General features: G+C 40.2%; 92 protein-coding genes, 2 tRNA genes and 3 pseudogenes (1 of these 97 running past the window's edge). 46 read left to right on the forward strand and 51 right to left on the reverse strand.

Features of this window, described 5'->3' with window-relative positions; all coding sequences use genetic code 11:
* Positions 1-149: pseudogene (locus NE535_RS00005) on the forward strand (IS4 family transposase); the annotation flags it as partial.
* 50 nt (positions 150-199) lie between these two features.
* Here NE535_RS00005 and NE535_RS00010 read toward each other — a convergent pair.
* From NE535_RS00010 to dapA, 4 genes are all read right to left on the reverse strand, one after another.
* Positions 200-3292, reverse strand: a complete 3093-nt coding sequence (locus NE535_RS00010) for an efflux RND transporter permease subunit (RefSeq protein WP_261296653.1) — start codon at positions 3290-3292, stop codon at positions 200-202.
* On the reverse strand, positions 3289-4371 hold the full coding sequence (locus NE535_RS00015) for an efflux RND transporter periplasmic adaptor subunit (RefSeq protein ID WP_261296654.1): 1083 nt from the start codon (positions 4369-4371) through the stop codon (positions 3289-3291). The genes NE535_RS00010 and NE535_RS00015 overlap by 4 nt, the downstream gene beginning before the upstream one ends.
* A gap of 595 nt (positions 4372-4966) precedes the next feature.
* The gene (gene bamC, locus NE535_RS00020; RefSeq protein ID WP_261296655.1) at positions 4967-6067 is read right to left on the reverse strand and encodes an outer membrane protein assembly factor BamC; all 1101 of its coding nucleotides are present in this window, start codon (positions 6065-6067) and stop codon (positions 4967-4969) included.
* 3 nt (positions 6068-6070) lie between these two features.
* Positions 6071-6955 carry a 4-hydroxy-tetrahydrodipicolinate synthase gene (dapA, locus tag NE535_RS00025; protein ID WP_261296656.1) on the reverse strand — a complete coding sequence of 295 codons (885 nt, stop codon included), beginning with the start codon at positions 6953-6955 and terminating at the stop codon, positions 6071-6073.
* 359 nt (positions 6956-7314) lie between these two features.
* On the opposite strand from dapA, the gene NE535_RS00030 reads away from it, so the two are divergent.
* Both NE535_RS00030 and bcp read left to right on the forward strand, forming a co-directional pair.
* Positions 7315-7854, forward strand: coding sequence for a glycine cleavage system transcriptional repressor (locus NE535_RS00030; RefSeq protein WP_188839826.1), 540 nt, complete (start codon positions 7315-7317; stop codon positions 7852-7854).
* A 94-nt stretch (positions 7855-7948) separates the two neighbouring features.
* A complete protein-coding gene (gene bcp / locus NE535_RS00035; RefSeq protein ID WP_261296657.1) occupies positions 7949-8413 on the forward strand; it encodes a thioredoxin-dependent thiol peroxidase in 465 nt (154 codons plus the stop codon).
* An 85-nt stretch (positions 8414-8498) separates the two neighbouring features.
* Here the strand turns inward: bcp and NE535_RS00040 are convergent, their stop codons facing one another.
* From NE535_RS00040 to NE535_RS00065, 6 genes are all read right to left on the reverse strand, one after another.
* A complete protein-coding gene (locus NE535_RS00040) occupies positions 8499-10649 on the reverse strand; it encodes a cation:proton antiporter (protein WP_261296658.1) in 2151 nt (716 codons plus the stop codon).
* Between the two features lie 446 nt (positions 10650-11095).
* Positions 11096-12268, reverse strand: coding sequence for a 2-methylaconitate cis-trans isomerase PrpF (gene prpF, locus NE535_RS00045; protein ID WP_261296659.1), 1173 nt, complete (start codon positions 12266-12268; stop codon positions 11096-11098).
* Positions 12269-12355: 87 nt separating this feature from the next.
* A complete protein-coding gene (acnD, locus tag NE535_RS00050; RefSeq protein ID WP_261296660.1) occupies positions 12356-14950 on the reverse strand; it encodes a Fe/S-dependent 2-methylisocitrate dehydratase AcnD in 2595 nt (864 codons plus the stop codon).
* 73 nt (positions 14951-15023) lie between these two features.
* Entirely contained in the window at positions 15024-16148 is a 1125-nt protein-coding gene (prpC, locus tag NE535_RS00055; RefSeq protein WP_261296661.1) for a bifunctional 2-methylcitrate synthase/citrate synthase, read from the reverse strand.
* Between the two features lie 208 nt (positions 16149-16356).
* Positions 16357-17235, reverse strand: coding sequence for a methylisocitrate lyase (prpB, locus tag NE535_RS00060; RefSeq protein ID WP_261296662.1), 879 nt, complete (start codon positions 17233-17235; stop codon positions 16357-16359).
* A gap of 60 nt (positions 17236-17295) precedes the next feature.
* The gene (locus tag NE535_RS00065) at positions 17296-17952 is read right to left on the reverse strand and encodes a GntR family transcriptional regulator (RefSeq protein ID WP_261296663.1); all 657 of its coding nucleotides are present in this window, start codon (positions 17950-17952) and stop codon (positions 17296-17298) included.
* 281 nt (positions 17953-18233) lie between these two features.
* Between NE535_RS00065 and NE535_RS00070 the strand changes: the two genes are divergently transcribed.
* From NE535_RS00070 to NE535_RS00080, 3 genes are read left to right on the forward strand one after another with little or no spacing between them, the layout of a single operon-like run.
* A complete protein-coding gene (locus NE535_RS00070) occupies positions 18234-18977 on the forward strand; it encodes a (Fe-S)-binding protein (RefSeq protein WP_261296936.1) in 744 nt (247 codons plus the stop codon).
* A gap of 11 nt (positions 18978-18988) precedes the next feature.
* Positions 18989-20374 carry a lactate utilization protein B gene (locus NE535_RS00075; RefSeq protein WP_261296664.1) on the forward strand — a complete coding sequence of 462 codons (1386 nt, stop codon included), beginning with the start codon at positions 18989-18991 and terminating at the stop codon, positions 20372-20374.
* Entirely contained in the window at positions 20374-20997 is a 624-nt protein-coding gene (locus NE535_RS00080; RefSeq protein WP_261296665.1) for a LutC/YkgG family protein, read from the forward strand. Before NE535_RS00075 ends, NE535_RS00080 begins: the two co-directional genes overlap by 1 nt.
* 256 nt (positions 20998-21253) lie before the next feature.
* Here NE535_RS00080 and NE535_RS00085 read toward each other — a convergent pair whose 3' ends face one another.
* Positions 21254-22150: a LysR family transcriptional regulator gene (locus NE535_RS00085; RefSeq protein WP_261296666.1), complete on the reverse strand. Its 897-nt coding sequence runs from the start codon at positions 22148-22150 to the stop codon at positions 21254-21256.
* Positions 22151-22273: 123 nt separating this feature from the next.
* Complete coding sequence (locus NE535_RS00090) at positions 22274-23920, reverse strand: methyl-accepting chemotaxis protein (protein WP_261296667.1); 1647 nt, start codon at positions 23918-23920, stop codon at positions 22274-22276.
* Positions 23921-24209: 289 nt separating this feature from the next.
* On the opposite strand from NE535_RS00090, the gene NE535_RS00095 reads away from it, so the two are divergent.
* Entirely contained in the window at positions 24210-24959 is a 750-nt protein-coding gene (locus NE535_RS00095) for an SDR family oxidoreductase (RefSeq protein ID WP_261296668.1), read from the forward strand.
* A gap of 120 nt (positions 24960-25079) precedes the next feature.
* Here NE535_RS00095 and NE535_RS00100 read toward each other — a convergent pair whose 3' ends face one another.
* From NE535_RS00100 to NE535_RS00160, 13 genes are all read right to left on the reverse strand, one after another.
* Positions 25080-25613: a cell division protein ZapC gene (locus tag NE535_RS00100; RefSeq protein ID WP_261296669.1), complete on the reverse strand. Its 534-nt coding sequence runs from the start codon at positions 25611-25613 to the stop codon at positions 25080-25082.
* 170 nt (positions 25614-25783) lie between these two features.
* Positions 25784-26803 (reverse strand): quinone-dependent dihydroorotate dehydrogenase, encoded by a 1020-nt coding sequence (gene pyrD, locus NE535_RS00105; RefSeq protein ID WP_261296670.1) that lies wholly within the window; start codon positions 26801-26803, stop codon positions 25784-25786.
* 62 nt (positions 26804-26865) lie between these two features.
* Positions 26866-31710 carry an NAD-glutamate dehydrogenase gene (locus NE535_RS00110; RefSeq protein ID WP_261296671.1) on the reverse strand — a complete coding sequence of 1615 codons (4845 nt, stop codon included), beginning with the start codon at positions 31708-31710 and terminating at the stop codon, positions 26866-26868.
* A gap of 270 nt (positions 31711-31980) precedes the next feature.
* On the reverse strand, positions 31981-34290 hold the full coding sequence (locus tag NE535_RS00115) for an efflux RND transporter permease subunit (protein WP_261296672.1): 2310 nt from the start codon (positions 34288-34290) through the stop codon (positions 31981-31983).
* Positions 34291-34490: 200 nt separating this feature from the next.
* A complete protein-coding gene (locus NE535_RS00120; protein WP_261296673.1) occupies positions 34491-35498 on the reverse strand; it encodes a WD40/YVTN/BNR-like repeat-containing protein in 1008 nt (335 codons plus the stop codon).
* A gap of 68 nt (positions 35499-35566) precedes the next feature.
* Positions 35567-36931, reverse strand: coding sequence for a DUF1329 domain-containing protein (locus NE535_RS00125; RefSeq protein ID WP_261296674.1), 1365 nt, complete (start codon positions 36929-36931; stop codon positions 35567-35569).
* Positions 36932-36944: 13 nt separating this feature from the next.
* The gene (locus tag NE535_RS00130; RefSeq protein ID WP_261296675.1) at positions 36945-38981 is read right to left on the reverse strand and encodes a DUF1302 domain-containing protein; all 2037 of its coding nucleotides are present in this window, start codon (positions 38979-38981) and stop codon (positions 36945-36947) included.
* A 311-nt stretch (positions 38982-39292) separates the two neighbouring features.
* Positions 39293-39511, reverse strand: coding sequence for a DUF2835 domain-containing protein (locus NE535_RS00135; RefSeq protein WP_261296676.1), 219 nt, complete (start codon positions 39509-39511; stop codon positions 39293-39295).
* Between the two features lie 91 nt (positions 39512-39602).
* On the reverse strand, positions 39603-42161 hold the full coding sequence (gene pepN, locus NE535_RS00140) for an aminopeptidase N (RefSeq protein WP_261296677.1): 2559 nt from the start codon (positions 42159-42161) through the stop codon (positions 39603-39605).
* 73 nt (positions 42162-42234) lie between these two features.
* The gene (gene prc, locus NE535_RS00145) at positions 42235-44286 is read right to left on the reverse strand and encodes a carboxy terminal-processing peptidase (protein WP_261296678.1); all 2052 of its coding nucleotides are present in this window, start codon (positions 44284-44286) and stop codon (positions 42235-42237) included.
* Positions 44287-44308: 22 nt separating this feature from the next.
* Positions 44309-44932: an RNA chaperone ProQ gene (proQ, locus tag NE535_RS00150; protein WP_261296679.1), complete on the reverse strand. Its 624-nt coding sequence runs from the start codon at positions 44930-44932 to the stop codon at positions 44309-44311.
* 281 nt (positions 44933-45213) lie between these two features.
* Positions 45214-45672 (reverse strand): GAF domain-containing protein, encoded by a 459-nt coding sequence (locus NE535_RS00155; RefSeq protein ID WP_261296680.1) that lies wholly within the window; start codon positions 45670-45672, stop codon positions 45214-45216.
* Between the two features lie 73 nt (positions 45673-45745).
* Positions 45746-46030 carry a YebG family protein gene (locus tag NE535_RS00160; RefSeq protein WP_261296681.1) on the reverse strand — a complete coding sequence of 95 codons (285 nt, stop codon included), beginning with the start codon at positions 46028-46030 and terminating at the stop codon, positions 45746-45748.
* A gap of 173 nt (positions 46031-46203) precedes the next feature.
* Here NE535_RS00160 and NE535_RS00165 point away from each other — a divergent pair, with 173 nt between their 5' ends.
* From NE535_RS00165 to NE535_RS00185, 5 genes are all read left to right on the forward strand, one after another.
* Positions 46204-46836 carry a paraquat-inducible protein A gene (locus NE535_RS00165; RefSeq protein ID WP_261296682.1) on the forward strand — a complete coding sequence of 211 codons (633 nt, stop codon included), beginning with the start codon at positions 46204-46206 and terminating at the stop codon, positions 46834-46836.
* Between the two features lie 79 nt (positions 46837-46915).
* The gene (locus tag NE535_RS00170; RefSeq protein ID WP_261296937.1) at positions 46916-47512 is read left to right on the forward strand and encodes a paraquat-inducible protein A; all 597 of its coding nucleotides are present in this window, start codon (positions 46916-46918) and stop codon (positions 47510-47512) included.
* Positions 47499-50171 carry a PqiB family protein gene (locus NE535_RS00175; RefSeq protein WP_261296683.1) on the forward strand — a complete coding sequence of 891 codons (2673 nt, stop codon included), beginning with the start codon at positions 47499-47501 and terminating at the stop codon, positions 50169-50171. The genes NE535_RS00170 and NE535_RS00175 overlap by 14 nt, the downstream gene beginning before the upstream one ends.
* Positions 50172-50472: 301 nt before the next feature.
* Positions 50473-51090, forward strand: coding sequence for a carbonate dehydratase (can, locus tag NE535_RS00180; protein WP_261296684.1), 618 nt, complete (start codon positions 50473-50475; stop codon positions 51088-51090).
* A gap of 205 nt (positions 51091-51295) precedes the next feature.
* Entirely contained in the window at positions 51296-52891 is a 1596-nt protein-coding gene (locus NE535_RS00185; RefSeq protein ID WP_261296685.1) for an ABC-F family ATPase, read from the forward strand.
* A gap of 486 nt (positions 52892-53377) precedes the next feature.
* Here NE535_RS00185 and NE535_RS00190 read toward each other — a convergent pair.
* From NE535_RS00190 to NE535_RS00200, 3 genes are all read right to left on the reverse strand, one after another.
* Positions 53378-53463: transfer RNA gene (locus NE535_RS00190), tRNA-Leu, on the reverse strand.
* A 41-nt stretch (positions 53464-53504) separates the two neighbouring features.
* Positions 53505-53580, reverse strand: a tRNA-Gly gene (locus tag NE535_RS00195).
* 233 nt (positions 53581-53813) lie between these two features.
* Entirely contained in the window at positions 53814-55247 is a 1434-nt protein-coding gene (locus tag NE535_RS00200) for a glyceraldehyde-3-phosphate dehydrogenase (RefSeq protein WP_261296686.1), read from the reverse strand.
* Positions 55248-55449: 202 nt separating this feature from the next.
* On the opposite strand from NE535_RS00200, the gene NE535_RS00205 reads away from it, so the two are divergent.
* The 3 genes from NE535_RS00205 (at position 55450) to NE535_RS00215 (ending at position 58378) form a co-directional block, all read left to right on the forward strand.
* Positions 55450-56298 carry a DUF2989 domain-containing protein gene (locus tag NE535_RS00205; protein ID WP_261296687.1) on the forward strand — a complete coding sequence of 283 codons (849 nt, stop codon included), beginning with the start codon at positions 55450-55452 and terminating at the stop codon, positions 56296-56298.
* Positions 56299-56479: 181 nt separating this feature from the next.
* Complete coding sequence (gene gap, locus NE535_RS00210; RefSeq protein ID WP_261296688.1) at positions 56480-57490, forward strand: type I glyceraldehyde-3-phosphate dehydrogenase; 1011 nt, start codon at positions 56480-56482, stop codon at positions 57488-57490.
* A 225-nt stretch (positions 57491-57715) separates the two neighbouring features.
* The gene (locus NE535_RS00215; RefSeq protein WP_261296689.1) at positions 57716-58378 is read left to right on the forward strand and encodes a YoaK family protein; all 663 of its coding nucleotides are present in this window, start codon (positions 57716-57718) and stop codon (positions 58376-58378) included.
* 80 nt (positions 58379-58458) lie between these two features.
* On the opposite strand, the gene nadA is transcribed toward NE535_RS00215, so the two are convergent.
* The 5 genes from nadA to astE all read right to left on the reverse strand — a co-directional run bounded on the left by nadA (position 58459) and on the right by astE (position 64580).
* The gene (gene nadA / locus NE535_RS00220; RefSeq protein ID WP_261296690.1) at positions 58459-59526 is read right to left on the reverse strand and encodes a quinolinate synthase NadA; all 1068 of its coding nucleotides are present in this window, start codon (positions 59524-59526) and stop codon (positions 58459-58461) included.
* A 112-nt stretch (positions 59527-59638) separates the two neighbouring features.
* Positions 59639-61201, reverse strand: a complete 1563-nt coding sequence (locus tag NE535_RS00225) for a dihydrolipoyllysine-residue acetyltransferase (RefSeq protein WP_261296691.1) — start codon at positions 61199-61201, stop codon at positions 59639-59641.
* A gap of 8 nt (positions 61202-61209) precedes the next feature.
* Entirely contained in the window at positions 61210-62187 is a 978-nt protein-coding gene (locus tag NE535_RS00230) for an alpha-ketoacid dehydrogenase subunit beta (protein WP_261296692.1), read from the reverse strand.
* 3 nt (positions 62188-62190) lie between these two features.
* Positions 62191-63369, reverse strand: coding sequence for a thiamine pyrophosphate-dependent dehydrogenase E1 component subunit alpha (locus NE535_RS00235; protein ID WP_261296693.1), 1179 nt, complete (start codon positions 63367-63369; stop codon positions 62191-62193).
* Between the two features lie 167 nt (positions 63370-63536).
* Complete coding sequence (astE, locus tag NE535_RS00240; protein ID WP_261296694.1) at positions 63537-64580, reverse strand: succinylglutamate desuccinylase; 1044 nt, start codon at positions 64578-64580, stop codon at positions 63537-63539.
* 190 nt (positions 64581-64770) lie between these two features.
* On the opposite strand from astE, the gene msrA reads away from it, so the two are divergent.
* Positions 64771-65250 (forward strand): peptide-methionine (S)-S-oxide reductase MsrA, encoded by a 480-nt coding sequence (gene msrA / locus NE535_RS00245; protein ID WP_261296695.1) that lies wholly within the window; start codon positions 64771-64773, stop codon positions 65248-65250.
* 158 nt (positions 65251-65408) lie between these two features.
* Positions 65409-66362: a thioredoxin-disulfide reductase gene (gene trxB, locus NE535_RS00250; protein ID WP_261296696.1), complete on the forward strand. Its 954-nt coding sequence runs from the start codon at positions 65409-65411 to the stop codon at positions 66360-66362.
* 181 nt (positions 66363-66543) lie between these two features.
* On the opposite strand, the gene NE535_RS00255 is transcribed toward trxB, so the two are convergent.
* Entirely contained in the window at positions 66544-67113 is a 570-nt protein-coding gene (locus tag NE535_RS00255; RefSeq protein WP_261296697.1) for a GNAT family N-acetyltransferase, read from the reverse strand.
* Between the two features lie 206 nt (positions 67114-67319).
* Here NE535_RS00255 and NE535_RS00260 point away from each other — a divergent pair, with 206 nt between their 5' ends.
* Together NE535_RS00260 and NE535_RS00265 are read left to right on the forward strand one after the other, a co-directional pair.
* A complete protein-coding gene (locus tag NE535_RS00260) occupies positions 67320-68516 on the forward strand; it encodes an efflux RND transporter periplasmic adaptor subunit (protein ID WP_261296698.1) in 1197 nt (398 codons plus the stop codon).
* Positions 68517-68518: 2 nt separating this feature from the next.
* Positions 68519-71689, forward strand: a complete 3171-nt coding sequence (locus tag NE535_RS00265; protein WP_261296699.1) for an efflux RND transporter permease subunit — start codon at positions 68519-68521, stop codon at positions 71687-71689.
* 106 nt (positions 71690-71795) lie between these two features.
* Here the strand turns inward: NE535_RS00265 and NE535_RS00270 are convergent, their stop codons facing one another.
* Positions 71796-72911 (reverse strand): HlyD family secretion protein, encoded by a 1116-nt coding sequence (locus NE535_RS00270; RefSeq protein ID WP_261296700.1) that lies wholly within the window; start codon positions 72909-72911, stop codon positions 71796-71798.
* The gene (locus NE535_RS00275; RefSeq protein WP_261296701.1) at positions 72908-73372 is read right to left on the reverse strand and encodes a magnesium transporter; all 465 of its coding nucleotides are present in this window, start codon (positions 73370-73372) and stop codon (positions 72908-72910) included. The genes NE535_RS00270 and NE535_RS00275 overlap by 4 nt, the downstream gene beginning before the upstream one ends.
* Before the next feature lie 228 nt (positions 73373-73600).
* Here NE535_RS00275 and NE535_RS00280 point away from each other — a divergent pair, with 228 nt between their 5' ends.
* From NE535_RS00280 to NE535_RS00290, 4 genes and pseudogenes are all read left to right on the forward strand, one after another.
* The gene (locus NE535_RS00280; RefSeq protein WP_261296702.1) at positions 73601-74404 is read left to right on the forward strand and encodes a LysR family transcriptional regulator; all 804 of its coding nucleotides are present in this window, start codon (positions 73601-73603) and stop codon (positions 74402-74404) included.
* Between the two features lie 42 nt (positions 74405-74446).
* Positions 74447-77158, forward strand: a complete 2712-nt coding sequence (locus NE535_RS00285; protein WP_261296703.1) for a bifunctional acetate--CoA ligase family protein/GNAT family N-acetyltransferase — start codon at positions 74447-74449, stop codon at positions 77156-77158.
* 14 nt (positions 77159-77172) lie between these two features.
* Positions 77173-77337: pseudogene (locus tag NE535_RS18730) on the forward strand (pentapeptide repeat-containing protein); the annotation flags it as partial.
* A 66-nt stretch (positions 77338-77403) separates the two neighbouring features.
* Positions 77404-77766, forward strand: a complete 363-nt coding sequence (locus NE535_RS00290; RefSeq protein ID WP_261296704.1) for a pentapeptide repeat-containing protein — start codon at positions 77404-77406, stop codon at positions 77764-77766.
* A 252-nt stretch (positions 77767-78018) separates the two neighbouring features.
* Here the strand turns inward: NE535_RS00290 and NE535_RS00295 are convergent, their stop codons facing one another.
* Entirely contained in the window at positions 78019-78435 is a 417-nt protein-coding gene (locus NE535_RS00295) for a VOC family protein (protein WP_261296705.1), read from the reverse strand.
* 113 nt (positions 78436-78548) lie between these two features.
* On the opposite strand from NE535_RS00295, the gene soxR reads away from it, so the two are divergent.
* Complete coding sequence (soxR, locus tag NE535_RS00300) at positions 78549-78995, forward strand: redox-sensitive transcriptional activator SoxR (protein WP_261296706.1); 447 nt, start codon at positions 78549-78551, stop codon at positions 78993-78995.
* 78 nt (positions 78996-79073) lie between these two features.
* Here soxR and NE535_RS00305 read toward each other — a convergent pair whose 3' ends face one another.
* The 6 genes from NE535_RS00305 to NE535_RS00330 all read right to left on the reverse strand — a co-directional run bounded on the left by NE535_RS00305 (position 79074) and on the right by NE535_RS00330 (position 84551).
* The gene (locus NE535_RS00305) at positions 79074-79523 is read right to left on the reverse strand and encodes an Hsp20 family protein (RefSeq protein ID WP_261296707.1); all 450 of its coding nucleotides are present in this window, start codon (positions 79521-79523) and stop codon (positions 79074-79076) included.
* Positions 79524-79777: 254 nt separating this feature from the next.
* Positions 79778-81484 carry a bifunctional UDP-sugar hydrolase/5'-nucleotidase UshA gene (gene ushA / locus NE535_RS00310; RefSeq protein ID WP_261296708.1) on the reverse strand — a complete coding sequence of 569 codons (1707 nt, stop codon included), beginning with the start codon at positions 81482-81484 and terminating at the stop codon, positions 79778-79780.
* Positions 81485-81822: 338 nt separating this feature from the next.
* Positions 81823-82494 carry an alpha/beta hydrolase gene (locus NE535_RS00315; protein ID WP_261296709.1) on the reverse strand — a complete coding sequence of 224 codons (672 nt, stop codon included), beginning with the start codon at positions 82492-82494 and terminating at the stop codon, positions 81823-81825.
* 35 nt (positions 82495-82529) lie between these two features.
* On the reverse strand, positions 82530-82757 hold the full coding sequence (locus tag NE535_RS00320) for a DUF3389 domain-containing protein (protein ID WP_261296710.1): 228 nt from the start codon (positions 82755-82757) through the stop codon (positions 82530-82532).
* Positions 82758-82829: 72 nt separating this feature from the next.
* Positions 82830-83312 carry an FKBP-type peptidyl-prolyl cis-trans isomerase gene (locus NE535_RS00325; protein ID WP_261296711.1) on the reverse strand — a complete coding sequence of 161 codons (483 nt, stop codon included), beginning with the start codon at positions 83310-83312 and terminating at the stop codon, positions 82830-82832.
* 90 nt (positions 83313-83402) lie between these two features.
* Entirely contained in the window at positions 83403-84551 is a 1149-nt protein-coding gene (locus NE535_RS00330) for a lytic murein transglycosylase (protein ID WP_425347432.1), read from the reverse strand.
* Between the two features lie 279 nt (positions 84552-84830).
* On the opposite strand from NE535_RS00330, the gene NE535_RS00335 reads away from it, so the two are divergent.
* Both NE535_RS00335 and NE535_RS00340 read left to right on the forward strand, forming a co-directional pair.
* Positions 84831-85190, forward strand: a complete 360-nt coding sequence (locus NE535_RS00335) for a DUF2750 domain-containing protein (RefSeq protein WP_188839503.1) — start codon at positions 84831-84833, stop codon at positions 85188-85190.
* 84 nt (positions 85191-85274) lie between these two features.
* Positions 85275-85931 (forward strand): hypothetical protein, encoded by a 657-nt coding sequence (locus NE535_RS00340; protein WP_261296712.1) that lies wholly within the window; start codon positions 85275-85277, stop codon positions 85929-85931.
* 44 nt (positions 85932-85975) lie between these two features.
* Here the strand turns inward: NE535_RS00340 and NE535_RS00345 are convergent, their stop codons facing one another.
* A complete protein-coding gene (locus NE535_RS00345) occupies positions 85976-86917 on the reverse strand; it encodes a chemotaxis protein CheV (RefSeq protein WP_261296713.1) in 942 nt (313 codons plus the stop codon).
* A 195-nt stretch (positions 86918-87112) separates the two neighbouring features.
* On the opposite strand from NE535_RS00345, the gene NE535_RS00350 reads away from it, so the two are divergent.
* The 4 genes from NE535_RS00350 to NE535_RS00365 all read left to right on the forward strand — a co-directional run bounded on the left by NE535_RS00350 (position 87113) and on the right by NE535_RS00365 (position 89739).
* A complete protein-coding gene (locus tag NE535_RS00350) occupies positions 87113-87637 on the forward strand; it encodes a lipocalin family protein (RefSeq protein WP_261296714.1) in 525 nt (174 codons plus the stop codon).
* A gap of 65 nt (positions 87638-87702) precedes the next feature.
* Positions 87703-88287 carry an LON peptidase substrate-binding domain-containing protein gene (locus tag NE535_RS00355; protein ID WP_261296715.1) on the forward strand — a complete coding sequence of 195 codons (585 nt, stop codon included), beginning with the start codon at positions 87703-87705 and terminating at the stop codon, positions 88285-88287.
* 128 nt (positions 88288-88415) lie between these two features.
* A complete protein-coding gene (locus NE535_RS00360) occupies positions 88416-89066 on the forward strand; it encodes a sigma-70 family RNA polymerase sigma factor (protein ID WP_261296716.1) in 651 nt (216 codons plus the stop codon).
* Positions 89059-89739, forward strand: a complete 681-nt coding sequence (locus NE535_RS00365; protein WP_261296717.1) for a ChrR family anti-sigma-E factor — start codon at positions 89059-89061, stop codon at positions 89737-89739. Before NE535_RS00360 ends, NE535_RS00365 begins: the two co-directional genes overlap by 8 nt.
* Before the next feature lie 889 nt (positions 89740-90628).
* Here NE535_RS00365 and NE535_RS00370 read toward each other — a convergent pair.
* The gene (locus NE535_RS00370; protein WP_261296718.1) at positions 90629-91612 is read right to left on the reverse strand and encodes a 1-aminocyclopropane-1-carboxylate deaminase/D-cysteine desulfhydrase; all 984 of its coding nucleotides are present in this window, start codon (positions 91610-91612) and stop codon (positions 90629-90631) included.
* A 202-nt stretch (positions 91613-91814) separates the two neighbouring features.
* Between NE535_RS00370 and NE535_RS00375 the strand changes: the two genes are divergently transcribed.
* Positions 91815-92228 (forward strand): YccF domain-containing protein, encoded by a 414-nt coding sequence (locus NE535_RS00375; RefSeq protein WP_261296719.1) that lies wholly within the window; start codon positions 91815-91817, stop codon positions 92226-92228.
* Here the strand turns inward: NE535_RS00375 and NE535_RS00380 are convergent.
* Positions 92225-92992, reverse strand: a complete 768-nt coding sequence (locus NE535_RS00380) for a substrate-binding periplasmic protein (protein WP_261296720.1) — start codon at positions 92990-92992, stop codon at positions 92225-92227. The genes NE535_RS00375 and NE535_RS00380 overlap by 4 nt on opposite strands.
* Positions 92993-93151: 159 nt before the next feature.
* On the opposite strand from NE535_RS00380, the gene NE535_RS00385 reads away from it, so the two are divergent.
* A complete protein-coding gene (locus NE535_RS00385; RefSeq protein WP_261296721.1) occupies positions 93152-93613 on the forward strand; it encodes an EVE domain-containing protein in 462 nt (153 codons plus the stop codon).
* Positions 93614-94011: 398 nt separating this feature from the next.
* On the opposite strand, the gene NE535_RS00390 is transcribed toward NE535_RS00385, so the two are convergent.
* Both NE535_RS00390 and NE535_RS00395 read right to left on the reverse strand, forming a co-directional pair.
* Positions 94012-94767 (reverse strand): TIGR00266 family protein, encoded by a 756-nt coding sequence (locus tag NE535_RS00390; RefSeq protein ID WP_261296722.1) that lies wholly within the window; start codon positions 94765-94767, stop codon positions 94012-94014.
* A gap of 197 nt (positions 94768-94964) precedes the next feature.
* Positions 94965-95894, reverse strand: a complete 930-nt coding sequence (locus tag NE535_RS00395; protein WP_261296723.1) for a LysR family transcriptional regulator — start codon at positions 95892-95894, stop codon at positions 94965-94967.
* Positions 95895-96125: 231 nt separating this feature from the next.
* Here NE535_RS00395 and NE535_RS00400 point away from each other — a divergent pair, with 231 nt between their 5' ends.
* The 3 genes from NE535_RS00400 to NE535_RS00410 all read left to right on the forward strand — a co-directional run bounded on the left by NE535_RS00400 (position 96126) and on the right by NE535_RS00410 (position 99094).
* On the forward strand, positions 96126-97286 hold the full coding sequence (locus NE535_RS00400; protein WP_261296724.1) for a homogentisate 1,2-dioxygenase: 1161 nt from the start codon (positions 96126-96128) through the stop codon (positions 97284-97286).
* Positions 97287-97331: 45 nt separating this feature from the next.
* A complete protein-coding gene (gene hppD, locus NE535_RS00405) occupies positions 97332-98372 on the forward strand; it encodes a 4-hydroxyphenylpyruvate dioxygenase (RefSeq protein WP_261296725.1) in 1041 nt (346 codons plus the stop codon).
* A gap of 104 nt (positions 98373-98476) precedes the next feature.
* On the forward strand, positions 98477-99094 hold the full coding sequence (locus tag NE535_RS00410) for a LysE family translocator (RefSeq protein ID WP_261296726.1): 618 nt from the start codon (positions 98477-98479) through the stop codon (positions 99092-99094).
* A 228-nt stretch (positions 99095-99322) separates the two neighbouring features.
* Here the strand turns inward: NE535_RS00410 and NE535_RS00415 are convergent, their stop codons facing one another.
* The gene (locus tag NE535_RS00415) at positions 99323-100492 is read right to left on the reverse strand and encodes a GNAT family N-acetyltransferase (RefSeq protein WP_261296727.1); all 1170 of its coding nucleotides are present in this window, start codon (positions 100490-100492) and stop codon (positions 99323-99325) included.
* A gap of 135 nt (positions 100493-100627) precedes the next feature.
* Between NE535_RS00415 and ggt the strand changes: the two genes are divergently transcribed.
* The 7 genes and pseudogenes from ggt (at position 100628) to NE535_RS00450 (ending at position 110502) form a co-directional block, all read left to right on the forward strand.
* Positions 100628-102346, forward strand: a complete 1719-nt coding sequence (ggt, locus tag NE535_RS00420) for a gamma-glutamyltransferase (RefSeq protein ID WP_425347433.1) — start codon at positions 100628-100630, stop codon at positions 102344-102346.
* Positions 102347-103092: 746 nt separating this feature from the next.
* Positions 103093-104268, forward strand: coding sequence for a hypothetical protein (locus tag NE535_RS00425; RefSeq protein ID WP_261296729.1), 1176 nt, complete (start codon positions 103093-103095; stop codon positions 104266-104268).
* Positions 104269-104282: 14 nt separating this feature from the next.
* Complete coding sequence (locus tag NE535_RS00430; protein ID WP_261296730.1) at positions 104283-104678, forward strand: phosphate ABC transporter substrate-binding protein; 396 nt, start codon at positions 104283-104285, stop codon at positions 104676-104678.
* A 163-nt stretch (positions 104679-104841) separates the two neighbouring features.
* Positions 104842-107027: pseudogene (locus NE535_RS00435) on the forward strand (M3 family metallopeptidase).
* Positions 107028-107258: 231 nt separating this feature from the next.
* Positions 107259-109325 (forward strand): bifunctional 2',3'-cyclic-nucleotide 2'-phosphodiesterase/3'-nucleotidase, encoded by a 2067-nt coding sequence (locus NE535_RS00440; RefSeq protein WP_261296731.1) that lies wholly within the window; start codon positions 107259-107261, stop codon positions 109323-109325.
* Positions 109326-109506: 181 nt separating this feature from the next.
* A complete protein-coding gene (locus NE535_RS00445; protein ID WP_261296732.1) occupies positions 109507-110004 on the forward strand; it encodes a histidine phosphatase family protein in 498 nt (165 codons plus the stop codon).
* 237 nt (positions 110005-110241) lie between these two features.
* The gene (locus NE535_RS00450; protein WP_261296733.1) at positions 110242-110502 is read left to right on the forward strand and encodes a Rho-binding antiterminator; all 261 of its coding nucleotides are present in this window, start codon (positions 110242-110244) and stop codon (positions 110500-110502) included.
* Between the two features lie 28 nt (positions 110503-110530).
* On the opposite strand, the gene NE535_RS00455 is transcribed toward NE535_RS00450, so the two are convergent.
* On the reverse strand, positions 110531-111610 hold the full coding sequence (locus tag NE535_RS00455; RefSeq protein WP_261296734.1) for an AI-2E family transporter: 1080 nt from the start codon (positions 111608-111610) through the stop codon (positions 110531-110533).
* 44 nt (positions 111611-111654) lie between these two features.
* A complete protein-coding gene (locus NE535_RS00460) occupies positions 111655-111870 on the reverse strand; it encodes a sulfurtransferase TusA family protein (RefSeq protein WP_261296735.1) in 216 nt (71 codons plus the stop codon).
* Positions 111871-112027: 157 nt separating this feature from the next.
* On the opposite strand from NE535_RS00460, the gene bepA reads away from it, so the two are divergent.
* The 4 genes from bepA to NE535_RS00480 all read left to right on the forward strand — a co-directional run.
* Entirely contained in the window at positions 112028-113473 is a 1446-nt protein-coding gene (gene bepA, locus NE535_RS00465; protein ID WP_261296939.1) for a beta-barrel assembly-enhancing protease, read from the forward strand.
* A gap of 32 nt (positions 113474-113505) precedes the next feature.
* The gene (arsC, locus tag NE535_RS00470) at positions 113506-113859 is read left to right on the forward strand and encodes an arsenate reductase (glutaredoxin) (protein ID WP_261296736.1); all 354 of its coding nucleotides are present in this window, start codon (positions 113506-113508) and stop codon (positions 113857-113859) included.
* Positions 113860-113865: 6 nt separating this feature from the next.
* Entirely contained in the window at positions 113866-114246 is a 381-nt protein-coding gene (locus NE535_RS00475; RefSeq protein WP_261296737.1) for a DUF2069 domain-containing protein, read from the forward strand.
* A gap of 110 nt (positions 114247-114356) precedes the next feature.
* On the forward strand, positions 114357-115343 hold the 5' portion of the coding sequence (locus NE535_RS00480; RefSeq protein WP_261296738.1) for a PKD domain-containing protein. The gene runs 948 nt beyond the window's last position; 987 of the gene's 1935 nt are visible here — the first part of the coding sequence; it begins with the start codon at positions 114357-114359; its stop codon lies beyond the right edge, outside the window.

The following is a 115343-nucleotide window of genomic DNA, read 5'->3' on the forward strand; positions in this document are numbered from 1 at the left end:
TATCACCTGATGGAAAGCTGCCAGCGAAACTTAAGCAAATGCGAGCCGATATAAAACACTTTATCCTTCCAGATAAAAGAAAGCACCGAACGTATCCACGATCAGTGCTCTATATACCTAGCCGCTATCCACTTAAATATAAACAGTAATGCTTATCCGAATAGCATTACGTCATTGACGGGCTTTTTGTCACAGCTAACTACTTGTCGAGTTCAATAGCTAATCTTTTTGCTACAGCATCGGGGGAATGGCTATTTTTGGCAAACAGACTGTAAGCAACTGGCACCACAACCAAAGTAAAAAATGTCGCCAGCGTAATACCTGATAGCACAACAACACCAATGACATAGCGAGTTTCTGAACCCGCTCCCTGCGCCATAACTAAGGGTAATGCTCCGGCGGCAGTAGTAATTCCTGTCATTAGTATTGGACGTAATCGCTGCACAGATGCCTGCAAGATAGCCTCATTAAACTCCATGCCTCTATCACGTAATTGGTTAGCAAATTCAACAATCAAAATACCATTTTTCGCAGCCAAACCAACCAACATGATAATGCCAATCTGACTGTAAATATTGATACTTTGTCCGGTATACCATAGGCCAAGTAATGCGCCCAAAGTTGCCAAAGGTACTGTCAGCATAATAATCATCGGATGAATATAACTTTCAAATTGCGCCGCAAGTACTAGGAACACAATCCCGAGTGCGAGCACAAACACGAAGTTCATTGAATTACCAGACTCTTGATAATCTAATGAAGGTCCTTTATAACTTATCACGGCTTCTGCTGGTAAATACGTCAAGGTTAAATCATTCAGATAATCTAACGCTTCACCTAAGCTGTAGCCGTCAGCAAGATTAGCCTCAAGGGTAATTGATCGCATGCGGTTATAGCGGTTTAGTGAACTGGCATCGGCAAACTCTTCAATGGTGACTAAATTCGACAGCGGAATAAGTTCATTGGTTCGCGCCGAACGCACATAGAGGTTTTCCATGTCGCTGGCGGTACTTTGATTTTCTCGATTCCCTTCAATAATTACATCGTATTCTTCACCATCGCGCATGAACGTGGTGACTAATTTTGACCCTAACATGGTCTCTAATGTTCGGCCTATGTGTGAAATCGATACACCTAAATCAGCGGCACGGACTCTGTCTATCACAACTCGTAATTGAGGCTTGGTCTCTTGGTAATCATGGTCTAACCCTACAAGATTTGGGTTTTCCTTCGCCTTTTCAATGATGATGTCACGCCATTGTGCAAGCTCCTCATAATTCGGACCACCTAATACAAATTGCACAGGCTTGCCAACACCTCGGCCAAATGCTTGTCGCATAATAGGAAACGCACGAATTCCGGCTAAGTCAGATAAACGGTTGCGGATATCAACAATGATTTCATTTGCACTGCGACGCTGCCCCCAATCTTCAAGCACAATAATAGCCATGCCGTTAGAAAAATCGGTTGCGGTGCCAAATCCGCGAGGGGCACGAATAAGCAGGCGTTTAATATCGCCACTGTCGACTAATGGCATTAAACGACCTTCAACCTCGTCCATATATTGCTCTATATATTCAAAGCTTGCACCTTGAGGACCATTGACCATCAAGAACATTGAGCCACGGTCTTCCTGAGGCGCAAATTCTTGTGGTACTTTTTGTAATAAGTAACCACTCAATGCGAAGGCAATCAATACCAGAAAACTGACGAGTAACGGTTGTTTGAAGGCTTTTTGCAAAGTGCCCTGATAGTGTTTTGACAACCTCAGCATCAATTTATCAATTTGCTTCACTAACCATGAATCTTGCTCAGCAGGTTTTAATAACTTTGAGCACATCATTGGACTTAATGTTAACGCAACAATACTTGAGAAAATTACAGCCGCACTCATGGTAACCGCAAATTCTTTAAACAATTTACCCAAATCCCCTTCTAAAAAGGTAATTGGCATAAATACCGCGACGAGGACTAAAGTGGTAGCAATAACCGCAAACGCCACTTCTCTGCTACCTAAAAATGCGGCTTTAAGTGGTGAATCACCGTCTTCAATGCGGCGATGAATATTTTCAAGCATAACAATAGCATCATCAACCACCATACCAATTGCAAGGATCATGGCTAACAGAGTTAATAAGTTAATGGTGTAGCCAAGAGCATACAACACAGTAAAAGTCGCCAACAAAGAAACAGGAACAGTAATAGCTGGGATCAGCATTGCTCTTACACTACCTAAGAACAAATAAATCACTATAGTCACTAGTATCATTGCAATAAAAAGCGTTTGATAAACTTCTTCTATTGATCGCTCAATAAATACTGAGCTATCGTATGAGCGCTTAATCTCCATTCCCGCCGGTAAGGTTGGATTGATTTTATCCACCAACGCATTAGCGGCTCGAGCCACTTCAAGTGTATTCGCTGTTGACTGCTTACTGACCCCTAGACCAATCATGGCTTCTTTGTTACCACGGAACACAATACGTTCTTCTTCGCTGCCAATTTCAACTTTGGCAACATCACCTAATTTAACTAAATACCCATCTTCGCCCTGGGTTATGACTAAATTTGAGAAGTCTTCTGCCGTGCGATATACCCGTTCTAAACGCACAGTAAAATGACGATCTTGTGATTCAATGGAACCCGCAGGTAACTCGACGTTTTCTGAACGTAACGCTGCTTCAATATCAGTCACCGTTAGATTTCTTGCTGCAAGGGCTTGTCTGTCAATCCAAATCCGCATCGCATACACTTTACCGCCACCTAAGCGGAGTGTAGACACGCCGTCAATCACGGAGAAACGATCAACTAAGTAGCGGTTTGCGTAGTCAGTAAGCTGTAAAATATCCATTTGATCAGAGACTAAATTAAGCCACATGATCACTTCATCGCTGCCATTTGCCTTATAAATAGATGGGGAATCCGCTTCTTCTGGGAGTTGTTCCAGCAGACCTGAAATACGGTCGCGTACATCGTTAGTTGCGGCTTCAATATCTCTACCTATATCAAATTCAATGGTAACACTTGAACGTCCATCTGAACTTGATGAACTGATATGGCGAATGCCTTCTACACCACTAATTTGATCTTCAATTAGCTGAGTAATCCGACTTTCGACTACCGAGCTACTTGCACCACGATAACTGGTTTCAATTGAAACGATTGGAGGATCGATATTGGGATATTCACGTAAGGGCAGTTTGCCAAATGAAACTAACCCAAGCACAATAAGCAAAATACTGATGACCGAGGCAAGCACCGGACGCTTTACTGATAAATCCGTTAAGATCATGCTGCATTCTCCGCCTGACCTGTTTGCGCAAAGTGAAAGTTCTCAGCTTCTTGTAGCTTCACTTTATCACCAGGGCGCACTTTTAAAATACCACGAATGATCACCTGTTGATTAACGTCTAAGCCTTCAATAATCTCAACCCAGCCACGGGTACGAACGCCTAGCTTAACTGGGATTTGAATAATTTCATCATCAGCATTAGTACTGTATACATAATGCTTATCTTGGATTGGAATAATGGCAGATTCTGGTAATAACAGCCCTTGTCTACTTTGCTTGATAAGTTTCACCTTCATTAGCATACCCGGTAACAAGGCAAGATCTTCATTTGGCAAAACAGCACGCACCACAACAGCTCTAGTAGCCGGATTGACACGACTATCAATAGAGGTCACAGTGCCAATAAATACCCGTTCAGGGAAAGCCACTGCGTGTGCCTCCACCTGTTTACCCTCTTGTAACTCTTGAATAAAACGCTCAGGAATGGAGAAGTCTAATTTTATTTTACTCACATCATCGAGGGTGGTAATTTTCTCACCCGTTGACACTAGGCTACCTAAACTGACCTGACGTAAACCTAAACGCCCCGAGAAAGGTGCTGTGATACGACGGTCAGTCAACGCAGATGTTGCTTGTTCAATTTCTGCTCGAGCTAAATCAATTAAGCTTTGTAATCTATCTCGCTCTAACTCAGCAACCGTTTTACTGGTCACCAATGAACTGATGCGATCATATTCACGCAAATGCTCAGTTAGCTTCACTTTTGCCACTTTGACTTTAGCTTGCTGTTCAGCATCTTGAAGCTGTATCAATAAGTCATCTTTGTTAACTAAGTCACCATCTTTAAAATTCACTTTAGTGATTACTTCAGTAATTTTGGAGGTTACGGTAATAGACTCATATGCCTTTCCCGTACCGATAGCTTCAACTTCATCACGTATAGACATCAGTTTGGTATTTGCAAATACCACGTTGGTAATGGGTTTAGCACGTTGCACTTGAGCCTGTTTTGGCTGCATTTGAATATAGCCAAAAGCTGCTATGGCGCAAACTGCGATTATTAGTATAGTTTTTTTCATCAGTGTCCATTCCCTTTAGGGATATTATAATCATGCTTTTATAGGCTAAATTAAAATGCGATTCATTTAGCCATTGTAGGGTTTAAGCTAGGATCTGTTGACCTTGACTAGTGGAGTTTTGTTCGAGATAAAACCAATTAAGCCAAGCGAGTGGAATAAAGCCTAACAATCTAAGCATAAATCACTCAACAAAGTGTCATTGGTTTTTAGCCGAATCCATCAGACAGCATTTATTTTGCCTTTATAAAGCGTGATAGGTTTATTGTGCAGCAAAAACTACACGGCAAAGCCCCTGCCTTGTATAAATAGCTAAAAATTCGCTGCAAACACAGCCGGAAAGTTCAAAGATCCCAGTGTTATAGTGACAAGGAACAAATTTAGATCACTATTTTATACGAACGTCTTTACTCAAAGTAAAACAGAAATCCTCATTACACTAGTGGTGCAATTGATTAACATTGATTTTACTCAGCACCACCAGGTCTGCAAGGCGTTTTACCTTTGCTTACAAATTATTGAATGAGCAATGATGCCTTTTTGATCTGCAAGCAAAAAAAAAGAGATGCTAAGCATCTCTTTTTCTCATCCATTTGAATTATCGTACTTTCCGATCTTCTCTCATTTGTGCTGCTATACGATTATACACTTCAGCAATCGCTTCATTTTTAAGCGGCTCATCTGTGACGTCATGCAGTAAAATTTTGGTTTCTTCTTTATTGTCTGTCGTTTTCAACAATAAACGATAGTTGCCTTTTTGCAGTGATAATTTCTCTTCGCCCCACAAAGAACTCCAGAATCCACCACTTTCTTCTAAGTTGATGTAAAACAGACCTTTGCTAGTGTCCATATCGACGACATCAAAGCCTAATTCTGGCAGTACTATACGAAGACGCTCCCAGGTTTTATTAAAGTCTGCTTTCGCTAACCAATATGACTCAATGCCTTCACCTGGTTCGACTAAATCGACATCAATACCAAGGCTTTGTTCAACACGTGCTGCACGGATAGTGCGTTCACGTTCGATACTCATATATGCCACGGTATTGTTTAACATGTCGACAGTGTAACGACGTTTGTCTTCACCCGTTAAGAATACTTCCTGCTGATCTTCATCATAATACTCTTCATGTTCGATAAGGTTGATGGTGACATCACCTGTTCGACCATGTGGCTTTACGTTAATATCAAAACGGTAGCGTTGACGCAGTAAATAGGCTTTATCATCACCAAACCAGCTGGTTTCCAATACTTCTTTGCTTTCAATCCAATCGGTTTCGATCACGCCTGATGCAAAATCATCAGAGCGTTTGGCAATACTATTTTTGGTTAAATAACCATTAATAACGTTGAAAATTTCTTGTTTGAGATCGACATTATTATCAATTGACTCAATGATAATTTTGATATTATTGCTGCTTTCTTCAACATGAGTCCCTTCTGCCATTGCAATCACTTGCAAAGGGGGACGAATGTCTAATCGTTTTCCAATGACATTTAAATCAACCTTATCGCCAACAGGTGGAATGTCATATTCTTTACTGTAATTAGGCTGTTTTAATGATTCTGGGATCGTTAATAAAGCCATTGTCTCGGCCTGAGTAAATTCATCATTACCATTGGCTTGTCGACGATCAATAGGGGTACTACAAGCCGTTAACGCGGTGATAATCAATATAGGGGTGACTTTTTTAAACATGTATTATTGCACCTCAATTTGCGCATTTTTCATTGTCTCTATTAACAGACCATGAAATTGTTCAGAAAGTTCAGTCAATGGCAAACGAATATGTCCATCGCTTATTAAACCCATACGATGAACCGCCCATTTAACAGGGATTGGATTCGCTTCACAAAATAATGAACTGTATAAACCACGCAAAGGCTCATCAATTTTTGCAGCACGTTGTGCTTCACCCGCTAACGCTGCATCACACATGGCTTTAAAAGCATGTGGAACAATATTGTTAGCAACAGAGATAACACCATTACCGCCAGCAAGTAGGAACTCACGAGCTGTAGCGTCATCACCACTGTAAAGTAAAAAGTCATTACCACATAACTCACGTAATCTTGCTACCCGACTTACATCACCAGTGGCCTCTTTTACACCAATAATGTTACTAACATGACATAACTCAGCAACGGTTTCGGGTTTCATATCGACGGCTGTGCGGCCAGGAACATTATATAAAATCTGAGGAATGTCAGTACTTGCAGCCACGGCTTTATAGTGTGCAATTAATCCTTTAGGCGTAGGTTTGTTGTAATAAGGGGTTACACCTAACATGGCACTGATGCCTGAATTTTGCATGCCTTTGGTTAACTCAATGGCTTCAGCCGTTGCATTTGCGCCATTTCCACCAATAATGGGTACTCTACCGGCGGCAAAACTTACGGTCTGTTTTACGACTGCGATATGTTCTTTCATCGGTAACGTGGCAGACTCGCCTGTCGTCCCAACTGCAACAATGGCATCGGTACCTTGATTAATATGAAAATCTACCAGTCTTTCAAGACTTACATAGTCTATTGTGCCATCACTATTCATTGGTGTGATTAAGGCTACGATGCTTCCGTTTATCATCTATTTTCCCCAAGTTTTCAGGACTCGCTATGTTACTGATGCTATCAAGTAATGACAAGCTTTAGCAGTGCTCAAATCAAAATTACCCTAAAAAGCCAGATCATGCTAACTGACTACAAGGTCATAGCATTTTATGCTTTATGAAGACCAGATTACATATTAATGGCGGATTTAATGTTTAACTTTTATGGTAGTGTTGCAAATTTAACCAATTACCCACAGCATTGATTTAATTGTGCATAATTAAGGTGGTTTATCGCCATCATATGTTAATATTATCGTCTTTACAGAAGCATAATTTTGCCTTTGTAATTTAGTAAATAGATTTGCGTCATTCACTCGAACAATGAGGAAAATCCATGACCAACTATCTGGTCGTTACCGCAATGGGTGCCGATCGCCCTGGCTTAGTAAGTCGTTTAGCAAGACTCGCCAGTGATTGCGATTGTGACATCGTTGATAGCCGTATGGCTTTATTTGGTAATGAATTTACCCTGATTATGATGATTTCTGGCTCATGGTCAGCAATCACTAAAATAGAAACATTATTGCCGAGTCTCAGTGTTGAATTAGAACTGATGACAGTGATGAAACGTACCTCAAAACATGTTCCTAAAAATTTCGTTTCTCGCATTGAAGTTATCTTTACTGGCGAAGATCAGCGTGGAACCATGAAATCGATTACCCAATTTTTAGCTGATCGATCCCTTGACCTAGCCGCAGTGCGTTCTCATGCAGAAGATAATGAAGGCCTGCAAACTCAGTCGATATTTTTAGCCATCAATATTCCTGAAAAAGTCGATTTAGCCAAACTTGAATCGACAATTTATCAATTGGCAGAAGACATGAACCTTGAATGCAGCATTAAATTAATGCAAGGTACAACCTCGCCTCAATAGCCATTTTAAGAATCACACTAATCTCCTTTTGATTAGTATTCGTATATTATTCAAGGGCCCTAGCGCCCTTTTTTATTTTTACTAAGGAATGAATATGAACACCTTAACTGCAGGGGATGTGGCCCCAATGTTTACGTTACAAAATCAATTTGACCAATCGATTTCATTACAGGACTGTTTAAAAAAAGGTCCTGTATTAGTTTATTTTTACCCTAAAGCTTCAACTCCAGGTTGTACGGTGCAAGCACAAGGTTTACGTGACATTAAAGCGGATTTAGACGGATTAAATGTCACAGTATTAGGCATTAGCCCTGATCCTGTCGCCAAGCTTCAGCGATTTTCTGACAAGCAAGAGCTAAACTTTCATTTATTGAGTGATGAAGACCATAGCGTTGCAGATGTTTTTGGTGTTTGGGGCGAAAAGTATCATATGGGTAAAATCTATGATGGAATTCATCGTTTAAGTTTTATCGTCGGTACAGACGGCAAAATCAGCCATTTCGTCAATAAGTTTAAAACGAAAGACCACCATGAAGTGGTGCTAAAGCTTCTTAAATAAATGACTTAGTTTGTGATCAGTAATAAAAATGGCTTAGTTTTCACTAAGCCATTTTTGTATCACCTACATCTTAATCAAAACAAGATTATTGTTTGTCTGATTTCGCTGTGTCATCGGCAATATTGTTTTGTTGAGCATCAGTTTCTACAACCACTTCAGCACTTTCTGGTGCTAGCTTAGTATTAATTGCTTCAACTTCTTTTTCAGCTGTGGCTTGTTCAATCAAAGCAGCCTGCTCTTCTTCTAATAGCCTGAGTTTTTCTTCAGCTTCAAATTTAGCCAGTTCTTCTTCTTTACGACGCGCTTTTTCTATGGCTCGTTGCTCAGCTTCTTCCGCTTCACGAATGGCTCTGGCTTCCGCTGCCGCTTTGGCCTCTTCTTCAGCTTTTATCTTAGCTAAACGCGCGGCCTCTTCATCTCGCTCACGTTGAATGATGGCTTGTTCCTGAGCTTCTTGAGGTAATAAACTGATTAACTCAATTCCTACAGGGAGTTTTTCGGTTTCACCTGTGATGATTTTAAGCTTGGCATCTTTAGTGATATACACCAAAGGCATAGCTGTTTCACCATAACGTTGGCGGAACTTTTCGTAGCTAAAGTTTTCCGTAATGTTGGTCACTTTCAATACCGCGCCTTTCGCCATCAAACTGGCAATTTTGGCATAACTGATACTTTCACCAAATAAACATAAGCGTTTTAAGTAAGATTCTGACAGCTGATGTCGTCCACTTCCTACGTTTGTTTCATTATTATTTAAGCCAAACACCTTTTCTGTGCCATACAAATCTTGGAAATGAAAACTCACTAAAGGGTTTAACTGACGGTATGGAGACATTACTAACACACGGCCAATACCACTTAAATCCATGTAATTTTCAGCATGCTCTGATGCCGGATTACCGAAATATACCGGTATATTTTCCATTCGTGCTTGTCGAATGCTGTCCCAGTTACTGTCAGCCAAAATCACTTTAATGTTTTTAGCCAATAATTGTGAAGCCAAATCACGCGAGAACTTTGATGCACCAAAAATAAGTAAACCTTGATTTGAGCCTTCTTTAACACCTAAAAATTTAGCCCATGGACCTGCGGTTAAGCTTTGAATAACAACCGTACCAATAATGATAAAGAACACTAACGGCACGATTGAACTTGCACCATGTACGCCTAATTCTTCAAGTTTAATCGCAAATAATGAAGAAATTGCCGCGGCAACAATACCCCTTGGTGCGACCCAGCTAAGGAACCACTTATCATTAGATGTCAGACTGGTGCCTAGAGCAGATATCCAAATACTTAATGGACGTGCAATCAGCATGACCACAAACAACACACCAAAAGCACCAATTCCAAGCCCTAACATAGCACTAGAATCTAAACGTGCTGCAAGCAAAATAAACAGGGCTGAAATAAGCAGTACTGTTAAAGTCTCTTTAAATTCTAGAATATCGGCGATGTCTACACCACGCATGTTGGCAAGCCAAATACCCATGACAGTAACCGTTAATAATCCTGATTCATGTTGTAATAAGTTAGAGCCAACAAATACTCCCAACATGATCGTTAACACCGCGGTATTTCGCAGGTAATGCGGAAAGACGTTGTTTCTCAGTGCGACACCAATAAAGTAACCCGCAGCGGCGCCAATACCAAAACCAATCACTAATGTGAGGCCCAATGCGTACAATACGTGTGTTGTGGGATCGGCGGTAACTGCAACATATTCGTAAACCAAGACCGCAAACAATGCACCTATAGGATCAATAACAATACCTTCCCAACGCAAAATACTTGAAAGGTTCGATTTAGGTTGCACAGTTCGCAACATCGGCACAATTACTGTAGGTCCGGTAACAACCACTAATGCACCAAAAAGAAATGCTACAGGCCAGTCAAAGCCCATAAAGAAATGTGCTGCTGGTGTAATACATGCCCAAGTAATCAATGCGCCTATAGTCACAAGATTCGTCACCATGCGGCTGTGATCTTTAATCTCTTTGAAGTTAAGCGTTAATGCCCCCTCAAAAAGGATCACCGCTACGCCCAATGAAATGATAGGAAATAATAGATCACCAAAAATTTCATCTGGATTAAGAATATTCAACCCAGGTCCCAGTAATAATCCACATAGCAGTAGTGGTAAGATGGCAGGTAATCTAAATTTCCAACCCGCCCATTGACACAAAAGCGATAGCACACCAATCAACGCCAGCATGCCAGTGATGTGTTCAACCATATTAATTTCCTTTTGGTATTTTCAGCGTTAATCATCAACGCAAAATATTCGTCGCCCTACATATAGCTTACATCTGTTTCAGCCAATTCATAATGACAATGAAAGCGGCATAAATCTATCGAGCTGATAGTTTAATCGATAAACACATAGGCCGTAAAAATGCATAATGCCTATCTTCTTGTATAGCTTGCATCACCACAAAGAACTTAATCAATTGATAATTAAAGATTTAAAATCAAACTCATTGAATTCAGTCATCCACACAAATTTGTGCATATAGAATACTAATTTAAGCCATGGTTCAAGCGCTATTTTGTATTAGTCGAACATTGTATTTCATTGAAATTAATGCAGCAAATTACTGATAGATCACAATTAAAAAGAAAAAGCCTAAGACGGATCTTAGGCTTAATAATGATGTTCGCAATATAGACATAATTTAGCGATTAATCTTGTGGTACTCGAACCTTACCTTCCATTAACACTCTTGCACTTCGGCTCATAATGGCTTTAGTCACTTGCCAACTGCCCTGCACTATTTTAGCTTCAGCACCGACGCGCAAAGTCCCTGATGGGTGACCAAAGACAACAGATTGACGCTCTACTCCACCTGCAGCAAGATTAACCAAAGTACCAGGTATGGCGGCTGCAGTGCCAATTGCCACCGCGGCGGTACCCATCATTGCATGATGAAGTTTACCCATTGATAATGCTCTGACTGATAAATCGATATCTGCAGCACTGATTGCTTTACCACTGGAGCTCACGTAATCTGCAGCTGGTGCAACAAAGGCGATTTTAGGAGTATGCTGGCGAGCTTTGGCTTGTTCTAAATCCGTAATTAACCCCATTTTTAGCGCGCCATAGGCACGAAGGGTTTCAAAGCGAGCTAAAGCCGCTTCATCGTTGTTAATGGCATCTTGCAATTCCATTCCGCTATAACCAATATCTGCTGCGTTTAAGAATATCGTTGGGATACCAGCATTGATCATAGTGACAGTAAATTTACCTATGTTAGGTACATCTAATTGATCAACCACATTCCCGCTTGGAAACATCGCCCCTTCACCATCGGCGGGATCGATAAATTCAACTTGCACTTCTGCAGCAGGAAACGTGACACCATCAAGTTCAAAATCACCAGTTTCTTGTACTTCGCCATTGGTCATGGGTATATGGGCGATAATGGTTTTTTTGATATTCGCCTGCCAAATTCTTACCACGGTAATACCATTAGCAACAATACGACTTGGGTCTATTAGTCCATTGCTGATAGCAAATGCCCCCACGGCTGCGGTTAAATTGCCACAATTACCACTCCAATCGATAAAAGCTTTGTCAATAGCGACCTGACCAAACAAATAATCTACGTCATGATCGGCTCGGCTGCTTTTAGATAACAACACCGTCTTACTGGTACTGGATGTTGCTCCGCCCATTCCATCTGTGTGCTTGCCATAGGGATCTGGACTACCAATCACACGTAACAATAATTGATCGCGCGCAGGCCCCGGGGGTTGTGCGGCTAAGGGTAAATCACTGACATTAAAAAACACCCCTTTGCTGGTACCACCGCGCATATAAGTCGCTGGAATTTTTAACTGTGGTTTAAAGGTCATGGTCTGTCCTTAAATCTGTTACTTAAAAAAGGCGACGTTGGATAATCCATACATCGCCTATTTGCTCATTAATAGTATTGGGATAAATTACTTAGCTGCACTAGACTCTAAAAAGTCCTGCGCAAAACGCTGTAATACACCACCCGCTTCGTAAATAGACACTTCTTCAGCAGTATCTAAGCGGCATTTGACAGCAACATTCACCTGCTCACCATTTGCTCTGTTAATGATAAGAGTCAGTTGCGCGCCTGGAATGCGATCACCAATGACATCAAACGTTTCAGTACCGTCAATGGCATAAGTATGACGATTTTCACCTTTAATAAATTCAAGTGGTAAAACGCCCATACCCACTAAGTTAGTACGATGAATACGTTCAAAACCTTCAGCAACAATCACTTCGACTCCGGCCAGACGTACACCTTTTGCGGCCCAATCACGTGAAGAGCCTTGACCGTAGTCGGCACCCGCAATAATGATTAACGGCTGCTTACGCTCCATGTAAGTTTCTATCGCTTCCCACATGCGACTCACTTTACCTTCAGGTTCAATTCGCGCTAAGGAGCCTTGCTTAACCTTGCCATCTTCCTTGACCATTTCATTGAACAGTTTTGGATTAGCAAATGTCGCGCGCTGTGCAGTTAAATGATCACCGCGATGAGTTGCGTAAGAGTTAAAGTCTTCCTCAGGCAAGCCCATTTTGTCTAAATAAGCCCCTGCTGCACTGTCTAACATAATAGCGTTTGATGGCGACAAATGATCGGTAGTGATGTTGTCACCAAGAACCGCTAAAGGACGCATACCTTTCATGGTACGTTCGCCAGCTAATGCACCTTCCCAATAGGGAGGACGGCGAATATAGGTACTTTGTGGACGCCAATCGTATTGCGGGTTGATATGTGAACCGTATTCAACTTTGATATCGAACATTGGGTTATATACTTGTCTAAACTGTTCAGGTTTGACACTGCTGGCAACAATGGCGTTAATTTCTTCATCCGTTGGCCAAATATCTTTAAGGCGCACTTCATTACCTTGTTGATCCAAACCAAGAACATCTTTTTCGATATCAAAACGAATGGTCCCTGCTATAGCATAAGCGACAACTAAAGGCGGTGATGCTAAAAAGGCTTGATTGGCATGGGGATGAATACGACCATCAAAGTTTCGGTTACCTGATAATACGGCTGTTGTATATAGTTTGCGTTCGAGGACTTCTTGCTGAATAACGGGATCGAGTGCCCCACTCATTCCATTACAAGTTGTACAAGCAAACGCAACGATACCAAAGCCAAGCTGCTCTAGTTCAGGCAGTAAATTAGCCTGCTCTAAATACATTTGTACCGCTTTAGAGCCTGGAGCTAAAGACGATTTCACCCAAGATTTGCGTAATAGACCTTTGGCATTTGCGTTACGGGCAATTAAACCAGCTGCTATCATGTTGCGGGGGTTACTGGTGTTAGTACAGCTGGTAATCGCAGCAATGATCACCGCGCCATCAGGCATTTTACCGGGTTCATTTTCGACAACACCACTGATCCCTCTTGCGGCTAATTCAGAAGTTGGTACTCGACTGTGAGGATTTGACGGGCCTGCAATATTACGGGTAACACTGGATAAATCGAAGCGTAATACGCGATCATATTGCGCATCTTTAAGGCTATCCGACCATAAACCTGTCGTTTTAGCATAATGTTCAACTAAGGCAACTTGCTCATCTTCACGTCCAGTTAACCGCAAATAATCAATCGTTTGCTCATCTATCGAGAACATGGCCGCTGTAGCGCCATACTCTGGTGTCATGTTCGATATTGTCGCGCGATCCCCTAATGTCAGGTGTTTAGTGCCTTCACCATAAAACTCTAGGTACGAAGAAACCACTTTTTCAGCACGTAAGTATTCAGTTAACGCTAATACAATATCGGTCGCTGTAATGCCAGGATGTGGTTTACCGACAACCTCAACACCAAAAATGTCCGGTAAACGCATATATGAAGCACGACCTAACATCACACTTTCAGCTTCTAAGCCGCCAACACCTATGGCTATAACGCCAAGGGCATCTACCATTGGCGTATGGCTATCTGTGCCTACTAAAGTGTCAGGAAAGGCAACACCATCACGAGCTTGGATCACTGGTGACATACGTTCTAAGTTAATTTGATGCATGATGCCGTTTCCAGGCGGGATCACGTCAACATTTTTAAACGCCGTTTTCGTCCAGTTAATGAAGTGAAAACGGTCATCATTGCGGCGATCTTCAATCGCACGGTTTTTTGCAAAGGCATCTTTTTCAAAACCAGCATGTTCTACAGCTAAAGAGTGATCGACAATCAATTGTGTCGGCACTACTGGATTAACTTTTGATGGGTCACCGCCTTTGTCAGCAATGGCATCACGTAGACCAGCTAAATCCACCAGCGCTGTTTGACCTAAAATATCATGGCAAACCACACGGGCAGGAAACCATGGAAAGTCGAGATCACGTTTACGCTCGATAATCTGTTTCAACGACGCGGTTAATTGGTCTGCAGGACAACGACGTACTAAGTTTTCTGCAAGCACTCTGGAGGTATAAGGTAATTTAGCGTAGCTGCCAGGTGCAATGGCTTCGACAGCTTCACGGGTATCAAAGTAATCTAAAGAGGTTCCAGCGAGGGATTTACGATATTGCTTATTCATAACTTCATCCAAACCTTATGTTACCAACAGCAAAGTGAGTTTGCTGTTGGTTTTGTAATTGGCTTTGTGTTAATTAACGCTGATTAATTGGCATGACTTTACGTGGTTCGCTGCCGATGTAGTCTGCACTAGGACGGATAATACGGTTATTTGAACGCTGCTCCATAACATGAGCTGCCCAACCGGTTAAACGTGAACACACAAAAATAGGCGTAAACAATTTAGTTGGAATGCCCATAAAATGGTAAGCAGATGCATGGAAAAAGTCAGCGTTACAGAATAATTTTTTGGTGTCCCACATGTATTCTTCACAAGCGACTGAAATATCATAAAGTGATGTATCACCATGCTCGTGAGCGAGTTTTTCAGACCATTCTTTAATGATCACATTACGCGGATCAGATTCACGGTAAATAGCATGACCAAAGCCCATGATTTTTTCTTTACGTGCCAGCATGCCAGCCATTTGTACTTTGGCGTCTTCAGGCGATTTGAATTTCTGGATCATATCCATTGCCGCTTCATTAGCGCCACCGTGAAGCGGACCACGTAATGAACCAATTGCGCCAGTAATACATGAATACATGTCAGAAAGCGTTGAGGCACAGACTCGAGCTGTAAAAGTAGATGCATTGAATTCATGTTCTGCATAAAGGATCAATGACACATCAATGACTCGACGGTGTTGCTCAGAAGGGGTTTCGCCACGTAATAATTTAAGAAAATGACCTCCGATAGATTCTTCATCGGTAACACAGTCAATTTCAACGCCGTCATGGCTATAGCGATACCAAAAACACATAATGGCAGGAAATGCCGCCAATAAACGGTTAGCTGCTTGCTGTTGCTTTGAGAAGTCGGTTTCTGGCTCAAGATTACCTAAAAATGAACAACCTGTACGCATCACATCCATTGGATGCGCATCGGCAGGGATTAATTTAAGCACTTCCTTCAACGCTTGCGGTAAATCACGCTGTATGAATAACGACGCTTTGTATTCCTGTAACTGAGCACTATTTGGCAATTCACCGTTAAACAGTAAATAGGCGACCTCTTCAAACGTCGCATTATCAGCTAAATCTTTTACATCGTATCCGCAATAAGTTAAACCTGAACCCGTTTTACCTACTGTACATAAAGCCGTTTCGCCAGCACTTTGTCCGCGTAGTCCTGCACCTGCTAATTTTTTATCTACCATGATTGTCTTCCTATTATTATGGCCGTCATCTTTTTTATTGTCGGCTGTAGGGTAAGTCATCACTCTGATACATCAATCTTGCTACCTAAATCGTGCAAACCAGAGTTAATTGAAAATTGTTCCATTGGCTTTTCTGGCTAATTCAAAATAACTGGGAGCAAAGCCTGTTGGCGTGTCTGCCCGATGTTATAGCCAAATTAAGATAAAATTATTTGTTTTTACCTTCAGCAAATAAGCTATCTAATTTTTGTTCATAGTCGTGATAACCAAGATAATCATACAAATCCATCCGCGTTTGCATCATATCCACCACGGCCTTTTGATCGCCTTGTTCTAAAATCGAGGTATATACCATTTCAGCCGCTTTATTCATTGCTCTAAAAGCACTTAACGGATAAAGCACCATTGAAGCGCCCCATTCACCTAGTTGCTTCTTGTTCCACAATTCAGTTTGGCCAAACTCAGTGATATTTGCCAAAATTGGCACATCAAGTGCTGTGGCAAAGGCACGATAATGTGCTTCGGTTTTTACCGCTTCTGCAAAAATGCCATCCGCACCGGCAGCAACATAGGCTTTGGCACGCTCAATTGCGGCTTCTAAGCCTTCTTGTGCAAATGAATCGGTACGAGCCATAATAAAAAAATCAGGATCGGTACGGGCATCGACAGCCGCTTTAATACGGTCAACCATTTCTTCTACAGAAACGATCTCTTTATTAGGACGATGACCACAACGCTTTTGTGCTACTTGATCTTCCATGTGCACAGCTGCAGCACCTGCTTTTTCCATATCGCGAATGGTTTTAGCAATATTAAATGCCCCACCCCAACCTGTGTCGATATCCACTAGCAAAGGTAAATCACAAGCAGAGGTAATACGCTGAACATCAACTAACACGTCATTCAAGGAAGTCATGCCTAAATCGGGTAACCCATACGAGGCGTTGGCAACACCACCACCTGACAAATAAATGGCTTGATGGCCAATTTGTTTTGCCATCATCGCAGAATAAGCATTGATGGTACCGACTATTTGCAATGGTTTATTGGCCATAAGTGCTTGGCGAAATTTTTTACCTGCGCTCATATTCTTTCCTTGTGTGTTAACAATGTTAATTCGATTGTCGGTCATCAAAATATTCAATGACTAACTTAACTTGGCTTCAATACTATTTTTTGAATACATAATATGGCGACGCATTAGCATCTCTGCTAGTTCTGCATCACGGTTTGCAATGGCTTTAACAATATGTTTATGCTCGTCATAGGCTGTGGTAACTCTGGGTCCCGCCATACCAAGCTGCACACGGTACATGCGCACTAAATGATAAATGCCATCAAACAACATACTGATTAAATGCTTATTTTTACTACCCAATATGATCCGATAATGAAAATCAACATCACCCGCTTCCTGATAATAAGACTGACCGTCTTTCACTTCATCAAAATGGCTTTGCAGTAATCCCATCAAATCATCAATTTCTTCATGGGTCATATTCACAGCGGCTAACCTTGCGGCCATCCCCTCTAGTGACTCACGCACTTGATAAAGCTCTATCAAACCTTGAGGACTGAGCGCGACAACTCTGGCGCCAACATTGGCTTTACGTTCAACGATGTGACAAGCCTCAAGACGATTAATGGCTTCACGGATAATGGCACGGCTGACAGCATATTTTGTCGACAATTCAGTTTCACTGAGTTTTGATCCCGCCACAATTCTGCCTTCAACTATATCGTCTCTTAGCAAAATAAAGGTTTTATCGGCCGCGGTTACGGGCTTTTCATTGGCGAGGTGCATGCTTATTTAACTCAATGATGACTTAGTATGTCGACAATATAGCAACATATCAGGAATAAACAACCTAAAAGACCACATATTGTCGACAAAATAGTTTGTTTAATGTTAATGACAACTAAATTGATAAGGAAATAAGTCTCTATTTATAAGTTTAGTCGACAATCTTAGGGTTAAGTTTCAAAAATGAAAATATCCTGAATGGTCATTACCGTTTTGTCTGTATCACTTAACAGTATTGACGAGTAGATTAGTAATATCCGTGGTTATTGAAGTTAATGAATATGAAAATTGCACTGTTTATTCCCTGTTTGGTCAATCAAATGATGCCTGATGTGGCGATTGCCACTTTGTCATTACTGGAAAAGTTAGGTCATCAAGTGATATTTCCAGAGGGGCAAACTTGTTGTGGTCAACCTATGACTAACTCTGGCTGTTTTAATGAAGCCCGCAATACTACGCTCAAATTATTAAATGCATTTAAAGGCGTGGAATGCGATGCCATTGTGTGCCCTGCTGCATCTTGTTTAGTGGCAGCTAAAGAAAACTTTCACGAATTTGATCAAAGCCAAGAAGCGCAAGATGTGATTAATAAATTGTATGAACTTACCGAATTCTTACACGATATTGCGCCTATAGCGTCGTTTAAGCATAAATTTGAACACACAATTAGCCTGCAAATGAGTTGCCATGGCTTACGAATGTTGAGCTTAGCCACCCCAAGTGAGTCTATGGGGCCACAGTTCAATAAAGTTGAAGCTGTACTGCAAAATATTCCAGGTATCAATATTGTTTACCCGGCACCACGTGATGAATGTTGCGGCTTTGGCGGTACATTTGCGGTAGATGAAGGTGCTGTATCAGCCAAGATGGGCAAAGATAAAGCCCATGCCCATGCTGCCACCCACGCACAATATGTGGTTGGGTTTGACCCTTCTTGTTTACTGCATCTTGATGGCATGATCCGCAGGCAACTACTGCCGATACAAACCCGCCATATTGCTCAAATCATCGATGCGGCATTATAAGGAGGCTTCAAATGTATCAATCTAAAAGTCATGCAGACAATGCCACCATCTTCTGCCGCGATGAAAATCGCGTCGATTGGCACTCTAAAGCCCTATGGAACTTAAGAGAAAAACGTGACAGAGCTGCTGCAAGCGTGCCTGAATGGGAACAGCTGCGCCAACTTGGCTCTGAAATTAAACTGCATACCTTAAGCCATCTTGGCGATTATCTTTGCCAGTTTGAACAAAAATGTATTGAAAATGGGATTCAGGTCCACTGGGCTAAAGATGCCATTGAACATAATGCAATTGCATTAAAGATTTTATCTACACATTCAGTTAAAAAGTTAGTTAAATCAAAATCGATGTTGACTGAAGAATGTCATTTAAACCCTTTTCTTGAAAAGCATGGCATTGAAGTGATTGATACAGATTTAGGCGAGCGCATTATTCAGCTTAATAACCAACCCCCTTCGCATATTGTGGTGCCTGCCATCCATATGAAAAAAGAAGAGGTTGGTGAACTGTTTCATCAAAAGCTTAATACCCCAAAAGGTGAATCAGATCCTACTCGTCTAACCCGTGCAGCCCGTAAACACTTACGCGATCAGTTTCTCAGTGCCGATGCTGCAATGACTGGCGTCAACATGGCCATCGCCGATTTAGGCGCTGTGGTTGTGTGTACCAATGAAGGGAATGCCGATATGGGAGCTAACTTACCCAAACTGCAAATTCATTCAATGGGCATAGATAAAATAGTGCCGGATGCAGAGAGTGCTATGGTGCTTCTACGTATGTTAGCAAGAAATGCTATTGGCCAACCTATTACGACTTATTCGTCTTTCTATCGTGGCAGTAAAGCCGACGGCGAAATGCACATTATCATTGTCGATAATGGCCGTACTGACATCATGCAGGATAAAATTCTTGCTGAGTCATTAAAATGTATTCGTTGTGGTGGTTGTTTGAACACTTGTCCGGTTTATCGACGTTCTGGCGGGTTCAGCTATAACTACACTATACCTGGTCCAATTGGTATTGCCGTAGGTGCTCAGCATGATGAAAGTAATACTATTCCATGGGCCTGTACACTTTGTGGCAGTTGTAGTTATGTTTGCCCTACAAAAGTCCCACTGGATAAAATCATAGCTCACCACCGCCGTTTAAAAGCTGAACAGGGCAAACTGCCATTTGGTAAAAAGTACTATATGCCGGCAGTGGGTAAATTGATGAGTTCACCAACCTTATTAAACTGTGCGATGGGAAGTGCACGACTGGCATTAAAAGTCATTCCACACAGTCTGATCAAACCCTTTTCAGGTGCATGGGGCCAATACCGAGAATTGCCTGTTTCGCCAAAATCGAGTTTTGATACCTGGTATAAACAACACAAAGCATCAAACAAGGAGGCAAAATAATGTCTCATAATACCGCGAGCAAACAAGCCATTTTGGCAGCCTTAGGCCAATCTTCAATTAACCAGTTAAATCAAAAACCTGATTTGTCTGGTTTAAAAAGTTCTGCCCTTTTACAAGCAGATTTAATTAATCGATTTGAGAAAGGCCTAGCCTCGGTCACTGGTGAATTAGTTTATCCAGACGATGATAACAGCTTCGATTTACTTAAGGGCAATGTTGCACAGCTTATAAGCCAAGGTATGCAAGTGATCTCATTAGTTGACGGCATCCAAGGTAATCAACTGATGCCTATGCAGCCCCATGAACTTAAACACATAGACTACGCGATCATTCAGGCTAGGTTTGCTGTGGCGGAAAATGGCGCAATATGGGTAGACAGTGAACAATTGAATGGCATAAACACCAATACTCACAGAGTGCTACCTTTCATTTGCGAGAACCTAATAATGGTGCTGAATAAAGACAATATTGTTGCAACCATGCATGATGCGCCAGAAAAAATGCACTTGCATGCTGGTGACTTTGGGACATTTATTGCAGGTCCCAGTAAAACGGCCGATATTGAACAAGCATTAGTAGTGGGAGCCCATGGTGCGTTCAGTTTAAAGGTATATTTGATTTAAGCATAAAGTAACCTCAGCTCGGCATAATAAACACTGAGCAAACAGCCATTTGTCTTTGTTACTGAGTTCCATTAACCTGCAATAGGCCAGCTATTGACGAGTTAATGTGCCTTATTTTCAAAACAAATGACAACTTTGCGTCACAATAAGCTTAATCGTTTGAATTTAGCTTATTGAACTCATCTATTAAACCGAGTTGAGGGTAAAGTCTTAAATTCGTCGTTCGTAATGGATTACCCTAACGCTCGTTTGATAATTAATCCATTGCGAAAATAGCTTCTGCACGACTCAACATAAATTCGATAAATAATTGTACTTTTCGGGGCTGCTGTTTACGCTGATGATATAACAAACAAATTCGGCGGTTTTCACCCTGCCATTGTGGTAATACCCGAATCAAATCCCCATTTTGTAATTGCTGTTTCACAAACAATGAAGGTCCATACATTATCCCGCCATCATCAACACATGCCTTAATTGCCCCGTGTAAATCAGCTAAGGTCATTTTGGCCTCACCTTCATAATAATATTCTTGGTCACCGTGCTTTAAAGTCCAATTAAATAATGGCCACACCTTAATTAAACGATGGTGATGAAGCTGGTTGGGATAGTCTATCTTTTCAGACTGTTGAAGATATTTGTTTGAAGCATATAAACCATAATGCAATACCCCCAATGATTGCGACACCCAAGACGAATCAGGCTGAGCGCCGCCGACAATAGCAACATCAACCCCTTGGTCGATTAAATCTACCGTTTGATTATTTTGGCTAATATGCAAATTAATATCAGGATATAGCTTAGAAAAGTCATTCAACGTCTGCATCAATATCATCGAGGTAATTGAAATCGGCGTAGCAATTCTTAAGGTACCACTGGGTGCAGATGTGGTTTGCTGATTCAAATCATCAAACTGATTAATCAGTTGATAATATCGTTCAAATAACTCAGCCCCTTCTTCCGTTAAACGCAACTTACGGGTACTGCGCATGATCAATTGGGTATTTAAGCTGGTTTCTAGTTTGGCAATTTTTCGGCTAACCGTTGCCACTGGTATATTTTGTAACTGGCTAACCTGTGAAAAGCCGCCTGCGCTGACCAAATGGACAAATAAATGAATCAGCTGTAAATCACTTGGGCAATGAGGGTTCATTGGTTTTCATCGAGGATTGCAGGGTTGGCTACTATATCATTTTGCCTTAGAGGTAGTACACAGTTGGCATAAACAACCAATAATGAAAATCTTTAAAAGCGGCGATAAACGCCGCCGTTAATATTACACTTTAAAGTGCGCGACCAATTTAGCAAGTTTTTCAGAACCTTGTTCAATTTGACTGCTATTTTGATTGATGTCCTGATTATATTCCCTGTTCTCAACTGACATGTCGTTGATACAAGTAATATTCATATTTAACTCCGCAATAACCGCACTTTGCTCTTCTGTTGCGGCTGCTATTTGAATATTCATTTGTGATATTTGCTCAATTGAATTTTTGATCTCATCAAGTGCGCCAACCACTTGACCTGTTTCTGAAACCGTTTCATTTGATTTGATTTTCGCTCTTGCAACCGAAGCATTAACACTGTCTATCGCGTGACGAATGGCATCGATAATACCGTTAATTTCTCGGGTTGAATCTTGCGTTCTGCTGGCAAGGGTGCGCACTTCATCTGCCACAACCGCAAACCCCCTTCCAGCTTCGCCGGCTCTAGCGGCCTCAATTGCAGCATTAAGGGCTAATAAGTTTGTTTGCTCAGCAATACCTACGATCACATCTAATATCTGACCAATTTTACTCGAACTAATTTGCAGTCCATTAACCACTTCTTCAGTATGAATAAGTTCACTAGAAAGCTCATTAATTTTACCCATGGCATTATCTACCACTTTGGCGGTTTTATCCGCTTCAGCATCAGCAGAATGCGCACTTTGGGCTGCAAGTTGCGCATTAGAAGCTACTTCTGAGGCCGTCATCGACATTTCATTAATAGCTGTGGCAACATTCTCAGTTTCCATCTGTACATTTGTTGAAGCCTGATTAGCTTTTTCAGCAATGGCTGACATGCCACCCGCTAACTCAGTACTGTGTTGAATAGACTCTCCCACAGAAGCAATCACATTCTGAATTTTGGAGGTAAACATATTAAAGTGAGTGGCAATCTCTTTTAATTCGTCCCCACCTTCTTCTGATAATCGCAAAGTTAAATCACCCTCACCTTTAGCCACATTTTCAAAGGCCGTTATAGTCGAGCGCATCGGCACTGAAACGCTCTGAATAATAATATAAAGAAAAATAAGAACTGGCAGCCAAACTAACGCCAGTAACAACAAGTAACTGTAAATAAATTCCCGCTCTTGGGCATGAATGTCATCAACATAAATACCGGTTCCTATGATCCAATTCCAAGGGGAGAACTTTTTAACCACCGACATTTTAGGACTTGGAGTTTCTTGATTTGGCTTGTTCCACATATAATCAACTCTTGCTGAATCTTGAGTTTGAGTTCTATCAATCATCAATTGGAATAACTTTATCCCGTCAGGATCTTTCATTCCTATCACACTGGTATCAACAAGTTTTTTGGCAAAAGCATGTTGTATCATCATGCCTTGGGTGTTTATCGTAAAATAGTATTCTTGCCCAGCGTAGCGTAAATGATCGAGCGCGGCGATAGCCGACATTTGCGCCTGCTCGATTGTTAACTCACCTTGCTCACTACGTTGATAATATTGATCGACCACAGCAGTTGCCGCATCAACTAACGCATGTAGTTTTGCTTCCTTTTCTGAAATAAGTACATTATCTATACGACTAAGGGCAAATAGAAACATTAAAATGGTGGCCACAATGCTGAGTACTAACATTCCGAGTAATCGTTTCGAAATGCTCATTTTTCGTAATAGAAGGTTTATAGCGTTCATATAACCACCTGACAGTATTAAAAATAAAGTAAAGTATTTTTTATCTTAAAAAGTTGTGACACTCTAGAGTCTATATCGTTAAAACGAAACTCACCTTTAGTCTGATGTGTTGAACTGTTTAGTTATTATTATCTTTCTAAATTTGGGTTAATTCCGACAGTTTGTCAAATGTAAAACACAATAAATCAGTATGTTAGATAACTCTAAAGTGGTATAAGTACCATTGATGAACAAGTGTATTCGAGGTGTTTTATATCACCTTTAAACTAAACGTATTAAAGGAACATTCATGCACAGAACCAACATCGTTATCACAGGTGCAAGTTCAGGTCTTGGTCTTGGTATGGCAAAACAATTTGCGCTAAAAAACCATAATCTGGCTTTATGTGCCCGTCGTGTCGAACAACTAACGTTACTCAAAGAAGAATTACTATTAATCAACCCAAATATAAAAGTGCATATTTATCAGCTGGATGTAAATGACCATGAGGCAGTTTTTTCTGTATTTAAACAATGTCAAAAACAAATGGGATCAATTGATAGGATTATTGTCAACGCAGGCATTGGCAAAGGCGCATCAATTGGAACAGGTTTTTTTAAAGCGAACTTAGCTACTGCTCAAACCAACTTTATTGCCGCCATTGCCCAATGCGAAGCTGCAATGGAAATATTTAGACAGCAAAACAGTGGTCATCTAGTGACAATATCATCAATCAGTGCCGTTAGAGGGTTTAGACGAGCAATGACCGTTTATGCAGCAACCAAAGCTGGACTCACCTCTTTATCTGAGGGGATAAGAATTGATGTGATGCACACACCAATCAAAGTGACCTGCGTTCATCCAGGTTTTATTCGAACGGAAATAAACGAAAACGTCAAAACAGTTCCTTTCAGGGTAGATTTAGAAACTGGCTGTAAAGCTATTGTTAAGGCCATCGACAAAGAAAAAGGTAATGTGTATGTCCCAAGTTACCCTTGGGCTTTTTTACACTGGATACTTCGGGTTTCGCCTTTACGCTTGATCAGAAAAATGAGTTAACCGCTTTCTTCAAGGCTGTAATTGCAAAAAACCAAACATTACTATTTGGTTTTTTTGAGATGATTTTACCGCTTTTAAGACATTATCTTTTATAGAAAAAACCAACGACATAAGCGACAGCTAAGCGGCGACGACTTGCTTAGCCTTACGTAATGGGTGCAAGCGATTATGCATCACTTTAATGGTATCAAATTGATTGAGTGTCTTGGTATCAGATAAAGCACAAGACTTAGATAGAAGCATCACAGTAGCGGCTTGTAGACTGTCTTCAACCACTAAAACTAACACACCTACACCATTGCAATTCAGTTGAAATAATTTACCAGTGCTGCAAAATACACATTCATCACTGGCAGTGAAAAACCATGATTTTGGCATTTGAGGTTTAAGTAAGAAGTGTGCAGCTGTAGCATTGAGTGCTGTTTGAACCACCCCTGCATCGGAAATGTGTAACACCTTAGGTAAAATTTCAAGCAAGCGAATATAATATTTAGCGTGTTCAACACTAAATTCTGTCATTCCTAACGCATCAGGAATAAGTAGCTTTGTCTTATATGGGGTTAAGAACTCCATCTCGGAACCTAACGATATACTTAGCTGCTGATATCTTGTGTTAAATTCCCAATGCCAGTCCTTATTTGGCATTAATAACATGATGCAATTTCACCTAAAAATTGAATACTTTTTGATAATAGATGATATTTCGTTCAATATCAAAATTATTTTATAAATTTTTATCTATATTTCATCATGTTAGAATCATGTGCGATCGCTATGTTGCGATCGCGGCATGATTTTTGATCAGTAATTTGACAAATCAGTCGTTATTTTGAACGATAAGCAGAAACGATCTCTGACACTAATTTTGGTCCTTGGTAAATAAAACCACTATAAATCTGCACCAGCGTTGATCCTGCAGCAAATTTATCATTTGCATCCTGTGCAGAATTGATCCCACCCACACCAATGATCGGGATCTGGCCATTTAAATAACCCGCTAAGGTTTTGATCACTTTTGTAGAAAGATCGGTTAATGGCTTACCACTTAACCCACCCATCTCTTCTGCATGTTCAAGCCCTGCTACTGCATCACGACTTAACGTGGTGTTAGTCGCTATCACACCATCAAATTGATTTTTAATCAGTGAATCAGCAATAGACTTAATTTCTTCATCAGTTAAATCTGGCGCAATTTTCAATGCAACTGGCACATACTTACCATACTTTGCCGCTAATTCAGTTTGCTTAGCTTTAATTGACCCCAGTAAATCATCTAATAATTCACCGTACTGTAAGGTACGTAAACCCGGGGTGTTAGGTGATGAAATATTCACTGCAATATAAGCACTGTACTGATATACCTTATCCATACAAATTAAATAATCGTCTTTACCCTGCTCTACTGGAGTGTCTTTGTTTTTACCTATATTAACGCCCACTAAGATATCAGACTTTTTTGCCATCAAATTACGGACTAAATTATCAACACCTTTATTGTTGAAGCCCATTCGGTTGATGATGCCTTGTGCAGGCTTTAGACGAAATAATCGTGGCAGGTCGTTACCAGGCTGTGGACGAGGTGTGACTGTGCCCACTTCAACATGACCAAAACCCATTGCATGAAAAGCATCAATAGACTCGCCGTCTTTATCTAATCCTGCCGCTAATCCAACGGGATTTGGAAAGGTAATCCCCATACATTCTACTGGTACTTGGGCAACATTTTGACGATAAAAGCAATTAAGCGGCGTATTGCCAGTCATTTTTAAACTGCCAATAGCGACGTTATGAGCCAGCTCAGGGTCAATCTGAAACATGACTTTTTGTGCGAGTTTGTAAAACATGTTTTCTCCTTGGCCTAAAAAAAGCCCCGGCAATCGCCAGGGCTAGTTCATATTATAAAGAATTACTTCTGACCTTCGCAATGCAAAATCAGTAAGTTAAGTTCACGTAAGGCGACTGAGAACTTAGCAAATTCATGTGTTTGAGATACTTTAAAGTCAGCTAACATATGATACCAACGCTGGAGTAAAGTTTTATTACTCTTTATCCACTCATTAATCACAGTGTCTGCATCACAGGTATCACTACAAGTACGCAGTACCGCTGAACTAAGCGCACGTTGTTGCCAATCCAATTCTTCACGGAATGCCGCACGTGCTAATGCTTGCCAATGGTTAGCGACTGGTTGAGCACTAATTTGCTCTAAGAACCAGTGCAGTTCAACTTTTGCACCTAACTTAAAGTAAGTTTCAGAGACTAAATCTACTGATTTATTCTCAATCTCAGCAATTTGAGCAATATCTAACGCAGAGAATAATGTACTCATTTTAGCAACGACTTTAGCGACAGCCATTGGTACATTTTCTTTGGTTAAAGAATTAATCTCTGCTGAAATCGCTTTCACTTCAGCGGCAATCATATATTGATCAACGTTGTCTTTGAGCTTTTCAAACACAGGCTTAAAGAATTCAACTGTTTGTTCAATGTTATGACTACGGTTACGATGACGAATAAACCAACGGCAAGCACGGCGCATATTACGGCGTAATTGATGTAGCATCTCACCTTGAACGATTGCTGGAATAATCCCGTTCAAATCGGTTATTGATTTAGTTAACTCATCTAAACCAAATACTTCACGTGCCATAGTGTAACAAATGGCAGCTTCAGCAACTGAGGCACCAGTCTCATCTTGCATACGTTGAACAAAATTGAAGCCCATGTCATTGACTAATTCATTCGCCAGTGAAGTTGCAATAATTTCTCCACGTAGTGGATGATTTACCATCTTATCTGCATATTTGGCTTGTAATTTCTTAGGGAAGTAAGCCACCAATAATTTACTTAAGAAACTGTCTTCAGTAATTTCTGGTGTCACTAACTGCTCTTTCAATACCATTTTTGCGTAAGCAACCAAAACCGATAGCTCTGGACGTGTTAATGCACGGCCATTTGCAAGACGTTCTGCGAGATCATCATCCGTTGGCAAGAACTCTAATGCACGATCTAACTTACCGTCTTTTTCAAGATAATGAATGAAGCGTATTTGCTCTTTTAACTGAGATACACCATGTACTTGAGTCACAGAAATCGTACGCGTTTGGTCTTTACAGTCTTGAAGTACAATTTCGCTCACTTCATCAGTCATTTCTTCAAGTACACGGTTACGTTGTTTCACGGTTAACTCACCGGCAGCAACTAATGTATTTAAGAAAATCTTAATGTTTACTTCGTTATCTGAACAGTCAACACCCCCCACGTTATCGACGAAGTCAGTATTCATGCGACCGCCATTGGCTGCATATTCAATACGACCAAGTTGGGTACAACCTAAGTTACCACCCTCACCGATAATTTTCGCGCGAACTTCGTTTCCGTTTACACGCAGTGCATCGTTGGCACGGTCGCCCACTTCAACATGAGATTCTTTGCTTGATTTAACGTAAGTGCCAATACCGCCATTCCATAACAGGTCAACAGGCATTTTCAATAATTCTTTTAACAACTCAATCGGATTCATGGTGTCTTTATCTGTAGACAACATGGCTTTGATTTCAGGAGTTAATTTTAATGATTTAGCCGAACGTAAGAAGATCCCACCGCCCTTGGAGATTAACTTGGCGTTATAATCTTCCCAACTAGAACGTGGTAATTCAAATAAACGTTTACGTTCAATGTAGCTTTCAGCAACATTTGGATTTGGGTCGATAAAGATATGCATGTGGTTAAAAGCAGCCACTAGCTTGGTGTGTTCTGATAACAACATACCGTTACCAAAAACATCACCCGCCATATCACCTATACCTAAACAGGTAAAATCAGTGGTTTGACAATCAACACCAATTTCGCGGAAATGACGCTTAACTGATTCCCAGCCGCCTTTAGCAGTAATACCCATTTTCTTATGGTCATAACCATTACTACCACCAGAAGCGAACGCATCACCTAACCAGAAATCATATTCAATTGCGATTGAGTTAGCGATATCTGAGAAAGTCGCTGTACCTTTGTCAGCAGCAACAACTAGATATGGATCATCTTCATCGTGACGAACAACATCAACCGGTGGCACAACTTCGCCATTTTTAATGTTGTCAGAAATGTCTAACAAACCACGAATGAATAAACGGTAACACTCTTGACCTTCAGTGAAGAATGCCTCACGACCGCCCTCTGTTGGCAACTGTTTACACACAAAGCCACCTTTTGCACCTACAGGTACAATTACGGTGTTTTTAACTTGTTGTGCTTTAACTAAACCTAACACTTCAGTACGGAAATCTTCACGTCTATCAGACCAACGTAAACCACCTCGAGCAACTTTACCGCCACGTAAATGAACACCTTCAACTCTTGGCGAGTAAACAAAGATTTCGAATTTTGGCAGTGGCTTTGGCATTTCTGGAATTAAATTCGGTGCAAATTTAAATGACGTATAAGCTTTATTATTACCATTGGCATCAGTTTGATAGAAGTTGGTACGCAAGGTTGCGTTAATTAAATCTAAATAACGACGAATAATACGATCATCATCAAGACTTGAAACATCATCAAGCTGCTTGTTTACTTGCTCTAAAAACTTGCTTAGTGTGCGAGTTTTTAATTTAGGGTTAAACTTGCGAATAAACATCTTCACAAGTAAATCGGCAATTTTCGGATAACGACTGAAGGTTTCTTCAATATAAGACTGGCTAAAGGTTGCATCGATTTGACGCATATATTTAGCATATGCACGTAAAATTGATACTTCACGACCGTTTAATCCAGTTGAAAGCACCATGCGGTTGAAGCCATCGTCTTCCAGCTTTTTCTGCCACACAAGTGATAATGCCGTTTGGAAACGTTCTTGGCTATCAGCTAGGTTTTCGATTGCAGCACCCTGGACTGTCATTAAGAAGTCAAGGATCCAGAAGGTGTGCCCATCGCCAGTTTTAACTTCATAAGGACGCTCATTAATCACGCGTAAACCAAAGTTTTCAAGCATTGGTAATACATCAGATAAATGAATAGGCTCATCTTTATGGAACAGTTTCAAACGTACTTTGTTGTCATTCAGCGCTGTTTCTTGCGGTTGATAGAACAACATACCCAATTTGTGATCGTCGTCTAATGCTTCAAGGTGCTGAAGATCAACTACAGCAGAACTGGGTAATACATCATCTTTGTAACTTTGTGGAAAGGCGTTCGAGTAACGTTTAGTTAAGCCTGTACCAGCTTGTTCGCCTAAGGCATTGTTTAATGCCGAATGTAATTTATCATCCCATGAGCGAGCAGCTTCTATAAGGTTGTGTTCAATAGCGGCCACATCTACATCCATATTATTGTTGTCGACTTTGATAATGTAATGCGTGCGAGCCAAAGTAGACTCTGAGAAATATGTTGTAAATTCAACATCTTCATTACTATTAAAGTGCTGGGCAAGAATTCGTTGCGTATCTTGACGGAACTTGGTGTTATAGCGGTCTTTAGACACATACACTAAACACGATAAGAAACGACCAAATCCATCTTTACGTACAAATAACTTCAACTTATCTCGGTCTTGCATCTGCAAAACACCATGAGCCATATGCGAAAGTTCTTCAACTTTTGCTTGTATTAACTCATCACGGGGCAAGTTTTCAAGAATATTCAGCAACGCTTTGTAATCGTGCGAACGTGGTGCAAGACCTGACAGGTCCAGTACACGTTGTACTTTCTCAGCAAGCAATGGAATTTCACGTGGGCTGCGATTATAAAGATTAGATGCATATAAACCGATGAAACGATCTTCACCAATGACATTGCCTTTTTTATCGAAACGTTTGATGCCGATATAATCAACATACGCTGGACGATGAACACGACTTTTTGCAGAGCTTTTAGTCAAAACCAGTAAACTTGAGTCTAATGCCTCTTTTCGTGCACTGTCTGATAGGGTCGATAGTAACAAACCTCGATCACTCGAAGCATTTTTAGAACGGCTCATTAAACCTAAGCTCGTTTCTAGATCAGGTACTAATTCCACATCACCTTCAACACGTTTTAAGTCATAGTAACGATAACCTAATAGGGTAAAGTGATGGTTATTTAAGTAAGTTAGATAATTAACTGCTTCAGCCAACTCAGCTTTATCACCTGGAAATGGACGCTTAGGTAATTGCTTAATGGTGTCAGTCAACTTCACTGACATTTTTTCCCAATCAACAACTGATGCAACAACATCGGCAAGCACTGACTGAATTTCTTTTTCAATCGCTTTTATATCAGCATCGCTACTTTGCTTATCAATTTCAATTAAGAAAACTGCGATATTATCGCTGTTTTTAGGTGCGTTATTTACAAAACTCACCTGGGTTACTGATTTTTTATCACGCACAACCGCTAATGGCGTATGCAGCATGACATGAGCGGTAATTCCCATTCTGTTTAATGCCATAGTCAAAGAGTCGACTAAAAACGGCATATCAGGTTGAATCACTTCAATCACACTGTGGCTTGACTGCCAACCATGCTTAGACTGTGTTGGATTAAAAACTCGTATATGGGTGTCAGTTGGTGAAGTTTTGTTTAAGGCATTCCAAAGACTCACCACCGCTCCATATAAATCACTGTCATTTCGGACATTGAGGTCGTCACGTGACATATGGGTGTAGAGACATTGGGCAAACTGTTCAACTTGCTTTGCTTGTGAATTAGGGATTTTTGAATGAATCAAATTGACTACATTTTCTAGTAGTACAGAAGGCATTGCATCTTTAAAGGCCATGTTGCAGATTCCTTAAGCGTCTATGGCAGCGCTTTTATCATTTTATGGATGCTTCGGCTTGTTTGGCTCAGTAATTTGGTTACTGAGATCTGCGGCAAAGTTTATTACTAAATTGCTGCTATATCGAGGAAAATTTTAGTGGTAGATCCTCTATTTATCCAGTTTCATAGCTGATATTTTGTTTAAAATGCAATTAAACGCGCCGATTTAGATTAACTATGCAAAAAAAAATGGAGAGCAATGCTCTCCATTTTAATTAAGCTGTTGTTTTTAATTTGGTTTACGCCAAAACAATGCAGAAAGTGCTGGCAGGATAATAATCGCTCCTAACATATTTACTAAAAACATAAATGTTAACAAAATTCCCATGTCCATTTGGAATTTGAGCGCTGAAAAGAACCAAGTACTCACACCAATAGCTAAAGTTAATCCAGTAAAGATTACAGCACTGCCTCGTTCAACCAATGCTTCGAAATAAGCTTGTTGTACCGCCATACCATTACTGAGTTTATTAGACATAGTGGATAAAATATAAATACCATAATCCACACCAATACCCACACCCAGTGCAATAACGGGTAAAGTACTGACCGCAAGACCAATATCAAGCATGGTCATAAGCGCTTGAGCTAAAGTTGATACAACATATAGAGGAATAATAACCGCAATCGTTGCTTTCAGAGATTTAAAGCTAATTAAACACAGGAAAAACACCGCACCATAGACATAAATCATCATAGGTAATTGCGCTTCGCTGACCGCTTCATTTGTCGCAGCCATAACCCCAACAGGACCAGATGCCAACTTAAACTGCAACTTATCGCTATTAAGTTCAGCTGCCACTTGCTTAACTTTATTAACAACAACTTCAATGGTTTCTGCCTTGTGATCTTTTAAGAAAAGATACACAGGCATCACAGAACAGTTACCGTTTAATAAACCTGAAGTAGTTGGTACTTGACCCACAGCTTGCACCAAACTAGCTGTTGTACGGGGTAAAATTTGCCATTTAGGATTACCTTCGTTAAACCCAGCATTTACCGCTTTGGCAATAGACGCCAAGCTCGCTGTCGATTCCACCCCCGGAGTATTGCCTACCATCCATTCAAATTGGTCAATTTGACTGAGCATTGAATGATAAGTACAGGCCTCTGGTTCGGCTTCAACAATCACCGTCATCACGTCTGTGGTGATAGAAAAATGGTCCGTGATAAAAAACGTATCAAGGTTATAACGTGAATCTTGATGAAGCGCGGGCGCGCCACCTTTTAAATCACCAATTTTCATTTCGGTTGCTTTCATAAAGCCCACACCATATAAAACGGCTGTGCAGCTTAAAACAATCACCGCATATTTGGGTGTCGCAAACTTAGACAAGCTACGCCAAATATTCTCAATTTTTTGCTTTTGAACAGGATCTTCTTCGGCATTAGATAAATTGGTGTAAGAGATCACCAAAGGAAGCAAAATAAGGTTAGTAAGGATAATCACCCCTACTCCTAAAGAAGCTGAAATCGCTAACTCACGAATAATACCAATATCGATTGCAAGCAAGGTTAAAAATCCTACGGTATCGGAGAGCAACGCGACACCACCAGGAACTAATAAGCTACGGAACGCTGAAGCTGCAGCAGCTTTAGTGGCTTGACCATCAATCACTCGACGTCGTACCGCATTGATCATTTGTACGCCATGACTCACGCCAATCGCAAATACCAAAAATGGCACCAAAATCGACATGGGGTCGAGACCAAAGCCAACGACGGTTAATAATCCTAATTGCCAAATCACCGCCATTAAACTGCACATTAACGGTAAAATGGTAAGCATTATTGACTTGGAGAAGAGATACACCATCACTGCGGTTATGAGGATAGCAATGAGGAAAAACAGCAATACCCCTTTAGCACCGTCTGCAACATCACCTGCCATTTTCGCAAAACCGATAATATGGATTTTAATATTGTCGTTTTCAAACTGGCCACGAAGCTTTTCTTCGAGTTGATTAGCAAATTCAATGGTATTTAATGCTTCACCGGTATCAGGATTAAAATCCATCAACTGTGCTGATACCATCGCGGCTGAATAGTCATTTGCAATTAACCGCCCAACAATGCCTGCTTTTTCAATATTATCGCGTACTACAGCTAAACCATATTCGTCAGTTCTAAAATCGGCTGGAATAACTGGACCGCCAGCAAAACCATCTTCAACCACTTCAGTAAAACGAGTTGAAGGTGAAAAAAGTGATTTAACCTGCGATCGTTCGACACCATCGATAAAAAACAGCTCATCGTGTACTTTTTTCAAAGTGTCAAAAAATACCGGGTTAAAAATATTACCGCTGGTATCTTCAACCGCCACCATAATGCCATTGGCACCACCAAACTCTTTTTGGTGCTTAGTGTAGGTTTGCATGTAAGTGTGATTTAACGGGATATTCTTACTAAAGGCCGCATCCATTTTTAGCTGGCTGGCTTGGTATCCTAAAAATACCGTAATAAAAATAAAAGATATGATCACCCACATGCGATTACGGAATAAGTGAGTTTCGAAACTATTGACCAGTTTTTCTAACATCTTGTCGGCCCTATTATTGTTGTTTTAATCTTAATAGTGGCTACTAAAAAAACAGTAGCATTAAGGATGAACAAATCATCCTTTATGTTATCAAAATGACTTAGATAACATCTTATTATTGTCTTTAAACGATTTGGTGCAGTGAGTATGAATAAAGAGTGCCTTGGTGAAACAGTATCAACACTTACCCATAAACACGGTTACTTTGGCAATTGGAAAAGCCCTTTAGTACCCGCAAACCAAATTTCACCTTTATTATTTCTAGCCACTGAAACGATATTTTCTCCTTGACGGCGAGCAACCAACTCTGCTTTATCACCATCAACTTTCAAAATAATTCCAGCATTGCCAACAAGATATAAATCATCACCATTAACTAAAGCACCATTGATGGATGATTCAACCGGTAATTCAATTTGTTGCCAATCATTTAATAAATTAGATGCCTTAAACACATGACCGCGTAACCCCATGACATACACATCATCACCATGGGTAATGGCATTAAACATTGAACCATCATAATCAAACTCTACACGTGAGAATGTTCGCCCCATATCATCGGATACAGCGACTAATCCAAGTTCACCCACCATGAGTAAACGATCATCATCAAGATTAATTATTCGATTAAAATGTGGTAGTAATGCGGCACGTTCAGACAAATATAACTGTTCATCTTGTTGCTTTATTTCATTTAAATATGCAACGTCTTCTTCAAATAGTAATTCTTGATGAAACTCATCTTGCCATGTTTTACCGCCATCTTCTGTACGATAAAATAAACCATAAGCCCCAATAGCCACACCATGTTGTTCAGAGAAAAAACGGACATCTAAAAACGGTTTTTCTAATTCGATTGACGCCATCTGTAATGACCACGTTAAACCGCCATCATTAGTGTGGATGATCGTCGCATCATGTCCAACTGCCCAACCTAACTTTTCATTCAAAAAAAACACGTTATTCAATTGGGTGACTACAGGTGTAGGAACTTGTTGCCATTGTTGCTCTAACACTAAAACATGGCCACGTTGGCCAACGGCAACTAATTTATCACCCGCTTTGGCAATATCAACTAACAATGACGATTGCGCTTGTGGTTGTATTTGTACCGTTAAGGGATCAAGTTGTGCGTTAACTGAAGCAGTATATAAACATGCACTTAATCCTATCGCGACAGCACTGCGAAGCATGCTAACCTTCATACAAACTTCCTTAGATTTAAGGGCGCTAAGCGCCCTTTTATTTAACAAATTCGACTCAAACGAATGAATTAACGAATACCAGCTCGACGCAGTGCATCAGGGGTAAAGTTAGACTCAGATAAGTTTGCATCAAAGTTATACATGCGGCCTTCGTTATCTAATCCCATCGCTAAATAACGGCGTGATTGAAGATCATGGAATACTTCTAACGTACTCCACAATGTTGGCACTTCATAATAGTTAATACTATGTGCTGTACCTACACGATATAACTCATCACGGTTATCGTACATATCTGTTAAAGACACCTGCCAAGAATCTTCATCAATGTAGAACACACGAGTCTTATAAATATGACGCATGCCATCTTTTAATGTCGCTTTGACTTCCCAAACACGGTGTTTTTCCCAACGAGCATATTCTGGATTGATATGACCAGGTTTCAGAATTTGGTCATACTTAAGTTCATTTGAGTGCAACTTATAATCATTGTAAGGAATAAAGATTTCTTTCTTACCTACCAGCTCCCAGTTATATCGAACTGGCGATCCGTTGAACATGTCAAAATCATCTGTTGTTCTTAGACCATCAGACACTGTACCGGGAGTATCGAAGGCAACGTTTGGCGCTTTACGTACACGACGCTGTCCAGTGTTATAAGTCCATGCTTGACGAGGTAATGCCTCTTGATCCATGGTCTCTTTAACAAGCAACGCAGTACCAGCTAAACGTGCTGGTTGGGTCACAACTTGCTTAAAGTAGAACAAAGTATTGGTTTCTTTTAACTTGTCCAATGTGATTTCAGGACGAGTATACTCAAAACGAATTTCTTCAGCGTTTTCTACTAAAGTGTATGAACCACTTGAAGTTGGAGCCGCTTGGCTACGATAAGTCTCAACATCAACACCACGGTAACGCAAAATATGGTTCCAAATAACTTCTAGACCATCTTTAGGAATGGGGAATGGTACGCCAATTGTTGCACCAGAAATACCATTGCCTTGCGCAACAAGTTCAGCTGAAGTTGCATTGACTTTAATAGCATCATAAACATATTGAGGTACAGATGCGGTACGGCGGGTTTCATAAACATTCATTTGATATGTATCAGGATACAATTCAAAAAGCTTGTTTTGACCAGGCGTTAAATACTCTGCGTACTGTGCTTTATTCGCATTAGTAATTGTGAATAAAATTTTGTCGTTAGGAAAAGGATTTAAGTGATGCATGCCTTTTTCATAACCCGCAACAGGCTTAGTAATACCACCGTCCCATGCGGGAATAGAGCCGTCTGCGTTTGCAGCTTTTTCAGCACCCATTGGTGTTAAGCTTGTACCTAATTTAGCAGCATCAGCTTCTGATACTTTCGCCATCGCAACAGGTGCGCCTAGCGCCATTATCACTGCTGCCGATAATATCGTCAGTTTTTTCATTATTATTATCCTTTTAAATCGAATACTTGACGTTAAACGAGACATAATCTCGGTCTTCCATCACGTTCGTTGTTCCCACACCACCGAAGAAGCTGTTGTAAGAAAAATCAACGCCCCAACGGTTTTGGTAATCAAAATTCACACCTAGTGCTACAGATTTTTTACCTTCAGTGAATAAGAACATTGGGTCTGGCGTAATACCGTCGACATCGTGAGAGAAAATAACTCGTGGTGCCACGTTCACACCCGCAAATACGTTATTGAAATCCGCTTTAGCGACTAAACGATATCCCCAGGCGAAATCAGTTGGGAATGGATTGGTTTCAGGACCATTATGTAAAGCTTGAATAATACCAGTCATATCTGGATTACCACCAGAACGTCCGGTGCCAGGGCCATTTAAGCGTAATTCATCAAAGCCTGGCATATCATGGATCCACACACCGCCAACTTCCGCTAACATAGTAAGGTTATCAGTTCCCAAAGTAGGACCAAATAAGTGAGTTAATGTCATTTGAGCTTGAGTGGTATCTAGCTGAATAAAACCATCAACCGTTGCACCAGGTGCAACAACATCCATTTGCGAAATACCATCTAAATCTGGACGTATTCCGGCATTAGCAAGCTGTTGAGGCATAGCCGCGAAAAGTAATTCAACGTCATCAATCTGCAAAGGCTCATCAACACGGTGAGCTATTTCACCCGCTACAGAGGTATCACCGACTAAAGTGTTAAAACTAAAGCCATATAATTGGATGTCTTCAGGGTAAACAATTTGTGCTTTAGTGAAGGTTTCCATGCTTAGCAGTAATTCACGGTCAATTTGACCTTGACTTGCTGCCAACTTAGCGTAGTCACCACCAATAGCGGCAGCAGTGAAGTTAGACGCGGTACCACTGATTAATGGGCGGCGACTATGGTAATTCATATAATACAAACCAAATTCAGTTTCATTTAGTTCAGGTGAATAAAAACCTAATTTCACACCGTACTGACCATCATCACTGGGTTTAGCTTCATCTTGAATTAAAGCCGCTTTAGTTGAATAAGCTGTCATTGCCGAAGCCATCGCAGGGTTGAAACCAGTGGCAGCAGCATTTTTATAAAGCGCTTGATATTCAGAGATTAAGAAGTCTAAATTAATGTCAGGGTTAGCATTAAAGCCTAACTGCGCATTTTGGTTATAACCACCAAATCCAGCGAAATCGTTAGTCGCAAAGTTAGAGCCAGGCGTTGGAACCCAAATAGGCTCCCACTGATACTGATAGAATGCTTCAACGTTGAGGTTTTCTGTTAATCCCAAAGATGCCCACACCATACCTTGCGGACGGAATGCTTCTTTAAGCTCAGCACCTGGGGCATTAAGAATGTTTAAATCGACTGGGTTTATCACACCAATACCATGCGGGATTAAGGTACTTTCGCCCCACGAAACGACTTGATTACCGACACGAACTGACAATGGATTTTGGCCATCGTTTAAATCCCAGTTAGCGTAAACAAAAGCATCTAATAAACGCACATCTTTACATTGAACTTCTGAGGCACGGCTATCAGCACACGGGTCAAATTCTTTACCCGTAAGAGGGTCGTTGAAATCATAACTACCATTATTCAATTTGCGGTCGTAAAAATACATACCACGAACGAACAGACCGTAGTTTTCATATTTCAATGATAATTCATGAAGTCCTTTAACAATTTCAGAGGTGGTGTCACCTTGAGAGTAAAGTAAGTTACTTAAATCATTGTTGCTTGAATAAGAGCCTGGTTGAGCCCAGATTTCTGCTGAGGTGTATTTAGTGTTTGAGAACGCTGAGTAGCCTGACCAGTCAAATTGAGGCTGATTAACCTTACCAATTTGACCTTCCCAATCACGCTCCCCAACACGCCAGCTAGCACCAACGGTCCAGGTAGAATCGAATGTACCCTCTACATCTCCCCAATTGAATGAGAAAGCGGAAACATTTGGACTCATTCCTAAACACAAAGCCGACATTACCCCCAAAGTAATTGCCGACTTGTTAAATTTTTTCTTAACAATATTCATTTTAGCTCATCTCCGTAACCTGCTGGAATCGTTGTTATAGGAATTTAAACCAACATCTTGTTAGCCCACAGGTAACACCATTGTTACAGCATTTAACCTTGTTGAGCAAGGCCAAAACAGAGAAAATATACAATAAAATTAACGTGGTTAACCATATCGTTACAACTAAAATAGGCCAGATATTTGAATTAACTAATAAGGAATGAAAACAGGTGGGAAGCAAGGGATTAAAAACATTTTATTTCAGTAGTTTATTTGAAAAAGCGATAGTCACCTTTCTATAAATTTAATAAATCAAACGTTTGAAGTAATTACTCTAACTTGGTTAACGATTTATAAGCACCTTTGCTGTCTAATTCCAATTTAAAATTGCCTTGAATGCCATTTAAAGTCAAAAAGGGTCTAAAGTACTTTGCGTTAATTTGTAAATGCCGCCCGTCAACATCAGTTAACGCGACTGAATCACTATAGCCATGATAATATGAAGAAAACTTTCTATAACTGATAAATATATTGAAATAAAACACCATAGTATCCCTTCCTCAGTAGACACATATCACGTTAAATATGTTATTAAAAAAGGGAAGAGAAACCCTCTCCCCTTCATAGATTAACGATAACTTAGTTCAGCGCTTTATTGACCTTCTCATAAAGATCTTTAGATAAGTCTGGTAAATTCTGCAAAGTTGCCAATGACTGCTTCATCAAATCTTGTCTAGCGTGGTCAAATTTAGCAAATTGGATCAACGGGGTGATCATACGAGAAGCAACTTGCGGATTGGATTTATTTAGTTTGATCAAAATCTGCGTCAAATAAGCGTATCCAGATCCATCTTTTCGATGAAATTGATAAGTATTGCCTGCTGCAAATGCACCAATGAGCGAACGAACGCGATTAGGATTACTAAAACTAAAGCTATTATGGTGAGTAAGATGCTTTATCGAATCAATAACATCGTCTGTATTTGATAAAGCCTGTAATGTAAACCACTTATCCATAACTAACGGCGTGGTATGCCAAGTCGCCTCAAAATCGGCTAATAACTTGCTAAGGCAATCAAACTGCCCTGTCATCGCAGCTTTTAGGGCTGCTAGGCTGTCGGTCATATTGGTAGAGCAGTTAAACTGTTCAACAACCAATGTTTCATATTCTTGTGACACTGTAGAGAGTAACGATAAGGCTACGTTTTTAAATGCCCGCGCCGATGGGTTATCAATCACGGTTAATTCACGATACCTTGCAAGTAATTCGTCTTGTGTTGCCGATGCAATTTCTTCAATGACAAATTCACGTGCCATTTGCAAACCATCTAAATCTACCGATGATACTTGCTCAATTAAAGCTGAAGCCGCTGGAAAACTTAGGATTTCAGACACTAAAGCTTGATCTAACCCTGCATCAAGAATAACGCCTCTAAATGCTTCTACTACTCTTGGATCAACCGACATGACTTCTTTGGCTGAAAGCTGCGCAACATTTTCCCAAACCGATTGACTGAATAATTGCACTGACGCTTCCCAACGTGCAACTTCACTGCTAGCAAAACGCATAATATGAACAAGCTGGTCAAAGCTGAATTCATATTGAAGTTTAACTGGCGCAGAAAAGTCTTGCAGTAATGATGCAACAGGTTTTGCTGCAAATCCGTCAAACGTAAATTGTTGTGTGGCTTTCTTCACGTCAAAAACTTTATTAATTACTGAAGCGCCCTCGGCGTTTAATATCTCAATACTAAAAGGAATATGAAGTGTTTGACCTTTAACACCATGACTCTCTACCGATTGCTTGATCGTCAAGGTGTATTGCCCCGACTCAGGATTGAAATCATCTTCAACAATAACTACCGGTGTACCAGCTTGTGAATACCAACGACGGAATTGTTGTAAATCTTTGCCACTCGCCTCTGCCATTGCATTAACAAAATCATCGCAGGTTACGGCTTGACCGTCATGGCGTTCAAAGTAACACTTCATTCCCGCCTGAAAAGCTGCTTCGCCTAAAATGGTATGCATCATTCTAATGACTTCAGCTCCCTTGTTATATACGGTCACGGTATAGAAGTTATTCATCTCGATCACTGATTCAGGACGGATGGGATGTGACATTGGGCCAGAATCTTCAGCAAACTGTTGGTTTTTCATAACTTTAATGGCATGAATACGATTAACTGCACGAGAACCTAGATCTGAGCTAAATTCTTGGTCACGAAAAACGGTTAACCCTTCTTTCAAACTAAGTTGAAACCAATCTCGGCAGGTAACACGGTTTCCAGTCCAGTTATGGAAATATTCATGACCAACAACAGATTCGATGCCATGATAGTCTTCATCTGTTGCACTGGCTTTATCGGCTAAAACATATTTGGTATTGAAAACGTTTAAGCCTTTATTTTCCATTGCTCCCATATTGAAAAAATCAACGGCAACAATCATATATATATCAAGATCGTATTCAAGCCCGAAACGTTCTTCATCCCATTTCATCGACTTTTTAAGCGAAATCATTGCATGATCGGCTTTATGTAAATTGCCTTTATCCACAAAGACCTGCAAGGTTACATTGCGACCTGACATAGTGATGAAATGATCTTCAAGTAAATCAAAATCTCCAGCCACTAAAGCAAATAAATAACTTGGTTTTGGAAAAGGGTCTTGCCAGCGAACAAAGTGACGTCCAGAGCGCGGCATCTCACCTCGTTCGATTACATTTCCGTTACTTAATAGAAATGGAAACTCTGCTTTATCCGCTTCTATTCTTACCGTATAGGTGGCTAATACATCGGGGCGATCTAAAAAATAAGTGATTCGTCTAAAACCCTCAGCTTCACATTGAGTACAATATGCGCCATCGGACATATACAAACCTTCTAGACTGGTATTAGCCTCTGGATTTAATGCGGTAGTGATTTCTAATTCAAACTCTGATTCACTAGTAGCGATGACTAATTGGCTATCTGTTTGACGATATTCACACCCTTTGCCATTTAATTTTACAGAAACTAAATTAAGCTGTTCCCCATCAAGGATCAGATCTAATTGATGCTCATTGCGTCGAGAGACCTTACTTAAAGCTACAACTTTTGTATTCTCACCGTCTAAAATGACATTTAAATCAATATGATTGATAGTAAACGTTGGTGCAGTGTAATCTTTTAAATGTTTGACTTGAGCTTCAGACATTATCATCCCTTAACAATTTTAATTTTTATAACAAAAAACGCGCTAATGCGCGTTTTTAATTGAGTGTATTTAACTATTGAGTAGGCGCTTTGGCTAGCTTTTCTGCGTCAACCATATCCAACATGATAAGTGCGGTTTCATCTAAAAAAGGATCTGGGATTTTTGCATCTTTATCATCTTGAATATCATCTAATGATTTAACCACCTCAAGCCCTTCAGCAACTCGGCGCTCATTAGTTCTATCAAGTGCACGCTTATCATCATCTTCACGAGATTTAATGCGCTCACTCTCAACTAATGAAATGGTTTTATCATCATGGTGTTTTTTAAACTCCGCGATATCGTCATTAATATAGCCAAATTCAACGTCAGCACTAATACGTTGTTGATGCTTAGTTGTTAACTGGTTTACTAACTCAGGAGCGATATTGCCTAAAGTACTGTATTGCGCTACAGGAACTTTGTCCCAAGGCAACGCATTTTTCTCTTCAGACTCACCATACTCACCTGGCTCTAACGCACTTGGATAAAGAATGTCAGGGGTAACACCTTTTAACTGTGTGCTGCCACCGTTAATCCGATAAAACTTTGCAATCGTATATTGAACATGGCCGATTGGCTTCTCATACATATCATAAATACGACCTAAGCTCTTATGCTGTTGTACTGTCCCCTTACCAAAGGTAGGCTCTCCCACAATTAAAGCTCGTTCGTAATCTTGTAATGCTGCAGCAAAAATTTCAGATGCTGAAGCACTGTAACGATCAACCATCACTGTTAACGGGCCATCATAAGCACTCTTACCGTCATTATCTCTGTTTTGGTTAACTCTACCGTTAGCATCACGAATTTGAACAACGGGTCCCATGTCGATAAATAAACCCGTCAGTAAGGTCGCTTCGGTTAATGCTCCGCCACCATTACCACGTAAATCGATTATGACACCTTCAACTTGTTGCTCTTTTAACTTGGTCAGCTCTTTGGCGACATCTTCAGATAGGTTCATATAAAAACCAGGGATCTGAATCACGCCCACTTTGCGATTGGCAAATTCGCCTTCTTTTGGCTCAACCACTTTAGAGGTTGCTGCGCGATCTTCTAAGCGGATTTTATCGCGTACAATTGTGACATTAAAAGGTTGAGCATTTGCGCCACCTTTTTTAGGCAATATTTGCAGTACAACTTCACTGCCCTTTGGCCCTTTGATCAGTTCAACAACATCATCTAATCGCCAGCCAATAACATCGACTATTTCTTTATCTTTTTGGCCTACGCCAACAATTTTATCTTCAGGAGATAATTTCTCACTTAATGCTGCAGGGCCGCCAGCAACCAAGCTTTTGATGACGGTATAGTCATCATCCATTTGTAATACCGCACCTATACCTTCAAGGCTAAGGTTCATCTCCATTTGGAAACGTTCTGCATTACGAGGAGATAAGTAGCTAGTATGAGGCTCAACCGTTCTAGCAAACGAATTCATAACGGTCTGGAATACATCTTCGCTGTGAGTTTGACTCAAACGTTTGATGGCATTGTTGTAACGCTTAGTTAGGATATCAACAATCTCATCCCATTTTTTACCCGTAAGCTTAAGATTTAGGGCATCGTATTTGACTCTTTGACGCCATAACTCATTTAACTCTTCACCATCTTTAGGCCATGCGGCCTCTTTACGATCAAATTCGTAAGCATCACCCTGCTGGGTAAAATCAAACTCTTGTTCAAGTAAAGTTAACGCGTAAGCAAAACGTTCATATCGACGAGCTTGCAATACATCAAACATTTTATAAGCTGGAGAAATATCACCCGATTTGACCATATCATCAAACTGATCTTTATATTGGTCAAAACCATTGATATCAGCTTGGGTCAACACGTTACGGCGATAATCAAGTTGCTCTAAAAACCGTGCATAGATTTGTTCAGAGAAAGCGTCATCTAAATCAAAACGATGGTAATGGGCGCGAGTAAATAAGTTAGTGACTCGTTTACTGGCAACTTGATGTTGAGGTTCCTGGGCTAGTTTGGGTAACTCGCTGATTTGAATCGTTGGTGAAATTGCCCATGCAGAGAATCCTGCTAATGCACAAGCAATTGAAGCGGCCAATGTGAGTTTTCGCATCAACAAGTTACTCCTTTAAAATTTATAATAGTATGTGGTCTACACGTACTTTGATGCTCAAACCAGAATCTAACTGGACGTGTACATCTTCTTTTTTAATGTCGGTAATCGTGCCAGCCACTGGCGAAGCACCTAATTTAACGTTGACACGTTGATTAGTTGATAAATCTGCCATTTTTGCAGGAACCAAATTCACGACTGGTGCTGCAACTACTGCAGGCTTTTCTTTCTTAACCACTGGACGAGGCTTAGAAGCCGCTTTTTTAACTGGTTTCTTAGCCGCTGCTTTTGGCGCTTGCGCTTGGCGCTTTGCTTTGGCTTTGTCTTGGCTTTCTTTCAACGTAGATTGAGCATGATCAATATGCTCTTGCTCTAACTCACCGCAATCGTTGCCATCTAAATCGACACGTTGCACGCCAGCTTTAACACCCTTTAGGTATCTCCAGCTGCTGGTGTAACGACGTAAAGCTACACGAAGTTGTGTCTTACTGACTTTAGAATCATCAGCTAACCGTTCAGCCAAATCTTGAAATAAACCAATTTTTAATGGCTTTGTGTCGCCTTCCGCAATGAAACATGCAGGAAAGGTTTCATATAAATACGCTAAAATTGCGTTGGTGTCGGTCAACTTGTCTGTTGATTCCATTTTTACTTCCACGTTAAATAAGGGGACTAAAGTTGGCAAAAGGTTATTTGGCCAATAGTCGTTCATCTTTTGCTAAGTATTTCAGTATATCTGACACTTAACCTATAAATTAGCACTAACAACTGCATTGCTAAAGCCTTGGAAACAAAGCTTAACAAATTTGCAGCGGTTTAGACTAGTCTCTCTTTGGGACTATTACAAAATAGCACTCCATCGTCATAGGCTATTATAAAGCTCGCTGCGGCGATTGCGACAATCATTTACCTCATATTGCTTGGATTTTAACCAAATAAGCAATTTTCAAACTGTTTTACTAATAATTCAATCCCTACTTGATCATCTTCATCGAAACGATTGAGCAATGGACTGTCGATGTCGAGCACGGCGATCACCTGACCATTTTGTCTTACTGGCACAACAATTTCAGAGTTACTCGCTGCATCACAGGCTATATGCCCGTCAAATTGATGTACATCTGCCACTCTTTGAGTGGTATTTAATGCCGCGGCAGTACCACAAACGCCTTTACCAAATTCAATTCTGGTACAGGCGACCTTACCTTGAAATGGCCCAAGAACTAATCGTCCATTCTTGACAATATAAAAACCTGCCCAGTTTAAGTCGGCTAAATTATCATTGATCAATGCAGAAAAATTGGCCATTGCTGCAATTAAATCATCTTCATCAGCCAGCAAAGCTTCAGTCTGGCGAATGAGAGTATCGTAAAACCCTGCTTTCATTTATATTCCTTGAACCTAAAATCATGTCATTCTTTAAAGCACACAGACTACCAGTAGTTGTCGCTAAAAAAAATTAATCTTGTTTAACAGTCTTCTTTTTAGGCTTTGGCTCAACGATGGATTTAGGTTTCACCACCCCTTTTAGTAAATTCCCAAGCTCGTCTTTGTTTGTCGCAAGGTAAAATGCTAACTGTTCGCAAGTGTTTTCATCTAAATTAAGCTCAGAAGCTGACAGGAAAGGCACTAAACTGTCTACAACATCAAGCATTTTATCGTAGGCATCGGCTTCTTTCTTTGATGTAAATGTCATCTTCTCAACCCCTTCTCTTACCACGACAAACTGGGTAATCACTGCCATGAACACATCTCCACTGTTTTTATATACAGTGCAAAGATTGACATAAATAAAGGGTTAGACGCAATAGCAAATTGACTTGTTTTAACATTTACATCGATATTATTAATATATGTTGGCATTTTCGTATAATATAAAGCGCTTATTGATGATGGATAGCCTTAATAAAAACCATAATGCCTGAACCCAAATCATTTAAAGCGGTGATACTTTGCCGTTCCTGTGACTTTGTCATTAGAAAACGGGCTTTGCCTTCTAATGTAAGAGCACTGTGCCCAAGATGTGATACAGCCTTGTATGACACACCTTATTGTTCCTTAAATGGTCTACTCGCCTTATGCATTACCGCGCTTATTGTTTTTTTTCCCGCTAATTTATTACCAGTTCTCGAAATCAATTTTCTTGGTAGTGTGCGCACAACCACTGTTTACCAAACAGCTGTTGAAGTTTGGGGGCAAGGTTATTGGGTCGTAGGTTTGGCCGTACTCGCGTCTGCGGTTATCGCACCAGCGTTATTGATATTGTCAATTTTACTACAAGTGTTAATCATCAAATTGAATTTGAATTCATCTTTTTGGCAAAACGTTTATCGTCGTTTGCTCAAAAATCATGGCCTGTTATCACAAATGACCATGTTAGAAATTTATGTGATCAGTTTTCTTGTCTCCGCGTTTCAATTATCCGATTTCTCTGATGTCTATTTTGGCATGGGCACCTTAAGTTTCACCTTGCTTTTTTTAGCAATTCTTTTTTTGCAGCGCGAATACAACCTCGAACATATGTGGAGTTATGTCCATGTCGAAAAATGATAATGTGTTACCCGAGTTGCTTGTTCAAGTTGACAATGCTAATGACGAACCTGTTAATACAACACCACAAGGGCTTAAAATGGGTCTTTGTCTTTGTGCAACGTGCAAAAAAGTTAACGCATTAACTGAACAAAACTGTAGTCGTTGTCACTCGCCATTAAGCGCAAGGAATTATGCTAGCATCCAACAGAGCTGGGCCTTGCTGGTTACTGCGACAATTTTATTGATATTGGCGAATATTTACCCAATCACCTTATTAACAAATCGTGGTGTTGTTACCAATGACACTATCTTTAGTGGCATTTCACATCTAGTTAAATCTGGCATGTTCCCTATTGCCATCATCGTATTTACCGCCAGCATTCTTGTCCCTTGGCTAAAAATATTTGGGTTAGGACTGTATTTATGTGCGATTAGTTTTAATATTCCAATTTCTAAACGCAAAATGATGGTTGGTTTTCACATTATTGAATGGATAGGACGCTGGTCAATGTTAGATTTATTTGTCATCTCTTTGACGGTCGCATTGGTTAATATGGGGCAGTTGCTAGATGCAAAACCGGCTCCAGCAGCAACTGCATTTGCATTAGTTATTTTACTCACTCAACTCGCAGCAAAAGTGTTAGACACTCGCTTACTATGGGACCGTTTGGAAACACATAATGACTCAAATTGAATCTCCAAAAGTTGTAAAGAAAAAACTTTTTTCACCCATCTGGTTATTGCCGATTGTTGCGTTAATGCTAGGTGCTTGGTTAGGGATAAAAAGCATTAAAGAATCTGGTGTAGAAATCAGTATTCATTTCCCTAGTGCGACGGGGATTGATGTAGGTAAAACCTTAATTAAATACCAAGGCTTAATTGTAGGTAAAGTCACTGATGTTAGCCTGGATAAAGATTTGAATGGCGTCAATGTAAAAGTGGTTATGGATTACCGCGCTGATCCTTTTTTGAATGAAAACACCCAATTCTGGCTGGTTCAACCTAAAGCGAGTATCACGGGTGTTGAAGGCTTAGAAACATTGTTTTCAGGTAATTATATCGCCATACAACCTGGCGATGGTAAATCTCGCTATAATTTTGAAGCCCAAAGAGAAGCCCCAGCTATCACCCCAGGCAGCGAAGGAATTGTGATTGAGTTACACGCGGATAAATTAGGGTCAATTGACGTAGGCTCATCGATTTTTTATCGTCAAATCCCCGTAGGAAGCGTGGTAGGTTATCGATTGTCCGGCAGTGAAAATGTCATCATCAGTGCCTTTATACAAGAACAATACGCACACCTTGTTCATACTGACTCGCACTTTTGGAATGTCTCTGGTTTAAAAATTGATGCCTCTTTAGCGGGGGTCAAAATTAATACTGAAAGTCTTGCTTCAATTCTGGCTGGCGGGATCAGCTTTAATACCGGAACTGAAATCGAACAAGCGGAAAACGGCGATGTATTTACATTATATGCAGATGAAGAACAAGCTAATGGCGGATTAGTATTCAATTTGCATCTAGATCAAGCTGAAGATATTAGCAACAACGCCAGTTTGATGTATCGCGGAGTAGTCGTCGGTAAAGTTGAAAAAGTATCATTAACAGAGTCGGGAGTGTCGTTACAGGCATCGCTTGAACAACAATATCATTCGTTACTAGCATCAGATAGTCGTTTTTGGATTTCTGGCGCCGATGTATCACTAAAAGGAATGAAGCATTTATCACGATTAGTTACAGGTAATGTTATTAATATACTTCCGGGAACCGCTACCGATGCATTACCGCCAAGTTTCTTATTAGAACAAACACCACCCGATTTATTAACTCAACAAAAACTGTCTTTAACCTTATTATCTGACTCACACACTGGTATGTCTGTTGGTGCTCAAGTTAGATACAAACAGTTGCCGATCGGTACCGTCATTTCAAGCCGCTTAAGTGATGATTTCTCTGCGGTGCAATATCAAGTCGAAATACTCCCTGAATTTAAATCTCTTGTCACTCAAGGAAGCTATTTCATCAGTGAACAAGCGATTAAATTAGACGCATCTCTTGACAGTATTAAGTTTGAAACCCGTGATGTCACTACGCTATTAGAAGGCGCGGTAACCTTGGTACCAAGCAAATCTAAAAGCTTAGCCAAAACAGGTAGCCAATTTAAAATTTATGACAGTATTGAAACTGCCCAGAAGCTATTCACTGAACAACAAAAAATCAAGTTAGTGTTAAACAGTCAAGATGGTGCAGGCTTAAGCGAAGGTGCGCCCATTTACTACAAAAAAATGCAAATTGGTCGAATTGCAAAAATTGAGTGGCAAGCCGCAACTGATCTATTTTCACTCAATTTAGTGATCGATAAACAATTCGAACAGTTGTTGCAACCGAAAACCGTTTTTTGGCGTAATGATGCCATGTCCGTTAACGCCAGTTTAGCTGGTGTTAAAATAGATGTGGCACCACTTGCTGGAGCCATTAAAGGCAGCATTTCGTTAGGGTTTATCGATGATGAAATTTTTAAATCGGTCAATATAAGCAGTTTGTCGTCACAAACTGGCATCACCATTAATGATCAGCTTTATGATAACCAGCACTTGGCCTTAACCCAGGCTAAACCGATAACAATTACCTTACCTGCAAGTGCAAAAATAGAAGCTAACTCCCCTATCCGCTTCCGCGGACATAAAATAGGTGAAGTGAAGCAAGTTAAGCTGGCAAAAGATTTATCAAATCAAATAGCCAGTGCGTATTTGTATGGTGAATATGCAACACATTTTAGTAAACAAAATACCGAATACTTTGTCGTTGATGCTCAAGTCTCTTTAGCCGGCATTCGAGATGTAGATACCCTAATCACTGGCGCTTATATTAGTGTATTACCTGGAGATGCTGAATCAACAAATAACCAGTTTGAAGCAAAACTTGCCGCTCGTTATGATGCTAACACCCCTAAAGATGCACTCACTTTTACTCTGATTGACAAACAATTAGGATCAATCAAAGTCGGTACACCAATATTTTTTAGAGGGATTGCCATTGGTCAAATTGATGGATACAACCTGTCAAAAACGGGTCAGCAAGTATTGATGTTTGCACATATCCGCTCCGAATATTCACACTTAGTGAATACCAGTAGCCAATTCTGGGATGCATCAGGGATTAAACTTGAAGTGGGTATTTTCTCAGGAGCACAGATTGAAACAGGCTCGTTAGAAACCTTATTATCTGGTGGGATATCAGTAATAACAAAAGACATCACTTCAAATATCAATGTCATAAGCCCATCAAGTGAGTTTATGTTACAAAACCGCATGAAACCAGAATGGGAAGAATGGAAACCCGCACAGCAATAATCAATGCTTATATTGACTATAAATAAAAAGCGAACTAATTAATTTACCTCGCTTTTTATTTAGTTGAACATCCAATCAGACATAATGTTAGACAACGCAAAAGATGTCTTAACCAACATTCACCTAGAAATTAAGTTTTACACATTTAATTTTGTTGAGGATATTTTTGTTAAACTGATTCTTGTCACAATTAAAATAAACTTAAAATTGGATAGACCAGATCAACCAACTTTACTGATATACTCGTTAGAAAATTACAATAAGCACTTCATTTAATTGTGCTAATGCCATGTGAGTGACTATGAAACTGCTTAAACCGCTTTTCGATAATAATCGTCGTTGGGCACAACGCATAAACCAAGAAGACCCATCATTTTTTGAAAAACTCGCAAAACAGCAAAATCCCGAATACCTATGGATTGGTTGCTCAGATAGCCGCGTACCGTCAAACCAAATAATCGATTTAATGCCTGGTGAAGTTTTTGTACACCGCAATATTGCCAACATGGTCATCCACACTGACTTGAATTGCTTATCAGTTTTACAGTATGCAATCGATGTACTCAAAGTAAAGCACATCATGGTCGTCGGACACTATGGCTGCGGTGGTGTGAAAGCTGCGATGCAAAATCAGCGTCTTGGGCTCATTGATAACTGGTTAGGACATCTGCGTGACATTTATCGAATGCATCAGTCAGAGCTAGTTAAACTTGATGAGCAAACTAAATTTAATCGCTTATGTGAATTAAACGTTATCGAGCAGGTAGCTAACGTCACTTCATCTCCAATATTGCAAGAAGCTTGGGAAAGAGGTCAAAATGTTTCCGTCCATGGCTGGATTTATGGTATCGATAATGGCCTGTTAACCGATTTAGATGTAACAATTGATCGTGAAACGGCGATGGGTACAGCGCAATAACACCATCAATAAAGATGAAATAACAAAACCCTAATATATTTAGGGTTTTGCTTTAACTAACGTAAATAGCATTATAAATCGACAATTGACCACTTACCTGTATAATCCGCGCCCTAAATACTCTTTCATATCAGTCTTATTCTCACAACGCTAAACCTAGCCACTTGTCGATAAATATTCTGTACCACTCATTTGGAAACTTGCTTTGATTTCTACCGCAAATATTACTATGCAATTTGGTCCTGAACCATTGTTTGAAAACATCTCTGCTCAGTTTGGACACGGCAATCGTTATGGCTTAATCGGTGCCAATGGATGTGGTAAATCTACCTTCATGAAAATCCTCAGTGGCGAACTTGCCCCAACTTCTGGCAATGTTTCCATTTCACCAGGCTTAAAAGTCGGTACGCTAAGCCAAGATCAATTTGCGTTTGAACAATATAGCGTGGTTGATGCGGTGATTATGGGTGATGTTAAGCTTTGGAAAGTAAAGCAAGAGCGTGATTTCATCTATAACAAAGCTGAAATGACTGATGAAGACGGTATGCGTGTAGGCGATCTAGAAAGCCAGTTTGCAGAAATGGATGGATATACTGCTGAAAGCCGTGCGGGTGAGATTTTATTAGAAGCGGGTATTGAAGAGTCGTTTCACTTTGGTTTAATGCAACAAGTTGCACCAGGTTGGAAGCTACGTGTGTTACTTGCTCAAGCCCTATTTGCTAACCCAGACATCTTATTATTGGATGAACCCACCAACAACTTAGACATCCATACCATTAGTTGGCTGGCAACAGAGTTAAATAAACGCAAATGTACCATGATCATCATTTCCCATGATCGTCATTTTTTAAACTCTGTTTGTACCCATATGGCCGATATTGATTATGGTGAACTGCGGATTTACCCTGGTAACTATGAGTATTTTCTTGAGCAATCAAGTTTGCTGCGTGAACAACTACTTGCGGGTAACGCGAAGAAAAGTGCTGAAATAGACGAATTGCAAGACTTCGTTAATCGTTTTGGTGCCAATGCATCAAAAGCAAAACAAGCCAGCTCTCGAGCCAAAAAGATGGATAAAATTAAACTAGATGAAGTGAAATCATCAAGTCGGATAACACCATCAATTCGCTTTACAGAAAGCAAAAAATTACATCGCCAAGCACTTGTTCTGGAAGAGTTAGGCCATGGTTTTGATGAAGTGTTATTCGAACATGGCAACCTCATTCTAGAAGCTGGATCAAAACTTGCCATTATTGGTGAAAACGGTGTAGGTAAAACTACCCTACTACGTTGTTTAGTCAATGAAATAGCCCATAACCAAGGTCGTATTAAATGGTCGGAAAATGCCGCTATTGGATACTGCCCACAAGACAGTAGCGCAGATTTTGATAACGACATGACTCTGTTTGATTGGATGTCATTATGGCGCACGCCAAAGCATAACGATTTAATGGTCCGCGGTATGTTAGGTCGTTTATTATTTACTGAAGACGATGCGAACAAAAAAGTGCGTAACTGCTCAGGTGGTGAAAAAAACCGTCTACTGTTTGGCAAACTGATGATGATGGACATTAACGTCTTGGTTATGGATGAGCCAACCAACCATATGGATATGGAAGCGATTGAAGCCCTCAATCAAGCGCTAAAACTATTTGAAGGCACCTTAATATTTGTTAGCCACGATAGAGAGTTTGTCTCCTCCCTTGCGACCCGTATTATTGACGTCAAAGATAAAAAATTGATCAATTTCCAAGGTACCTTTGATGAATACCTTGCTAGCCAAAATCCGCTTACAAATTAGATAGTCATTTTATTTAAAATGTCAGTCGACAATTTTACTGACTATCCTAATAAAAAAGGCCTGATACATTTATTGTATCAGGCCTTTTTTATTAATATGCCTTAGCAAAACCATTGAAAAACAAGCACTGCTACTGGCAAAGCTTATGATGCAATAAATTTTATGCTGCTTATCAATACATCAAGAAAGAACCCCAAAACGGTGCCTCGACATACTCTGTCAAGAAAACCAATCTAAGATGGTGTAAGAGCTCATGAGCGCTGTAGACGTTTAATGTTAGGCTTCAATCATCTTTAAGATAAAGGCGACACCACTGCGACTAAACCACTACTGAATGATGTTATCTAAGATTGTCGGAGAAAATTTTAAGAGATGTTTGAGGTTGATGCTTGGTCAACTCAAATTTTAAACATAAAAAAGCCCCAACTAAGTTGAGGCTGTTTTATCCATCACTCATTTAACTTGATGTTAAATAGAGCTTAATAATGGTACCCGAGGCCAGACTTGAACTGGCACGCTTATTCAGCGAGGGATTTTAAATCCCTTGTGTCTACCGATTCCACCACTCGGGCAAACTTTGTTTTAAACTGTAAATTACAATTCAAACTCAATTTGGAGCGACATATCGGGTTCGAACCGATGACCTATACCTTGGCAAGGTATCGCTCTACCAACTGAGCTAATGTCGCTGAATCTTTAGTGCATGTAGAGTTACTTTGCATTAACTGCATAAGTTCCCCTGAGTGCGGGTTCGCATTCTACCGTTTCTAATTTAAGAGTCAATCAATAAAATAAAAAAATTATCTTAAACCAGTTTAACTGCTGCATAAATGTTCATGATGCTTTAATTCATGATATTGATAAGCCATACAAATAATAAAAGCACCCACAGGTGCTTTTATTCAAAGGCCCAAATTATGGCTTATTTTGGCAATGATAGCGTTGTTAACCCCAGCATCTTTTGCATCACGCCAACAACTTGACAGCTATATCCAAACTCGTTGTCATACCAAACATATAAAATGGCACGTTTACCGTCAGCAATAGTCGCTTGAGAATCAATTACCCCAGCGTAACGCGAACCGACTAAATCGCTCGAAACAATTTCCGTCGACTCAGTAAAGTCGATTTGATTTTGTAACTCAGATAACAAAGCGACGTCTTTCAGGTACTCGTTAAGCTCATCACGATTTGTTTCAGCATTTAAATTAACGCTGATAATTGCCATTGACACATTTGGCGTTGGCACGCGAATAGCGTTACCCGTTAACTTACCCGCAAGCACTGGCAGCGCTTTAGCAACCGCTTTGGCAGCACCGGTTTCTGTGATAACCATGTTCAATGGCGCACTTCTACCGCGACGGTCTGCACTGTGATAGTTATCGATTAAGTTTTGATCATTGGTATAAGAGTGAATAGTTTCAACATGTCCATTCTCAATACCATACTTATCATTAACCGCTTTTAGTACCGGAGTGATTGCGTTAGTCGTACAGCTTGCCGCTGAAACAATTAAATCTTCCGCAAGAATGTCGTCCTCGTTAACGCCATATACCACATTCTTGATTGCGCCTTTAGCTGGCGCGGTTAATAACACTTTTGCGGCACCCGGACTTTTTAAGTGTAAGCCTAAACCGTCTTCATCTTTCCAGATACCAGTATTATCGACCACTAAAGCATCTTTAATACCATACTTAGTGTAATCAACTTGATCAGGTGAGTTAGCATAAATAATTTGAATATAAGTCCCGTTGGCAATGATGGCGTTGTTTTCTTCATCAACTTCAACTGAACCATTAAATGGACCATGTACAGAGTCACGGCGTAATAAACTAGCACGTTTCTCTAAATCACCTTTTTTACCACCGCGTAACACGATAGCGCGTAAACATAATTTGTTGCTTTTACCTGTTCTTTCTATTAATAAACGCGCAAGTAAACGGCCAATACGACCAAAGCCATATAACACCACATCACGGGCAGGCATATCATCGCCATGGTTAATGGCTTGCGCTAATTGATTCGCCATATACGCTTCAATTTGGCCAGCATCAGTATGTTCACGCCAGTAATTAACCGCCAATTTACCGATATCAACTTTGCAATGCTTAACAGCAAGCTTGCTAAGTGCTTGGATAAATGGGAAGCTTTCACGTAGTCGTAATTTTTCACCCACATGACGACGAACCAAACGGTGCGACTTAATAATTTCAATAGTCGATGCGTTTAATAATGGCTTACCGTATACCACAACTTCAACACCTTGGTTACGATATAATTTACCAAGTAGAGGTTGCATCGCCTCTGCCATTTCAAAACGTTCTTGCCAACTTTGTAGATGTTTATCTGCGCTCATGTAGGGTTCCTTTATCTCACTTTTCTTTGATATATTTTTAGAAAGGTTTGAGTAACAAAAAGAAAAGACCAATAATTAGTGTATTGTGGGGAATATTCCCGCTAGGTCGGCGACATTGTAATGAAATTGGCTGCATTTCGCCAGTAACAAATTTTCGCTAAATATGTAATTTTATTAGACAAATACCCCAAAGGAGCTAGTTTTGAAGCAAAATCTAGTAATAATTACATCATTTAGTTTTATAAGCGCTTTTTTAGGGCTTTTAGGCTGCGAAAATGACCGAAATAGCGACGTGATTTGTAAAAATAATCCTGAACTTTGTGCAGATTTACATCGAGATAGTTGGTGCAGATTTGAAAAAGGTGATCTTGTTCGTCACAGATTAGTGCTCAAACAAGCTGAAACACCTTCAGGACAACAGCTTTTTCAACAACTTATTTATCTTGAAAACTACAGTAACTGTATCGAACTTGCTGCAGGCGTTCAGCACATATTAAATCCCGAACGCACGCAAGATAGAGAGCGAGCTTATGCTGTCAGTACCCAAACGTTAAATGAGCTGCAAGAATACACCAAAGATAATCCTGATATTTATCTCGCATATTACCGTTGGTTAAGGTTTAACGACAAAGCTTCACAGGATATTGTATTAGCTGCATACCAAGCAGGTAATGTCGCTGAACCACAAATACTAAGCCAATTAGCTGCATACTATGTAAGAGTCTCCCCTCTCGAAGCCAAACGTATCTACCGAGATTTATTTACCAAAACGAGTTTTGATAAATTCAATTCTGACTGGTTACTTGGTCTAGCAAGTGTTTTTCAGCAGCAACAAAATTTTGAATACGTTTATCTGTTTACTAAAGCAAATACGTTACTCACTGAAAATCAGGTAGATGAAAAACAACTTTTTGGTTTAATCGGTGGTAATCAAGTCTTAGCGCAGCAATTAGATCTGCAAGCGCAAACCTTGATATCTGATTTGAAAAGTGGCAATTTTGCCAACTCAGTAAGTGTAGTCTTGCTCAATGCCCCCGAAAACGCCCAATAATCACTTTCATTTCTTTGCTCATAAAAACCGCAAAAACCACAAAATGGAAATAAATTACGAAATTTATGGGTCTAAAAGCACTTTTATTAGCGATTTAGCTTGACGAACCCCACCAATTTGGTAATTTTACAACCAGGCGATTTATGTGCCACCAAATTTATTTTTAACTGAGGGATATGAGATGACTATCCGTGTTGCTATTAACGGCTATGGCCGTATCGGTCGTAATGTATTACGTGCTTTATATGAAAGCGAAAAAAACTACCCTATCGAAATCGTTGCTTTAAACGATTTGGGTGATGCTTCAATTAACGCGCATTTAACCAAGTATGATTCTGTTCATGGTCGTTTTAACGCTAAAGTTGATCATGATGATGAAGCTATCTATGTTAACGGTGATAAAATTCTAACGTTCCAAGAACGCGATCCATCTAAGTTACCTTGGGCTGAATTAAACGTTGATGTTGTATTTGAATGTACTGGTATTTTCACTTCTAAAGAGTCTGTACAGCCACATTTAAATGCGGGCGCAAAGAAAGTGATTATCTCTGCACCAGGTAAGAATGTTGATGCGACTGTAGTATATGGCGTGAACAACGACGTATTAACTGCAGACATGACTGTGATTTCAAATGCTTCATGTACAACAAACTGTTTAGCCCCTTTTGCTAAGCCTTTAAATGATGAAATTGGTATTGAATCAGGTTTAATGACCACCATTCATGCTTATACCAACGATCAACGTTTATCAGACGTTTACCACACTGACTTGCGTCGCGCTCGTGCTGCTGCAATGTCAATGATCCCAACTAAAACAGGTGCTGCGGCAGCCGTGGGTTTAGTGGTTCCTGAGTTGCAAGGTAAATTTGACGGCCTAGCTGTACGTGTACCAACGGTAAACGTTTCTTTAGTTGATTTAACCTTCTTAGCGTCTCGTGACACGACTGTTGAAGAAATCAATGAAATTGTGACTCGTGCATCTAAGCAAGCACCTATGTCAGAAGTACTGGCCATTAATGAAGAACCATTAGTGTCTATCGACTTTAACCACAATGCATTCTCTTCAAACTTCGATGCAACGCAAACACGTGTTAATGGTCGTCTTGTGAAAGTAATGTCATGGTATGACAACGAATGGGGTTTCAGTAACCGCATGCTAGATAACGCTGTAGCGTTGATGAACGCTAAGTAATCGTCTAATCGATTCGTTTTCTAAAAGCCTCGCATAATGCGGGGCTTTTTGTTTGGGTTTGGGCTCGATTTTAAATTTATCCATGTGGCTATTTAATATTTTGAACTAGCATCACGATTCACACTTAAATAAACGAATATTATTTCACTATTGTTGACATTAAAACTCAAGAATTGCCTACATCTTGCTATCATCATATTTTTCATTCCACCTTAAGGTCTGCTAATGATTTCAAAATTACCTCGTTGGGTAGAGTTTGGTTCATTTATTCTTGCTTTAGTGGCTGGAATAGTTAATGCAGTTGGGCTATTAGGTTTTCAACATCAATCAATTTCTCACCTTTCCGGCACTGCAACCATGCTAGGTACCGGTATTATTGGTGCTAATCTATTTGATGTCGTTCACCTAGCGCTTGTGTTACTGAGCTTTGTTATAGGCTCAGCCATTTCAGGATATTTTCTGCGAGGCGGCTCGTTAATTTTAGGCCGAAACTATAGTGGATTATTAATGCTTGAAGCGATATTTCTATTTAGCGCAGTATATTTTCTGTCTGCCGATTCAGTACAAGGGCATTATTTAGCTTCTGCCGCTTGCGGTCTACAAAATGCACTGGCAACTACGTACAGCGGTGCCGTTGTGCGAACGACGCATGTTACAGGGATATTTACTGATTTAGGTATTATGCTAGGCGCCAAGTTAAGAGGTGAAGCCTTTGATAAAAGAAAAGCTTTGCTATTTATATTGATCATTACCGGGTTTATTTCAGGCGGAGTGTTTGGTGCTTTGTTATTTACTCTCTTTAAGTTTAACGCGCTGTTTGTGCCAGCAAGTATCTGTGTAATGTTGGCAATAAGCTATTCGGTATATCTGTCGCAGTTAAAACGCTGACAATTCAAAATATTAACCCAATATTTTCTTTTACATACAAAAAAGCCGACAATTGTCGGCTTTTTCTTCAAGAATAATACTTAAGCATTACCCTTTACTTTCATGTTTAACGCTTTAGCAAAATCCAACATGCGCGTTAGTGGAATAAGTGCTTTAATCCGTAATGCATCGTCTACAAAAATTTCATGGTTGCTTTTATCTGTGTCAGATAATGATGCTTCAATGGCTTGTAAACCGTTCATCGCCATCCAAGGGCAATGAGCACAACTTTTACACGTTGCGCCATTCCCACCTGTTGGAGCTTCTATTAAAGTTTTACCTGGTGCTGCCTGTTGCATTTTGTAGAAAATACCACGATCCGTGGCAACGATGAAAGTTTGGTTATCCATCGTTTGCGCCGCTTTAATCAATTGACTGGTTGAGCCAACAGCATCTGCCATCTCAACGACGCTTGCTGGTGACTCGGGATGCACTAAAATCGCCGCATCAGGGTGTAACTTTTTCAACTCAAGTAATGCTTTAGATTTAAATTCATCATGCACAATACAATCGCCCTGCCACATCAGCATTTCTGCTCCGGTTTGCTTAGCGATGTACGAACCTAAGTGGCGGTCAGGACCCCAAATAATTTTTTTACCCTCTGAATCCAGATGCTCAACAATTTCAAGGGCAATACTTGAGGTAACAACCCAATCAGCACGAGCCTTAACCGCAGCAGAGGTATTGGCATATACCACAACGGTGTGATCTGGGTGCGCATCACAGAATTCACTGAATTGATCAATAGGGCAACCTAAATCGAGTGAGCAAGTTGCTTCTAGGGTTGGCATCAATATGGTTTTCTCAGGGCTGAGAATTTTTGCCGTTTCTCCCATAAACTTTACCCCTGCCACAATTAACGTTTTAGCAGGATGATCACGACCAAATCGGGCCATTTCTAATGAATCAGAAACGCAGCCACCGGTTTCTTCAGCTAAAGCTTGAATTTCAGGATCGGTATAATAATGCGCTACCAATACCGCATTTTGATCAATCAATAATTGTTTAATACGGGCCTTATAATCCTGCTTTTGTACATCAGACAAAACAGCCGGTTTAGGCGGAAAAGGATAATCAATCGTTTTAATTTGGGGTGCCGACAAGCTCATAACGGTTCCAATGGTGTGCATCTTTGGGCGAATTATACGAAAACTCACTCAAAAACAAAAGGACGCATTCAGCGTCCTTTATAAATTAAACATATTTACTGTGTTAACAAGCTTAACGCATTGCCATCATCATTTCTTGTGGTTGTTCTAAATAGTGTTTCCACAGATTACAAAAACGGGCAATGGTGCCGCCATCAATCACTCGATGGTCACCAGACCAACTCACTTGCATGAGCTTACGCGCTTCAACTTCCCCTTTTTGGTTGAATCGCGGCAAGGTTTGTAATTTACCTAATGCCACAATAGCCACTTCAGGTTTATTAATAATGGGCGTTGCAACTGTCCCGCCTAATGCACCTATGTTAGAAATTGAAATTGTGCCTTCTTTCAAATCTGCTGGAGATACCCGACCGCTTCTGGCATCTGCAGTCAATCGAGTGATTTCAGCAGCAACCTCTAAAATCGATTTTAAATGCACATCTTTCACATTAGGGACTAATAAGCCCACTTTTGAATCTACGGCCATGCCTATATTATGGCGTGACTTGTAAGTGATTTCAGTACAGTCAGCGTTCACTTGGCTATTAAGTATTGGAAACTCGTTCAATGCCAGCGACATTGCCTTCATAAAGAAAGGCATCATAGTAAGTTTAACTTCATCAGTTGAATAACGCTGTTTCATGCTTTCACGTAAAGCAACCAGTTCGGTTAAATCAAACTCTTCGCAATAGGTAAAATGAGGAATTGTCGAAACTGACTCTACCATCATTCTTGCCATAACCGCTTTAACACCTTTTATCGGTTCAACTCGATCCACACCTTTTGCAACAGGCGATGCCACACTTGTTGCAGCAACAGCAGGTGTTGTTACAGCTACGTTAACCGCTGCGCCTTTTTGATGACGTTCTACATCTTCTTTGTAGACGCGGCCATGTTTACCTGAACCTTGCACCTCAGCAATGTTGATGTCTAGTGTTCTAGCTAAACGGCGCACTGCAGGGCTGGCTAACGCTTTTCCTTGAACAACAGGCTCAGTAGAAACGGCTGAGCTAGCGGCTTGATTAACAACTTGCTGTGTAGATAGAGTTACAGGATCAGCTACAATCACATCACTTTCGACTTCAATTGCAAACAATGGCGAATGAACTTTAGCAAGCTGGCCTTTGCGATAATAGTGCTTCACAATTTTACCGGCCTTCATAGCAGGTATTTGTACTAACGCTTTATCTGTCATCACATCGGCAATCGGTTGATCTTCAACAACCATTTCACCTTCGGCCACGAGCCAATCTACAAGCTCACATTCAACAATGCCCTCACCGATATCCGGTAAAAGAAAATCTTCAACCATCACACCTGAAACAACCGCTGCCGGTGTCACTTGTTCAACAGCAACTGCATTCACGGCGGTATCACTGGTATCTGAAGCGGTATCATCAGCCACTTTAACCGCGTACAAAGGCGCATGAACGATTGCGATTTCGCCTTTGGCGTAATAAAGCTTAGTGATCACACCAGCATAAGGCGCAGGAATTTGCACTAATGCTTTATCTGTCATCACATCGGCAATCGGCTGATCTTCAACAACTGTGTCGCCTTCAGCAACTAACCAGTCTACCAACTCGCATTCAACAACGCCTTCGCCGATATCGGGTAAAATAAAATCTTTAATCATGACCACTCCTAAAATGCCATTGTTGCTTTGATGGCTTCAAATGTTTTCAGCTCATCTGGCATATATTCTTTTTCATGAATGAGTGGGTATGGTGTATCTAAACCACAAACTCGATTAATGGGTGACTCAAGATGCAAGAAACATTCTTGTTGAATCGTGGCAGCAATCTCCCCCGCAAAGCCACCAGTTAGCGGCGCTTCATGGTTGATAACCAGACGACCCGTTTTCTTAACTGACTTTGCAACAGTATCTATATCCCAAGGAGATAGAGTACGTAAGTCAATTATTTCACAAGAAATGCCTTCTTTCTCAGCCATCACACAGGCTTTTTCAACAATTTCCATCTGTGCGCCCCAAGCAAGCACGGTAATATCAGTGCCTTGCTTGACAACATCTGCTTTACCTAACTCAATTTGATAATCGCCTTCAGGCACTTCGCCCACAGACGCTCGATATAATCGTTTAGGCTCAAAGAAAATAACAGGATTAGGATCACGGATTGCTGCCAATAATAATCCTTTTGCTTGTTCAGGATTACGTGGCACTACCACCTTTAAACCCGGTGTTTGGGTAAAATAAGCTTCTGGAGATTGCGAATGATAATGTCCACCAGCAATACCGCCGCCATAAGGGGTGCGAAATGTTAATCCGCCAACATTAAATTCATTACCACTGCGGTAACGGAATTTAGCGGTTTCATTGACGATTTGATCAAACGCAGGGAAGATATAATCCGCAAATTGAATTTCAGCAACGGGCGTCATGCCATGTGATGCTAAACCATTGGCAAATCCGGCAATACCTTGTTCAGTAAGCGGCGTATTAAAACAGCGGTCGCGACCAAACTGCTCTTGTAAGCCTGAAGTTGCACGGAAAACACCGCCAAAATGGCCAACATCTTCCCCGAAAACTACCATGCGCTCATCCGCTTTCATGGCAATTGATAACGCCTCATTGATGGCGTGTAACATATTCATTTGAGCCACGGCTTATAATCTCCCTGCACTTTTCGGATAGGCTTTAGGATACTTATTAATGTGTTCTTTTAAGTCTTTTAGCTGCTTTTTCAGCACTGCTGTTGGCTTGTCTAACACATCTTCAATAATTTCATCCAATCGAGGCACAGGTAACTTTTCAGCGACTTTAACCGCAGCGAGAACTTCTTCACGATATTGTTCATGGGTTTTAACGTCGTCAGCTTCGTTTAACCAACCTTTATTGATTAACCACAACTTGAAACGTTTTACCGGATCATGTTGCTGCCATTTAGCTTCTTCATCTTTAGAGCGGTAACCTGAAGGATCGTCTGACGATGAATGCGCCCCTAAACGGTAAGTCATGGCTTCAATCAATACAGGGGCATTATTCTCTAAAGCATAAGCTCTGGCTTGCTGCGTAGCGGCTAACACGGCCAGCATATCATTGCCGTCAACACGAATGGTGTGCATACCATAACCGACGCCACGACTGGCAATGCCATTACCCGCATATTGTTCTTCAGTAGGCGTTGAAATGGCATAGCCATTATTTCGACAGAAGAAAATTACGGGCGCTTTAAGTACTGCGGCCATGTTCAAACCTGCATGAAAATCGCCTTCAGAGGCTGCGCCTTCACCAAAATAACAAATGGTTACATTGCGCTCACCCTTGAGCTTTTGTCCATAAGCAACACCTGTAGCTTGAGGGATTTGCGTCGCAAGAGGAGATGAAATTGTATGGTAATTTAGTGCTTTACTACCGTAATGGATAGGCATTTGACGACCTTTACCAAGATCTTTTTCATTACTGAACATCTGGTTCATAAACTGCTCAGTAGTAAAACCTCGGTAACGCAAAGCCGCATGTTCACGGTATTGCGCTAAAATCACATCACCTTTGTCCAATGCGGCAGTACTACCAATAATGGCGGCTTCTTCACCGGTACAGGTCATATAAAAACTAATACGGCCCTGACGCTGTGCACCTAGCATCCGCTCATCTAATACTCGGGTAAATACGCAAGTGTCGTAAATTTTTGCGGCTAAGTCCTGGTCTATAACCGGTAAAACAGCATTTTCATACGTTGTACCGTCTGCCTGTAAAACCCGCAGAATTGGAATGTGCAATGACGCCTTGTCAAGAAAGCTGACACGATGCACTGTTTCGTTGCTCAGTGTTGCGTTGCTCATAATGTGCTCTTGTTCTTGTGAAGTGCCACCTCAAGGGTAGCAGTCTAATTATAATTCGCCGACAAACATTACGTTAACGTAAACTTCCATACAATAGTTTACTGGACAGCGTTATCAAATCTTAGTCGACAAGCTTGTATATTTTGCTTTACGCCTTGCTAAACCGCCTACTGTACATCTTCATCAGGTGCAGGAACTAAACACAACACAGTGCGCTGACCTACCGGTACCTTAGCATTAGGGAACACAATTGCTTCAACCTGATGCTCGACCTTAATCTGTTGACCCGCTTCAGTGGCTAATGGCTCACCTTGCTTGAATTGGCTAAAGTTAGGTGCATCATTGGCAAAACTAAATGCAAAGTCTTCGGCAGTTTTATTTATAGAACGTGACACTTTATATAAATTCAATTGCGAAGATTGATAAGGTGCAACGGCCAGGACCTCTTCAGTGATCAGGTTTGTGAGCATACGTTTTGTGTCTTCAAAACGGCTCATATCATTTTCACCAAATGGCATGACTTTGCCTAACTCAACCGTGAAGGCATCGGCTTTGAATTGCTCTGATGAATAATAGCTGAATGTGGTAGTCGGTTCATGGTGGAATAAAATGGTATCTACGCCACATGCGGCTAAAAACATCATTTGTTCGCCACTATAACTTCTGCCTGGACGATAAGGATAAATTGCAAACTTTTCATGTTTAGACGCTCGGATTGCGGTATGTAAATCATAATGAATCCGCTGAGCACCTGCCTGGCCTTGATTGAAAAAATCTGCCACATACAGTTCTAACGCTTTTGCTCTTACTCGTTCAGCATTGACTAAACCTTGTCCATTAGAGTGAGCACCACTGAATAAACGGTTCATGTTTTCTTCAAGAAAACGGGTCTTATTTAATATGGCTGGCGGATTACCAATCAGAAACAACACGCGGTGTTGGGTAATCAGGGTTTCGCTGAGTAACGATTTGATTAATTGGTTACAAATTTCGATTGGCGCGGTTTCATTGCCGTGGATCGCACATGAAAGCACAATATCTTTAGGCGCTTTGGCTGCTGTTTTTAATGGCGTGAAAACAATCACTCCAGTATCAAGTATGTCAACTTGAGTATGATTTCCTAAATGAAAGTGATATTGCTGTGGCAGAGAAAGCGGGCTTTCTAAAGTAAAAGCTAAAAAATCTCGGGTTTCCATAAGCGGTGAAGTCAATTTACGCTCCTTGCTGTTGTTATTATTTGGGGTATTTGCTTGTTTTTCCTTAGGTGAATTCTATCACATACGCAAACAAATTAAATTGATCCCCTAAAAAGTCCTTTTGGTAAGATTCAACGCTTGCATATATTGTCAAACTTAATCACAATTACGGCCATCTAGACTTCTATAATGTAAAAGGTGTGTCATGGCGTTAGCAACATTTGGTGCAGGTTGTTTCTGGGGTGTCGAATATTTCTTCCGTGAAATAAATGGCGTGAATAACGCAACATGTGGCTATATGGGCGGAAAAGATAGCGCAACCACTTACAAAGAAGTGAAGTCAGGTACTACTGGCCATGCCGAAGTTGTCCAAGTAGAGTTTGATGAAAACGTTGTCAGCTATGATGATCTTTTGGATGTTTTTTGGAAAAATCACAATCCAACACAGCTAAACATGCAAGGTGGCGATATTGGCACTCAATATCGGAGTACTATTTTCTTCCATGACAAGCAACAAAAAGCTCAGGCTGAAGCATCCAAGCTCGCGTTTGCCAGAAGCGGTCGATGGGGAACGCGTCATATTGTCACTGAAATAGTGCCTTTACAAACCTTCCACATCGCTGAAGACTATCATCAGAACTATCTTGAGAAAAATAATCTGCCTTCTTGTCACCTTACTTATTAAATCTGTGGTGGTGTCAGAAATATTTTTCGACTGACACCATTTATTGACACACTAGATTAGCCCAATCGGTTATCAATCTTGCTTGTGCCCTTTACCCGCTTTGGTAAATTCCCTACAATCTTAGCCAATTGCATCATGCATCTAATCGGAGAATTAAAATGAGTGAAGCTCGTCATAGTAACCTATTAATTTTAGGTTCTGGCCCAGCTGGTTATACAGCAGCGGTATATGCTGCACGTGCCAACCTAAAACCTGTAATGATTACGGGTATGCAGCAAGGTGGTCAATTAACCACGACAACCGAAGTAGAAAACTGGCCAGGCGATGCCGAAGACTTAACCGGTCCAGCATTAATGGAACGTATGCAAAAGCATGCAGAGAAATTTGATACTGAAATTCTTTTTGATCACATTAACGAAGTGACCTTAACTGAACGTCCATTTCGTTTAAAGGGTGATAATGGCGAATACACATGTGATGCATTAATTATTGCCACAGGTGCCTCAGCTAAATATTTAGGGTTACCATCAGAAGAAGCTTTCATGGGCCGTGGCGTTTCAGCTTGTGCAACTTGTGACGGTTTTTTCTATCGCAATCAAAAAGTGGCAGTTATTGGTGGCGGTAACACTGCTGTTGAAGAAGCGCTTTACCTAAGCAATATCGCTTCTGAAGTACACCTTATTCACCGTCGTGACTCGTTCCGCTCTGAGAAAATCTTAATCGACCGCCTAATGGATAAAGTTGCCAATGGCAACATTATTCTTCATTTAGACCAAACGCTTGAAGAGGTGGTAGGTAACCAAATGGGCGTGACTGGACTGAAAAAGAAAAGCACCAAAGATGGCTCTATTACTGATTTAGAGGTTGCTGGCGTATTCGTTGCTATTGGTCACAGCCCTAATACAGGTATTTTTGAAGGCCAACTTGAAATGAACCACGGTTACTTAAAGGTGAACAGTGGATTACAGGGAAATGCGACCCAAACCAGCATTGAAGGCATTTATGCCTGTGGCGATGTGATGGATCAACATTACCGTCAAGCGATTACCTCAGCCGGTACAGGTTGTATGGCAGCGTTAGACGCTGAGCGTTATCTTGATGCTAAAAAGTAATTTAAATTACATTTGCTAATTAAAATGCCAATCCATTGATTGGCATTTTTTTTAAATAACAATCGAAATACTCAACACACTCAACACACTCAACACAGGTTAATTAGTCTAAAAATGTCGCTTTAACGCACAATGAAAATGTATTAAACAAACCCAATAGCAATATTTAGTCTGCTTAAAATCAAACTTTAAGCTGGTAAAACACGACTTGCTGGTTGTCTGGTACGTCTGGATGTGGTGCTTTTTTCATAAATGACATTCCCAATTTAGTCATAATGTTAATTGAGCCTACATTGTCTTCGTCAGCAATGGCACTTAACGCACTCACTTCTGGATGACTTGCGACAAAATCTGCAATCGCTTTAGCAGCTTCAGTCCCAATCCCCTGCCCCCAAGCTATTTTCTTAAAGCGCCAACCTAACTCAATATCATTAACAAGAGGAGTATCAGTAAAAAACAACATCGGTCGCACTAAAATCCAACCAAGATATTCTCCCGCTAATGTTTCCGGGATCTCTTTAACGGCTTTAGCATACACCTTCCATAAGCCATATCCCTTAAGCGGATCATGATAACGTTTTAGACGGGGCATGAAATATTGCTCAATTTGTTCCATGGTGGTTTTATGGCCGCCGTTGATGAAACGCATCACGGCTTCATCCTGATCAAGCTCGAACAGCAAAGCTTGTTCATCAAGTGTCATTTGTGTCAGCTGTAGCCGAGTTGTTTCTATGATGCGAGGCTCTGCCATAGTTGCTAATCCTAGTGTTGATGATCTTCTACTTCGTAAGCACAGTATAAATGTAAATACTTTGCATACCTTTGACACACAAGTTTACACATTGAAATAACACCAAAACAACATTTAGATTAATATAAGCTTAAATTACGCCATGGTTGGATGACATCTCATGGCAAAAATAATTGCTAACACAAAGATAAATAAGAGGAAGTGTCGTGGCGACGAGAAAACAAATCATATTACCCATAGTCGTTTTAGGACTAGGCGTTGGTGCATTAGTCGGTATATCGGCATTAAAAAAGCCTCCTGAAGAAAAGCCTGCATTAGATAGCACTCCATTAGTCTCAGTTGAAGTCATTGAATACCAACCGATGACATTCAGTGTATCCTCTTATGGTGTAGTGCAGCCCAAATACAATACCGACCTGGTGTCACAAGTGAATGGTGAAATTACCTATTTATCAGATACCTTTGTTAAAGGTGGTTTTGTGAAGGCTGGTGAAATACTGGCTAAAATTGATGCTAGTGATTACGAGTCAGACCTTCTTGATGCCCAAGCCAGTATTGCTTCTGCCCAAGCATCATTAGTGCAAGAGCGCGCAAATGCTAAAGTGGCAGAAAAAGAATGGGCTGAAATCAGTAACGGTACCCCTACCGCTTTAAGTTTACGTAAGCCACAGTTAGCCCAAGAAATCGCTCGCCTCAAAAGTGCTGAAGCAGGACTTCACCGCGCTGAAAGAAACCTTGAAAGAACCATTATCCGCGCGCCCTACGATTCATTAGTCTCTAGCCGAGAAGTTGGTTTAGGTTCATACGTTAGCAAAGGATCACCTATTGGTGGACTATTAAGTACTGATGTCGCCGAAGTTCGTCTGCCTTTAGCCGATAAAGAAATTCAATATTTAGACTCCAAAGGCTTAAATGCAACTGTTGCCTTAGTGGGTAGCTTTGCCGGGAACAAGCAAGTATGGCAAGGCAAGATTGTTCGCAGTGAAGGTGTGGTTGATAGTAAAAGCCGGATGACCTATTTAGTGGCAGAAGTGATTGACCCATATGGTTTGAAATCAGATCAGCGCGAGCTACGCTTTGGTACTTATGTAACGGCAAACATTAACGGAGCCAACGCTGGCGAAGTTGCCATTGTTCCACGACACCTCATTGTTAATGGCCAAGTGGCCATCATGGATAATGAACAAAAATTACGTTACAAAGACGTCACTATGTTACGCCAAGAAGGCTCAAAAGTTGTGATATCTGAAGGACTTGAAGACGGTATGCAACTTATCACATCCGCACTCGACTATCCTGTCGAAGGTATGAAACTTGCTCTTCCTGCGGATAAGTTACTTCAAAAAGAACCGCAAACCGACAGCGAATCGCAGACAGAACTCGCTATGGGTGATGAGGAGTAATCATGGAAGATACAAATAAGGGATTGATTGCCTGGTTTGCACGTAACTCAGTTGCTGCTAACTTATTAATGATCATCATTTTACTGGGTGGGCTATTAACCGCAAACTCCATTAGAAAACAGTTTTTCCCCGCGGTAGAAATAAACTGGATTGAATTTAGTGCAGTGTATTCAGGTACTGCGCCGCAAGAAGTAGAAGAAGGTATTACGGTTAAAATTGAGCAAGCACTTGAGCGTGTTCAAGGGTTAAAGCGAATTATTACTTACTCTAATCGCAATATGGCTAATGGTTATTTTCAAATTGAAGACGAATATGACCCACAAGTCGTTTTGGAAGAGGTTAAATCCGAAATTGATTCTATTTCAACCTTTCCTGCTGGAATGGAACCACCAAAAGTTGAGCGCATAAAAATTCGTCAAGAAGTCATGTATTTAAGTTTATATGGTGACTTATCACAACGTCAGTTAAAAGACTTAGGTGAGCGTATTCATGATGAAATGATGCAGCTGCCAGGAGTTAATATTACCGAGTATTACGGCGGTTTAGCTTATGAAATCAGCGTAGAAGTTAGTAAAGATCGCTTACGTGAATTTGGCTTAACCTTTAATGATGTGGCAGAAGCGGTTCGCGGGTATTCCCGCAACATGTCAGCAGGCCAGATAAAAGCAGAGAACGGCTATATCAACCTCAGGGTAGAAAACCAAGCTTATGTCGGTTATGAATTTGAAGATTTACCTTTATTAACCCTTGAGGATGGCACCACAATTCTCGTTGGCGATATTGCCACTGTCACTGATGGCTTTGAAGACGGTATCCAATATTCAAAATTTAATGGTAAAAACTCAGTCACATTCTTTATTGGTGCGGCACGCAACCAAAGTATTACTGATGTGGCTAAAACAATTCGCGATTATGTAGATAAAAAACAAAAAGTATTGCCTCAAGGTGTTCAACTTGAACCCTGGGTTGATATGACCTATTACCTTGAAGGCCGTTTAGATTTAATGCTTGATAGCATGAAGTCTGGTGCAGTCTTAGTATTTTTAATGCTTGCGCTGTTTCTTCGGGTTCGCTTAGCTTTCTGGGTAATGATGGGCTTACCAGTATGTTTTCTTGGTACCCTGCTGTTCATGCCGTTATCGTTCATCGATGTCACCATTAACGTGATCAGCTTATTCGCTTTCATTCTGGTATTGGGTATCGTTGTTGATGATGCCATTGTGATGGGCGAAAGCGCGCATACTGAAAGCCAAGAGCATGGACAAAGCGTTGAAAGCGTTATTAGAGGTGTACAAAAAGTGGCGATGCCAGCAACATTTGGCGTATTAACCACCATTGCGGCTTTCCTACCTATTACCTTAGACGATGGCCCGTCAAGCGCATTTGGTCAAGCCATTGGTTTTGTCGTTATTTTGTGTTTAGTTTTCTCACTTATCGAATCTAAATTGATCCTGCCTGCCCATTTAGCCCACATGAAACGCCCAAAGGTTGTTCAACCTGGATCTAAAAATCCGCTCGATTGGTTACGTAATGGGGTTAATTTTGTTCAAGCGCGTGTTGATAAAGGCTTGAGTTGGTTTATAGAAAATATATACCGCCCTAGCTTACAACTAGCCGTTAAATACCGCTATACCGTGATAATGCTATTTATAAGCTTCATTTTAATCTGTGCAGGGCTTTATGCTGGTGGACTGGTACGATTTATTGGCCAACCAAAAATTCCCCATGATTTTCCACGTGTTAAAATTGAAATGAACGTCGATGCATCTGAAAAGTCAACTCTTGAAGCGGCATTAGCTATCGAAGCGACCTTATATAGCGTTGACAAAGAACTGGTTGAAAAATATGGCCAAGGTATGATCTCTGAAATGCAAGTCGACCTGCGAGGCCGCACCAGCGCAGAGGTAATGACCAAGTTAGTTGACCCAGAGTTACGGCCGATGAATACCTTCGAGGTTGCTGAGTTATGGCGTCAAAAGATGCCACAAATTCCTGGGGTTAAATCTTTCACTATTCAAGACAGTTTATTTGGTGGTGGCCTTGAAGACGGTGACATTAGTTTCCGTTTGGAAGGTAAAGATGAAACACAATTAGTGGCAGCGTCATTAGCTTTGAAAGAAAAGCTAAACTCACTCAAAGGTGTCAGCGATGTTAATGATAGTCGCCAATCCAGTGCTAAAGAAGTGCAGTTCCAACTTAAGCCGTTAGCACACAGTTTAGGGCTGACTTTAGCCAACATTGCAGGGCAAGTGGGTAATAGTTTTTATGGATTAGAAGCACAGCGTATTATCCGTAACGGTGAAGAAATCAAAGTGATGTTGCGCTACCCTGAAGAGCAACGTAACTCGATTGCCTTAGTTCAAGATGTGTTGATAAAAACCAGCCAAGGTGCTGAACTGCCTTTATCTGAAGTAGCTGAAATATCAGTCGTTCAAGGGGTAAACAGTATTCGCCGCGAAAATGGCAATCGTACCATCAATGTTTGGGCATCCGTTGATGCAGATCAAGCGGAGCCATTTAAGCTTGCTAAAGATATCCGCGACAATTTTATGCCAGAATTGTTGGCTAAATACCCTAGGGTGCGTAGTGAAGTATCTGGCAGTATTCAGGAGCAGTTAGACAGTGCTGACACGCAAATGCGAGATTTTATTATCTCGCTACTTGTGATATACAGCCTGCTGGCGATTCCGTTGAAATCATACCTTCAACCAATAATGATCATGTCGGTGATCCCTTTCGGTGTCATTGGCTCAGTTCTTGGTCATATCTTGTTAGGTATTGATTTAAGCGCATTATCAATGTTCGGTATCATTGCCGCAGCAGGTGTGGTGGTAAACGATAGCCTAGTGATGGTGGATTATGTCAATAAATCACGCTTACAAGGTGTGGCGATAAAAGAAGCTGTGTTAAATGCTGGTTGCCGTCGTTTTCGAGCGATTATGTTGACATCGTTAACGACCTTTATCGGACTTGTACCCATTATGGCCGAAACCAGCATGCAGGCTCAAATGGTTATTCCTATGGCGGTTTCGCTTGCTTTTGGTGTGTTGTTTGCAACCGTAGTCACGTTATGCCTTATCCCCTGTTTGTACATTGCCATTGAGGATAGCAAAACCATGATGCGTAAAATGATTGCGATATACATTCCAGAAAAAGCGCATCCTGCAACCTGATATATGGGTTAATCAACGCAAAACTTTCAATACAAATGCCAGCAAATGCTGGCATTTCTTATGTTTGAATCTACATAACCTGAGGTCTGGTTATATAACGTTCACTTTATAGTGCATTAAAGTAAGCTTTAATCGCTTTTAATCGCACCGTTGCCCCTCCAATAATGTCCATAAAACCTAACGCTGGATGAGGTTTTTCTGCCGATATCCACGCAGAACCCGTGGCGCCAATCGGTACGTTATAGCCTTCAGGTTCGATAAACTCAATCACCAAAGTACGACCATGAGATCCCATATTATTGCCCACATGTTGCCTAACATGCTGAGTACCACTCATCGGGTTAATCATAGCTTCACCTGTCCCTGATGTAATGCTGTGAACTCTTCCCCTGAAAATTTCACCTGGATAAGCATCGACATAAAACTCAGCAAATTGTCCTTGTTTGATATAACGATATGCTTGATCAGCGATACGCATTTCTAAGAACTTTTTGCTGGTGTCATACAAATGCATATTACCTAGACGCGTACCCTCTGTGACATTCGTAATGGATAACTGTCCATCATATTGGGCGCGAATTTCACGACGCTTGTCTTGCCATTTAGCAGAGTCAATTTGAGCATCATAGGACTGTATTTGTGCGTCATGGGATTGCATTTGTGCATCAAGTGCCAACAACTCAGCTTGCATAGCCGATATTTGCGCTGTGTTAGCATCAATATGCGACATAAGATTATCTTTATCTTGCTGACTTGAAAAATCATTCAACTTAGTCAAACGCTCTAAATTTCGCTTGTCGTTATCAACACTAAAGACTAAAGCATTTATCTTTTCATTACCGGCATTGCGTTGAGCAATAACCGCATTTTTTTGGCCGATTACTGCATCTTTCTGAGCTTGAAGTGCTTTAATTTGCTCGGTGCTGTCCACTGACACTAAGGTGTAAATGAGATCGCCCTTTTTGACCATCTGATTGTGTGTAACATAAATATTTTCAACTTCTTGGCCAATTAATGGGCTTAACACCGCATGGGGAGCTTTTACGGTAGAGCTATCGGTTAAATCCGCAGGTGACCAGAATCTATGTCCCGTGAATAATGCAAATGCGATAAACATGCCGACACTGATTGAACGAACAGCATTTTTTAAATTCCATTCAATCACGCCTAGTTTCACTAATAACCAAATAATTAGCACGTAAGGCAACATGATTTCTTTCATGACTGATTACCTTTTATACCATCATTGATGATTTTCGAAATACGATTTGAGACAAGGTCCCAACGTGCAAACGCAATAATAATCGCGACTACCCACCAGGCTTTGTCGATGAATAAACCACATAACGACAGGGCAAAAACAATTTGTGTATGTGCGCTCGACATAGCTTGGGCTTTATTTACTGCTACTTCATGTAATTGCCAGAATAGGTATAAAACATAAACGACTATGGCAAGGGTAATCACAAAAATAAGCCCCATAAAAAACTCTGAATCGAGTAATGCCATAATAGACGGGGGCCCACCGGAAAAATATGACTCTGGAATATCCTTACTGTGAACTGTCGCTAAGAACGAAAACCCTTTGCCTACGATAATTACTCCGCATATCGCCAATAATCCCTTGATTAATTTCATCAAAAGTTGGCCTTTAGTCGTCTTTAAAACTGTGACTTGCTGCATAATAATCTCCACTATGCCTATTGAGTACAAATGGAATAGTAAACGAAGATTGAAGTACAAATGGAATATAGGTTATTCCTGTTATAAGATGAGTTATGCCTTGTGCGAAACGAGTAATAATAAGCAGACAATGTTATGCTACTTATTGAATGTCATCATAAATTTGTTCACATCAAATTTGACTTTCACTACCGCTAAAACAGTATTTAGCCAATATTAGAAAAATGGATGAGTATGGATCTCAATGCGTTAAATGTGTTCGTGACCTTATTTAAGTCTGGTTCAACACTCCGTGCAGCAGCAAAACTTAATCGCTCTCAGTCTTTTGTTTCAAAAACGCTGGCACAGTTGAGAGAAGAATTAGGCGACCCATTATTTATTCGTACCGCACATGGTTTGCAACCAACATCATACGCCACCCAAATCGCACCTAAGCTACAAAATGCTATCGAGCAAATCTCTGTGGCATTAGAGCCTGAAACCTTCAGCCCAGCTAAATTGCAATTTATTTCCATTCATATATCTGAGCCTTTGCTGGTTATGATAGCCAAGCCCCTGATCAACAAAATCAGATCGTATACCGATGCCATCATTGAGATCAGACAATGGCGTAAAGATAGCAACAACGCATTAATCGATGGCAATATTGATATAGGTATTCAAGCTTTAAAAGAACGCTCGCAAGAGCTTTATCAAAAGAAAGTGGCCAGTGCCGCCGCGAAACTGATTGGTAATCAGTCAGGGGAATATGTCAAACTGATGGTTGACGATTACAATGAAAACCTTGATTTATACCGTTCTGTGATCGATGAGAATATCAATGCCACAATATTAGTGGATAATTATGCTGTATTAAGTCAACTAATGGATCAGCATTGTACGTATAGTTTTCAATTACCGGATAAAAAATATAACGACGATATTGGTGTCGATATTGCCATCATTTGCCATTCTGCGAAACGTTATAATCCCAAGACAGTGTGGTTGTCTGAAATTTGTGAATCAGTGATAAACGCTGCCATTGAAAAATAAGGTCTTTTTAAATAAAACTTGGTGTCAAGTGAGGTGTATTAAATGAGTCAACGTAGTATTGTTTCATTATTTAAGCCCACCTCTGTTGCGGTGATCGGCGCATCAGATAACCCAGCACGCGCTGGCCGAGCCATTATGCGTAATCTACTGTCTGGCGGATTTTCGGGGCCTATTATGCCGGTTACGCCTAAATATACAGCGGTGATGGGCGTATTGGCTTATCCCAATATTGAGGCATTACCTGTCAAACCTGATTTGGCAATTATTTGTACCGCCGCCCATCGCGTCCCTTCGATTATTGAGCGCTTAGCGCAATTTGGTTGTAAAGCTGCAATTATCATGGCCAGTGGCATGGCTGATACACTTGATGACAATGGGATAAGTTTACTTGCCCTCACCCAACAACATGCAAAACGCTACGGTATGCGTATTTTAGGTCCGAACAGTTTAGGTATGATATTGCCGACTATCGGATTGAATGCCAGTCTGGCTCATGCCAGTGCGAAAGCAGGTAAAGTCGCATTCGTGTCACAATCAGCAGCCATTTGCACTACAGTGCTCGATTGGGCCAATAATAAAGATATTGGTTTTTCTTCATTCATATCCCTTGGCGATGCTTCAGATATCGATTTTGATGAGCTATTAGACTATCTTGGCCGAGACAGTAAAACCTCTGCCATCATGTTGTACATTGATTCCATTAACGACAAGCGCCGATTTCTGTCTGCCGCAAGGGCTGCTTCACGTAACAAGCCCATATTCGTGATTAAATCTGGCCGAAGTCACGAAGGCGCAAGAGCTGCAATGATCCACACTGGCGGAGTACGTGGTAATGATGCTGTATTTGAAGCTGCGTTTCGTCGAGCTGGTATGCTGCGAGTTAACGACCTAATTGAATTATTTGCCGCGGTAGAAAGTCTTGCCCATGCCAGCGCACTAAAAGGTGAACGTTTGGCCATTATGAGCAACGGCGGTGGACCTGCAGTATTAGCCGCCGATGAGTTAATCATCAAAGGCGGTAAATTGGCACAATTATCCCCTGACTTACTTAATGATTTAAATCAGTATTTACCCAGCACTTGGTCAAAACAAAACCCCATAGATATGGTGGGTGATGCTAATGCTAAACGCTATGCCGACACATTAAAACGTCTGATGGATGAAGATAATATTGATGCAATTTTGATTTTACATTCACCATCGATTTTGCAACAAAGCGAACAAATTGCCCAAGGTATCATCGACACTTACTCACAACATCCTCGAAAAAACAGACTCAATATTTTGACCAACTGGAGTGGTGAAGACTCAGCCTATGTGGCGCGTAAAAAATTTAATCAGGCCAGCATCCCGACATACCGGACACCAGAGGGAGCTGTGCGGGCATTTATGCACATGGTTGAATACCGCCGCAATCAAAAATTACTACAAGAAGTACCGCAATCGATACCAGATAACATCCCAACTGACAGCGCGACAGCAAGGCAATTGTTGCAAGCCTATCAAAATGAAAATCAGTTGGTGCTTGGTACATATCAGGTCAGTAATATCTTAAAAGCCTATGGCTTAAACACGATTAATACTTGGTTTGTAACCGATGTAGCCGATGCGGTATCTGTAGCGGATAACGCCGGTTACCCCGTAGCCTTAAAAGTACAATCTCCTGACTTACAATATAAATCTGATGTTCATGGTGTCATGCTTAACTTAACCAGTTCAGAAGAGGTTAACCAAGCCGCACACTCAATTATTGATAGAGTGCATCAAGTAAACCCCAATGCACGGATTGAGGGCTTAGTAATACAGAAAATGGCGTTAACAGCAGGAACCCAAGAAATTCGCGTCTCTGTGATCAACGATCCGGTGTTTGGTCCGGCAATTTGTTTAGGTGAAAGTGGCACCCAATGGGATCCCACACAAGATGCATCTGTAGCCCTTCCTCCACTGAATATGACCTTGGCACGGTATATGGTTATTCAGGCGCTTAAAACCAATAAACTTCGCGACCGTCACCTGCCCCTCGGGCTGAATATGAACGCGCTATGTGTCATGTTGACTCAAATTTCTCATCTGATTATTGATTGCCCTGAAATCGCCGAAATCGATTTTAATCCCGTACTTGCTGCAGGCGAAAATATTACCTTGCTTGATGTTGACGTGCGATTACATCCAACAGGGCACGATAGTAGTAACCGTCTTGCCATCTTACCCTACCCAAAAGAGCTAGAAGAAACCTTGATCTTAAAAAATGGCTTAGAGGTAATGTTAAGACCGATATTGCCTGAAGATGAGCCCAAACACATGGACTTTGATAACGCATTATCAGAAGAAGATAGATACAAACGCTACTTTGGCGTGCGCTCTAAAATGACCCATGAAGAAATGGCAGTATTAACCCAGATTGATTATTCTCGTGAAATGGCGTTTATTGCGACAACAAAACTTGCAGATGGGCAAGAGCTTACCTTAGGTGCGGTAAGAGCATCCACAGATCCTGATAATACTGAAGCTGAATTTGCTATGGCAGTGCGAACTGATTACCAAGGTATTGGTTTAGGTAAACGGCTACTTGAAAAACTCATTCATTATTATCGTGGTAACAACACCCCGGTGCTTACTGGGTTTACCATGTTTGAAAACCGTAACATGGCTAATTTAGCCAAGTCATTGGGCTTTGAGGTGACATTTGATATGGAAGAACACCTGATTAAAATGCACATGGCGTTTGACCGTAAGAACAATCCGACTGAGTAAACTGACAATTGCATATGATTCAAGATAACCAACAATATTATGATCAATTATTTACAGGGTTATCGCTGAGCGAAACAACGCAAGCATCAGTTGAATTTGAACAGTGTGATTTTAATGGTTGTGACTTTTCAGCTACCACATTCAGTCATTGTAAGTTCATTAACTGTTCTTTTACTCAATGTAATTTAAGCTTACTCAAAAGTAATTATTCACAATTTTTAGAGGTGCGCTTTATTGATTGTAAGATGATAGGAATTGATTGGACTAAAGCACATTGGCCTAAATTTACCGTTAATCCCGAGTTATCATTCACACGTTGCATATTAAACGATAGCTCCTTTTTCGGTTTAACCTTACATGAACTGATTCTTGAAGAGTGTAAAGTACAGGAGGTCGATTTTAGAAGTGGCGACTTTGTTAACTCATCCATGACCTCGAGTGATTTTCATAACAGTCTATTTATGCGAACAAACCTACAAAAAGTTGATTTTACTGACTCAGCCAACTTTAATATTAATGTTAATGAAAACAATCTCACTAAGGCTAAATTTTCCCGCTACGAAGCGCTCAGCTTATTAGAAAGTTTAGGTATAGAGCTTGTTGATTAAATTAGGTCTTTATTGAACAGGTTTAAACAGCAACAGCTAATTTAATCTCGCAAAAATAAAGGTCGTCTTAATCACAAGCTGAATCGATACTAGGTTGTTACCCCACAGTTTTCGTCTTGCATCATACTAAAGTGCTTTCACGCAGGATTAACTGCCATATCAATAAAGCCTAACACCAAAGAAGCGTTAAGTTGTCAACTTACGCTCCTTTCTATCTTGTCACGCCCTGCTCTTCCGCTGATGCATTAAACACTATTGATAGACATTTCGCTCACTGGGTAAATCAGTTAAATATTGCAAAAATTCAACTTCATAGCCGTTCGGGTCAATAAAATACACGCTTTTGGCATGAGGCTCATTCCCGCCCCAAATTCTTACCTCAAAGCCCGCCGCATTTAAGCGCCCAATCAAAGCATCTAAATTATTTACCACATAAGCAAAGTGGGCAACCCCAAGTGCATTTGAGGTTAACTCTCGCACTTTGCCAGTGCCTGAATCATTAAATGACAAGTATTGATTATCATCCCCAAAATGCAGCCATTTACGCTTTACACCATACCATGTGGACTCACCGCCACCTCTTACTCGCCAATGGGGCATAGCGGCGCGGTAAAATACTAATGTTTGATCTAAATCTTTTACCACGATATTTAAATGCTCTAAGTACATATTCATTCCCTTTTTAATTCATGTTTTTACTCTCCGGATACAGCATAAAACCTCAAGTTAACTTGAGGTAAAGTGTTTTTTGATTTATTTTTATAAAAATAATAAGGATTATTATGCTTAACGAATATGATCTATCGGTAGGACAAGTGGCTAAACGCTGTGGCGTTAAGGTATCGACATTACACTTTTATGAACAAAAGGGATTAATCACATCTTTGCGTAATCAAGGTAATCAGCGTCGTTACCAACGTGATGTGTTAAGAAGGATCTCTGTCATTAAAGCCGCACAACAGTTTGGTATTAGTTTGCAAGACATTCAGCAGGCATTTAGTCACCTTCCTAATCAACGTACGCCCAATAAAGATGATTGGAGCAAACTATCGCAAACCTGGAAAACACAACTCAACGCCCAAATTAATGCTTTAGAAGATTTAAGAGACTCGCTTGAAGGCTGTATCGGTTGTGGTTGTTTATCCATGTCAAGTTGCCCGCTATATAACCCTAATGACACCTTAGCAACGAATGGGGATGGCGCAGTATTATTGGTCAAGCCTAAATGAAAAAGGGTTTAGTCTTGTGACTAAACCCTGATGAAAATAATCATCTAATGGGGGAAGATTGAGAACAATGAAACAAGCTTACTCTGTGATGAGTCGAGCTCGTGTAATTTCAATTTTACGTGCTTTCATTGCTTCTGGAATTTCACGTTCCAAATCAATATTCAACAACCCATTCTCTAACTCTGCACCTATGACTTTAACATGATCGGCCAGCTGAAAGGTGCGCTCAAAGCCGCGCTCTGCAATGCCCTGATGTAAATATTTACGTTCATCTTTTTGGTTTGCTTTACTACCTTTAACCAAAAGTTTTTCACCTTCACTGGTGATATCAAGCTCAGTCATACTAAAACCGGCTACGGCCATTGTAATACGGTAACGGTTTTCACCTAATAATTCGATATTGTATGGCGGGTAGCCATTGTTACCATTATTGGCTGCAGCATGTTCAGCCAATTGCGCTAATCGGTCAAAACCAATAGCACTGCGGTAAAGAGGAGTTAAATCTGGAGAAATAGAAAAATTACGCATAATCATATCCTTGTCTAAAGCAATATGTAAAAACATTAAGCCATTATTGGCAAGAGTACATTGCCCTTTCGGCGCAATGGGTTGCAAAATGTTAAAACCTCAATTGAGCATTTTTAGTGTGTCATCTTGCTACAAGTTAGATATGTGGGTACCAATATTGAATTCAAGGGTAATCATTAAAAAATTCAATAAAAAAGAACAACCCATTGAAAAATGGATTGTTCTTAGAGTGTAATTAGCTATTAATGACTAAATTAGTTTAATTCACAGCCTAAAACGCTATTAGAGTTAGTGTAGATAATGTCGCCTACTGGCGCATAGTCTGCAGCAACAATCATACCTTTATCTTTAAAGTAGGTATAAAGTACTTCTGCATCCACATAACCGGTTTGAACTGACTCAAGTTTAGGATATCCATCACCACCTGCTGCGTTATAGCTTGGTACCGTAAAGGTATAGCTGCTATCTGCTGCAAAGGTTTCGCCATTGATTTCGCTAATATCAACCGTGCTAGCCGCGCAATCTACTGTCATTTTCACACCAGTAATTTGTGCATAAGCACCTGAACCACGTTGGAACGTAGCAACCGTCGATAAATAATCTGCAACCTCTGCACCGGTTAAGGTATTCAAGGTCACCATGTTACCAAATGGCTGTACGGTTAATACGTCACGGTAAGAAATATCACCGGCATCAATTGATGCGCGTACGCCACCCGAATTCATTACTGAAAAATCAGCATTAACTTTAGTACGTTGTGCTTCAGCAATTAAACGACCAAGGTTAGTTTGTTCACCACGAACAATACTTCTATCACCTTCTAAACGCGCATCTGTTTCAGCAATGACTTCACTTAATTGGCCTTGACCACGATCTTGATAATATTTCAGTAATTGCTTCAAATCTGCATCCGGGACAATTTCTTCACCGATATACACTTTGGTTTTATTACCTGCCGCGTCTTCTACGGTTTTCTTCAGGTTTACAGGGATGAGTTTATAGCTTGCTAGGTTTAATTTACCATTGAAGTATTCAAAATCAGCACGGCCTACATATTTACCCCATTCATGGGCTTGCATGATGTAAGTGCCATTTTGCATATCGGGCAAACAGTCATCGCCTGGTTTGAAATCAGCGTATTCATTGCTGCCTGGTTCCATACACACCGGATTTTGTGAATGGCCACCAATAACCGCGTGTAAGTCGCCTTCATTTAGCGCACGAGCCATAGCAACATCGCCAGGAGCATTACTGCCATGCTTACCATCTTCGTAATGGCCCATATGCGTGGTAGCGAAAATTAAGTCAGCTTCATTGTTGGCTTTGATTTCGGCAATCACTTTAGCGACTTCTGTTGTAGGATCCGTAAATACAATATCGCTGATATATTCAGGATTACCTAATTTAGCAGTATCTTCAGTTGTTAAACCAATGACAGCAATACGCACGCCATTAATGTTAAATACTTTGTATGGTTCAAAATAACGAGTGGTGCCATCAGCATGATAAATATTGGCTGCAAGCATTGGGAACTTAGCAATAGAGCGTTGTGAGTCAAGTACTGCTAATGGATTATCAAACTCATGATTACCCACAGCCATTGCATCGTAACGGATTTCATTCATACCGATAAAGTCAGGAATTGCATCCTGTAAATCAGACTCAGGTACACCCGTATTGATATCGCCACCTGATAACAAAATACTCTCGCCACCATTAGCACTCACCTCTGCACGAATTTGATCGATTAAGGCCTTACGAGCTGCCATACCATATTCGCCGTCTTTGTTTTCCCAAAAACGACCATGGTTATCATTGGTATGTAATACAGTAAAGATTTTACATTCAGACCCTGCTTCTGCACAGGTCGTCGGGACTTTTACATCATCATCGCTGTTACAACCTACTAGCGCGGCAAGCACAGCAGATGCCAAGATCCCTTTCATTAACATTTTAGACATTTGTAACCCCATTTATTAATTATCTTGTATTTTTAATCTAAATTTAATAAGCGAACTTTTTATTTCGCCACAAAATAATAGCAAAGAATGGGTCAATAACGTGACAACTTTATGACAGAAAAATGACATTTAGTGCAACATTAACAAAGAGTTATAATTAACACTATCCGTGTATTAAAACAAGGTGCCTGACAGTAATGCCATTAAACGGGTACCAAAAAAAAGGCTTAACCCGTTAATAGGATTAAGCCTTTAAAATACAATACTATTTACATTTCAAGGTCAATGCAAAAAATTGTTTCAAATACAGAACAAGTAACATACAACGCAAACAACTGTTAATTTAATAAATTATTTATCCATTGACCAATCTCAGATAATTGGTTAGGCAAAACACTATGTGCCATTGGATAGGTCTTCCAGCGCGTGTTATAACCTGCATTGTTTAATGCATCAAATGCCATTTTACCCGCGAATAACGGCACGACTTCATCCTGCTCACCATGATTTTGTAAAATTGGCGTTTGCTTATTGGCAGCAGATAACTGCTCAGGTAAATATTCGCCACCTGGTAAGTAACAAGAAAGAGCCATAATGCCAGCAAGGGATTGCTCAAACCGTAATCCGGTAAACAAACTCATTACCCCACCCTGGCTGAATCCCGCTAGAATAATTTTGTTTGCAGGGATCCCTGCAGCGATTTGTTGCTCAATAAGTTGCTTAATTAGTAACTCTGATATCAAAACACCTTCTATATCAGCACGGTCATGCAAATCCATACTTTTAATGTCATACCATGAACGCATGATATAGCCACCATTAATGGTAACGGGTTGCTCGGGCGCATGCGGGAAAATAAAACGAATAGCATGGCCAGCGGGTAAACCTAATACAGGGACTACGGGCGCAAACCCCGCACCAGAGTCACCTAAACCATGTAACCAGATCACGCATGATGTGGCCGTATTGCTTGGTTCAACAAAAATGGCATCAAGAGTTGATTGAGTCATGTGATTCCTTAATTAATCAGTAAATTCGTATTCAGTTATTGAGCCTGAATGCCCGTTTCTTGTAATAACTGTTCAAACTGCTGCGGCGTATCTAGTTTAATCGTCCACTTAACTGTACCTGCATCTGCTGCGATAACAAAACCATGATGAAAGCAGCTAATGTCATCGACTACGGCACTCATAATAATGTGATTTTGTAATAGGCGGCATTGTATTTCATTAGGCGTAATGATGAGTTTGCCTTGGGAAAATTCGAGGATCATAGGTGTACTTATTTGAGGAGAAGCAGTAAAACACTCCAATCTTGCTCAGCATTGGAGTGTAAAGACATAATACTAGTGGTGGTGACCACCAACGCCATGCGCATGACCATGTGCAATTTCTTCATCAGTTGCATCACGAGCACTCACCACTTCGATATCGAATGTAAGCTCTCTACCGGCTAAAGGATGGTTGACATCCACAGTTGCCATAAATTTACCGACTTTCAAAATGGTGACTTGGCGTTGGCCTTGATCTGTATTGATCACCGCTGCCATACCAGGTTTCCATACTTTAGCGCCAACTAAATGTTTCACTGACACGCGTTGTTCTGCGCCTTCTTGGCGCTCACCATAGGTATCTGCCGCAGGTGGTGTTACAGTGAACTTATCACCCACCGATTTACCGGTAATAGCATCTTCAATACCAGGCATCATGTTGTCATTGCCATGAAGGTAAGCAATTGGATCGCGGCCTTCGTTTGACTCAAGCACTTCGCCTTTCTCATCGCGCAGTGTGTAATTAAACTGCACAACCATATTGTCATTAATGCTCATTACTTATCCTTTAATTTTAATTGGTGTTGCTTAATACAGCGTAAAAATCTGTTCCAAGCAATAAAAAAGTCGCAAGAGCTTAACAAATGCTTATTGTGTCGGCAATTTGTTTAAGCTAATCCCTAATTTTTCGAAAGTAGCATTATCAGGGTAACCATCCGCAATCAGCCCTTGTTGACGTTGATATGCTTGCAGTCCAGCTACTGAGTTACGACCTAAAATACCATCGGGCTTACCGACATCAAAACCTGCATCTAACAACTTTTGCTGAAGTGCACTGACCATTTCACGATTTAAACGTGGATGATTAGGTAAAGCTTTAACAATGCCACTACCACCATTAATTTGATCCGCTAGTTGTCCAACAGACACTGCGTAAAATTCAGAGCGATTCCAGCGCATGATCACATTGAAGTTTTCATAGCCTAAAAAAGCAGGTCCAGTATGACCCGCTGGTACATATAGAGCCGCTTTCATATCTGGCGTGGATAATGGTTTTCCATTAGCTTGTTTAATACCTAACGCTGCCCACTTTACTAATGGCTGACTGTCTTTACTGCCCATATATGCAAAATCATAATTTGGGGGTAGCTGTACTTCACGTCCCCAGCGTTCTGTGGCTTGCCAGCCAAGTTGCTGTAAAAAATTAGCGGCCGAAGTTAACGCATCTGCGGTGCTGTTCCATAAATCCGCTTTGCCATCGCCATCACCGTCAACGGCATACTTTAGATAGTTAGTCGGCATAAATTGGGTGTGTCCCATCGCTCCCGCCCATGAGCCAACCATATCTTCATCAGCAAATTGATAACGCTCTTTTAGGGTCAATGCTTGCATTAGCTCCTGAGTGAAATACTCACTTCGTCTAGGATCACATGCCAGTGTTGCCAATGAGTTCAACACCGACATATTACCTTTATAGCTGCCGAAATTTGTTTCAAGCCCCCAAAAAGCAACAATATATTGCCCGGGCACACCGTATTGTGCCGTTAATTGATTAAGCAATTTACGATGTTTATCAAACAGCTTGCGCCCTTCTTTTATTCGCCAATCAGTTACGCGTTTATCATAATAATCTTTAAAGGTAGTGGTAAATTCAGGCTGCTGATTATCAAGTTCGATGACTCTAGGCACAAAAGATAAATTTGCCACCGTAGTGTCGATGGTATGCTGAGAAATTCCCTTTTGCTTGGCGGTTAACTGTAATTGACTCACACATTGTGCAAAATCTTCGTTAGCCATAACCAGATGAGGAAAACTGATACTGAACAAAAAGGCTGGAATGGATAAGTAAACGTGTTTACGACTCAAAATGCACCCAATTAATACGAAAGTTAATGTGTGATAATCGTGACTGATCAGCCACAACTTCACAAGAGGCTTATGGCCATAAAAAGACGGATTTTGTGTTAAAAGGTGTGTTCTTAAACAATGCGAGTGTCAATTATCAATCCCACCTTGAGCTAAGTCGGGTATTCAGTATAATGAAAACGTTTTTAATCCCAATTAAAGAGAATAATCATGTCTGAACTAAGCCCAGCGTTAACAAGCTTCATCGAAAGTGTAAAAGAACACCAAATCGTTTGGGGACTTCAAGACGAAACAGGTGAAGGATGGGTTGTGTGTGATTCATCAGAATATGAAGATACTGACGTTATGCCACTCTGGTCATCTGAATCAGCGGCTAAAATTCATTGCACTGAAGAGTGGTCTGAGTATAAAGCAGTGAGTATTACGCTAATTGACTTCCTTGAATATTGGGTGAGTGATTTAAACGACGACGGTGTATTAGTTGGCGTTGATTGGGAAAGCGATCAAGAATGTCTTGAAATCGACCCAATAGTCCTAGCTAAAAGTTTAGTTGATATCGAAAAAGAATAACGATAGCGATAACGCGTTGAGTTCGAATGAGATTAAATTTCATCATTTAACGCGTTAACTTCACTCCATTACAAAGTTACTTCAATGACAAGCCCAATACTCGTAGATATTCCTTTTGAAAAACGCCACACGTGTTGGTTTTGTGATGAACCTTGCAATGCCGAATTAGCTTATTGGCGTATGGCTCATACCCCTCACCCATCATTGACAGTGCCGACCTGTAATGAATGTTTATTACTCGCAAAAAAGCAATTATTGACGTCTATATGGGAATGTCGTGAGGCGGTTAAAGATCAATTAATGCAGCGTTACAGCCAAGACCTTGCGATTGGCATTAACTGGACCGAACAAGAACTTGAAGAGTCCGAATTTGAATGTAAAATTTTTGGTGGTTTTAAGAAAAGTGCCTGGATGATGTACCAAATTGCTCAGAAAAGAATTAATGCGCCAGGCTGGGTGTTGAGCATTGATGGGGAGCAATTTGACGAAGACCCATTATTTGCAGGTAGTAACACACTGGGATTTGAATTTGATGGGCTGCAATTTAATAATCTTACCCAAGCAATAAAACATTACAGTGCAGTATTGGCTTTAGATCAAGCATTCCTTCAGCAATTAGTGACCTTATTGGGAAAAGATAAATTTGCTCATGCGGTTAAACTTGCCAGACTCAATATTGGGATCACAAAATCGATGCAACAAAAAATCCTCAATGAGCTGATTGAGGATTTAGATATATAGTGATACTCAATGCAATAATTTTAGCTTTAAACCATGTTTTAGTACTATTCCAAAATGTCTCTTAACCTATTTTGAACCTCGGTCACCAATAAATCAGGCTGAAACTTAGAGATAAACGCATCACAGCCCACTTTTTCCACCATGGCATTATTAAAGCTACCACTCAATGAGGTGTTAAGAGTAATAAATAATGATGCCATGCGTGGGTCTGAACGCACTTCTGAAGTAAGCTTATACCCGTCCATTTCGGGCATTTCAGCATCGGTAATCATCATTAATAATTCAGTGGCAACATTTTTACCCTCATTGGCCCACGATTTGAGCAAATTCAACGCTTGCAAACCGTCAGAAGCCTCAATAATCTCAATACCTAATTGACCTAATGTCTCCCTTACCTGCTTTCTTGCGGTGCTAGAATCATCAACGATCAATATTTTACGTCCAGGCATTTCGGGCGCTAATGCTTCGTCTAGCACCCCTTCAGACAAGCGAATGTCATAATTAATTATCTCTGCTAAAACCTTCTCAACGTCAATAATTGACACCAAATGAGACTGGCCTTGCTCTTCAAGGCGAGTTATAGCTGTTAAGTAATTGTTTTTACCAGCAGTTTTAGGCGGAGGCATGATATCCCCCCACGTTAAGTTTACAATGTGTTCAACTTTTCCCACCAAGAAGCCTTGAATACTGCGGTTGTATTCCGTGATGATTAAATTGCAATCGTCAGTGATGGGTAAAGGTGAGAAACCAATGGCACCACGTAAATTTATAACAGGAATAGATGTGCCCCTGATATTGGCAACTCCGGCTATGCTGTGATTACTGCCCGGCATCGCACTCAAAGGTGGCACCTTGACCACTTCTTTTACTTTAAAGACGTTAATAGCAAATAGTTGAGTAGAATTGATACGAAAAAGCAGTAACTCCAGCCGGTTTTCGCCAACCAGATTGGTCCGTTGATCAACTGTATCGAGCATTTTTTTCATTAAAACATACCACCAATCATTAAATATGATCCATCACGCATTAGCCTACACAAGTCTAAGTACCATTATAAACAAAAAACAAATAAAAACATGGGAAGCTATCTCATCTCAATAAGATCTACGAGGCATTTTGATACGTAAAGTATAATATTAGCTTAGTTTTCTAAATCCATTAATTGTTATATAGGGATCCTTATGCGACTAATACTGACATTACTCACTGCATTATCTTTAACCTCTTGCACCATGATTGATACAAAAGTGGATGTTATAGAAAACTTCACTGTTAATAATTATCTTGGTACATGGTATGAGATTGCGCGATTAGACCATTCATTTGAAAGAGACATGGATAAGGTCACCGCAACTTACCAATTAGATGCAGACAAAGTGCTGGTTACTAACCGTGGTTACAATGTAGAAAAACAGGCTTGGAAAGAAGCTAATGGCAAAGCTTATTTTATTGAGGGTAGTGACAAAGGGTTATTAAAAGTATCTTTCTTCGGTCCATTTTACGGTGCATATCAAATCCATGATGCGATCCAAGAAGTTAATGGACGCTATTCTGATGCACTGGTTATTGGCCCCGATAATAGTTATGCATGGATTCTCTCCCGTAACAAGCAAATCACTCCTGAAACCAGACAAAGATTTGTCATGAAAATGGAACGTTTAGGAATACGAAACAGCGATATCATATGGGTAAATCAGCAGGAATAATGTGATCAATTATCACCGTCAATTCGTATTGTTTATTAACACAATTGAATCAAATAAGGCTAGTTATGGTTATCCCACTGTTCCCACTGTCAATGTGTCTGCTGCCCCATGGCTTCAGTCAATTACGCATATTCGAACCTAGATATAAACGCCTAGTAACAGAATCACTTAAATCAAATAGTGGTTTTGGTCTGTGTATGTTAAACGACGATAAAAAGCACATGCTACCAATAGGTACGTTATGTAAAATTATTGACTTTGAGACCTTAGATGATGGCTTACTTGGTATCAGTATTCAGGGTGAGAAAAAATTTCATTTAAAAGATTTCACCATCGAAGATGACGGATTAAAGCGAGGCACAATTGAGATAATAGATGATTGGCCAACATCGATTATTAATATCGCCGAGAGTAAAAAAGTCAGCCCAAATCAAACTACAGAAAAAATGTTAAGTGACACTTTACGAGAAATTTTAAACCAATATCCTGAGCATCTGGCCCAATACCAAAATGAACATTTTGACGATATTTCTTGGGTGTGTCAGCGATGGTTAGAGATTATCCCGTTAACTGCAGCGGAAAAGTATCACTGTATCAATAATCATGACCATAAAATGGCCCAAGATTACTTAAGTAATATCATCAAGTAACTAGCGTACCGATTTGAATAGAATGTTTATGTTTTACAGTAAAAATAACTCATAAAAAGTGATCTGATTATTATTTAGCAGCGTATATATGGTTACTATCGGCAAATAATACGACGCGAGTGAAGATAATGGAAAATTTTCAATCACAAACTGCGCAAAATCGTTATGATAAGGCAAGACTTGCTAAAGATAACGGTGCAATACAATTGTCTAATAAAAATGAACTCGATGCTGAACAATTAGCAGAGCTAATGCTTAAGGTTGCTAACTTACGCTGTAAAGTATCTTTCGCCAAACTGTTCAATCATTTCGGACCTAAGATCAACGCATTTGGTAATCAACGATTGCATCAGCAAGGCCTGGCCATGGATTTAGTACAAGAAACCATGACTCGTGTTTGGACCAAAGCTCATTTATACAGTGAAGACAAAGCTGCGGTAAGCACTTGGGTATTCACAGTAATGCGAAATCAGTGCTTCGATATGCTTCGCAAAGTTCAGCACAACAAAGAAGATTCTTTTGGAGACGACATTTGGCCTCTTTTTGAATCAGACGACGCCGAAAGTAATGAAGATGATTTCAAATTATCTGGCACATTATTACGTCATGTCGATGAGTTACCGCCGCTACAACGACAAATTGTACAAGGTATTTACATGCAAGAAATGACTCAACAGGAATTAGCAGACAAACTCGATATCCCCATAGGCACAGTCAAATCACGATTAAGATTAGGCTTAGAAAAGTTAAAGGGATTTATGGAGAAACATTATGATTAAGTATCACCCACAACAAGAGTTATTGTCTCTCCATATTAAAGGGGAGCTGCCATTATCCATGTCTTTGGCGATATCAGCTCATGCTGAAATGTGTAGCATATGTCAGCAAAAACTTAACGCTTTAACAGAGAGTGAAACTGTTAATGTTTTTGACAATGATGTTGAGTCAAATATCAGTGTTGATATCGACTCACAGATGTCAACCTTGTTAGCACAAATGATGCAAAACACCTTAGATGATCTGGATGCTAAACCTGCTGAAGCATATATTGAAGGGGTCACTGAAGTGACAGTTAAAGACCAATCTTATCCTTTACCCCGTGCATTTAGGCATCAAATAAAAGCTCAATGGCAAGGTATAGGCAAAGTCAGTAGATTGCGTCTCGATACTGGTGAAGAGCATGCAAGAGCAAGTTTACTACACATTGCACCACAAGGTGAAATTCCTGAACACACTCACAAAGGTTCAGAACTGACACTGTTACTTGCGGGTGAATTTAGTGATGAATATAACACCTACAAACCAGGTGATTTCATGTTGCTTGACGAGAATCATCAGCATTCACCTAAGACCATGACAGGTTGCCTGTGTTATACAATAGTAGATGCACCCTTATACTTTACTAAAGGATTCAGCAAGTTACTAAACCCTATTGGTGAGTTAATTTACTAGTATTATTGCTTATCAGGATTTGATTGGTACATACTTTAATAGCAAATAGTTGGCAATAAATACTTTTAAATATTTGTTGCCAACAACATAAACTCAGTATATGCTTGCGGAAGTTTAATTACCTTGTTTATTTTGTTTACCTATCGTGAGTCTGCTCAACTTCCTTTCGTAAACCACCACAAGCTACAAAAAATACATCTGCTGAAAAGATTTAATATAAAAATATATTTATCAAACGCTTTTATTTTTGTCATTTGCTTGTCATAAACCTATGGTCAACTAGTCCAATCAAGCAGTTAACTTTTATGCGTAAATGTTAATGTTTTTAGTGAAATGATGAATTATATTTAATCAAAAATTATGATTAAACTCTCACATTTTTCATATAAACACTTGATTAGTGTAGGATTGATAGGGTAACTTAACTAAGCTAACTTAAATCTTTCGCAACACGAAAAATGTTAAGGAATTTTATTGTTAAAACTTACATCACCCAAGGGTGAGCAAATTATTATAGAAGGAGTATGATGATGTCATACCAATTTAACGGACACGAAATTACAGTTAACTTCCCAGTTAATTCAATTTCATCAAATAAAAATTCAATTGCTTTTACTGATTCTCAAGGTAAAAACAAAACAACCTTTTCAAAACGCATCGAAGCGTTGAACTTTATGAAATGGTTAATCAGTTCTAACAAGTAAACCTCTACGCTTTGCGTACATCATTTGCTCTGTTATTTAATAAACTTGGCTAACGGTATTCTCCTCTCATTTACCGAACGTTTATTATCAACAGAGCAAACTGATAAATCTTTCAAAACCCTATCCAATATCTCATTCAAAACATTAAGACTGTAAACCACAAAACTAACTATATGTAATAAAGATTATTTTATAGTTAAAGCCTGCTTTCTTTGGTATCTGGGTAACATTGTGGCATTGCCTAATAAGCCACCTTGATGGATATAAAGTATTTCACGATCTTTAAGTTCACCAGACTCAATAGTGTGTTTCAATACATTTAGTCCGATGGGGTCATAAAGTAAATCAAACTCTATTCCACTTGAATCTAATACCTGTTGCCATAGATGAAATAATGAAAGATAAAGCTTACCAAAATGGTATTTTTTACCATCATTTAGTATTTGTGGATGATGGAGAGTATTTAAAGATAACTCATCAAACTGGCTTATAAGGTAAGCATCTCCACCTACTGTGCTACAGGTTAACACCTCAATATCTAAAGTATTTTTTTGAGCCTGTTTTACAAAGTACTCTTGTAAATATAACGCTGTGGTACCTGTGCCTGATGGCAAAAATATAGATAACTTATTAATATTTTGAATAACTGCCCAATTTATTATTTCTTTACCGAGTTCATAAATGCCAGTTTTAGCATATTCGCAACGCCCCCCTTCCGGAATAAATAAAGTTTCCAAAGCGTTATTTTTTTCTAGGTAATCTTGTTTTAATACCTTAATGGCATCATCTAAATGTTGGCAGGCATTAAACAGATTTGAAGACCAATCAATTTCAATGACATTAGCGCCATTTTTAATCGCTTCAGAATAATTAGACCGGATTTCTGACGGTAGCCTCTGCTGTTGCTTTAAATAATCGGCAATATGACTCACATAGTAATCTAATTTCCAGCCCTTTATTTTTGCCAATACCGATAGAGAATATAATGAATTTGCCTGCGCAGAACCGGACCCCACAACATGGGACACATCAGGAAAATCATTCACTAGAAAGTGATAAAATTTGCGGGCTTTATTGCCACTAAAATCTGCATGTAACAAATCATCTCGTTTAATATGTATTTGTCTGCCTGCAAAGTACATCGTATCTGTAGGGCTATTAGTTAGCATTAATCTCAATCATAAAGTCATTAATAACGGCATTGTATCTAACTTTAGTTAAAAGCCGCTATATTTAGTCTAATTGCTCATTTTATTTGTTTCACTATTCGTAAAAATCAGCCTTATACTAACAATATCATACACTTAAATATTGGCACAATAAGTGCTTATACTAAATGTGATTGAATTTAAACTGTAAAAAGGAACTCAAATGGCTATTTTTAGGCTGATATTTAATATTGCATGGTTTGTACTGGGTGGTTTTGTAATGGGATTAGCCTGGTGGTTAGCTGGGATATTGTGTTTTATCAGCATAATCGGTATTCCATTTGGCCGCGCTTGTTTCGTTATAGGCGAAATGGCTTTTTGGCCTTTTGGTCAGCAAACCGTTAATCGCAGACAGTTAACGGGTGAACATGATTTAGGCACAGGCACAATGGGAATGGTTGGTAATATTATTTGGTTTTTATTCTTCGGAATTTGGTTAGCGATAGGCCATTTAACCCATGCCTTAGCTTGTTTTATTACCATTATTGGTATTCCATTTGGTATACAACACTTGAAACTTGCCTTATTAAGCTTAACGCCAATTGGTCAAACAATTGTACCAACAGAGCAATGTTAATGGCCTTGATGCTTACTTGATTCAATCAAGTAAGCATCCATCATTTGTTGTGCATCAAATTGAGATAACCCCCTATTAATCACTTTCTGCCATTTACGGCCTTGATCATTATTATTGAAAGCGATATGCAAACTTTTTAGTGCCAATGGCTTAGAATTCAATTGCAGTAAGTGCGAAATCCCCGCTATCTTAGGTTCATGCTGAAGATATTGATAGACATTGTAATCAATAACAATAGCGTCGATTCTTCCAGCGGCTAATTTCAAGATGTTCTGCCGTTCATCATTAGCTTCTTCAAAGGGTTGTCGCCCATCTCTAATCATATTGTCTATTTCATCAGTATTAACATATCCCTTCACAACACCGAGAGTGTAGTTATTCAAATCTGATAAGACCGTCAACTTTATTGGGGTGCTTCTTCGTTGTAATAACCCTATCGGACTACTTCCTAAAGAATTTGAGAATATAAAATCATTAGTCACATTAAGATATTCAGGAAAATAACCGCTATTGCCCCCCTTTTTGGCGACTCTAATTGCTCTGTTCCAAGGCAATACCGACACTTTTAACTCATGCCCTTCATAACTAAGTGCCTGCTGCACGATCTGGCTGGTCACGCCTTTTTCAATGAGATTGACTCCAGTAAATGGCGGCCACTCTAAAGTTGACAGCTCAAGCGTATCTGCCGTTAACTGCGCAGATAACAGGATTACGATTGCACCTATGTTATAAGCAAGCTTGTGACGGCTTAGCATTGAAACCATTTATGCCCCTTAAAAAATTACCTTCGATAATTCAGTGATATAATAATTGAACCGTTTTTTAAATTGCCACAAATAATATCTTTATAGCAGGTGCTTAACGGCATATAAAATAAACACTATTATTCAATAATAGTACAGACTCATTTTTTGGTGAAACTTATGAATTATTGGTTGATGAAATCAGAGCCAGATGAATTTAGCATTGATGATTTACAATTGAGTAAAGATCAAAAAACAGCATGGCAAGGTATTCGAAACTATCAAGCGAGAAATTTTTTACGAGATCAGGTAAAGCAAAATGATTTAGTCTTTTTCTACCACTCCAGCTGTAAAGTTCCTGCTATCGTCGGATTAGTAGAGGTAAGCCAGGCGGCAACAGTCGATATGAGCGCTTTTGATATCAACTCCACTTATTTTGATAAAAAGTCCGACATCGCTAACCCCAAATGGATTCAAGTTGAATTACATTTTATGGAAAAGTTTAACCGGCCTATTTCGCTAAAGCAGCTGAAAGCCGATCCACGGTTAACCAGTATGGTTTTAGTCGCTAAAGGGGCAAGGTTAAGTGTACAGCCAGTATCAACAGAAGAGTTTGAGCATATTATGTTTTTAAGTCGATAGTCATTTAAGTCGATAGTCATTTACATCGAAAAAAGCGACAAATCGATAGAATATAGAGCGGGCTCATATAACAACTAACAAATAATATAGTGTTATATGAGTCGCAGTTTTTACATGGTGTCACTAAGTCATGTTGAGTTTTGCTGGTTGAGTTTTGTTAGCGTTAAAAACGTGTTAATTGAGGTAAAGGATACTTCTTGGTTATAGAAAAAACCAAGCAACAAAACGTCAAACAGATTTACCCGCACACCTCTGGATGCAATTATTGGCCACTCTTACCGGTTATCGACTTATTATGTAGCATCTCTACACTGCAACTCTGCCTAGTAATAATGACCAACCACTCACTGAAATAACCTCGAAGTTTAACAGGCCTCAGTAACACTCATGGATATTCATTACTGTTCGCCCTGGGCAATACCGCCTTTTGAAGGTGCATGAGCGATAATGCGATCTGCCATGCGCGAGAAAGGTAATGATTGTAGCCAGACAGTTCCATGGCCTTGTAACGTGGCTAAAAATAGCCCTTCACCACCAAAAACCATTGATTTTAATGAGCCAGAACGTTGAATGTCATAATCTATACCTGGTGAGAAACCCACTAAACAGCCGGTGTCTACTCTCAGTACTTCGCCTTTTAGTTCTTTTTTTATCAAGGTGCCACCAGCATGAATAAACACCATGCCATCACCTTTTAAACTTTGTAGTATGAAACCTTCACCGCCAAAAAAGCCTGCGCCTAAGCGACGATTGAATTTCATCGTGACATTAGTGCCTAAAGCCGCGGCTAAAAAGCTGTCTTTTTGGCAAATGATTTCGCCTTGATGCTTTGACAAATCGACGGCCAACACACTACCAGGATAAGGGGCTGCAAATGCAACTTTACGTTTTCCATGGCCCTCATTAGTAAAATGAGTCATAAAAATACTCTCACCAGTAAATGCGCGTTTCCCCGCACCGAGTATTTTTCCGAAAAAACCTGATTCAGGTTCTGAGCCATCGCCCATTTTGGCTTCAAAGGCGATATCCTGCTCCATATAATTCATCGCCCCAGCTTCAGCGATGACGGTTTCTTGCGGATCGAGTTCAATTTCGACTAACTGCATACTTGAGCCGATGATTTCAAAATCCACTTCGTGGCACTGCTTACTCATTAGTCACTCCTGTAACATAGAATTACTGAATTAATTATTCAAACAACTTAAAGGTGTTGACATAATATGTCAACATTGTATTTCAGCTTAACACGCCGATATCTTGCTGATGAACCGCTCTGCTAGGCATTTTGCAAGATAATATTAAGTAGAATGGCCTGTGATATTGAATCCATCTTATCCATATGTTATCTAAATCATCCTAGCCCTGTTGTATTTAACTCTTTGGAACCTTGAAACTCAAAGCGGGTAAACTCATCAAGAATTAACTCTGTGAATAACTGTCCAGCTCTCCCTAATGGCCGTTCAAGTGTCGAAACCAATTGTGGTGTAAAACTGAATCGATTACCGCCAATAAAATCAACGGGTTTTAATTGATGGGACTGTAATTCCTCTTGAATTAAAAATGCTGGCATCCAACCAAAACCGAGTCCTTTTAACAGGGCATTTTTTTTCATAATAAACCCCGACAAATAAAAAACTTTATCTCCACCAAACTGCATTTCATCTCGAACTAATCTTTGCGGTGACGAATCTTGAATAGTCAACTCAACGTGTTGTTGTAGTTCGGTTAGACTGACATTTTTAAGGGCAACCAAGGGGTGTTGGCAACTGGCAACCAAAATACTGGTAATAGTCGGCAATGCTTTAGGATGGTAATTGGGACCAGCTAGATAATCTTTTACCAGCATAAGATCGGCATTATCACGCTCAAACCTGTGTTGCACGCCCCCCAAAAACTCCATATTCAATTGTATCTTGGTTGGCACTTTATGCTCAGCCATGCGCTTTAAAGCTGTCATGATGGGTTCCATAGGTAACGCGCCATCAATGACTAACTCTAACTTGGGCTCCCAGCCTTCACTGAAGCGACTAGCAAGATGCTCTATATTCGCTAAATGCTGCAACAAGCGTTGTCCTTCTGCCAAAATCACTCGCCCCTCTGGAGTTAACTCAGCACGATATTGATCACGGTTAAATAGGCTCACGCCAAGATGCTGCTCTAACTTTTTAACCTGATAACTCACCGCAGACTGTGCCTTATGCAGTTTTTCTGAGGCTTTAGCAAAACTCCCTTCTTCAACTAATACCTGTAAAACCTTAAATGCATCTACATCTATGCGCATAAAACTGTCCTTTATCGTGTAAAATTCGATTTTTGTATCGAATAACTGCCAGAGGTGTATCAATTTAAATACAATCTAAAAAACTGATTGAGTCTAACGGTTTATTATTCTTTTTTTTGTTCATCCAAGCAACTAAATTGAATGAATCTATGCAACATAGATCACATTATTTTCGCTAATCGTGCGTTAGATGAGATTGAGTGTTTGTATCATCGGGTTAAGGAAGCTGTTATGCCATTTTATGTAAAACAAGGCGAGATCCCCACAAAGCGCCATATCGCATTCGAAAAAGACAATGGCGAGCTGTACCGAGAAGAGTTATTCTCAACCCATGGTTTCTCAAATATTTATTCTAATAAATACCATCACAACATGCCGACGAAGGCGATCAATGTGGTGCCTTATGCTGTAGACCATGGACAAGAGTGGCAAGACTCACTCATTCAAAATTATAAGCTAGATTCTCGCATCGCTGATTGTGAGGGTAATTTTTTTAGTAGCCGTAACAAAATATTTTATAACAGTGATGTAGCCCTCTACACTGCAAAGGTGACCAATAGCACCCATGAGTTTTACCGTAATGCCTATGCTGACGAAGTGGTATTTGTACATGAGGGCGAAGGTCAATTACTCAGCGAATATGGAGTCATTGAAGTCAAAAAGTGGGATTATTTAGTTATCCCTCGTGGCACAACTTATCAATTAACCTTCAATGATTACAGTAATGTACGTTTATTTGTTATTGAGTCGTTTTCTATGGTTGAAGTGCCTAAACATTTCCGTAATGAATATGGCCAATTACTTGAATCAGCGCCCTATTGTGAACGTGATATTCGCACACCTGAATTAACCGATGCCATTGTAGAAAAAGGTGAATTTCCTTTGGTGTGTAAGTTTGGTGATAAATATCAGCAAATGACTTTGGAATGGCATCCATTTGACCTAGTCGGTTGGGATGGCTGTGTTTATCCTTGGGCATTTAATATCGCTGAGTATGCACCCAAAGTAGGTAAAATCCACTTACCACCTTCGGATCATTTAGTGTTTACCGCACATAATTTTGTGGTGTGTAATTTTGTACCACGTCCATATGATTTCCACCCAAAATCAATACCCGCGCCTTATTACCATAACAATATCGACAGTGATGAAGTCTTATATTATGTCGATGGTGATTTTATGAGTCGTACAGGTATTGAAGCAGGCTTCATGACGTTACATCAAAAAGGCGTGCCACATGGCCCTCAGCCTGGGCGAACTGAAGCATCTATCGGTAAAAAAGACACTTACGAATACGCAGTGATGGTCGATACTTTCGCCCCACTTAATCTTACTTCCCATGTTAAAAATTGCATGAGTGAAGACTACAACCGCTCTTGGTTAGAAAACTAAGTCACTCAGTGTGAAGCGCGTTGAAATATAACGAGGAATAACAACATGGCAAGCGAACAAAACCCACTGGGACTTTTAGGCATCGAATTTACTGAATTTGCCAGCCCAGATACCGACTTTATGCATCAAGTGTTTCTTGATTTTGGTTTCTCTATGTTAAAGAAAGCCAAAGATCACGATATCACTTACTATAAGCAAAATGACATTAATTTTTTATTGAATAAAAGTCGTGCCGGATTCTCGGCAGAATTTGCTAAGTCACACGGTCCTGCAATTTGTTCAATGGGTTGGAGAGTGGAAGATGCGCAATTAGCATTTAAATTGGCTGTTGAGCGTGGTGCAAAGCCTGCAGCAGAGTCTGAAAAAGACATGGCCTACCCAGCTATTTATGGTATTGGCGATAGCTTGATCTATTTTATCGACACCTTTGGTGCTGATAACAATATTTATGCTACTGATTTTGTTGATTTAGATGAACCAATCATCACTCCAGAAAAAGGCTTTATGGAAGTCGACCACTTAACCAATAATGTCTATAAAGGCACTATGGATAAATGGGCTAACTTCTATAAGGATATTTTTGGTTTCACTGAAGTACGCTACTTTGACATAAGCGGTGCTCAAACGGCATTAGTGTCTTATGCACTGCGTTCACCAGATGGCAGTTTTTGTATTCCTATCAATGAAGGTAAAGGCAACAATAACAACCAAATTGATGAGTATTTAGGTGAGTATAATGGTCCTGGAGTTCAGCATTTAGCCTTTAGAAGCCGTGATATCGTGGCATCTTTGGATGCGATGGAAGGCACAGCAATTAAAACCTTGGATATCATTCCTGAATACTACGACACGATTTTCGATAAGCTACCTCAAGTCACTGAAGACCGTGAACGTATTAAACATCATCAAATTTTAGTCGACGGTGATGATGATGGTTATTTGTTGCAAATTTTCACTAAAAACCTATTTGGTCCTATTTTTATCGAGATCATTCAACGTAAAAATAACCTAGGTTTTGGTGAAGGCAACTTTAAAGCGCTTTTCGAATCAATCGAACGCGACCAAGTTCGCCGTGGTGTGTTGTAATAACATCATAACGAAACTTCGTTTTACAAAAACCAGCCGAGCGCTGGTTTTTGTTTATTAAGCGGATTACACTCACTGCTTACTTATTGATAAAGACCTTATATATGCCTGATTACGCTGTACTCGCTGTGTTTATTCCAACCTTCTTTTTTGTCTCTATCACCCCAGGCATGTGCATGACACTAGCTATGACATTAGGTATGAGTATTGGTGTGCGCCGGACGTTATGGATGATGATAGGTGAACTAGTTGGTGTTGCCATTGTGGCCATAGCTGCCGTTTTAGGGGTTGCCAGCATTATGCTTAACTACCCACAAATGTTTGATATTTTAAAGTGGGTTGGAGGCGCTTATCTTTGTTATATCGGCATTAATATGTGGCGAGCTCGGGGTAAAATGGCGGTGATAGACGGTCAGCAAGTTAATACTCGCAGGTTAAGTTTAGTCAGCCAAGGATTTATTACTGCAATTGCTAATCCTAAGGGCTGGGCATTCATGATTTCTTTATTGCCACCATTTATTACCCTTGATAAGCCTGTTGCTCCACAATTGTTTGTGTTGCTTGGCATTATTATGGTGACTGAGTCTTTATCTATGCTTGCCTACGCTAGTGGCGGCAAAAGCCTGCGATTGTTTTTATCCCGAGGCGATAATATTCGCTGGATGAATCGTATTGCGGGCAGCTTAATGTTACTGGTAGGGATCTGGTTAGCATTGGGATAATGTCTATTTATCCTCTAATGTGAAACCTTTCTGAGTGGCAAATAGTATTTAATGGTCGCACTTTTCCGAGTTAAGCTTTTTATTTTGATAGTAAACTACGGCGCAAGATCTGATGTAAGGTCTTTAGCGAAATATGTTACTGCTATACAAACAACAGCTCTACCCGCTCAAACTGTATCAATTTAAAATTGCTCAAGCATTGTTTTCGGCTGAGTGAATGAACTGTCATTATGACTTATTTTTAAATGGCAGCTGCTGTGCAATCTGTGCCATATATATGGTAATGTGCCGCTGTTCTTGCTGACAGTAATCATTAATTGCATCGTTAAATGCTGAGTGAGTAACCAGATGTTTTGAATAAGTCGCTATTGGCTCAAATCCTCTTGCGACTTTATGCTCGCCCTGAGCCCCAGCATCAAATACGCCCAAGTTGTTGTTAATCGCATAATCTATACCCTGATAATAACAAGTTTCAAAATGCAGCCCATCAATCTCAACCAACGTCCCCCAATACCGGCCGTATAAATGAGTTTTAGACACAAAAAACAGTGCGGCTGCAATCATTTGTTGATGGCAATCTGTCACAATCAATAATCGAATAGCCTCCCCCATAGATTGTCGCAGCCCCAAAAAAAACGCCTCATTTAAATAGCCTTGATGACCAGAGCGTTTTTGGTAGGTCAATTGATAACATCTTATAAAGTGATGCCACTGCGCTAGGGTGGCATCGACACCTGAAACAAACGTAAAATTCAACTGTTGCGCAGATAACGATTGGCGCTCTTTGTTGATATTTTTACGTTTTCTGGATGTCATTGAAGCTAGAAAATCGTCAAAATCTCTATATCCCTTGTTCAACCAATGAAACTGAGTGCCTTTACGTGTAATGCCAATATTTTGCGGCCATAAAGCCTGTTCCTCTTGATTGATAAACAAGCCATGCCAAGATGAGTAATCGTATTTAAGCATTTTTTGCTCGAGGTATTCGCAAATTGCCATTAATATGACCTTACGCATGGATTGAGACACACCTATATCAAACCCAAATCGTTGACCTGTGGCGGGAATAAACGGCACACTGGTAACTAATTTGGGATAATAAGCTAGTTGGTTGCGCTCATAGGCTTCTGCCCACGCCCAATCAAATACATATTCGCCCCACGAATGGTTTTTCTCATACATTGGCACAATGGCGCGCACTTGATGGGTTGCGGCTTCTTTGATTACAAGATGACATACTTTCCAGCCTGAGGCGGCTCCCACACAACCAGCCCTTTCAAGCCCCTGTAAAAACTCAAATCTAATAAATGGGTTATCATCGCTAAAACATTGCTGCCACTGCGCTTTACCAATCTCATCGATATTGTTAATTTCAGCTATGTTAAATGCTTGCTGCAATGCTTTACCCTTATTATTTAACCAATTTTCCGCTACAGCATACCAATTTTATTGCAGCTATGGCACAGTCGAACGATTCAGGGAACGACTTAAGGATTATCCGTGTATTCAACTATCAAATTTACCCCATTATTGCTGTCAGCCGTGGTCAGTTTTAGTTTAACCACAGCCAGTTTTTATCCATCGTATGTTAACGCAAATGAGGATTCAATCTTCAGTGAAATGGCTACCGCCCAGCCTATTTTTGCTAAACATGGCATGGTTGTCAGTCAAGAAGCTATCGCCAGTCAAATTGGCATTGATATCCTTAAGCAAGGTGGGAATGCCGTTGATGCTGCTGTGGCGGTTGGGTTTGCACTTGCGGTTACCTTGCCACGCGCAGGGAACATTGGCGGCGGTGGTTTTATGCTTGTTCACATCGCAAAAGATAACAAAACCATTGCTATTGATTATCGCGAAACCGCGCCAGGTAAAGCACACAAAGATATTTTTCTCGATGAAAAAGGCAATGCTGTTGATAAATTAAGTCGAGAACACGGCCTTGCCGTTGGTGTTCCGGGTACGGTTATGGGAATGGAACTGGCGTTAAAGCAATATGGCACCATGTCATTACAGCAAATTGTTGCTCCGGCTATAGAACTGGCTAAAAATGGCATTGAGATAACATCAGATCTTGCCAATTCATTGGTCGGCACTAAAAATAGAATCTCCCAATGGCCAAGTTCAACGGCTATTTTCTACCGAGCTGATGGCAGTAACTTTGAGGTCGGTGACCAATTAATCCAACCGGAATTAGCCCATTCATTGTCACTGATTTCCAAGCTAGGCAGTAAAGGCTTTTACCAAGGGGAAACAGCAGAAAAGATTGTCGCCTCGGTTCAGCAAGCTGGTGGTGTCATGACGCTCAAGGATCTTGCAAATTACAAGGTCGTTGAACGAGAACCTATCCGTGGTACCTATCGAGGCTATGAAGTTGTTTCTATGCCACCGCCGTCATCAGGTGGGCTTCACATCATTGAAATGCTTAATGTGTTAGAACAATTTCCCATTGATAAATTTGGCCATAATACCGCTCAAACATTACATGTCATGGCTGAATCAATGAAATATGCCTATGCTGATCGCAGTGAGTTTTTAGGTGATCCTGATTTTGTCGACGTCCCCATTAACAACCTCATTAACAAAGACTATGCCCATAACATAGCAAACAAAATAGCCTTGAATAAAACTACCCCAAGTAGCGAAATAAAACCCGGTAATATCAATGGGTATGAAAGCCCACAAACCACCCATTACTCAGTGGTCGATAAATGGGGCAATGCCGTGTCAAACACCTATACGCTTAACTTCAGTTATGGTTCTGGGCTGGTAGCAAAAGGCACTGGCATTTTACTCAATAATGAAATGGACGACTTTTCGGTTAAGCCTGGTGTACCCAATGGCTACGGTCTTATTGGCGGAGATGCTAATTCAGTCAAGGGATATAAACGCCCGCTTAGCTCAATGAGCCCAACCATAGTGATGAAAGACGGTAAACCCTTTTTAGTTACAGGTAGTCCTGGTGGCTCAAGAATTATTAATATCACACTGCAAATCATTATGAATGTAATTGATCACCAGCTTAACATTGCCGAAGCCAGTGCTGCTTCAAGGGTGCATCATCAATGGTTACCTGACTATTTGTGGGTTGAACGTAGTTTGAATCAGGACACTATTTCTTTACTTGAAGCCAAAGGCCATAAAGTGAAAGTGCAACAATCTATTGGCAGCACGCAATCAATTATGATAACTGAACAAGGTAAATATGGATCATCCGATCCTCGTCGAGCGGGATCTGCCGCCGTTGGTTACTAAGGCATTCACCTGTTGGTCAGAGAGTGTTGATGTATGCGCTCTCTGCCCTTTTACATAACAAGATAGAGTTAACAACTATCCTAAAATTTACAGTCAAATCTACTCAAAACCACTTCTATATCAGCCTTAAACACAAACCTGCATCATTATTCATTAAACCTCAAATCGGGTTATGTGATAACTAATTGAAATTTAGTTATTAAACCACTTATAGACAAGCTCGAATTGCATGCTAATAACAAGGCGAATTAGCGCGTCTATAGCTGGCCTATTGCAAGTAAATACACAGATAGCTATGCAAAAGATAGTTTGATGTGTATTTAATATCCCTAGCGAGAGGTTAATTTATGTAGCCCATCCCAACCAGTATTGATTTTGGATGATTTTGTGAAAAATGTTAAAGTAAATGCACTAACTAGTCGATAAGTATGCGTATTATTGTTGTGGTACCTATATGATAAACATCATGGCGTAAAATAGCCGAGTGGCTTTAAAAGAATAAGACATTGATTATATAGATATTACTTTTGAATCTGTCATATGGTTGATGCTAAAGCATACAATTATCGACAAATTCACCTCAGCTATAAAAATAGACATAAATCGATTTAAGCTATATTTATGAATTTAAAATTCGATAACTGACTTATAAATTGGTGAGATATCAAAAAATTAGCTATATAAGTATAGCTAAACATAAAAATAAGCCCTTTGGGCACTTTGAGTGATGATAAAGGAGTAACCCTATGCACTTTAACGTGAAAGCGCTTTCGGTAGCGATTTCTATTGCATTAGTACCTGCTGCAGCGTTTGCAGATGAAGCTACCGATGCAAAAGTAGCAAAACTAGAGCAACAAGTTCAGGCTTTACAAGCTCAACAAACCAAAAGTTTAACCGAAAAGTTTAACTTTAACGGCTTTATCAGTGGTGCTTACATCAGCTCAGATAATGATGCTGGTTATAACGGAGCCTCTTCTAGCGCTGACTTTTCTCAAGACAGCAAAATTGGTTTTCAAGGTACTTTCAATATCAGTAACCAGACTCAGGCTGTTTTACAGTTGATGATGAAAGGCGAAAATGATTGGGATGTCGAAGCAGAATGGGCTTATTTATCTCATCGTTTTGATAATGGAACCAAAATTCGTGGTGGTAAACTGCGCGTCCCCTTGTTTATGTATTCTGATTACTTAGATGTGGGTTATGCACAGCCATTTGCTCGTCCACCTACTGAAGTCTATGACCAAGTTCCTTTCTCATCCTACACAGGTGGTGATATTTCATACGATTTTGAATTTGAAGATTCGACATTAACCCTTCAAGGTTTTGGTGGTGAATCAACCGTGCCAAATAGCGATCTCGATTTATCAAACATCATGGGTGCCAATGTTTCTTGGACAGATCTTACATGGACTTTCCGAGCCGTATATGGTCAAACCGACTTAGATGGCGAAGCCAATGGTTTAATTATTGATAATGAACAAGCTGTATTCAACGGTTTGGGTGGCAGTTTCGACAATGGTTCTGTTATTGCTATTGCTGAATGGACTACCGTTGAAATTGATGGTTTATTATCTGACCACGAATCAGGTTATTTAACGGTTGGGTATCGAATTAAATCGTTTACCCCCTATGCTACTATTGCCTATGTTAAAACCACTGATGACGATGTCCGTTCTAATCTGCCACCACAATTAGCCCTACCACTTTCTCTTGGTTTAAATGAGAAACGTACAGCTTACAGTTTGGGTTTACGATGGGATGCCATTGATAATGTTGCAATAAAATTTGATTTAACCTATGCAACAGACTTTGGTGATACAAATGGAGGCTTAGAAACTAACCCTGTGATCAATCCATTCACTAAACAATTCCAATTCGATGATACTTTAGTGTATACCGTCAAATTCGATGCAGTATTTTAAAAAGGAGCGATGATATGAAAAAGTTATTCTGTGTATTCGCGCTCAGTTTAGGTGTTGCATTTACGGCCTCAGCAGGTGTAGTTGTTATTGGTAATAATGCTACTGGTGATATGTCGATGTCAGATGCTAAAAAAGCATTTTTAGGCAAAGGCGATAATAGTTTAGTTGTGTATGAATTAGATGAAGGCAATAACACTCGCTCAGAGTTTCATAGCACTGTTACTGGTAAATCTGATGCACAATTGAAGGCATTTTGGTCTAAGCAGGTGTTTACTGGTAAAGGTAATCCACCAGCAACAGTCGCCTCAGCTGCTGCAATGAAAGCCGCTGTAGCATCAAACCCAAATGCTATTGGTTATATTGATGAAGCTGATGTTGATGGCACCGTGAAAGTCATTTTAAAACCTTAATCTTAATGGATTTAAGCCAAGTAATATTGGCCTTGTATCAAAGCGATGTAATGCAATTGTGCATTACATCGTTTTTTTTTGTTACAAACTAAAGCTTAAAAAAATTTTAAAACCATTAAAATAATCCCTGAAAAATACACTAATAATATAGAAGGGAATAATAATGAAGGGCTTAACCCTCAAACCAATTGTCACAGCTGTTTCTTTGGCCATTGCATTAAGTGCCTGTTCAAGCAGCGACTCTAGCTTAGCGTTAAATTCAGCACAATCAAATGCCGAGCATCAAAATACGGCTGTGTCTCAACATGCTCATAATCCTTTTTCAAACCGTATGATACTTTTTTTGGGATCCCGGATTTTGATAAAATTAAACCTGAACATTATTTACCAGCATTTGAAGCGGGTATTGCTGAGCAAAAGCTACAAATCACAAACATAGCTCAGAATCCGCAGCCTGCTACTTTTGCCAATACTATCGAAGCAATGGAATTTTCAGGAGATTTATTAACTAAGGTTATCAGTGTGTTTTATAACCTCACTGGTGCGCATACCAATCCTGAATTACAAGAAATCTCAAAAACAGTTTCACCGATGTTATCTTCAGCACGCGATGATATTTTCTTAAATGATCGATTATTTCAACGTGTAAAATCGGTTTATTTACAAAAAGACGCACTGAATTTAAACGTGGCACAAAGCAAGTTATTAGAAGATACCTACAAATCATTTACCCGAGGTGGCGCAAACTTATCGGTTGCAGACAAACAAAAGCTGCGCGATTTAAACGAACAAATTGGTAAGTTAAACTTAGAGTTTGGTGATAATGTGCTTGCAGAAAACAACGCATTCCAATTAGTTATTGATAACAAGAAAGATTTAGCCGGCTTGCCTGATGACGCAATTAACACTGCAGCCCAAAAAGCCATTAAACTCGGTCATGAAGGTAAATGGGTGTTCACTATTCATCGCCCCTCAATTACGCCTTTCTTAACCTATGCCGATAATCGTCAATTGCGTGAGAAAATATACAAAGCCTACATCTCACAAGCCAATAACGATAATGCCCATGACAATAAAACAACCTTAGCTAAAATTGCGGCCTTACGCGCTGAGCGTGCAAAATTAATGGGGTATGAAACTCACGCCCATTTTGTACTTGAAAATCGAACAGCTAACACCCCTGAAAATGTGTATGACCTTTTGAATAAAGTCTGGCCCGCCGCTTTAGAGCAAGCTAAAGCCGAAGCTAATGACTTACAAAAAGTGATTGATAGTGAAAATGGTGGCTTCAAGCTTGAAGCATGGGACTGGTGGTATTACTCAGATAAAATCCGTGTTGCTAGATATGACTTTAACGAACAACAAACAAAGCCTTATTTCTCACTAGAAAGCACACTTGAAGGTGTATTTTATACCGCCAATCGTTTATTTGGTATTATGGTTAAAGAACGCACTGACTTACCCAAATATCACCCAGATGTTCGCACTTGGGAAGTTTATGATAAAGATGGCAGTTTAATGGGTATCTTTATGGGTGATTACTTTGTCCGCGGTTCAAAGCGTGGCGGAGCTTGGATGAATGCTTATCGCCAGCAATACAACATGAATGGTGTAGAATCAAAGCCTATTATTGTAAACGTATTGAACTATCCACGTCCCGCCGCTGGTGAACCCGCCTTATTAACCTTTGACGAGGCTAGTACCCTATTCCATGAATTTGGACATGCCTTACACGGGTTATTATCTGATGTTAAGTATCGCTCTCAATCTGGGACTAACGTGCCAAGGGACTATGTAGAATTTCCTTCTCAAGTCATGGAAAACTGGATGACTCAACCTGAAGTACTGGCCCAGTTTGCTAAACACTATCAAACAGGTGAAGTGATCCCACAAGCGTTAGTTGAGAAGATTCAAGCGGCAAGTCAGTTCAATCAGGGATTTTCAACCGTTGAGTATATGGCTGCAACTTATCTTGACTTAGACTGGCATACCTTGAAAAGCAATGACATTCATAATGCGGCAGAATTTGAAAAAAATTCGCTAACTAAAATGGGCTTAATTCCACAAATTGCTCCTCGTTATCGCAGTACCTATTTCTCACATATTTTTGCTGGAGGCTATTCCGCTGGCTACTATAGCTATTTATGGTCGGATATTTTAGGTGCTGATGCCTTTGAAGCATTCAAAGAAAATGGCATTTTTGATAAGCAAACCGCAGATAAGTTCCGTCAATATATCCTATCTACCGGTGGTAGTGCAGATCCTATGTTACTTTACAAAAAATTCCGCGGTAAAGATGCTGGTATTGAACCATTACTTCGCTCAAGAGGTTTGTTAGACAAACACTAAACACCTCTGGATTGATCAAAAAAACATCACATCATTTGTGATGTTTTTTTTAACTGTTTTAAAATACATCAGTAACAAATTGATACGTGAAAAAACAAACTCACGTCACATTTACTTCATTGAAATTCGATATAATTTGCCCGCTTTAAAAATAAAAAACCAAAATATAATCATATGGTTGTTATTAAAGCAAGGGCAATATCGCCCTGGGGTCAAACAGGAAATATTTCAATGCATAACAAAAAAATACTTGCGATTATTATCGCTAGCTCACTCGGTTTATCAGCTTGCGGTAGCAACGATGATGACAGCGTCGGTTTAATTGAAGTGGATTTACGCGTGATGGAAACCACTGATCTTCATACTAACCTCATGGACTTTAACTATTATTCAGGTAAAAACGATCCCACTATCGGTTTAGCTCGTACCGCTAGTTTGATTAATGCCGCACGAGATGAAGTAACCAACTCAGTGTTAGTGGATAACGGCGATTTATTACAAGGCAGCCCAATGGGTGATTACATGGCTAGCGTAGGTGTAAATGACACTCACCCCGCTTACAAAGCGATGAACACACTGGAATATGATGTCGCGAATATTGGTAACCATGAGTTTAACTATGGATTAGACTTCCTCGAAAAATCACTTGAAGGTGCTGATTTTCCTTACATAAGTGCTAACGTAATCTGTGCAAATAAACAGGGATGTTGGAATGACATTCAATTTTCAGAGCCAATGTTCAGCCCTTATTTGATAAAAGAAAAAGTCGTTATCGACACCCAAGGTAATGAACATACCATTAACATTGGTTATATCGGATTTGTGCCACCACAAATCATGATTTGGGATAAAGCCAACCTTGAAGGTGAAGTTGAAACTATCGGTATTACCCAAGCGGCCAACAAATATGTACCCGAAATGAAAGCCAAAGGTGCAGATGTGATTATTGCGATCCCCCATTCTGGCATTGGTTCACCTGAAAACCCAGGCGATGCTTGGGCTGAAAATGCAACATTCGCATTGACCAATGTAGATGGCATTGATGCAATTATGTTTGGCCACAGTCATTCTATTTTCCCACATGCTAATTATGCAAGCTTGCCAAATACTGATGTCGAAAAAGGTCTATTAAATGGCGTGCCCGCGGTTATGCCTGGCCGTTGGGGAGATAATTTAGGGATTGTTGATTTAAAACTGCGTAAACAAGACAACCAGTGGGTGGTTATCCACGATGAATCACAAACAGAGGCCCGCCCTATCTATGATAATGCTAGCAAAACGCCATTGGTGGCTGGCGAAGACAGCATTCGTGATGCCATTGCAGCAGAGCACCAAGGTACACTTGAATATGTTAACCAACCAATAGGTAAATCTACCGGTGACATGTACAGTTTCTTATCATTGGTTCAAGACGATCCTACGGTACAAATTGTATCTGATGCCCAAATTGCTAACGTAAAAGCAAAATTGCCATCAGAATTAAAAGATTTCCCAATCTTGTCAGCCTCAGCACCTTTCAAAGCGGGTGGAAGATACTCAGAAGGGGATGCTGCTCAATATGTTATGGTAGAAAAAGGCGATCTAACCTATAAAAATGCTGCTGATTTGTATTTGTACCCGAATACTATGGTTGCAGTTAAAGCAAATGGTGCAGAGTTAAAAGATTGGTTAGAGTGTAGTGCAAATCAATTTAATCAAATCAATCCAAATATTACTGCGCCACAAAACTTAATCAATCGAGCTGGCCACCCAACATATAATTTCGATACTATCGATGGCGTGACGTACAAAATTGATGTGACACAACCATCTAAATTCGATCGTAATTGTAAAGTGGTTAATGCTGACGCTAACCGTATTGTAGATTTAACCTATACGGATACTGAGGGTAATTCATTTTCTGGCAATGAACTAGACGCAATGGAGTTTATAGTTGCTTCGAACAACTATCGCGCATTTGGCGGCGCATTCGCAGGAACTGGTCCTGAACATGTGATTTTAGAGCTTCCTGATGAAAATCGTGCCGCTTTAGCAGCCTATATCACTGCACAATCACAGCCAGATGGTAGTGGTGGTTATAACTCGGCGGTCAATCCGACCGCGGACTACAACTGGGACTTCAAAACCATCAACACATCAATTCAATTAGATGTGCGCTTTGAAACCCAAGACAGTGAATTAGCTGACACATTCATTCAATCTAATCAGCAACGTAAAATGGTCAAAAAACAGGTTGAGGGGACGATAGCCGGTTTTGCAATTTATAGTATCGATTTGCAAAATGACCCAGTAAGATAGTTTTGGATGTTACAAAGACCAATGCCCTACCTTTGTAGGGCATTATTTTACATTGGCTATACCGGTGCTATGATTAAGCACATCTTCCCTATTAGAATGTATGCACATGATTCATCATCTAAAATCAACTCGTTTTACAATTTTTGCCGTTTTTTGTCTTAGCTTGTTAAGTATGAATAGCATGGCGCAAGTCGTTAGCTCAGCGCAAACCAACCCAACAGTTCAAAGTGACAATCATAACGCTCAAAAATGGACATTTATATTGGTTCGTCACGGAGAGAAGCAAACCGGCAGTGATCCTGAATTAAATGAGCAAGGCACACTAAGAGCGCAACGACTTGCTGATATGCTGCAACATATACCACTTGATAAAGTGTATTCCACAGATTACCGCCGCACTCAACTTACCGCCGAGCCTACGGCCAAAAACCAAAACTTAGCAGTGACGTCCTATGACCCAAGCGATCTTGCAGGATTCAGCCAAACATTAATGCAGCAACCTGGGCATTACTTAATTGTTGGTCATGGCAATACTATGATTGCATTAGCTAAAAAATTAAGCCAGTTAGATGATTTTGACAAAATGAATTACACCGAAGACTATGATCGTTTGTATTTTATTGAAGTCAATATCATTGATGGTAAAAGAACAAATTCAGTGTATCGATTCAGTTATTAATCTTGGCACAGCTTGTGACATCTGATTGCGAAAATAATGGCGTTTCAATGTAAACGCCATTTTTAATATCTCACTTTTTATCTCAACAAAAATTTATCCATTTAAACTCAATGTACCTGCAGATTACAAAGTCATAATTCAATCATTATTTAGTTGCATAGAGTTAGGCTTCGCTAGGACGCTTTGCTAATAATGATCTACTTTAGTTAAATTGATTTATCTATCCCAGGAGGATGAATGTCAAAAATTCTTGCTTGCCACCTTTATGATTATATTGAAGTCATCTGCTTATATCGGTACTCCGTATTGATAACGCTCATTAATGGTCAACAGATTAATGGGGTCTTCAACACCACAGGTTTTACTGCTACGCCGATAAAACAAGAGGTCATTTACGGCAAACAGATTAATGGTGTTGATATCGAAGTCATACTGACCGACATAAAGTCAATAAAGGTATTAAATGAAAATGCACAATTTAGTATTGTGCATTTCTAGTTTTTCCAAGTGAAGTGTCAAGGCCTAACTATTCAAGATCAAGGGGCGCATTTTTTTCATTATGGTGTGGCCAAGCATTAATAACGGCTTTGACTAACGAGGCTAATGGAATAGCAAAAAATACTCCCCATACTCCCCATAAACCACCAAAGACCAGTACCGCGGCAATAATCATTACTGGGTGTAAGTCCACAGCATCGCTGAATAATATAGGCACTAACACATTGCCATCTAATGCCTGAATAATGCCGTAGCCTAACATCAAATAACCGAACTCAGGTCCTATTCCCCACTGCACAAACGCGACTAATGCAATGGGTAATGTCACTAAGGTTGCACCAACGTAAGGGATCAATACTGATAATCCAGTTAACACCCCTAGTAGTGCAGAATAACGTAAGCCCATCACAGCAAAAAACACATAGCTCACAACGCCAACGATAATAATTTCCATCACTTTACCGCGAATGTAATTAAAAATCTGTTGATCCATTTCAAACCAAACTTTACTGGCCAAGCCGCGATTTGCAGGAAAAAAACGTTTACTTCCTTGAATTAATTCATGTTTATCTTTTAAAAAGAAAAACACTAATAATGGCACTAAAATGGCGTATACCATGAGCACAAGTAATGAGGCAGAAAAACCCAGTAACTGTTTACCAAAATCTAACAGGTGCTGAGTATCAAGTAGCTTTTTAAGCTCATTAATAGAAGCATCTATTTGTTCTACACTGATAAACTTTGGATAATCACGGCTAAGATCTCGAATGACTAGCATGCCCTTATCTAACATACTGGGTAAATCAGCAACTAAACTTACTCCCTGACGCCAAATGCTTGGCATTAAAACAAGAATAAGAATCAACATTAAGCCGAGAAAAGCGACCAATACTATCGAAGCGCCAGCTGTGCGATTAATGCCTAATTTTGACATTTGAGCAACGGGCCATTCTAATAAAAAAGCTAACACTAATGCCACAAGCAGTGGTGCTAGCAAACTAGCGCCAAAATAAAGGGTTAAGGTTATACCAACAAGAATAAACACTAATGTAATCGCTTGTGGATCACTAAAACGGGTTTTGTACCATTCCTTTAAAAACTCTAACATTGCAAAACCTTGTATAAATGAAGAAAAATTAACCTAACATAGGCCTATTTAGTGATATTAATTGCCATTGTGCGTTTATCTTGTTGCAATAGACTGACATGAAAACCGTTTTTTTCAGCCCAAGCGGGAACATCTTTGCAAGAACCAGGGTCTGACAGTAAAACTTTCAATGTTTCGCCTTGTGGCAATTGCTTTAATAACAGTTTTACCTGTACTAAAGGATATGGACAACGATACGTCGTTAAATCTATCAGTTTCATAATAATTTACGTTAAATAAACTGACGCTATTATCCTTAGTTGCATAGCAAACCACAAGCTAACAGAGTAAACTCTTGTGCGGTTTTCTCTACATAATAATCAGCGTTAAGGGTGTCGTTTGAGTAAATTATCTTTCACCACTAAATCATTGCTAAACATGAGTAAAACCTTTATTGCCAGTGCGGTTTCTGTTTTATTTGTGGCCAACATTGCCAGTAGTTTTGCCAATAGTGACTTACCCGATCTAGGAACGGCTGCGGTTAATACATTCAGCCTTGAAAAAGAAATGGTCTATGGTGATGCTTATATGCGGGTTATCCGCTCATCAGCACCAGTATTGAACGATCCCGTGTTAAATCAATATTTATCAGAGTTAGGAAATAAGCTTGTTGCCCACGCAACTGGGGTTAAAACCCCTTTTTACTTTTTTTTACTCCGAAACGATGAAATTAACGCCTTTGCCTTTTTTGGCGGCCATGTGGGTGTTCATACCGGATTATTTCTCAATGCTGATTCAGAAAGTGAACTAGCATCGGTGTTAGCGCATGAAATCACACACGTTACCCAACGTCATTTAGCGCGCTCTTTAGAGGCCCAAGAAAAAAGTTCCACGGCAACCATTGCTGGGTTATTAGGGGCGATATTATTAACTATCGCCGCGCCTCAGGCCGGTATGGCAGCTTTAGCAACAACACAAGCCTTAGCTACACAATCAAAAATAAACTATACCCGTTTACATGAAAAAGAAGCTGACCGCATCGGTATGCAAATTCTAGTTGAAGCCGGATTTGATCCCAATGGTGCTGCCGATTTTTTTGCTGAGTTAGCAACCCGTTATCGCTTTACCACTACCCCACCACAAATGCTGCTAACTCACCCATTACCTGAATCACGTATTACTGATGCCCGAAACCGAGCGGCACAATATCCAAACAGGTATATTCCCGATAACTTAAATTATCAACTTGCCAAATCGCGTATTCAAGTGCGTTTTTCAAGCTTTAATGATGAAGCGGCGCTTTCGTTATTTGAAACGCAACTTAAAAAGCACTCTTATGCATTTAAAGAATCTGCATTATACGGCAAAGCATTAGCGCTATTCCGCCTAAAAAAATATGAAGAATCTGAAGCTATTATCGATACATTAATCAAACAAGATGCCAATAACTTATTCTATATCGATACTAAAACAGACTTACTTGCCCAGCGTAAAGCATTTGACGATGCCATTGTACTGCTTGAAGCACAGCGTAAACTCAAGCCGACATCTCAGGTGGTTAATGCCAATTTAGCCAATATTTACGTTGAGTCAGGTTCACCTAAAAAAGCCATCCCTATGTTAGAAGAACTGATATTTTTAGATAAACAGAATATACTCCCATACCAAATCATGACAGATGCGTACCGTAAAATGGGCAATAAAGCCTTGGAATATTATTCTAATGCTGAAGCGATGGCATTGGCAGCTGACTATAAAGGTGCTATTGACCAATTAAATTATGCATATCGGCATTCTGAAGGTCAGCAACTGCAAATTGCTCGTATCGAAGCCCGTATAAGGCAATTTCGTGAGGCTGATAGAAACTTAGAAGCGCTTAAATAACCCGTGTTCAAGACAAAATGAAAGTTGATACTATGACAAAAATAACTATTTTACATAATCCTCGTTGTTCTAAAAGCCGTGAAACCCTAGCCTTAGTGCAAGGTAAATCAGATAATATCAACGTGGTAGAATATTTAAAAAATCCCCCTTCAGTAGATGAAATTACGCATATCCTCACTTTACTAGGATTAACCGCCCGCCAATTAATGCGAACTAAGGAAACCGAATATAAAGATTTAGGTTTGCAGAATGCCAACTTGACGGAAGCGCAACTCATTCAAGCAATGGTTGATACACCTAAACTGATGGAGCGTCCTATTGTGTTGGCAAATGGCAAAGCGGCTATTGGTCGTCCTCCTGAAAGTGTTTTAGCAATAATTGAGTAGCCATAGATGACAACCTACAGCTTATTTCAGCTTTGCCGCACAGGCTATATCGCCCTAGTATTATTGTTAACCGGATGGTTTATTCAACAAGGTCTTGAGGGAACCTACTCTTTAGCCTTCAATCTTATTTGGATATTACCATTGTTAATGCCTTTAAAAGGGGTGATTCAAGGCAATCCTTATACCTATGCCTGGGCAAGCTTTATTCTTTGCTTGTATTTACTGCATGGTCTTACTTTAGTTTACGTCACTGAAGATGCATTAGTCTTTGCAGTCATTGAATCTGTACTTATTTCTGCACTACTGGTTGGTTTTCCTTTTTATGCCCGTAAAAGAGGCCGGGAATTAGGCTTAGGTCTAAAGAAAAAATCAGAAAAAACAAACTAATATACACTTTAATTAGACATGATAAAGCGCCATAAAGGCGCTTTTTTAATCTTGTCGCAGTTAAAAATGCCATGCTATAGTTAATTGATAATAATCATAGGAATTAACACATGGTATTTAGTCGCAACATAATCTCACTTCTTGTTACAGCCAGCTTGCTCACTGCATGCGGTGGCGGCTCAGATTCAGCGGCTACACCAACTCCGCCACCCGATAATAACTTACCGGCTTCTCAATGTGATAACCCTGTACAATGGGCTGTTGTAGAAACCACTGACAACATCGCTTTTTTAACGGAGTTAACTTATCACACCAACCAACCAGGAGTGATTATTGCCCAACTGACAGAAAACAAATCCTCTGGAATGGCGTTTAAATGGCAACAGGTTGCTGGTGATGGTTTATCATTAATTAACAATATGTCTCCAGTATTAAGCTTTACCGCAGCAAATAGCGGTGAATATCAATTTAAATTGACCGTCACCGGAAATGGTCCAAATATTACTCAATTTGTGACGGTTAATGTTAATAATACTCAACAATCTAGCCTTGCAGTGAATAGCGACCATCAGGTGGTTGAAGGAAATAATGTCAGTGTAAGATTGGCCCGCATTAATGGTGAGATGCCAACCAATATCGATTGGTGCACCTATTCGGGTGATAATGTAAATTTAGATTTGTCCAATACTGAGCGCCCATTATTTGTCGCACCTAATGTAGATCAAGATACCGTTATTTCAATCAGAGCTTCAGCTGAGTTTAATGGTCAAACAGTCACTGATGACGTCCATATTCTCGTCACGAATGAAGCCAATATTACGTCCCCCTATTTCGATACCCCATTAGCACGCACTTATGCGTATAAATCCAACTCAGTTTATAGTGATCAAATAAGCAAATGCACTTATTCAAATACACTTAACAACAGTTGCAGCATTTCACAACTGCCACTGATAGGACAACAGACGACAACCCCCACCATAAGCGACATTATGGACAGAGTTGTTGTATCACATGATTGGATGGGGCGTAACTTTGAGCTGTTTTTGCAACAGCAAGATCCACATGGCGACTTCATCACCCTATTACAATCTGTT

This window comes from Shewanella holmiensis (assembly GCF_025370255.1).
In the GTDB taxonomy this organism is placed as follows: Bacteria; Pseudomonadota; Gammaproteobacteria; order Enterobacterales; family Shewanellaceae; genus Shewanella; species Shewanella holmiensis.

Coding starts and splice junctions, on each gene's coding strand:
- NE535_RS00400 (WP_261296724.1), top strand. CDS start 96,126: ATGCCATTTTATGTAAAACAAGGCGAGATCCCCACAAAGCGCCATATC.
- trxB (WP_261296696.1), top strand. CDS start 65,409: ATGAGTGAAGCTCGTCATAGTAACCTATTAATTTTAGGTTCTGGCCCA.
- arsC (WP_261296736.1), top strand. CDS start 113,506: ATGACAAAAATAACTATTTTACATAATCCTCGTTGTTCTAAAAGCCGT.
- bcp (WP_261296657.1), top strand. CDS start 7,949: ATGAACACCTTAACTGCAGGGGATGTGGCCCCAATGTTTACGTTACAA.
- NE535_RS00040 (WP_261296658.1), bottom strand. CDS start 10,649: ATGGTTGAACACATCACTGGCATGCTGGCGTTGATTGGTGTGCTATCG.
- NE535_RS00120 (WP_261296673.1), bottom strand. CDS start 35,498: ATGAAGGTTAGCATGCTTCGCAGTGCTGTCGCGATAGGATTAAGTGCA.
- NE535_RS00015 (WP_261296654.1), bottom strand. CDS start 4,371: ATGAAAAAAACTATACTAATAATCGCAGTTTGCGCCATAGCAGCTTTT.
- NE535_RS00365 (WP_261296717.1), top strand. CDS start 89,059: ATGATTAAGTATCACCCACAACAAGAGTTATTGTCTCTCCATATTAAA.
- NE535_RS00235 (WP_261296693.1), bottom strand. CDS start 63,369: ATGAGCAACGCAACACTGAGCAACGAAACAGTGCATCGTGTCAGCTTT.
- NE535_RS00305 (WP_261296707.1), bottom strand. CDS start 79,523: ATGCGTAATTTTTCTATTTCTCCAGATTTAACTCCTCTTTACCGCAGT.
- NE535_RS00340 (WP_261296712.1), top strand. CDS start 85,275: ATGACAAGCCCAATACTCGTAGATATTCCTTTTGAAAAACGCCACACG.
- NE535_RS00030 (WP_188839826.1), top strand. CDS start 7,315: ATGACCAACTATCTGGTCGTTACCGCAATGGGTGCCGATCGCCCTGGC.
- NE535_RS00320 (WP_261296710.1), bottom strand. CDS start 82,757: ATGATCCTCGAATTTTCCCAAGGCAAACTCATCATTACGCCTAATGAA.
- NE535_RS00345 (WP_261296713.1), bottom strand. CDS start 86,917: ATGAAAAAAATGCTCGATACAGTTGATCAACGGACCAATCTGGTTGGC.
- NE535_RS00460 (WP_261296735.1), bottom strand. CDS start 111,870: ATGAAACTGATAGATTTAACGACGTATCGTTGTCCATATCCTTTAGTA.
- NE535_RS00330 (WP_425347432.1), bottom strand. CDS start 84,551: ATGGCTAACGAAGATTTTGCACAATGTGTGAGTCAATTACAGTTAACC.
- NE535_RS00265 (WP_261296699.1), top strand. CDS start 68,519: ATGGAAGATACAAATAAGGGATTGATTGCCTGGTTTGCACGTAACTCA.
- gap (WP_261296688.1), top strand. CDS start 56,480: ATGACTATCCGTGTTGCTATTAACGGCTATGGCCGTATCGGTCGTAAT.
- NE535_RS00075 (WP_261296664.1), top strand. CDS start 18,989: ATGTATCAATCTAAAAGTCATGCAGACAATGCCACCATCTTCTGCCGC.
- NE535_RS00375 (WP_261296719.1), top strand. CDS start 91,815: ATGGCTATTTTTAGGCTGATATTTAATATTGCATGGTTTGTACTGGGT.
- can (WP_261296684.1), top strand. CDS start 50,473: ATGAAACTGCTTAAACCGCTTTTCGATAATAATCGTCGTTGGGCACAA.
- NE535_RS00325 (WP_261296711.1), bottom strand. CDS start 83,312: ATGAGCATTAATGACAATATGGTTGTGCAGTTTAATTACACACTGCGC.
- NE535_RS00090 (WP_261296667.1), bottom strand. CDS start 23,920: ATGAACGCTATAAACCTTCTATTACGAAAAATGAGCATTTCGAAACGA.
- NE535_RS00085 (WP_261296666.1), bottom strand. CDS start 22,150: ATGAACCCTCATTGCCCAAGTGATTTACAGCTGATTCATTTATTTGTC.
- NE535_RS00065 (WP_261296663.1), bottom strand. CDS start 17,952: ATGCACCTCGCCAATGAAAAGCCCGTAACCGCGGCCGATAAAACCTTT.
- NE535_RS00175 (WP_261296683.1), top strand. CDS start 47,499: ATGACTCAAATTGAATCTCCAAAAGTTGTAAAGAAAAAACTTTTTTCA.
- acnD (WP_261296660.1), bottom strand. CDS start 14,950: ATGAATAAGCAATATCGTAAATCCCTCGCTGGAACCTCTTTAGATTAC.
- NE535_RS00445 (WP_261296732.1), top strand. CDS start 109,507: ATGGCGCAAGTCGTTAGCTCAGCGCAAACCAACCCAACAGTTCAAAGT.
- prpF (WP_261296659.1), bottom strand. CDS start 12,268: ATGACCTTTAAACCACAGTTAAAAATTCCAGCGACTTATATGCGCGGT.
- NE535_RS00270 (WP_261296700.1), bottom strand. CDS start 72,911: ATGAAAGAAATCATGTTGCCTTACGTGCTAATTATTTGGTTATTAGTG.
- NE535_RS00475 (WP_261296737.1), top strand. CDS start 113,866: ATGACAACCTACAGCTTATTTCAGCTTTGCCGCACAGGCTATATCGCC.
- bepA (WP_261296939.1), top strand. CDS start 112,028: ATGAGTAAAACCTTTATTGCCAGTGCGGTTTCTGTTTTATTTGTGGCC.
- NE535_RS00295 (WP_261296705.1), bottom strand. CDS start 78,435: ATGTACTTAGAGCATTTAAATATCGTGGTAAAAGATTTAGATCAAACA.
- NE535_RS00275 (WP_261296701.1), bottom strand. CDS start 73,372: ATGCAGCAAGTCACAGTTTTAAAGACGACTAAAGGCCAACTTTTGATG.
- NE535_RS00110 (WP_261296671.1), bottom strand. CDS start 31,710: ATGGCCTTTAAAGATGCAATGCCTTCTGTACTACTAGAAAATGTAGTC.
- prpC (WP_261296661.1), bottom strand. CDS start 16,148: ATGGTAGATAAAAAATTAGCAGGTGCAGGACTACGCGGACAAAGTGCT.
- NE535_RS00440 (WP_261296731.1), top strand. CDS start 107,259: ATGCATAACAAAAAAATACTTGCGATTATTATCGCTAGCTCACTCGGT.
- NE535_RS00155 (WP_261296680.1), bottom strand. CDS start 45,672: ATGAAAGCAGGGTTTTACGATACTCTCATTCGCCAGACTGAAGCTTTG.
- NE535_RS00130 (WP_261296675.1), bottom strand. CDS start 38,981: ATGAATATTGTTAAGAAAAAATTTAACAAGTCGGCAATTACTTTGGGG.
- NE535_RS00225 (WP_261296691.1), bottom strand. CDS start 61,201: ATGATTAAAGATTTTATTTTACCCGATATCGGCGAAGGCGTTGTTGAA.
- pepN (WP_261296677.1), bottom strand. CDS start 42,161: ATGTCTGAAGCTCAAGTCAAACATTTAAAAGATTACACTGCACCAACG.
- NE535_RS00410 (WP_261296726.1), top strand. CDS start 98,477: ATGCCTGATTACGCTGTACTCGCTGTGTTTATTCCAACCTTCTTTTTT.
- NE535_RS00360 (WP_261296716.1), top strand. CDS start 88,416: ATGGAAAATTTTCAATCACAAACTGCGCAAAATCGTTATGATAAGGCA.
- NE535_RS00355 (WP_261296715.1), top strand. CDS start 87,703: ATGGTTATCCCACTGTTCCCACTGTCAATGTGTCTGCTGCCCCATGGC.
- NE535_RS00455 (WP_261296734.1), bottom strand. CDS start 111,610: ATGTTAGAGTTTTTAAAGGAATGGTACAAAACCCGTTTTAGTGATCCA.
- NE535_RS00125 (WP_261296674.1), bottom strand. CDS start 36,931: ATGAAAAAACTGACGATATTATCGGCAGCAGTGATAATGGCGCTAGGC.
- NE535_RS00285 (WP_261296703.1), top strand. CDS start 74,447: ATGAGTCAACGTAGTATTGTTTCATTATTTAAGCCCACCTCTGTTGCG.
- ushA (WP_261296708.1), bottom strand. CDS start 81,484: ATGTCTAAAATGTTAATGAAAGGGATCTTGGCATCTGCTGTGCTTGCC.
- NE535_RS00165 (WP_261296682.1), top strand. CDS start 46,204: ATGCCTGAACCCAAATCATTTAAAGCGGTGATACTTTGCCGTTCCTGT.
- prpB (WP_261296662.1), bottom strand. CDS start 17,235: ATGAGCGCAGGTAAAAAATTTCGCCAAGCACTTATGGCCAATAAACCA.
- NE535_RS00380 (WP_261296720.1), bottom strand. CDS start 92,992: ATGGTTTCAATGCTAAGCCGTCACAAGCTTGCTTATAACATAGGTGCA.
- prc (WP_261296678.1), bottom strand. CDS start 44,286: ATGCGAAAACTCACATTGGCCGCTTCAATTGCTTGTGCATTAGCAGGA.
- nadA (WP_261296690.1), bottom strand. CDS start 59,526: ATGAGCTTGTCGGCACCCCAAATTAAAACGATTGATTATCCTTTTCCG.
- dapA (WP_261296656.1), bottom strand. CDS start 6,955: ATGATAAACGGAAGCATCGTAGCCTTAATCACACCAATGAATAGTGAT.
- NE535_RS00070 (WP_261296936.1), top strand. CDS start 18,234: ATGAAAATTGCACTGTTTATTCCCTGTTTGGTCAATCAAATGATGCCT.
- NE535_RS00170 (WP_261296937.1), top strand. CDS start 46,916: ATGGGTCTTTGTCTTTGTGCAACGTGCAAAAAAGTTAACGCATTAACT.
- NE535_RS00450 (WP_261296733.1), top strand. CDS start 110,242: ATGTCAAAAATTCTTGCTTGCCACCTTTATGATTATATTGAAGTCATC.
- NE535_RS00370 (WP_261296718.1), bottom strand. CDS start 91,612: ATGCTAACTAATAGCCCTACAGATACGATGTACTTTGCAGGCAGACAA.
- NE535_RS00290 (WP_261296704.1), top strand. CDS start 77,404: ATGATAGGAATTGATTGGACTAAAGCACATTGGCCTAAATTTACCGTT.
- NE535_RS00335 (WP_188839503.1), top strand. CDS start 84,831: ATGTCTGAACTAAGCCCAGCGTTAACAAGCTTCATCGAAAGTGTAAAA.
- NE535_RS00395 (WP_261296723.1), bottom strand. CDS start 95,894: ATGCGCATAGATGTAGATGCATTTAAGGTTTTACAGGTATTAGTTGAA.
- NE535_RS00385 (WP_261296721.1), top strand. CDS start 93,152: ATGAATTATTGGTTGATGAAATCAGAGCCAGATGAATTTAGCATTGAT.
- NE535_RS00255 (WP_261296697.1), bottom strand. CDS start 67,113: ATGGCAGAGCCTCGCATCATAGAAACAACTCGGCTACAGCTGACACAA.
- NE535_RS00350 (WP_261296714.1), top strand. CDS start 87,113: ATGCGACTAATACTGACATTACTCACTGCATTATCTTTAACCTCTTGC.
- NE535_RS00390 (WP_261296722.1), bottom strand. CDS start 94,767: ATGAGTAAGCAGTGCCACGAAGTGGATTTTGAAATCATCGGCTCAAGT.
- NE535_RS00315 (WP_261296709.1), bottom strand. CDS start 82,494: ATGACTCAATCAACTCTTGATGCCATTTTTGTTGAACCAAGCAATACG.
- NE535_RS00080 (WP_261296665.1), top strand. CDS start 20,374: ATGTCTCATAATACCGCGAGCAAACAAGCCATTTTGGCAGCCTTAGGC.
- NE535_RS00115 (WP_261296672.1), bottom strand. CDS start 34,290: ATGTTAGAAAAACTGGTCAATAGTTTCGAAACTCACTTATTCCGTAAT.
- NE535_RS00095 (WP_261296668.1), top strand. CDS start 24,210: ATGCACAGAACCAACATCGTTATCACAGGTGCAAGTTCAGGTCTTGGT.
- soxR (WP_261296706.1), top strand. CDS start 78,549: ATGCTTAACGAATATGATCTATCGGTAGGACAAGTGGCTAAACGCTGT.
- proQ (WP_261296679.1), bottom strand. CDS start 44,932: ATGGAATCAACAGACAAGTTGACCGACACCAACGCAATTTTAGCGTAT.
- NE535_RS00100 (WP_261296669.1), bottom strand. CDS start 25,613: ATGTTATTAATGCCAAATAAGGACTGGCATTGGGAATTTAACACAAGA.
- NE535_RS00215 (WP_261296689.1), top strand. CDS start 57,716: ATGATTTCAAAATTACCTCGTTGGGTAGAGTTTGGTTCATTTATTCTT.
- pyrD (WP_261296670.1), bottom strand. CDS start 26,803: ATGTTTTACAAACTCGCACAAAAAGTCATGTTTCAGATTGACCCTGAG.
- NE535_RS00430 (WP_261296730.1), top strand. CDS start 104,283: ATGAAAAAGTTATTCTGTGTATTCGCGCTCAGTTTAGGTGTTGCATTT.
- NE535_RS00200 (WP_261296686.1), bottom strand. CDS start 55,247: ATGAGCGCAGATAAACATCTACAAAGTTGGCAAGAACGTTTTGAAATG.
- NE535_RS00280 (WP_261296702.1), top strand. CDS start 73,601: ATGAGTATGGATCTCAATGCGTTAAATGTGTTCGTGACCTTATTTAAG.
- NE535_RS00425 (WP_261296729.1), top strand. CDS start 103,093: ATGCACTTTAACGTGAAAGCGCTTTCGGTAGCGATTTCTATTGCATTA.
- msrA (WP_261296695.1), top strand. CDS start 64,771: ATGGCGTTAGCAACATTTGGTGCAGGTTGTTTCTGGGGTGTCGAATAT.
- hppD (WP_261296725.1), top strand. CDS start 97,332: ATGGCAAGCGAACAAAACCCACTGGGACTTTTAGGCATCGAATTTACT.
- NE535_RS00010 (WP_261296653.1), bottom strand. CDS start 3,292: ATGATCTTAACGGATTTATCAGTAAAGCGTCCGGTGCTTGCCTCGGTC.
- bamC (WP_261296655.1), bottom strand. CDS start 6,067: ATGTTTAAAAAAGTCACCCCTATATTGATTATCACCGCGTTAACGGCT.
- NE535_RS00135 (WP_261296676.1), bottom strand. CDS start 39,511: ATGGTGTTTTATTTCAATATATTTATCAGTTATAGAAAGTTTTCTTCA.
- NE535_RS00160 (WP_261296681.1), bottom strand. CDS start 46,030: ATGGCAGTGATTACCCAGTTTGTCGTGGTAAGAGAAGGGGTTGAGAAG.